This is a genomic window from Chlamydia sp., from assembly GCF_017472245.1.
In the GTDB taxonomy this organism is placed as follows: domain Bacteria; phylum Chlamydiota; class Chlamydiia; order Chlamydiales; family Chlamydiaceae; genus Chlamydia.
This window is the reverse complement of the sequence record NZ_JAFUQR010000006.1, coordinates 1-115,343: the sequence shown is the minus strand read 5'-3', so window position 1 is coordinate 115,343 and position 115,343 is coordinate 1. Positions and strand designations below refer to the sequence as shown.

Genomic DNA, 115,343 nt, shown 5'->3' with positions numbered 1-115,343 from the left:
TCGTGCTTGTTGACAGAATCCGGCTTACTCGCTCTTCCGAACTTTTACTTTGAACTATAGCAACCCTGCCCGCGCTAGCGTGTGCATGTGTAGTAGCCCAACGACGAAACGCTGGTACTGAGCATCGACTACAGGTAACACCGTCACTGGATTTCCTGATTCCATCATTTCTATTCCTAATAACACATCTGAATCTTCAGCAATCACTTTAGGTTTTTTCGTCATTACCTTCTGTAACGGATAAGTCAAAATGTCCCCCCCAGATTCAGAAAGTGCTCGACGCAAATCTCCATCCGTAAATATTCCTAACAGCTCAAAATGCTCATTGACTACACAGACACATCCATACTCATACGAAGATAATATGGTAAGCGCTTCAGAAACAGTAGTGAGCGGTGAGCAAAAAGGAACTTCCGTTCTGGGAGAAAAATAATCGCTGACTTTACCATTTGCTTTCAAACCTATCTGCCCACTAGGATGATTTTTCCCATAATCTGATAAAGAAAACTTCCGACAAGATAAAACTGTCATGGCTAAAAGGTCAGCAAAAAGTAATTGACAAGTAGTTGAGGTTGTAGGCATAAGATTAAAAGGATCCAGCTCTTCTAACTTAGGCAACGTAACAATAAAATCTGCAAGAACAGCTAAACTAGAACAGGAAGAAGAAGTAATACCAACTAGAAAAACTTGTCGCTGCCTCAAGTGTGGAACCCACTCAAGAATCTCTCGAGTCTCTCCGCTATTCGAAAATAGACAAACAATATCACTCGGCGCAACAACTCCCAAATCTCCATGAAGAAGATCTCCTGAAAGGAAAAAAGCTCGCTCACCAAACGATTGCATAGTTGCAACCAATTTACGAGCAATACATCCGCTCTTCCCTATTCCAGAAAAAAACACAGCGCCCTGATGATGCAAAAGCTTCTCTGCAAGGCGACGAACACTATCACAATGAAAGCTCGCAAAATACTGTGAAATCACGTTTCTTTGTTTATGAAAGATACTCAAACAAAGGTCTTCTGTAACGCTAGGCACGTACATCGCTTCGCCGCCATATAAAACATCTCTTTCAGCTCATCGTAACAGACTCTAAACGATTTTTCAAAGCGGTTAAAAATTCCCCCCCATAAATCCCATCTAATACTCGATGATCAAAAGTCAAAGTAACATACATCATTTTCCTAATAGCTAATGAATCATCATCACGTACAACAACACGTTTCTGAATGGTACCTATTCCCAATATAGCTACTTCAGGATAACGAATAATAGGCATACCAATAAGAGCACCAGTCATACCAAAGTTTGTTACAGTCACACTCCCATCTTTAGATTCCGAGGGATCCAGCTTGTTAGCTCGAGCTCTAGATGAAAGATCTGCTAGAGCTTTAGCGATACTTACTAATCCCCGATCCTGACAATTGTGAATAACAGGAACAACAACTCCTTCTTTGTTCAAATTGACAGCGACTCCCACATTCACAGCTTTTTTCACAACTATTGTGTCTCCGTCCAAAGATCCATTAAGAAGTGGGAATTGCTCTAAAGACTTAGCCAAACATTGTATGATGAAGCTTGTTATAGTAAGCTTAACTCCATGAGCAGCAGCAAAACGCTCTCTCTCCGAAGCAATAAGATTCATTAAGTCCGTAACATCTACATCGACAACCAAGGAAGCATGCGGAACTTCTTCTGAAGATTGCCGTAATGAAGAAGCTATAGCTCGACGCAAAGGAGACATCGGGATCCTATTTTCTTCCTTAGAGCAATTAGAGTCTCTAAGCTCCTTTTTATTGGCGAGATATTCTTCTACATCTTTTCGAGAGACACGCCCTCCAATCCCAGTACCTGCAATTGCTTGCAATTCTTGGAAACTTAACCCTTCTCGTTGTGCAATTCCCAAAACTGCGGGAGAAAACCACTGAGGATCGTGGTCTTTAACGCACTTTTCTTTAGAACAACTCTTCTCTTCTATAGTTCGATCCAAAGGAGTATCCACAATGGAAGTTTCCCGCAAACGTGCCAAAATATCTCCAGGGAAAACCTCTTCTCCTTCTTGAACCAAACATTCTTCTAAAATACCTGATTGTGAAGGAGCTAACTCAGTTGCAATCTTGTCTGTCGAGACTTCAATCAAAGGTTCATCTTTCTCAATAGGATCTCCGACCTGTTTCAACCATCGAACCACTATGCCACCAGATGCAGTCTCTCCAATCTTTGGAAATCGAAACTCAAACATGAATCTTCCTATTTCTGAATTCGTACGTGTTTTAGCGTTCTTTCAATTAAACACGAGAAAATTGCCGAATTGTTATCCTTTCACAGATAACCAACAGCCCCAATTAAAACCTTCTCATCGCCAGGCTGTTAAATATTCTCTATGTTACATTAAATATTTTTTGAAATCATAGAAAAGAAAACGAAGAGAGGATTCTCTCTTCGTAAAAAGATCTTTAGCCATTTTGAGAAAGCACCGTTTCCTCTTTGGCAGGAGAAGATACCTCTCCCTCCCCATCGGCAATATATAATGCAACAACGGCATCTCCCAGAATATTCATAGGAGTCCCAACGATATCCCGCAAACGATCAATTCCAGCTAATACGGCAATCCCCTGAATAGGCAATCCAACAGAAGCTAGTACAGAGCCTAATGTAATCATCCCTCCTCCAGGAACGCCAGCGCTTCCCACTGCAGAAAACGTTGCTGTTACAACTAAAAGAAGAAGACTGGTTAACGACAGAGGACAATTATATGCTTGAGCAATAAAAACTGCTGCCATGCCTTGAAAAATTGCTGTACCATTCATATTTACTGTAGCTCCCAAAGGAAGTACGAAGCCAGCAACTTCAGAAGAAACTCCTAAATTCTTTGACACACATCTCATAGTGACCGGTAACGTTGCCGAACTACTTGCTGTCGATACGGCACAAGAAATGGCATCCATCATAGCCGATAAAAATCCAGTGAATGAATGCCCACATCCCAGTCGAACTAGCCCACCAAAAACTAATATAGCGTGGCAAACACAAGCTATATAATACGCAACAAGAAATTTTCCTAACTGAAGCAGAACAGTTAATCCATGGTTGCCAGATATCCAAGCCATACTCGCCGCTACTCCATAAGGAGCAAAAGACATGATCATATTCACCATGCGCAACATAATTTCATTGCATCCATGAATGATATTCTCCACAGGGCGAGCAGCCTCTCCAGCTAAGCGCATAGCAATCCCTGTGAACAATGCGAATACAATAATTTGCAAAATATTCCCTTCGACAAAAGAACGCATAGGATTCGAAGGGAATATTTTCGCAAACGTAGTCAGAAAGCCGGTACTTCCAGGTTCGCCAGAAACAAGGAGATCAGTCGTATGAAACCCTTGAAGATCGCATCCCTTCCCGGGGCAAAAGAACAAAGCAAAAGCCAAGCCAATTCCAATCGCAACAGCTGTTGTTCCAAGGTATAAACCTAGACTTCTTAGTCCAATACGCCCTAATTTCTTCATATCGCTAATCGAAGCAATACCCAAAACCATAGAGCAAAATACTAGAGGATACACCACCATGCTTAGTAGATTTAAAAATATATCCCCAAAAGGCTTAACAAAAGCTGCTTTGTCTTCTAAAACTAAACCACAAACAACTCCGACAACTAAGCCTATAAAGATTTTCATCCATAATTTCATGTAGTCACCCTTTTCTTCCTTTGGATAGCCTCTATTGCATCCAACATGGCCGCCATTTGTCCTTCATTGCTAATGCAAGAAAACTGCATCCGAACTTCTCCTATTGGCAACGATATCTCCTCGGCAAACCTTCCAATTTTCACGCTATCCTTTTCTGTACATAGGATGCCAACTCCTTGACGCAAAATGATTTTTTTACAAAAAATCTCTAACTCCTGTTTTGTTATCCCCACATGGTCAGGTAATAAATGGGTCCCCAAAACATGTATTCCAGCATCCTTCAACATATTCAAAAAATTTTTTGGAAATCCTAGCCCACAAAATACTCCAACTCCTAACCCTTCCCAATGATCCCACGAGATATCCATAGACTTGTTCAACCAAACGATTTCAGCAATCTGCGGCTCAATAACAATTTTTGCATGAGGATTCAATCGATCCAGCTCACGCTGATCAGCAGGGGAGCACCTGCCGTTAATAATTACATAATCCGCCTTAGCTAGCCTATCTGGAAAATCTCGAAGCCTTCCTTTTGGGAAAAAAGCTCCCCCCCCGAAAGGGTCTAATCCGTTCACGAGTACAATTTCTACATCTTTATGAAGACGGTCATATTGAAAGCCGTCATCTAACAATAAGATGTCAAATAATCCAGAACTCTTTTCAGCAAGAGCTCTCCGATCTTTTTGTATTCTCACAGTTCCTGAAGGCAAATATTTTGCCATCAAAAATGGCTCATCACCAACACAAGAAGCCGTGTGAATGGCAGGATCTACAATAATAGAGGTCTTGCGCTTACTATATCTCCCTTTATATCCTCTTGAAAGAACCGCACAAGAAAGCCCTCTTTCATTTAAAGTCTTGGCTAACCATAACACTAAAGGAGTCTTTCCTGTCCCTCCAACAACAATATTTCCCACACTTACAACAGTTGTCCGTACTCGATAAGGAGACCTTGCAATCTTACGTCGAAACCGAACAAAGGTAGAAAAAGCCCCAGCCATGAGACTTACAGCCCAGTTCAGACGGTCGGACAAAGCCCCAGAAGTCGCAGAAGTCGCAGAGATAACGAAGTGACGAAAAAAGTCTCGGATACCAGAAAAGAAACTGAATTTCATGGGCGCCCTTTATAAATGAACCACCCGCAAAAAATTACGACAACTCAATGAGAATGAAGCTGCCTCCACCTAACCTTTCAAGCGAGGATACAGCTAAGCATCGCATATAAAACATTAAAAATCAAGTTCTAGCCTCAAAACAAAATTTTATATACACCTCAGCTACCTCCTTCTTTGCCGCACTACCTCATAAGCAACAACAGAAACAGAAGAAGAAAGATTTAATGAATCAGCCTTCCCTAACATCGGTAAAGCTATATTACAAAAATTCCCTTCTAGCCAGGAGGGAGACAATCCGTCTTTTTCAGATCCGAAAACTATTGCCGTAGGCTGACAAAAGTCTTGGTCAAAATAAAAAGTTTGCGCAAATGGTGTGGTGGTAAAAATTTTCCATTTTTGCTCTCTAATCAAAGCAAAAACTTCTTTTGAAGAAGCTTGCCAAACAGGAACAGTAAACACCGTCCCAAGAGAAGAACGTATAACGTTAGGATTATATAAATCGACTACGGGATCACAAAGGATAACCCCATCAACTCCCGCTCCGTCTGCTATTCTTAGCAATGCACCCACATTCCCAGGTTTTTCTGCTCCCTCAACTATCAGGTAAAAAGGCTGTTGCTCTCTTCGTTGTAATCCTAAAAATTTTTCGCAAGAAAGCAATTTTTTTTCAAAAACAGCAATAAAATTATCAGAATGCTCCTTAAACGCTAGTCTCTCCAAAACTTCTTTAGAACAATAAAATTTCTCAATACCGAGAGAAGAAAGTTTTTTATCAAGATCTTTTTCTTTATCAGATACTGTCTCCCCACAAAATACGTATAAACAACGGTACCCAGAAATCAAAGCTCGATGAATTTCTCGAAACCCTTCTAATAAAAATTCTTTGCTGTTACGCGCACGCTGTTTTTTTAAAGCAAGTGCCGCCTTAACACGAGCATTATTTTTCCCTACAAACTCCATTGCGCAAAAACTCCAGAAGGTAATCGTTGCTCTCCTTCACCACAAAAACTTTCTCCTAAACGCCAACCTTGAACAGGAAGCATAGGAAGTGCTCTCTTAGCTAAACAATGCAAAAATTCAGGAGTATGTCCTGGTGTATGTGAGGTAATAAGCATATGTGCAAAGGAACTGGACATCAACTGCGAGCACAGCTTCAGTAAGAGAAAAAAGTCCCGATCTATTTTAAACGTTTCACCATCAGGCCCCCGTCCATAAGTCGGAGGATCTAACAGAATAATGTCATAAGTTTTCCCTCTACGGACTTCCTTTTTTAAAAAAGAGAAAACATCTTCTATGACCCAGAAAATCTTTTTTTCAGAAAAAGAATTTTTTTCAACATTCTTCTGAGCCCATTTGACAGCAGCTTTAGAAGCATCCACATGATAAACACTAGCTCCCTGCTGGGCACAAAAAATAGAAGAAGATCCTGTGTAAGCAAATAAATTCAAAACTCTACACGAAGGCCTCGATAAAGAGGGATATAAATCTTTCCAGAATCTTGTATGTTCAGGAAAAATCCCTACATGGCCAAAAGGAGTGGGTTTCAGCAAGCAGGAAACAGAATCGATAGTTACCCACCATTCTTTGAAATTGTTTTTACGATATCGCCACTCTCCCCTCTCTCCTACACGTAAAAACTCTGCAGAATATTGTTCCCATAACGAAGGGTTTGTCCTTGGCCAAACTGCCGTAACACAAGGACGAATTAAAAAAATATCTTTAAATCGTTCGAGTTTTTTACCTTCCCCACTATCCAATAATTCATAATCCATAATCTGCTAACTCTTCTCAGTATGAAACCGCATCAAAGTGTCTACTTGCATTTTTGTCATCATATCGGGTTCTATGTTTACATAAGAACCAACACATTTATACCTTAACGAGGTTCGAGCGAGAGTTTCTGGAATCACACTCACAGAGAAAATATCTCCTCTTACTTGAGCGATCGTCAAACTAATACCATCAACAGCAATAAAAGCTTTCTCGATTATGTAAGGCAGCAATTTCTCTGACACCTTAAAAAACATATAAGATTTTTCTATAGCAACAAGAGAACCTAAACCACAGACGTGCCCAGAGACAAAATGGCCTCCTATCTCATCGCCTAATCGAACAGAACGTTCTAAATTTACCATTGTTCCAACAGTATAATCTTTGACCGTCGTGCAAGCCATAGTTTCTTCTGTAATATCAAAGAACAGCAGCTCCCTTTCTTTCTTAACTAAGGTCAAACAGATGCCATCAACAGAAAAGCTGCTCCCTGGTGATCCATCTATCAGCTCACGAGAGAAAATACCAATTTCCATGGCATCCTCATGATGACGAACAAAGTCTACCCTTGCAACTTCTTGAATAATACCTGAAAACATAGACAACTAACAACTTACTAGGCTTTGCTAATAATATTTTAACTATTCTGAAGAACTAGATACACAAAAAATTCATAAGGACGTATACCGAAACGAGTCACAATTACTTGTAACCAAAAATTGACTGTATTCTCGAGAAATTTCTTATAAAAAAAACTCTTTCAAACAGAGCCTCTTTACACTCGAGATAGATGTTATTATCCATTAAAATAAAAACCATGGTATCTTGAGCACCCTGCAGATGTTAGGTGACTTTTGAAAAAAAATCATCACAAATCATAATCAAGAATTGTGTTACTAGATCCTCCAGCTACTTCTTTCACTTCTGAAAAACTCGTCGGTAGTCAACAAGGATCTAACGTTCGAATTTTTAGGAGGAATCTTCCGTGCTATGCCCATTCTGTAATCATGGAGAGCTTAAAGTTATTGACTCTCGGAATTCACCAGAGGCCAATGCAATTAAACGCCGCCGCGAATGTTTACGATGCAACCAAAGATTCACAACTTTTGAAACTGTAGAACTTACCGTTCAGGTACTAAAACGAGATGGTCGTTACGAAAACTTTCAGGAATCTAAATTGATTAGTGGATTGAAAGCTGCTTCTAGCCATACAAGAATTGGTCAAGAACAAGTACAAGCAATAGCCTCCAATATCAAACAAGATCTTCTTGGAAAACAAAATCGAGAAATCTCTACCAAAGAAATAGGCGAACTAGTAATGAGATATCTAAAAAAAGCAGATATGATTGCCTACATTAGATTCGCCTGTGTTTATAGAAGATTTAAAGATGTGGGAGAACTAATGGAAGTTTTATTATCTGCTACACCAGATGGTGAAAAGTAAACACGACAAGGAGAATTTTTATGCCTCTAACGGACGAAGAAATCGCCGATTTTAAGACACGACTTTTAGAGATGAAGGCTAAACTGTCTCACACACTAGAAGGAAATGCTCAAGAAGTTAAAAAACCTAATGAAGCAACAGGCTATTCTCAACATCAAGCAGATCAAGGGACAGATACTTTTGACCGCACCATCAGCTTAGAAGTGACGACCAAGGAATATAAACTTTTAAGACAAATTGATCGCGCATTGGAAAAAATAGAAGAATCTTCTTATGGCATTTGTGACGTAAGTGGGGAAGAAATTCCTTTGGCAAGATTAATGGCGATCCCTTACGCTACTATGACAGTAAAAGCACAAGAAAAATTCGAAAAAGGCCTTCTTTCAGGAAATTAGTGACAATGCCGACCCGTTCTCTACCGACCTTTCTCTCACTCCTTCTCTTAACCTCTATTGATTGGGTCTCGAAACTAATCGTGTTGCTGAAAAGCTGTCAACTCGCTCCTCACTCCTCAACTTTGCTATATAGTTACGTTTGGGGACATTTTTCCTTCTTAATCGTCCCTTCTTTCAACGAAGGGGCGGCTTTTGGTCTATTTGCTCATTATAAAACTCCCCTTCTTATTTTTCGGATTTGTGTCATCGTAGGACTTGCTCTGTTCTTGGGGATTAAATATAAATCTTTACATTCGAGAACAAGAGTCGCTTTAACTTTGATCCTTGCGGGAGCTTTAGGCAACGTGGGAGATATTTTATTCCAGGGTAAAGTTGTCGATTTCCTTGCTTTCAACTACTATTCTTGGAGCTTTCCATCTTTTAATTTGGCGGATGTTTTCATCTCAATAGGGACCCTACTCCTTATCGGACATCTATATTTTGCCAGAGAAAATAAAAAATTCTTTTAACAAAAAGACACAAATTTTTTCCTTGAACGGATCCCTCTACCAAACAAAAGAGAAAAAAGGGATAATGTAAGGCAAAAATTAAGAACTTTCGTATTTAGTTAAAAATTGTATGAACGCATTTCTATCTTTTTTGACAGCTTTTGATGACTTTATTTGGTCATACGTAGCTTTTGTTTTAATCCTTTTGCTTGGAATCTTGTTCTCGTGCAAATCTCGATTTGCTCAGTTCACACAACTTCCTTCGTTCTTTAAACTTTTTTATCAATTTTCCAAAGATTCCTCCTCGAAACAGGATAATAGTGAGAAAGGCGTTCATCCATTGAAAGTATTTTTTGCTTCTGCAGGAGGGAATATTGGAATTGGAAACGTTGTTGGCGTGATCACTGCTGCCAGCGTTGGGGGCCCCGGAGCCCTCTTCTGGGTTTGGATAGCCGGGATTCTTGGTTCGATTGTTAAATATTCCGAGGTCTATTTAGGTATTAAATTCCGCCAATCTGATACAAATAATGTGTATCACGGCGGCCCGATGTTCTTTCTTGATAAAGCCTACAAAACCCGCCTTATTTCTATCATTGTTGCAGTTCTTCTCTGCATTTATGGTGTGGAGATTTACCAATTTTCGGTTATTGCAAATACGCTCAGTTCTTGCTGGAATATTCCTAGACTTATTTCCATTACCTCTCTTCTCTTTTTGGTGATCTTTGCTGTACAAGGAGGTCTGCAGCGAATTGGTAAAATCTGCTCTTTAGTCTTACCCTTCTTCATGTTGATTTACTGCGGCATGGCTGTTTACATCTTGATTCATGAAATCCAAACTCTCCCTTCTCTATTTTCTACTGTTTTCCGTTCAGCCTTTACTGGTCATGGGGCTATTGGGGGATTTGCAGGGTGCTCTGTTGCTTCGACTATTCGCCAAGGGCTTTCTCGAGCAGCATATTCGGGAGATATTGGTATTGGATTTGACTCCATTATCCAAAGTGAAACATCTGCAACAAATCCTCAAACACAGGCCCAGCTTAGTATTGTTGGAGTTGTAGTAGACAACCTTGTATGCACATTAAGCCTTCTTATCGTTCTAGCTTCTGGAATGTGGTGCAAAGCCGGTCTAGAAGGATCAGAAATTGTGGAACAAGCTTTATCTTCATATTTCCCTTATATCCGTGTGTTCCTTCCCGCTTTCCTTTTTGCAACAGGGTACACAACCATCATTTCTTATTTTCTTGTAGGGAAGAAATGTGCAACATTCGTTTGTGGAAGTAGAGGATCTAAATTATATACTCTTTACGGAGTATTGGCATTACCCATGTTCTGCTTTTTACCACAAAACACGGCTCTACTCGTGATGTCTGTATCAGGAGCTCTTTTATTATGCCTGAATTTGTTTGGAGTTTTTCTGATGCGCAAAGAACTGGTCTTTCCCACAAAAGAGGCAAAAACTCTTGAACTACCGGAGTCTTCTATCTCTTCTTGAGAAAAGACAATACAAAGCTATTGCTGATCAAAATGGTGTACCTTATATATGATCCTTTTGAAACTTATGGATTTTTTTTTAGAAACATGCTGGTTTTTTTGTTCTTATAAACATAAAGTCTTCCTTTATGATAAAAGCTTTTCTCAGGAAAAGTCTTTTAAAAGACTCTTTCTCAAGAACAAAATTCCTCCAGACTTTTTAACTTTCGATATCCTATAATGATGGCTTGCAACCAAGAAATTCTTCCGCCTAGAGGCCTAGATTTGCTTAGCGAAAATTCTCATTCTAATCTTGCACCTACTATATTTTACTCTTCGGACCATAACATTGATCTGCAAAGCTTTTCCCCTCATGCTCTTTCTGTTGTAAAAACTTTAAAGAAAGCTGGCTACGAAGCTTATATTGTCGGGGGATGCATTCGTGACCTGCTCTTAAAAACAAAGCCAAAAGATTTTGATATTTCTACTTCTGCAAAGCCCGAAGAAGTTAAAGCTTTATTCAAAAATTGTATTCTTGTAGGGAAACGCTTTCGTTTAGCACATATCCGCTTCCCCAATCAAATTATAGAAGTTGCTACTTTTAGATCTGGTAGCAATGAAGAAGACTCTTTAATTACCAAGGATAATCTTTGGGGGTCCGCTGAAGAAGACGTTCTACGGAGAGATTTCACCATTAATGGACTATTTTACGATCCAAGTGAAGAGGTCATCATTGACTACACAGGCGGTGTCGAAGATTTAAGAAATCGCTACCTCAGGACAATTGGTGATCCGTTCCTTCGCTTCAAACAAGACCCTGTGCGCATGTTGCGTTTATTAAAAATCCTGTCCCGTTACGCTTTTACCGTAGATCCCAAGACCCTCGAAGCCCTACAGGAATCTCGTTATGATTTAGTAAAAAGCTCTCAACCTCGAGTTTTTGAAGAACTTATAAAGGTATTAAACTCTAGTGAATCCACTATTTTTTTCCAGCTTGCTTCGGAATATCGCATTTTAGAGATTTTGTTCCCATATATGGCTAAAGCTTTTAGTCTGAGCAAGACTTTACAAGATCAAACTTTTGCTTGCTTGACAGCTTTGGATAAAAAGACTCGCCAGCGATCATGCTGTCTAGAACGACACCTGCTACTAGCCGTACTACTATTCCCTATCGTGAACTTCAATGTTCGATACAAGTATAGTCAGTACCCCACTATGTCTATCCAAAGTATTTTTGATTATATTAGAAACTTTTTAACAGAATTTTTCGCAGACTCTTTTACTAGCTGCTCCAAAAAAAATTTTATTTTAACTACCTTGCTTCTGCAAATGCAATATAGGCTGACTCCACCGTCCCCCTTGAAAAAAGAGAAGAAATCATTCTTTAATAAAAAATTGTTACGTCATACTTATTTCTTAGAGGCCCTATATTTGCTAGAGATTCGTAGTAAAGTATACCCTAAAGTGGAACCTATTTATAATGAGTGGCTGAAGCATTATGAACTATATTCGGAGTGATTGTTTCTAATTGAGTTTGGGAAAGCGATTCTCCCTATGACTACTACAAAGAATTATTATGTTCTCCCCCAAAATTACACTTTGGTTGTACCCGTTAGGACTTCTTGCTAATCTCTTATTTGGCACAGCCTTTTGCGTTCAGTGGTTCTTAACTAAAAAGAAAGGATATTCTTTCGTTCCTAAAATTTTCTGGCATCTGTCTAGCACTGGTGCAGTTTTGATGGTTTGTCATGGATTTATTCAGAATCAGTACCCCATTGCGTTACTTCATTCATTCAATCTAATTATCTATTTCCGAAACCTTAACATAACTTCCTCTAATCCTCTTCCAGTCCCGAAGGTAGCTTTCTTACTAACTCTTACTGCAACAGCAATTACTCTCTCTTTTGCTATTGGTACCTATTACCTTCCTCATATGACTTGGATGGCCTCCCCTAACATCCTACACTTGAACTTTCCTCAAGCAAATTTTTCATGGCAACTTTTAGGATGTATCGGACTAACCATTTTCTCCCTTAGATTTTTTATTCAATGGTTCTACCTAGAATATAGAAACCAGTCGGCCTTACCTGCTCCTTTTTGGAAAGCTAGTTTACTAGGAGGATCTATCTGCTTAATTTATTTTCTACGAACAGGAGATGTTGTTAATGTTCTATGCTACGGATGTGGGTTATTTCCTTCGTTAGCAAATATTCGCATAGCTGCGCGGGAATCTTTCAACAAATCATCAAGTAATAGCTGTTTTATTTCTGTTGGAGAACATAGCGGAGACACTCTTGGAGCAAATTTACTGAAAGAGATTTACGCAAAGTATCCCGATATCCACTGCTTTGGCGTGGGAGGACCTCAAATGCGAGCTCAGCGGTTTCATGTACTCTTCGCAATGGAAAAATTTCAGATCAGTGGATTCTGGGAAGTCCTTTTAGCACTGCCTAAATTATGGTACAGACGTCATGTTCTTTATAAAAAGATTGTAAAAACAAATCCTCGTACAGTTATCTGTATCGATTTTCCAGATTTTCACTTTTCACTAATCAAAAAATTGCGTTCTCATGGGTATAAGGGGAAAATTGTTCATTATGTGTGTCCTAGCATATGGGCTTGGAGGCCAGCCAGAAAAACGATTTTAGAAAAATATTTAGATTTACTTCTGTTAATACTTCCTTTTGAACAAGCTCTTTTCAAAAATTCTTCCTTACGAACTGTATACCTTGGGCATCCTCTTTCCGAAACTATCAAACTATTTTGCCCCAATTCTCTTTGGAAATCTCAGCTTCATCTTCTTTCTGAAAAACCTTTTATTGCTGCCTTTCCAGGAAGTCGTCGGAGCGATATCCTAAGAAACCTTACCGTTCAGGTACAAGCTTTTCAGGCATCTGACTTCGCCTCCACACACCAGCTACTCGTTTCCTCGGCAAATCCCGAATATGACCAACTCATTCTTGAAATCCTTCAACAAAATCGCTGTTTACACAGCAATATTGTTCCTTCACAATTTCGTTATGAGTTAATGAGAGAATGTGACTGTGCTCTTGCTAAATGTGGAACCATTGTCTTAGAAACAGCTCTCAATTTGACTCCAACAATAGTTACCTGCCAACTGCGACCTTTCGATACCTTTTTGGCAAAATATATTTTCAACATTATCCTTCCCGCCTACTCTCTTCCTAATATCATTATGGGGAAAACTATATTTCCTGAATTCATAGGAGGAAAAAGAGATTTCCATTACGAAGATATAGCCGCAGCTCTTAACATGCTCAAAACATCTCCAGCTAAAGAAAAGCAAAAAAACGCATGCAGAGATGTTTATCAGGCAATCAATGATTCTGCAATAACCATAAAAGAATGTCTGCCCCTCATATTTGAAACGGCCTCTTAAGATTTTCTCAGGCTTTTATAAAAATTTCTTGAATCGATAAAAAAAAGATTTTCTATTTATAGTTCCTTTTCACAATAACGTCATAAGACGTTTGTAATAAAGGAGTTTATGAATCCGATTACGAAGAACTTGACTTATCCTTCTCAAGAAAGAATTCTCGAAACATCGCACCAAACCCCTTCAATCAAGAACCCTTACCAAACTTTTATCTTTAGATTTCTGCTTGGAATTCTAGCTTCCTATACGCCGTATTCTTTCGCTGAAGTGGAATTAATCATTTCTGGTCACAAATATGGCAAAGACCGCGACACCTTTACTATGATATCTTCATATCCAGAAAGCACCAGTTATATTATCAACCGTAAACTCATACTCAGCGATTTCTCTTCAATAAATAAATTCTCCTCTGGAGGAGCTTTTAAAAACCTATCTGGAAAAATTTCTTTCTTAGGAAAAAATTCCTCCTCCTCTCTTCATTTCAAACATATTAATCTCAATGCTTTTGGATCTGAAAGCAACGGAGGGATCTTCACAGCAAAAGACAACATCATTTTCAAAAATAATCACTACGTTGCCTTTCGGAACAATATAGTTAAAGGAAACGCTAAAGGATGCGTATCTTTTGCAGATCAACGAGGAGCCATTATCTTTGCTAATAACCAGGCTATAGCCTCCTCATCTATTAAACATAGCGGTCGCGGGGGCGCTATCAGTGGGGATTTTGCAGGATCTCGTATTATATTTCTCAATAACCAGCAAATCACCTTTGAAGGGAATAGTGCTATCCAATTCTTTGACCCAGTAATTGCACTAACAGCATCTTTCGTTCCTGTAGAAATTAATGCTCCTGAATATGAAACCCCATTTTTCTCTCCTAAAGGGGCCATTGTTTTCTCCAGAGCCAATCTTTTAGACGATGCTATTGAAGACGTTGTAAATCGCACATCAATTTTCAATCAGCCCGTTTATTTACACAATGGAACTTTGTCCATTGAAAATGGTGCTCATCTAGTCGTTCAAAGCTTCAAACAGATAGGAGGTCGTATTAGCCTATCCCCAGGGTCTTCTTTAGCTCTCTATACGACAAATTCATTCTTTTATGGAAATGTTTCCAGCAAAGAACCTCTGGAAATCAATGACCTAAGTTTTGGAGTGAGTATCTCTCCTCCTAATCTTCAAGCAAAAATCCATGCAGGCAGTGCTCCTCTTAAATTATCAGGCACTCCGACTATCTATGATTCGGAAGGTTTGTTCTATGAAAATCGAGATATTGCAGCATCTCCATACCAAATGGAAATCCAGCTATCCTCTGACAAAGTTATTGATATTTCTGATTTCACAACGAGTTCCCTTGTTGCTAGTAAAGAGTCAGGGTTCCAGGGATCTTGGCATTTTAGTTGGAAACCAAATACCATAAACAATACCAAACAAAAAATATTGCGTGCTTCCTGGATCCCAACAGGAGAATATGTTCTTGAGGCTAACCGTATTGGTCGTGCGGTTCCTAATTCCCTATGGAGTACATTTCTACTCTTACAAGTAGCCTCCCATAACTTAGGAGAGCATCTTTGCAATAATACGTCTCTCATTCCTACTTCATACTTCGGTGTTTTAATTGGTGGAACTGGAGCAGAGATGCGTGGACTTTCTTCAGAAGAAGAAAGTCGTATCTCTCGCTTAGGCGCTACAGGAACAACCATAATACGCCTAACTCCAACTCTTACCCTTTCCGGAGGAGGCACACATATGTTTGGAGATTCTTGGGTCACAGATCTTCCAGAAATTATCACTTCCGAAGGAATAGTGCAAAACGTGGGAATTACCCAAACTTGGGAACCTTTCTCTTTCAATGCCACGTTGTGTGCTGCCTTAGATCATAATTCTATGATTCGCATATGCTCCAAAAAAGATCATACACGAGCAATGTGGGATACGTTTGGAATACGCGGAACTTTAGGAACTTCATATACTTTCCTAGGGCATGGGCAAGCCGCTCGTTTATTCTCATTTGTCAATGTTGAAGCAACCAACATCTTGCAGAAAGCGTTTACCGAAACAGGGTATAATCCTCGAAGTTTTGCAAAAACAAAACTCATAAATATCGCTATTCCTGTAGGAATTGGTTATGAATTCTACTTAGGTAATGACTCTCTTTCTTTATTAGGGAAAGGATATGTTGGTTATTCTCGAGATATCAAACAGGAAAATCCTAAGACTCTGGCCCACCTGGCGATGAATGATTTCTCTTGGATTTCCAATGGATGTCCAGTACCTGTCTCTACACACACAATCGCTAACCAATTTATTTTGCGCTATAAAGCATGCTCCTTATACGTAAAAGCATACGCTATCAACCGTGAAAACAAATATCTCTCAAGCAGCTTATCTTGCGGAGGATATATTGGATTCTGATACAACCTTGTAGATGAATCATTTTTAAGAACCTTCATACCTTCATAGTAAATTAGGCAAGGAATACCTTGCCTAATTTACTTTTCTGATTTATCTAACGCCTATCGAGTTCTTACGTGTTCAATAGGTTTGTCTTCTATGAAATGGCTGTCAGCTACTGCTGTGTTTGCTGCTGTTCTTCCTTCGGTCTCAGGGTTTTGTTTCCCAGAATCTAAAGAATTGAATTTCTCTCGCACAGGAACTTCTTCTTCTACGAATTTTACAGAAACCATTAATGAGGACGGTGCAGAATACATTGTTTCTGGTAATGCAACATTTACTAGTTTTACTAATATCCCCCCGAAGACAACAACACCAGCCACTAGTTCGAGTTCCTCATCAGAAACTTCCCCCAGCACCACTCAAACAGAAGCAACTGAACAATCCTCATCCGAGAATACTGAAGACGTAATAGATCCTAAAGGCGGGGGCGCTTTTTACAATGCTCACTCCGGAGTTTTATCGTTTATGACTCGATCAGGGACAGAAGGTTCTCTGACTTTGTCTAACATTAAGATGACTGGTGATGGGGGAGCCATATTCTCTCAAGGAGAGCTTCTATTCACAGATCTCACAGGTTTAACTGTCCAAGGGAATTTATCCCAATTATCCGGAGGAGGAATCTTTGGAGGGAGCTCTATTTCTTTATCTGGAATTACCCAAGCAACATTCTCCTCTAATGCAGCAGAAGTGGTTGTCGAACCTGCTCCGGAGCCAAGTGCTCAAAAAACTGAAGAAACTGACGAGGCTGAAGAAGCTCCCCCTACTCCCACAACGACGACAACCACAACTGAAACTTCTGCACAAAGCCGCTTCATTTGTGCTTCAACTGGCTCTACTACAGAAACAGAAAATGATACAGACTCCTCAGAAACACCCCATAGACCAGGATCTGGGGGAGCTATCTATGCTCAGGGAGATCTAACTATTTCAGATTCTCAGACAGTTACATTCTCAACTAACAAGGCAAGCAAAGATGGTGGAGCTATCTTTGCAGAAAAGGGCGCCTCATTCACAGATATTACAACATTAAAAGTGCAAAGTAATGGAGCAGATGAAAAAGGTGGCGGTATCTATGTCGTTGAAGACCTCTCTGTCCAATCTTCTAAGCGGATCGTACTCAACTCCAACTTAAGCAAACAAGGAGGAGGAGCTTGTTATGTGGAAGGTAATATAACTTTTCAAGATCTTGAAGAAGTTCATATCAAATATAATAAGACAGGAACCTTTGAAACAAAAAAAACCTCTACAGCGAAAAAAAGTTCTCAGGCATCTGCAGATACAGCTCAAACGGAATCGACTACACCCACAACAACGATAACTGTAACCCCCACTTCCACAACAACGACAACTACAACTGAAGCTCCTACCCCACCTCCTTTAGCTAAAGGTGGTGGTCTATATACTGAAAAAAACTTTTCTATAGAAAATGTTACTGGAATTATAGAAATCGCAAACAATAAGGCGACAGATGTTGGAGGAGGAGCATACGTCAAAGGAACGTTCACTTGCGAAAACTCTCACCGCTTACAATTTCTAAAAAACTCTTCCGAGAAAAAAGGAGGAGGTCTTTATGGAGAAGATAGCGTCACTTTATCTAATCTGACAGGAGAAACACTATTCCAAGAAAATACTGCTAAAGAAGAAGGTGGGGGTATCTTCATCCAAGGCGCTGATAAGACCCTCACTATGACAGGACTCGATAGTTTTTGTCTGATCAATAATACCTCAGCAACAAGTGGTGGTGGAGCTTACGTTACTAAAGAGATTTCCCAAACCTATACTTCTGATGTGGAAGAATTTCCAGGTATCACTCCAGTGCATGGTGAAACCATTATTACTGGAAATAAAGCAACAGGAGGAAGTGGAGGAGGAGTGTGTACACAACGTCTTGTTTTGTCTAACCTCCAGACTATCTCCATATCCGGGAACTCAGCATCAGAAAATGGGGGTGGAGCCTATACATGTCCAGATGACTTCCCTTCTCCTACTCCGACAACACCCGCAACTACTACCACTATTTCCGACCCAGCTACTACCGAATCAGCTAATGCTGCCGCTTCTTCTTTAATCTTCCGAACCAAGTCCCCCATAACTGCTGAATCTCCAGTAGGTGAAGCTAGTTCCAAAGAAAAACCTGAAGATCCTAATGCTGATAAAGACTTTTTGATTGATTACGTGATCAACACTACTATCAATAACAATAACGCCTCCAAAAAAGGTGCTGGGGTCTACGCTAAAAAGGCTAAATTATCTCGTATAGACCAACTCAATATCTCTAGTAACTCTGCTCAAGAGACAGGAGGAGGATTCTGTTGTACAGAATCCTTAGAATTAGATGGTATTGCCTCTTTATCTGTAACAGAGAATCGTGCAGGAAAAGAGGGAGGAGGTTTGCATGCTAAGACACTCACGATTTCTAATCTAAAATCCGGATTTTCTTTCTCAAATAATCAAACAAATTCCTCATCTACAGGAGCAGAATCAATTGCTTCCCCTGCTCCCGCCGCTGCAGCTCTTACAAAAGCCGTTGCTGCTGCTGCAGGAGCCTCTTCTTTAACCACTACACAACAAAATTCTCTTACTTATGCAAGTGTAGTAGGTGGAGCTATTTACGGTGAAACTGTTTCCTTCTCTCAATGTAGTGGAAACTGTCAATTCTCAGGAAACTCTGCCATTGACAATACTCCTTCTAGTCCTTCCTTAAATGTTCAAGGAGGAGCTATCTATGCTAAAACATCTTTGTCCATAGAAGCAGGAGAGTCCGGTACCTCTTATCTCTTCTCTGGGAACTCAGTCTCTACAGGGAAAGCACAAACTACTGGACAAGTAGCTGGAGGAGCTATTTTCTCTCCTACCGTCACATTGAAATGCCCAGTAACATTCTCTGGCAACACAGCCTCCATGACAACAGCTTCTTCTTCCTCAAACAATTCTAGTATCAAAGATACCATTGGAGGAGCTATAGCAGGAACCGTAATCTCTCTGTCCGGAAACTCTCTCTTCTCGGAAAATATAGCTGATTTGGGAGCTGCTATAGGGACTCTTGCTACTAACGGATCTTCTAGTGGATCTCCACAAACTCCTACAGAAAAAATTACTTTAGAAACGGGCTCGTTTACCTTTGAAAACAATAAAGCCAATAAACGGGGAGCCATTTACTCCCCTAGTGTTTCCATTAAAGGGAACAATATTATCTTCCGTCAAAATACATCTGCTAATGATGGAAGTGCGGTTTACTTCACAAAAGATGCCACTATCGAATCTTTAGGATCGGTTCTATTTACAGGGAATAATGTAACGAATGTTTCTGGAACACAGGCAAATAACGGTTCTGGCCAAACAAATAATGTAGTCAACTACGGAGCTGCTATCTTTGGAGATCCAGGAAGTTCTCAATCACCACCGGATGCTACTTTGAAATTAATTGCTTCCGGAGGAAGCATTAGCTTCAGCAATAACAGTCTGAACGCTAATCCCGATAAAAATGCAGCTACTAAGTTCTGCAGTATCGCAGGCTATGTCAAATTATCATTACAAGCTACTCAAGGAAACACGATCAGTTTCTTCGATAGCGTCCATACTTCTACTAAGAAAACAGGACAAAATCAGAGTGTGTATGAGACTTTGGATATCAATAAGTTAGAAAATACTAATGCGTATACAGGAACTATTTTGTTCTCCTCTGAGCTGCATGAGAATAAGTCTTATATTCCACAAAACGTTGTTCTGCATAACGGTACATTGGTTCTCAAAGAAAAATCAGAATTACATGTAGTCTCCTTTGAACAAAAAGAAGGCTCAAAATTCATCATGGAACCTGGAGCTGTGTTATCCAACCAAAACATAGCGAATGGAGCCTTAACTATCAACGGATTAACGATTGATTTATCAAATATGGGGACTCCTCAGACAGGAGAAATCTTCTCCCCTCCTGAATTACGAATTGTGGCAACAACTTCTACCTCATCTGGAGCTGGAGTTTCAGGAGCCAAGGTAACTGCCTCTCAAGAAATCTCTTCGCTATCCTCTGCAACTTCTGCTGTAACGACTCCAGCAACTATGAGTGAGAATAAAGTTTTCTTAACAGGGGATCTTACTCTCATTGATCCTAATGGAAACTTTTATCAAAACCCTGCTTTAGGGACGGATTTAAATGATGTGCCTTTAATTAAACTTACAGCAGCAAATACAGATGATGTCGTCGTCTCTGATTTAACTTTATCCGGAGATCTGTCTCCTCAAAAAGGATATATTGGAACTTGGACGCTTAACCCTGATTCTAAAACGGGGAAAATCGTTGCCAATTGGAAGTTCGACATGTATCGCCGTTGGGTATACATCCCTAGAGACAACCATTTTTACGCAAACTCAATCTTAGGATCCCAAAACTCAATGGTTGTAGTGAAACAGGGATTAATCAACAATATGTTGAACAATGCTAGATTCGATGACGTGGCTAGCAATAATTTCTGGGTCTCAGGGGTTGGGACTTTCTTAGCTCAACAAGGAACTCCTCTTTCTGAAGAATTCAGTTACTATAGCCGAGGAACTTCTGTAGCAATTGACGCGAAACCTAGACAAGATTTTATCTTAGGAGCCGCGTTTAGCAAAATGGTTGGAAGAACAAAAGCTATTAAAAAAGTACACAATTACTTCCATAAAGGTTCCGAGTATTCCTACCAGGCTTCTGTCTATGGGGGTAAATTCCTTTACTTCTTACTCAATAAACAACGGGGATGGGCATTACCATTCCTATTACAGGGAGTTGTGTCTTATGGACACATAAAACATGATACAACAACACTCTACCCTTCTATTCATGAGAAAAATAAAGGTGATTGGGAAGACTTAGGATGGCTAGCAGATCTACGTATATCCTTAGATCTTAAAGAGCCTTCTAAAACATCATCCCAACGAGTTTCTTTTTATGGAGAGCTAGAATACTCCAGTATTCGTCAGAAACAGTTTACCGAAATCGATTATGATCCTCGACATTTTGATGACTGTGCGTATAGAAATCTCGCTATTCCTATGGGATGCTCTTTTGAGGGCGCATTGATGAGCTACGACATCCTGATGTATAACAAACTTTCCTTTGCCTATATGCCTTCTATTTATAGAAATAGTCCCATTTGCAAATACAAAGTCTTATCTTCAGGAGAAACTGGAAAAGTTATTTGCGGAGTACCTACGAGAACATCCGCACGAGCGGAATACAGTACTCAACTATATCTAGGGCCTTTCTGGACCTTATATGGAAATTATACGATAGACGTAGGAATGTATACTCTATCACAGATGACGAGTTGTGGAGCTCGTATGATTTTTTAACGATTAGCCTCTTGGAAACAAGAGGCTATTTTTTACATTCCTAAATAGGTTTTATAGCCTTCTTTGAAGTACCTTTGCCCTTAAGAAGGTTCCTGGATTTTTTTCATTTTATGTTCTATTCGACGTTCAACATAATTACTTAATTAGGTTACTCCAATTATGAAAATACTGTCAGTTACTGCTGTACTTGCCGCCACTCTCCCATCTATTTCTGGAGCAAATTCTCCAGAAAATTCTGTAGAGAATAAAGAATTATCCTCGAGCAGAATAGGAACCCAATCCTCTGAACAATTCACAGAACAAAATTCTAATAGCGGTATTGAGTATAAAGTTTCTGGCGATGTTTCCTTTTCTGATTTTTCGAATATCCCTGAAGATGTTTCTGGAATACTTGCTTCACCACATCAAGAATTATCTAGTACTGATATCTCAGTACCCTCATCTTCTGGAACTTCTAACGGAGAAGTAGAAGATGCTGAAGGAAGTCAATCTGAAAATAACTTAGGAGAATCTCTCATTGGAGTTGCTATTGGAGAAACCCTCGTACTTACGACATCTACTGACTCTTCCTCTGAAATAATCTCTCCTACAACAACTACAAAATCTACGCAAAATGGTTCAAACACCTCAGATACAGCTAGTACAACAAGCAGCGAATCTACTACTTTAGAATCGGCAACAGCCATACTCGCTTCTTCGTACCATTTGCAAGCAGAAACAGTTGTCGAAAAGTCTTTAGAAAACTCTGAAGATATACAAACAACTCCAAGTGGATCTAGCCCTAAAAACACAGTGAGCGGTGGTGGAGCATTTTATAATCCTCATCAAGCGCCTATATCCTTTATTAATAACCTCGATAATCCCGGTTCGCTAACCTTATCAAAAATTCGTGTAATAGGAGAAGGCGGGGCAATCTACTCTAAAGGGCCTTTGAGCATAAAAGATTTACAGAAATTTTTTGCTCAAGAGAACCTATCCCAAAAAGCTGGTGGAGCTATTTGTGGAGAATCTACTATTTCAATAAATGGTGTAGATTCTATCAGTTTCTCCAAAAATAAAGTTGCCGTTCCTTCTTCTAATAAAGTAGATCCTTCTGATCCCGATAGCAGTGATCATACAGATGTGAGTGGCTCCGAGAGCACTACCTCCAACAATAACCAAAATAATAATGTTGTTTCCCCGGATGCAACTACTACCTCACAAGCTATTGCGTTGACGAAAATATTCTTATCAGAAACCCCTGGTACAAACTCTCAGGAATCAGAATCTACTGCAACTACCTCTCAAACAACAGAAAATGAAAATACTTTAAATGTTGAGTTAAGCTGTGGAGGAGCTATCTACGCTCAAGATAAGCTCACTATCTCAAACTCTAAAAAAGTAACTTTCGATAACAACTCCGCTGACGAAAAAGGTGGTGCAATCTTTACAAAAGGAGAAATATTCTTAGCAAATATTACTGAAACGGTATTTTCCTCTAACGTGGGTAAAAAGGGTGGTGGAGGAATCTACTCAGAAAAAACAGTGACAGTCAGTCAATGTGGGGATCTTCATTTTAAAGACAATATTGCTGGTATAGAAGCAACACAAGAATCTCCAACTGTTGAGCAATCTACACCAACTTCATCAAAAGTGATGGCCTCAGCAAATTTGGGTAAAGAGGGAGCTCTTTATATAGAGAAATCTCTGACCATTAATGGTGGAACAGAAACTATAAATTTTGTAGAGGACAAAGCTACGGATGTTGGAGGAGGAGCTGTTTCCGGAGAAACAGTGAAGATCGAGAACTGTTCAGGATATGGTATATTCTCTAGAAATCAAGCGATTGATAACAAAGATTCTGGATCTACTGTAGATGTTCTTGGAGGCGCCGTCTACGCTAAGACAGCATTGAATATCGACAGCGGAAATTTCAATAAAACTATTACCTTCTCGGATAATACAGTCTCTTCTAAATCTACAACAGGACAGGTTGCAGGAGGAGCTATTTTCTCGCCTACTGTAACAATCGCTACACCTGTAGTGTTCTCCAACAACGCCGCAACAAATGATGCAAAGAACTCTAGGAAAAATACTTTTGGAGGAGCTATCGGTGCAACCACCGCAGTGTCTTTGTCAAAAGGAGCTCGCTTCTCAAAAAATACCGCTGATCTCGGGTCTGCTATTGGATTAGTTCCAGCAAAACAAAATACAGAAACTGTGAAGTTAGAAGCAGATTCTTACTACTTTGAAAACAATAAAGCTATAAAACGAGCAACTATTTATGCTCCCATCGTATCTATCAAAGCTTATACAGCAACATTTAACCAAAACTCTTCTGCAGAAGAAGGCAGTGCGATTTACTTCACAAAAGAAGCAACCATCGAATCATTAGGATCTATTCTTTTCACAGGGAACTTGGTCACCCCAACACAAAGCACGACGACACAAACTGCAGGAAACACGACAAAGTACGGTGCAGCCATCTTTGGACAGATAGTAAACTCTAGCGAATCTCAAACAGATAACCTTCCCCTCAAGCTAATTGCTTCAAAAGGAAATATCTGTTTTCGCAACAATGAATACCGTCCTAGTACCCTTGATACCGGAGCTTCCACTTTCTGTAGTATTGCTGGAGATGTGAAATTAACCATGCAAGCTACAGAAGGTAAAACCATTAGTTTTTTTGATGCGATCCGAACAACAACTAAAAAGACTGGAACACAAGCAAGCACTTATGACTCCCTGGATATCAACAAAAATGATGATTCAGGATCTGTAAACTCCGCATTTACAGGAACAGTTATGTTCTCTTCGGAATTACATGAAAACAAGTCCTATATCCCACAAAATGTTGTTCTACATAGCGGATCACTTGTACTAAGAGCGAATACAGAACTGCATGTGATTTCATTTGAACAGAAAGAAGGAGCTTCTCTTGTTATGGAACCTGGAGCAGTTCTTTCAAACCAGACTGTTGCCGATGGCTCTTTAGTAGTCAATAACCTTACTATTGATTTATCAAGTGTAGGAAGAAACAGTGTATCTGATGATAATATCTTCACTCCTCCTGAATTAAGAATCGTAGACACTACTACAAATTTTGCAAAAAATAGAGGTGTTTCCGAAGGAAGCAATAGCTCTTCCGATGCATCTCAAAGCTCAAGCACAACTTCTACTACTGCTCCAACTGCAACGACAGCATCCCTTCTCAAAAATCCAGCAACAGTATCCACAACTACAACGACAACACCTACAACAGGAAATCAGGTTATTCTTGATGGGGTGATTAAACTCATTGATCCTAACGGAACATTCTTCCAAAACCCAGCGTTAGGATCGGACCAGCAAATCTCTCTTCTGGTACTTCCCAAAGATCAAACAAAATTACAAGCGCAGAAAGTAGTTCTAACAGGAGATGTTTCTCCTGTAAAAGGATACACAGGAACATTAACTCTCGATCCTAATAACCTAAAAAATGGCGTAATCTCAGCCCTGTGGACATTCAAATCTTATAGACAATGGGCCTATGTTCCTAGAGATAACCATTTTTATGCGAACTCCATTTTAGGATCTCAGATGTCTATGGCTACAGTCAAACAAGGTTTGATGAATGATAAATTAAGTCTCGCTCGCTTTGATGAGATTGCCTATAACAATCTATGGATATCGGGACTAGGAACGATTTTATCTCAAAAAGATACCCCATACTCTGAAGAATTTACCTATTACAGCAGAGGAGCCTCTGTCGCTTTAGACGCGAAACCAGCTCAAGATGTGATCATTGGGGCCGCGTTTAGCAAAATGGTTGGGAAAACGAAATCTCTAAAAAAAGAACATAATTACACACACAAGGGATCTGAATATTCCTATCAAGCCTCCATATATGGGGGCAGCCCCTTCCATTTTGTTATCAATAAAAATTCAGGAAAAGCCACTCCTTTCTTATTACAAGGAGTCATCTCCTACGGATACATCAAACACGATACGGTCACCCATTACCCAACAATTCGTGAACGCAACAAAGGAGAATGGGAAGACCTAGGATGGTTGGCAGCCCTTCGTCTTTCTTCTAATTTGAAATCTCCTTCGCAAAGCGATACTAAACGCTTCACTGTTTACGGAGAACTTGAATACTCTAGTGTTTGTCAAAAACAATTTACAGAAACAGAATACGATCCTCGTTACTTTGGTAGCTGCACTTATAGAAACTTAGCAGTTCCCATAGGATTAGCAGCAGAGGGAGAATTCACTGAAAATGATATTTTGATGTACAACAGATTTTCTATAGCTTACATGCCATCAATCTACAGAAACTCCCCTGTATGCAAATACCAGGTGCTCTCATCTGGAGATGGAGGAGAAATTATCTGTGGAGTTCCAACAAGAAACTCTGCTCGTATGGAATACAGTACCCAACTGTATCTTGGTCCTCTTTGGACTTTGTATGGATCTTATACATTAGAAGTAGACGCACACACATTGGCTCATATGACCAACTGTGGAGCTCGTATGACTTTCTAAGTACTCTCGTTAAGATCCTTTATTTAGACAACAAACAGAACTTTTAGGGTAAAAAAAAAGACACACTTGCCATGGTGGGGGTCACTTTAGCAAATGTGCCGGACGGAGAGAGAGGGATTCGAACCCTCGGTACGCGTTAACGCACACACGCTTTCCAAGCGTGCTCCTTAAACCACTCGGACATCTCTCCAACACAACGGAAGCTACGCCCTAAAAGTCCTAATCGCCGTTACTTGTAAAACTATTAAGGCCATAGAGAGAATATTCTTAGTTTTTTAAGATTTTATCTCCAGCTTTTTTCTTATAAAATCGTTTTTTTTTCAAAAAACTCTTTCTTCTTCTTCTGAGAAATGGCTACCTTAGAGAGTAAAGAGTTTATCAATAAGGAATTTAAAAAGCTTTGCCTCTAAAAAATAAAATTATCAAAAAGACAATCCATTGAACAAAATTACTCAACAATAGAATAATGGCTCGTTGTCAATGTTTTTAAGATAGTATGCGTTTATTCTTTTTACTCCTCTTTTCTTTAGGAATCACCTATTCTTATGGAGATGAGATTCTTTCTCGAAAACAAGTATTGGTTAGTATTGTCCCTTATAAATTTCTTGTGGAGCAAATATCTGGGGATACTTGCCAAGTATCTTCCATTGTTATGGACAATCACGACCCTCACAACTACGAACTCTCTCCTAAGTATATAGAAAAAATACGCCAAGCTGAACTGTGGTTCCGGATTGGAGAAGGATTTGAAAGAACCTGTGAACGGATTATCCCTTGTAAACAGATAGATCTTTCAGCAAATATCGATAAAATTACTAACGGCGCCTGCTGTCAACGTTTTCTCAATTTTGACACCCATATCTGGTTAAGTCCGAAAAACTTAAAAATTCAAGCTAAAATGATTACCGAAGCTTTGATCGAGGCTTATCCAGAACATCAAGCTCTCTACCGTAACAATTATTCCTTATTGCAAACGCGTCTCGATCTCTTAGATCAAAATATTGCTTCTATTGTCTCATCGGCCTCCCAACGTAACATTTTAGTTTCTCACGGAGCATTCGCGTATTTCTGTAGAGACTATGGCTTTGTGCAGCATACTATCGAACGCCCTAATCACTCAGAATTGTCTCCTAAAGATCTTATTCGTGTAGAGCAAACAATTCGCAATTACAATTTACATTCCGTTATTCTGCTAAAACACGCAGGGAAACGCAGTAGCGCCGCTTTAGTACGAAAATTTAATATGACACCCGTTCTGTTAGATCCCTATGCAGAAGACGTTTTCAACAATTTAATAGCTATCGCAACGGCTTTCGTAAACCTATGACAAGGCAACTACTACTAGAGAATGTGTCTTTCCGTTATGGAAAAACTGGCCCCCTAATTGTTGATCACGTTTCTTGCGAGATTAACTCCGGAGATTTTATTGGAGTCATCGGACCTAATGGAGGTGGTAAAACAACTCTCACCCAACTCATGCTTGGATTATTACAACCCATATGTGGGAAGATTTCTAGGTGCTCCTTACATGGAACCCGCCCTTTATCTATAGGATGGGTCCCTCAACACTTTACCTACGATGCAGCTTTCCCTATTACTGTTAAAGAAGCTGTTCTTTCGGGAAGATTATCAACCCTGCCATGGTATGGGCGTTATACAAAAGAAGATCATAAAGCTTCCGAAGAAGCTCTTCTCACTGTAGATCTGATCGATTACAAAGATGCCTGCTTTTCTCATTTGTCTGGAGGGCAAATTCAGCGCGTTCTTCTAGCTAGAGCTTTAGCCGCTCGCCCGGAATTTCTTCTACTAGACGAACCTACAGCTAATATTGACCCTACTAATCAACAAAAAATTTTACAGATCCTTTCTGCTTTGAATAAACACTGCACTATCCTCATGATCACTCATGATCTGCACCACACCGAAGGTTGTTTCAATAAAGTATTTTTTATGAATAAAAAATTAACAACTTTAGCAGATACTACAACCATTTCAAAAAAATTCTGCTGCAACACATTTGGTAAATGCTCGTGATCTCTATTCTTTGCTCTTTATTCCCCTCTTTCTTATTTCCCTCTCTGCTCGCTGCTTTCGGGGCCTCTATCGCAGGGGGAATTGTAGGCTCCTATATCGTAGTAAAACGCATTGTATCTATTAGCGGGAGCATTGCACACTCCATCCTTGGAGGAGTTGGTATTGCTTTATGGCTTCAATATCAGTTCGATCTCCCGATTTCTCCTCTACATGGGGCTATCGCTAGTGCCGTTTTCGTGGCTATTTGTATCGGGAATGTCCATTTGAAATATCATGAGCGAGAGGACTCTATCATTTCCATGATTTGGTCGATCGGCATGGCCGTAGGGATCTTATTTATATCTAAGCTTCCTTCTTTTAATTCAGAACTTTCAGATTTTCTGTTTGGCAATATCTTATGGGTGACCCCAAAAGATCTCTACTGTCTTGGACTCTTAGACCTTCTAATTATTGTGATTGTATCAATCTGTCACACACGGTTTCTAGCCTTGTGCTTTGATGAAAAGTACCTCGCATTAAATCACTACTCTGTTAAGGCTTGGTATTTGTTGTTGCTTATTCTAACAGCAATCACAACCGTTGTTCTCATGTATGTAATGGGAGTCATTTTAATGTTGAGCATGCTTGTCCTTCCAGTATCAATAGCCTGCCGATTCTCTTACAAAATGAGCTACATTATTTGCATTGCATCTATTTTAAACATTTTTTGCTCGTTCCTAGGCATTATCCTTGCCTATCTGCTCGACTTACCAGTTGGCCCTATAATTGCTATCTTAATGGGAGGAGCCTACTCGCTTAGTTTACTTCTAAAAAGATCTTGCAATGTATCTACACCTTCTGCGGTAAGACCTGAAAGCAAAATAAACTCCTGATCTGGGAACTCTCGCATCAGAAGAGTTAGGCGTTTTTCACGCTCATCGGGCAATAACTGATCGATCTTATTCAAAGCGATCACCATGTTTTTATTTTTGAGTTCCTCCTTATAAGCAAAAAGTTCTCCCATCAAGATCTTCAAATCTTTTTCAGGAGCACTCCTTTCTATCCCAGAAACATCAACCACAAATAACAGCAACCGCGTACGTTCTATATGACGCAGGAAATCCAGTCCTAACCCTCGATTTTGCGAAGCTCCTTCAATAATACCCGGGATATCCGCTATGATCCAAGGCTTATGATAGCCCTCTTGGTAAACTAATCCTAAGGAAGGATGCAAGGTAGTAAATGGATATGCTCCTACCTTAACTTCTGTACGTGCTAAGGTATTAAATAAAGTAGATTTTCCCGCATTAGGGAACCCAACAAGACCAATATCCGCTATAAGCTTAAGTTCGAGTTCGACTAAACGAACCTCTCCAGGTTTTCCTGGAGTAGCTTTCGTTGGAGCTCGGTTGGTAGAAGTTTTAAAAAATACATTTCCCTTACCCCCTTTCCCTCCTTGACAGACAACAATTTGTTCTCCATCTTTAGTAAAATCGTGTATTAACTCCCCTGTATTGGCATCTCGCAAAAGAGTACCTTGGGGAACTTTCAACACTAAATCTTTACCATTTCTTCCCGTACGATTATTACTGGCTCCAGCTTGCCCATCATCAGCCTTAAGAAAACGGAGATTGCGATACTCTTCAAATGAATACATATTTGTAGCGGCTTGGATGAGGATAGATCCTCCATGCCCCCCATTTCCTCCATAAGGACCACCTTTTGGAAGATACTTCTCTTTTCTCCAAGCTACCACGCCGTTACCACCTTTCCCCGCGCGTAACTCTAAAGTAATCTGATCAACAAACATGATTGCCTCGGCACAAACAAAAAAAAGCTCCATTCTTACCTTAGGCAAAAACAGAGCTTGAACAAATAACTACGGATGAAGATGGAATTAATCTAAGCCTGAGGTATTACAGAAACGTAGGTACGGTCTGTTTTTTTCATTACAACGACACCATCTACTAAAGCAAACAGCGTATCATCCTTTCCTCTACCAACGTTTAGAGAGGGATGCCACTTAGTTCCTCGTTGTCTGACCAAAATGCTCCCAGTAGAAACTCTTTGTCCAGCGCCAACCTTCAATCCCAGACGCTTTGATTCGGAATCACGACCATTACGGCTTGATCCCTGACCTTTCTTATGTGCCATGACTCAAAAAACCCCTTATGTTCCTTACAACTTACATAACCAAATCACAAATCTTTACTCGAAGGTAGTTCTGACGATGGCCTGTTTTTTTGTGATAATTCTTACGTTTCTTATACTTGTAAGCTATGACTTTTTCTCCACGAACAAAAGAAACTAACTCCCCTTTCACTACCGCGTGACTAACCGTTGGTGCTCCAACAGAAGCTTTTGTCCCATCAAAAATGAATAAAACATCATGGAAGCAAACTTCTTTGTTTTCCTCAGAGATACCACTCAACAACTCGACGTCTATCACATCGCCTTTGCGAACCTGGTATTGCTTATTTCCTGTCTGAATTACGGCGTAAGGCTCCATCAATTCTTTCCTTATAACTTTACTTGTTGAACTCTCTATCCTAAAAAAAATCTTCCGAACTCGGCCTGAGAGTCATTGTTAGTGCATAAAAGACACGCTATCCCAAAGCGAACAACAAATATAACTTCGTCCACCATATTCGAAAAGGCTTATCGCCTTTTCCTATTCTAAAGCCCTAGTAAAACAGAGCGCAAGCGGACCGTAATAATATCGAAATTCTTTTAGCAAATACGAATTCGCTATAAAAACGCCCAAGAAGCTCTTCGCATATCCCAAACGCTACTACCGGACAAATCCGCACATCCTTGGAATGGCCAGAGCCGGGATCGAACCGACGACACAAGGATCTTCAGTCCTCTGCTCTACCAGCTGAGCTATCTAGCCATACACGGGGACATTGTAGAAAAATACCTGCTTTAAATCAATGCTATTTCTTAACATACGCTGCTTCTTTTTTGAATTTTTCCCCTAACGGAAGCCTCATTATGCAGAAAATCTTGTTCGCTATTGTTTCCAAAAACGAATTACAAGTTATAAAGAATTTAGCTATAGTTTCTCCTAAAACTCGAAGTAGAGAAGAGATTCTCAAGCCAAAGGAGCTCTGATTATGAAAAAGCATTTTATTACTGGCCTAATTATTCTTCTCCCTCTTGCCATCACCATTGCAGTTGTCGGGATGATTATGAATTTCCTTACACAGCCCTTCGTTGGTATGGCTTCTGACTTATTTGAAAAATTTAGTTTCTATGCCAAATACCGCGCGTTTCTCAGATTTGGTTTACAAATTGTGCTCCTGTTTGGACTGTTTTTTACAACAGTTCTCCTTGGGTTTCTAGCTCGCTTGATGATTTTCAAATCTTTGTTGTCTGTTTATGACAAAATTCTCCACAAAATTCCCATTATTAAAACGGTGTATAAAGCAGCACAGCAGGTAATGACAACGATCTTTGGCTCTCAGTCAGGATCTTTTAAACAAGTTGTGATGGTTCCTTTCCCTAACAAGGAAGTTTTATGCATTGGGCTTGTGGCTGGAGATGCTCCAACAACTTGTTCTCAAAACGCTAACGATCCTATGATTACTGTGTTCATTCCAACTACACCAAACCCTACTTCAGGATTTCTAACCCTGTTTAAAAAATCTGACATTACTTTTTTGGATATGAAAATTGAGGACGCCTTCAAGTATGTAATCTCTTGCGGAGTGTTGAATTCGGATCCTTGTGCTACCTCTCCATTCATAAATCCTAAATCTTAGATCTCTTTTCCTAATAGGGAAGGCATAGAATCTAAACTTACCTCAGAGCTTGTTGAAAAAAAAACAGAGCTTCACTATCCTATTTCCTTCGTAAGGCAGCAGCAAAGTTGCTGTTTCTTTTTAAATTCTTCCCACCCGGGAAACAGAGAGATCTTGTTGGGTTATTTTATGACACGAATGAGTAAGCAGGCTCGCCGTAGAGCTAAAAATCCGAAGAAGCGCAAACCCGTTTATGCTATTGTGCATCCAAAAGATGCTCCGAAAATTGCGTTTAAGGCCCACACCAACACAGTAAAAAGTGTTAGCGTTTTCGTTCCTCAAATTGGTTAATTATAGAGAGATAACATGTCTAGACATCGCAGTTACGGAAAGTCCGTCAAGGGAGAGACCAAGAGAAACGTTCTTAAGCGTTTCGAACGCATCGAAGTTTTACGCAAGTTAGGGCGTTGGGACGATGCTACCGCAAAAAAAGTCACGGGCCTCATTAAAACTCCTGTAATTAAGTAGTTGTTTTTTGCTTTGAGCCCATCTTCTCCTCAAATTTTTATTTCTAATGAACAACAAGACGTTAGTATAGATTTACAATCTGTCGAGCGTCTTGTTGCTTTGTTTTTTCAGCTTAAACAAATTTCTACGGATCAGGTGTACATTTACTTCCTAAGTGATGATGCTCTTGCTCAACTCCATAATGAGCAATTTTCTGATCCCTCTCTTACAGACACAATCACTCTTCCGATAGACAAACCAGGAACCCAAACCTTCCCTCATATTTTGGGAGAGGCTTTTGTTAGCCCTAAAGCTGCTCTACGATTCCTAGGGAAGTGTACAGAAGAGCAGTTGTATCACGAGCTTTCTCGCTATGTGATCCATTCTCTGCTACATATGCTAGGGTATGATGATCAGACTGATGAAGATAAGCAGATTATGCAAGAACAAGAGGAAGCGGCTTTGACTTTCTTATCACAAAACCAAGCCTTACTACAACCTTCTGTATAAAAAGTGATCAGAACTCTCCAAAAATTTCTATATTGATAAAAAATTTTATCGTAACATGCGAGAAGACTGTGAGTCCCACTCAATACAGACCCTAAAATAATTTCTTTTTAATGGAGAAGATCTCTTTCGCTCCTCATGCTATACATTCTGCTAGCAATTATCGTTCTTTTCCTTTTTTTCGGCTCAGCAATCAGTCGCAGAGCTTCTGCATTAGATGGAAGCGATAGTCCCCCTCTCCCCTCTACTTTCTCATCTAAAATTCTTCCATTGCTTTGTCTGACCTATGGAATGTTGGGGGCTCCTATCTACCGATACTTCGAAAGTATCTTCTCCATTTCCTTTTCTGTTTTTTGGTTTATATTCCTATCTTTTGCTCTAGTATTTTATAAAATTTTACCCCTTTTGATTCATTATTCCGAAAGCTGCATAGAATCTAGAGTAAAAGCCTTTACTACTAAAATTTTAGGAAAAACTGGAACTGGACATACTATACCCTCTTCAACGACTGCTCAACAACTTCCTCCTTCAGTACCTTCGAATGAGTTATCTACAAATATTTCCTGCCTGAATAATATGATCGCGCGAGAAATTATGACTCCGAAAGCAGACATCTTCGCCCTGCAAGAGGAAACTCCTATTTCTCAAGCTTTTACTTTGATTATAGAGGAAGGATACAGCCGTGTTCCCCTGTTTACTAAAAGCATTGATGATATCACTGGCATGGTACTTGTAAAAGACTTGCTTCCTGTTTACTACCAAAATCCTCACTCTTCTCAACCATTATCCTCTATTGCCTATCCACCTTTGTATACTCCAGAGATTCGTCGAGTCTCTCTGCTTTTACAAGAATTTCGCCAAAAACGCCGTCACCTAGCTATTGTTGTTAACGAATATGGGTTCACGGAAGGGCTCGTCTCAATGGAAGATATTATCGAAGAAATTTTTGGAGAAATCGCAGATGAATACGATGACCAAGAAGATGTGCACTACAAGAAAGTAGGCAATGCTTGGATTGTAGATGGTCGTATGAATATTTCAGATGCTGAAGAGTGTTTAGGACTTCGTATAGCACATGAAAATAGTTACGATACTCTTGGAGGGTATGTTTTCCATAAATTAGGCGCTGTCCCTGAAAAAGGAATGAAAATTTACGACGAAGATTTTTCTATAGATATTCTGTCTTGCTCCGACCGAAATGTAGAAAAAATGAAAATCATTCCAAGAAAGAGAAAACATTTATTATAAAAAACAACCTGTTCTAAATGAAATGCTAATAAAATCCTTTTTCTCTATCTGTTGTCCTAAAATATATTGCCGTAGTAGAAGAAGAAATTACGAAGAGGCACTTTTGGTTATACAATTAATAGAATTTGCTCTTTTTGTAAAACTTTCGAAATGCAGTACTGTCCTTTCTTAACCGCTTAATCTTAGGAGCCTTACGCCCAATGAATAACTTTCATAAAGAGGAACAAGGTCAAACAGGCATACTTCATTTACAAGGAAAACTCGATGGCGTCTCCTCTCCTGCTGTACAAGAAAGTATTTCTGAGTCTCTCTCCAACGGTATGAAAAATATTATTTTGGACTGCGGAGCTTTGGACTACATATCTAGTGCAGGTATTCGCGTTCTTCTACAGAGCTATCATCAAGTAGGGAAAAATGCAGGGAAAATCGCTCTAACCTCTATTTCTAAAACCGTTGAGCAAACCCTCTATGTTACCGGTTTTTTATCCTATTTCAAAGTATTTGATTCCGTAAATGAAGCTTTGCAAGCTTTAGCCAAAGAAAATGCTTAACTCTTTCTTCAACTGATATGTAGTATCAAAGTTGTGTGGTCCTGAAAAAATTTTTGGTGTAACATAACCTTGTCTTCGAAGATCCTCCGGAAAGTCTACGAAAGCAAGTTTTATACCAAGAGGTCTTCCCATTTACTCGAATTTATGTATTAGTTGCTATGCGCAGATCTGTTTGTTACGTTACTCCTTCAGTTGCCAGAGCTGGTCAAATTTCTACTTGGCGATTTGAATATTCTTCCGCTTCCTTCCTTCCTGAAGGAACATTATTAAAGTTTGACTTAGGGATAGAAGGCCGCCCTATAGATTGGGAAATTCCTTCTACGGATCTTTCCCAACCGTGTAATACCATCTATTTAGAAACACCTGCAGAGGATATTGTATCAGCAGAAGCTGTTTATGCCCCCGGAACTTATATTCCAACTTTTCACTTCGTTCTTCCTTGCGATATAGAAGCTGGTGATACTTTTTCTATTATTCTTGGAGCCTCTCCTAACTTCCCTCAAGAGGATGCTTCAGGTAATGGGGCTCAGTTATTTACTCAACGCCGAAAACCTTTTTCTCTTTATGTTGATCCCTCTGGTAAGGGAGTCTTTGAGGATCCGGATATCTTCACCATGGACATTCGAGGGAATGTTCTGAAAAATATCCGCATCTTTGCTCCTTCTTACGTTATCAAAAATAAACGCTTTGATATTACGGTGCGCTTCGAAGATGAATTCGGGAATTTAACCAACTTCTCTCCACAAGAAACACATGTTGAACTCTCTTATGAACATCTTAGGGAAAATTTAAACTGGCAGTTATTTATTCCTGAAACAGGGTTCGTTATTCTTCCTAACCTTTATTTCAACGAACCCGGGGTGTATCGTATTCAGTTACGTAATCAAGCAACCAAAGAAGTATTTACTTCTGCACCTATTAAATGCTTTGCTGAAAATTCTTCTCATCTTCTTTGGGGGCTTTTGCACGGGGAATCCGAACGAGTGGACTCGGAAAATGATATCGAATCTTGCTTACGTTATTTCCGCGATGACTGCGCTTTGAATTTCTTTGCTACATCCTCGTTTGAAGTGCAAGATGGACTTACTCCTGAAACTATCAAAATTATTAACCAAACGGTTGCTGACTTCAATGAAGAGGATCGTTTTATTGCTTTATCCGGAGCGCAATATCTTTCTGATGAATCAGGAGAAGGGATCCGGGAAGTTTTGCTCGCAAAAGAGACAAAATCTCCAGGGAAACATAAAGAATGTAAACTTTTCCCCTTGTCTAAACTGTATAAACAGTCTACAAATCATGAATTGATCTCAATTCCAATCTTCACTGCATCTAAAAAATTTGGCTATAATTTTAAAAATTTTCACCCTGAATTTGAGCGTGTTGTTGAGATCTATAACTCTTGGGGTTGTTCTGAAAGAACAGAAAGTGAAGGAAATCCTTTCCCTATAAAGGGCTCTGTTGACTCTGAAAATCCGGAAGGAACCATTCTGTCTGCTTTGAAAAAAAACCTTCGTTTTGGGTTTGTAGCTGGAGGACTCGATGATAGAAACTTGTATGCAAACTTCTTCGATTCTGACCAACAACAATACGCTCCCGGGCTAACGGCTGTTATTTGTAGTAAATATTCCCGAGAATCTTTACTTGAAGCCTTGTATCAAAGACAATGTTATGCCACTACAGGGCAGAGAATTATTGTTAATTTCCAAATCACCTCAGCACCTATGGGGTCAGAACTTTCTACAGCCATTAAGCCCGGGCTCGTGGTTAATAGGCACATTTCAGGATACGTAGCCGGAACAGCAAAGCTTACCACCATAGAGATCATCCGTAACGGAGACGTACTCCACACCTTCTCTCCTGATGGCAACAATTTTGAATACGAGTATGATGACTTAACGTCATTTGCTCAAATTGCTCTTCCAGATCCTCAAAATGGAGCTCCTTTTGCCTTTTACTACCTAAGAGTAACACAAGAAAATGGTGCTATGGCCTGGAGCTCCCCTATTTGGATAGATCTTAACTAGAATTGAAACCTTATGATTTCTTTATTTCTACTCATTTGTTGTGCCACAGCCTTGTTAGGTATAGGAGCGATGGTTATTCTGGCAGGGTCTTTTTTGTTAGGAAGACCCTTATCTAAAGGGTGTGGCCGTAATGACTGCTGTCAGAAAAAGAAATCTTGTCCACATGGAAATCAAACTTCGCAAACTGAAAACGATCATGACGACCCTTCCAGCTCGAATTCTCCCTAAAAGCTCATGGATTAAATCTTTATTTGATGATTATTTATCTGGTGCACGTCTTTCAGAAGAACAAGCTTTGCAATTACTTCTTGTTGGTCCTGAGGATCAACAGGCGTTGTGGAGTTTCGCTGACTTAGTACGTGCAAATCGTGTCGGCGATACTGTTTTCTATTCTTCAACTCTCTATCTATATCCAACTAATTTCTGCCAATTTAACTGTACTTTCTGTTCCTTTTATGCTAAGCCAGGGAATCCTTCAGGATGGTTCTTTTCTCCAGATGAATTACTTCTTTCCATAAAAGAAACTTCCTCCCCCATCACAGAAACCCATATTGTCGCAGGGTGCTATCCATCATGCAATTTGGCTTATTACGAAGAGCTATTTACAAAAATCAAACAGAATTTCCCCGATCTACATATCAAAGCTCTTTCTGCTATTGAGTACGACTATTTATCCAAATTAGAAAATCTTCCTATCAAAGAAATTATGCATCGCCTTCGTATTGCAGGGCTCGATTCTATCCCTGGAGGAGGTGCAGAAATTTTAGTTGACGAGGTCCGAGAAACACTTTCTCCAGGAAGACTATCTTCTCAAGGGTTTCTAGATATCCATCGAACTGCGCACTCCTTAGGAATTCCTAGTAACACCACGATGCTCTGTTATCACAGGGAAACACCAGCAGATATCGTTACACACATGAGTAAACTACGCTCTCTCCAAGATGAGACTTCTGGGTTTAAAAACTTTATCCTTCTAAAGTTTGCTACAGAAAATAATGCTTTAGGAAAACGTTTGCATAAAATAACTGCGAGGCATTCCATTCCTCCTGCGACTATTATTGCAGTTGCTCGACTCTTTCTAAATAATTTTTCTAATATTAAAGCTTTATGGAATTATTTAGGTCTTGACGTCGCTCTGCACCTACTATCTTGTGGAGCTAATGATTTTTCTTCTACACACCTAGGAGAAAAAGTATTTCAAATGGCCTCTTCTCAAAAACCTATTCGCATGGATATCGAGGGAATGGCAAATCTAATAACACAACAAGGGCGTATTCCATGTCTCGTGCATTCAAACATTGTTTAACAGTTGGCTGTGTGCGCTATGTCAATGCTTTGCCTTTCTCTATAGGGCTATCCCGAGCTCCTTGGATTTCCTTACATACAGATACACCAGCAAATCTAGTCCCTAAGCTGCTTTCGGGAGATGTGGATTATGCTCTGACTTCAGTAATCGCAAAATTTTCCTCTCCTCTATACCAAGTCTCTTCTTTTGGGATTGCTGCTTACAAAAAGATTTTAAGTGTAAATTTACATGCCAGACCACAATTTTTTTCCAAAGAATCTCCTCGTATAGCTGCTACAAAAGAAAGTCTTTCTTCTATTATGCTTGTACGCATCCTTTGTGAAAATCTTTGGAAAATTCCATTCCCCTCTATCACTTCGTTTTCTTCTGAAGAGGTTCTTTCTCAAGCAGAACATTACGATGCTCTATTATTGATAGGAGATACCGCTTTACGACATCCTGTCATCCCTGGATTTCAAACTTATGACCTAGCAGCTTCTTGGTATGATCTCACAGCAAAGCCGTTTGTATTTGCTGGAGTTCTTAGCTTATCTTCAGAATCTCTTGCTAGTCTACAAGAAGGATTCTCGTCCGCGCTTCATTATTTTCTGGATCATAAAACAGAGGTTTACCAAAAAGCTGCTGCATTGCTAGGACTTCCTGTATCGCTAATGCAACAGTATTACACATTATGTCGCTATGAGCTTTCCGAGGAAGATTTTGCAGGATTACAACAGTTTAAGAGCTATTATGATCGACTTCCCCAACAAACCGAACATCCAAGATATGTTTGATTCTTTGGCGCCGACCTATGACAGAATTAATACAATTTTATCATTAGGCTTACACATAACTTGGAATCGTTGTTTAGTTTCCCTTTTGGGTAGAACAGATCATCTGTTAGATCTATGTGCAGGGACAGGACAGGTAGCCCTCTCTTATATTAAAAAAAATCCTAGAGCTTCGGCAACGCTTGTTGATTTTTCAGTAAAAATGTTAGAAAAGGTTCAAGAGCGATATCCTTTAGCTCCTTTCTCTTATGTCACCGGGGACATAACAATCTTGCCTTTCTCCGATAATACTTTTAATTTGGCTTCGATGGCATACGGATTACGGAATTTATCCTTTCCTTTACAAGCATTGAAAGAGGCTTATCGTGTATTACAACCTGGAGGACATCTAGGCATCTTAGAGCTTACTCGGCCAGAAAAGCGCAATCCAGTTTATCTGCTACATAAGCTTTATCTGAATCTAATCGTTCCCAGTGTCGGACGCTTTTTCTCTGGGAACAGCTACGCCTACTCATACCTAAAAAAGAGTATCAGTAATCTTCCCTGCGATACCTCCCTTGAAGAACTATTCCAGGAAGCTCACCTCAAGACTACTCGAAAACGGAAACTTTTCTTTGGTACAGCAACGATCTGGATTTTAGAAAAATCAGTCTCTTGAAACCCTTACTTCTAGAAACTATTTACGAGCGAGCCTTTTTCCTACCGCGCTTGGCTGGCTTCTTAGGCTTAAAGTCCTCGTCTTCCTCTTCTCCATACTCTCCATCAAAGAGATCTTCAGAATCGCCATCACTATCATAACCAAGCTTAGCAGACAATTCTCGCAAAGAGTCAAAGCGCTCCGAAAACTTAGCTAAATTTAAATGATCTTCTAATCGTCCTCCCCCTCTTAAATGCGCAAGGAACTCTTCTTCTGTATCGAATTTTTCAGAAAAAGTAAGTGACGAAGCAGACGTAATCTCAGGCAGAAATAGAAAACGTCGTGCTGCAGGAGGAACTTTCGTATAAATATCACTGGATACAGTCGTCTCTGCTTCAACTTTTGCAGACTGCTTAGGAGGCCGTCCCCTTTTCGGCCGAGGATTTAAAGCCTCATTTGAATAGTAAACCTTAGACTTGTTCAAAAGAAGCTGCCTGGCCTGTGTCAACTCCTTCGATACTTTCGTATCAAACAAATGTATCTTCAATTGCTCTAAAATATGTTTTGAAAAATCAAGATCTTCTTCAAAGACAAATTGAAACTTATTATTTCTTAACCACTCGATGATACGAATACGAGAACGCTCAACATAAAACTGTTGCCACTTCTCCTGCTCTGTCTCATGGTCATAAAGAAACTCTAAAAACTGCTCGCGAGCATCTTTAGATTGTACAATCTCCAAAAACTTTTCTTTAGTATCGATATCGTAAATTTTTTCGTTAACAAATGTCTCCATGATCTTCTTGATCTCATAGAAGGTTAACTTTGGAATCAAACAATACCGATCAGCATTCTCTTCTAGTTCTTGGTAAATTTTATCAAGATCCTCCTGATCTTTATCGAGGTCTATATACATAATGAACCCCTCCACTCGATCTAGATAAAAATCTCTCTCGTCATCAGACTTCGAGAAAGCATCCATTAGTCGTAGAACGCGCAATAAAAGAGGATTTTGAGGTACAGGATATGTTGTCATAGGCTCCAGTATAGGCAATGCTCCGTTAGATAGCAACTCTCTTCTCTTGTTTTACCCTCTTGTTATCCCTGGCACTTAGATTTTGGCTCCAACCACCTAAAATTTTCACTGCGATTCAAAAGACAGACAGGGCCTTCTAAAAATACTTTACCGCCTGAAGAAAAAATCTTCACAACATTTCTACTACGGGAACATACAGATAAAGAAAAATCTTTCTCTAAGGAAAAGGTGTCTGCAACTACTAAAGCACTTGCCAACATCCCAGTCCCACAAGACAAAGTCTCCCTTTCACAACCTCGCTCATAGGTGTAGACGAGGAGTAGATCATCTTGCTTTCGCTGAATGAAATCAACATTCACTCCTTCAGGAGCAAAGTCTTCGTGATAACGAAGGAAAGAACCCCATTCTTGTACCGGAACCTTATTCACATCTGGAACAAAAACCACGACATGAGGAACCCCTGTATCAATAAAAAACACAGTCTCCGGCATACCAGGCAACACATGTGTTAACTTGCATTCTGCTTGTTTCCAATCAGGTAACGTCATGTCCACCAATACTTGTTTCATAGAAAAGAATTTACCTTGGTAGATACCGCGATCCGTCTCAATAGAAATATCTTCTAATCCGAAACACTGCGCTACATGAGCCATTGCGCATCTCAATCCATTACCACACATAGAGGCAACAGACCCATCACTATTGAAAATAGTGAGTTTAGCATCTGCTATCGTAGAAGGCTCCACACACAAAAAACCATCAACCATCTCTTCTTGACATAAAAACAAAATATCCTGAAGTGAGGGCCTTGATTCCCCTAAAATAAAACTGTTTCCTGCTCCAGAATATAGAAGATATTTACAGGTCGTTAAAAGAGAAGAGAATCCCATCTAATAATCCAAACTCCATAGCTTCGTTCGCACTCATCCACATGTCCCGATCAATAGCTTTCTCCACCACTTCTCGAGTCTGACCAGTTGTTTCGACGTACACATCAATAATGCGCGCTTTTGTTTTTAAAATTTCACGTGCGTGAATATCCAAATCAGTTGCTTGACCAGTGATGGTTCCGCCAATAGAAGGCTGGTGAATCATGATACGAGCGTGAGGCGTAGCGAACCGTCTTCCTGGAGCTGCACATAAACTCAATACAGATCCCATAGATGCTGCCAATCCTGTTACCACAGTAGTCACAGGAGAAGAGATCATTTTAATTTGGTCCCATACGGCAAAACCTGCATCAACAGAACCTCCCGGACTATTAATAACAAATACAATCGGTTGCCCAGGACTTGTGAGCTCCAAATACCAAAGCTTCTTGATAGCTTCCGCAGCGCTCTTCTCTGTTACAGGCTCAGAGAAAAAAATTCGCCGAGAATCTAACAACTTTCTATCTATCACATCTTGTAACTTATGCATCATTTCCCCTTCTGGCATAGAATCTCTCACTAAACTAGCGTTTCCAAATCAATTTCAGGGTAAAGAGGGAATCTTATTAATAAATCTGCTACTCGTTGTCTCGCCTCTTGAGCAATTTCTTCCGGTAGCTCCCCCTCACTTTTACTAGAACCGCCCTCAGCATGGCTTCTCACAGTAATATTTCGCAATACTTTCACAATAATATTCGCGACTTCTTCCATCTCAGCACTACTCATGCCTAATGTTGTTAGTGCCGGCGTACCCAACCGAATACCAGAAGTTTTCCATTTCCCTGCAGCATCAGAAGGAATAGCATTACGATTCACAGCGATACCTACAGAAGTTAATATATCTTCTGCAATACGTCCAGGAACTCCGAGAGAGGTCAAATCGATAATCAACATATGATTATCTGTTCCTCCAGTTAATAATCTCAATCCATTACGCTGAAAAACTTCAGCCAAAGTCCGCGCATTCTCTACAACTTGATGTGCATATTTTCTAAAAGTTATCGTCATCGCTTCTTTCAAAGCGATAGCTTTAGCTGCTATTACATGGGGAAGAGGCCCTCCCATCATCAACGGACAAGCTTTATTCAAAGTCTCAGCATATTCTTTTTTAGCTAAAACTAGACCACCCCTAGGACCTCGTAAAGTTTTATGTGTAGTCGTTGTAACAATATCCGCATAAGGTATAGGATTTTCTTCTCCTACAAAAACACCGCCAGCAACTAGCCCTGCAAAATGAGCCATATCTACCCATAAAACTGCACCACAATCTTCTGCAATTTGCTTCAATACAGCAAAATTTAATCGTCTGGAATACGACGAATATCCTCCAATAAGAACGGTTGGTTTATGTGTTTTCGCTATTCTCGCGATTTCATCATAATCAAACAGTTCGGTATCTAAATTAACCTCATAAGGAAGACAGTGCATCAACTTAGACATGATATTCATACGTACGGTACCATGAGTCAAATGCCCGCCGGAATTTAAAGAAGGACCCAAACATTTATATTGAGCCATTTCCAATTTCAAAGCCTCATACTCTTGCTCTGAAAGATCATTGATCGTCTTGTATCCCAAACGATGAACAGCTGGATTTTGAATCTTCTGTGTAAGAATAGACATAATCGCTAACAAATTAGCATCTGCACCCGAATGAGGCTGAACACAAGCACTCTCTGCTCCGAACAACTCTTTAGCAGTTTCTACACACTCCCACTCAATAGCATCCACATTCTCACAACAAGAATAGAACCGCTTAAACGGGCTTCCTTCACAATACTTATCTGTGAGTAAATTCCCCATAGCTAATTGAACAGATAGAGAAGAAAAGTTCTCTGAAGCAATCATTTTCAATCGAGATCTTTGGCTTTTCAATTCCTGCACTATGCTATGTCCTATAGAAGGAAATGTATGTAACAAATGGTCCAAAGATGCTAAATAGGCTACGGAAGCCAAACTTTGGTGATTTTTTTCGGAAATATTTCTCAAATATCTATCCAATAAAGACGCCATATTTCCACCTCCACTGACTAAACCTTTAAGATCTCTTGGAATTCGGTTAAGGAACTTTTCCCCCCGCCTAAAATTGATTCTTCCTTATTGTTTACAGACTTCTTTTGCTTCAACTAGGAAGCTTAACCCTTCCTTCTACGAAGAAAACTAGTAAAACGATAAAAAATAAGAATCAAAGATTTAGAGATCATTCCCGCACTATTTATCCAAGTCCTAAATCATAAGATCTTTGCTATTACTGCGGCTTCAGTTGATCACATTCACAGAGCAAAAGTCAAGAAGCTTCCAATCAGGAAAAAAGCTTCTCATCATTCAAAAAATACTCTACTATGAACTCAGGGATATTCCTCGAAAAAATCCCATCACAATATCTATGCCACTTTATCTAGGTCTCAATCCATTATCTGCTAAACGATTTTCTGCTACTTTTCAACCTATTATTCGTATAATTCCTTTCTCTAAACAGGCTCCTCAAATACGTCGAGCAAGAAAATTTCTCGTATCCGCTTCCTATATTTTGTTAACAAGTCCTTCATCAACAGATTGTTTTTTTTCTTCTATTAGAAAAAAAATCCTCTTACCAAGCCTTATCAACAAAAATTTTGTCACAATTGGAGAAACCACCTCTTCTAGACTGCGAGTCTATCTTCCTAAAGCTAAAATTACGCAGTGCGAGTTCCCTCAAGCAGAAGCCTTTCTTCCTATCTTGTCCTCCCTTCCTAAAAACTCTTCTTTGCTTTATCCCCATTCTTCTTTATCTAGACCTGTCATTCGTTCTTTTCTTGAGACACTTCCACAGCCTTTCTTTGCCTATCCTCACTACACTGTAAAAGCTGTTAAACTTTCTCTAAAAATTTTTATCCCGCATAAAACCATTATTCTCACAAGCCCTTCAATCGTTCGAGCATATGCAGAACTATTTCCCCTTCTTCCTAATAAAGAACATTGGTGTCTAGGAGAAGTTAGTGCTTCGGAATTCAAGAAAATTTTCCACTGCTCTCCTTCTAAAATCCTTTTCTCAGCAAAAAAGTTCTCTTATTGTGAATCACAATGACATTTACTTTAATGAAGCTTTCTCAGAAAATTCGCGAGAAAGGTCCTTCTTATTTTCAGAAGGTGGACCATTTCATTTGCCCTATAAGCGCATGACTGATAATTCTTCTAACTTTATTCTTCCAGCTCCTGAGTGGGTGTATCGCGTAGGTATTGGTCAAGACAGTCATCGCTTTCTTACCAAAGAAGATCCAAAACCGTGTATTTTAGGTGGGGTTGTTTTTGAGAATACCCCAGGGTTTGACGCAAATTCAGATGGAGATGTCGTCTTTCATGCTATTTGTAATGCTTTTTCATCTGTAACTCATGTAAGCATTTTGGGAGGGGTCGCAGATAATTTATTAAAAACACAAGGGATTACTGACAGCGCTACTTACTTGAGAGAAGCTGTGGCGTCTTTAAAACCTACACAAAAAGTCTCACATCTAGCCATTACTGTAGAAGGGAAACGCCCAAAACTACTTCCCAAAATACCTGCTATGCGAGAAAAAATAGCCAATATACTAGAGATCCCTATAAACTCTGTTAACATCACAGCCACTTCTGGAGAATGTTTAACAGAAATGGGTAAAGGACATGGCGTACAATGTCTCTGTATATTGACAGTCATGGAATATTGTCCATGTTAATACACGTCTAAGACTAATCGTTTTTGCAAAATCAGCTCTTTCAAAATTTCTTGGCCTAAAATGCTCCCTAATGTGTGCTTGATCTCAGAACCAAGGACCTTTTTCCCACATACAAAGAAAAACGCGCCTTGTTCATAGCTTTCTTGAATTAGCTCTTTTTGCTGTTCAATCACATCCTGTACATACACTTTAGACTCAGAATCTCTTGAAAAAGCAGTAAACAATTTCAACTTATCAGAAACGACCAGCTCTTTTAAAAAATCCCGATAATAAAAATTATCTTTTTCAAACCGTTCTCCAAAGAATAAAATATTCTTACCAGGATCCTGAGAATATAGCCTATGTTGTAAAAAACCTTTATATGGCGCAATGCCGGTCCCTGCTCCAATCATAACTAAAGGTTTTCCAAATTGTTTCTGTTCCAAGGTAAAATGTTTCGTTGATTGTATAAATCCACGAAAAGCTTCTCCCTGGTGCAAATCCTTACACAAAAAAGCTGAGCACAACCCATAACGAAGTTGTATTTTCCCAGGGAAGCTTACACAACGAACCAGTAATTCTATTTCTTTATCCAAACTTGTTGGCGCAGATGCTATAGAATAAAATCTAGGCAACAGAGGCATTACACTAGAAACAAACATCTCCAGAGGAATTTGCGGTTGATAAAATAGGATAGCCTCAGCCAATGACCATGAGTCTTCCAAATCTTCAGGGAAAAACAGTCTTAAAGATTTTGGAATTTTATCGAGATCTACGTAACTGATCAAAAATTCCTGGATAGACATAAAGTCGTCTATATGCCGAGAAATCACAGAGACACTAGGATCATACCGTAGAGCGGTTAATACAGAATCAACCAAAGAAAGAGGATTTGTCGGGAAAACGCCCAGAGCGTCCCCAACTTTATAGTTCATACCAGGATGATTACACAAAATCCGAAAAACAGGATCCGAAAGACCCTGTTTTTCTTCCCAGTCTGAAGGGCAAAGCTCACGCGAATACAAAGTCATCCACTGAGCTTTAAATTTAGTAAATAAAGACATTATCAATCAAAAAAATTAAGCAGCCTTAATCTTAATATCGACACCAGCAGGCAAAGACAACATCTTCAAAGCATCTATCGTTTTTCCTGTAGGATCTAAAATATCGATCAAGCGTTTGTGAGTGCGGATTTCGAACTGCTCACGAGATTTTTTATCCACATGAGGAGAGCGCAAAACTGTATATACCTCTCTCTTCGTTGGCAAAGGAATTGGACCAACAACACGAGCCCCAGTTCTTTTAGCAGTCTCAACAATATTTGCTGTAGACTGATCGAGCTGTCCCTGATCAAAACCTTTCAAGCGAATCCGAATTCTTTGTTTTTGCTGCTTCATATATTCCTTACTTCTTAACAATCTCTTCTTGAATTTTCTGAGGAACTTTAGCAAAAAATGCAGGTTCCATAGTCGACGTAGCTCGACCAGAAGTTAACGATCGCAGCGAGGTCATGTAGCCAAACATCTCACTCAAAGGGACCTCTGCACTGACCTGTGCCATATTTCTGGAAGATTCCTGCCCTAAAATCTTACCTCTACGACGGTTTAAATCCCCAATCACATCACCTAAATGATCCTCTGGAGTCACAATTGTCACTTTCATAATAGGCTCTAGAATTACAGGAAGAGCTTTTCTACAAGCTTCTTTAACAGCCATTGAACCACAAATCTTAAAGGCCATTTCGCTAGAATCTACTTCATGGTAAGACCCAAATACGATACTTACCTTAATATCGACTAAACCATATCCAGCTAAGACTCCAGAATTCAATCCCTCTTCAACCCCTTTGATTACTGCTGGGATATACTCTTTAGGAATTACTCCTCCAACAATCTTGCTGACAACCTCGTTCCCTTTACCAGGCTCATTTGGCTCAATTTCTAAGCAAACGTGAGCATACTGCCCTCTACCACCAGACTGTTTGACGTATTTTGTCTCACTATTACTTACCTTCGTAATAGTCTCTTTATAAGAAACCTGTGGTTTACCGACATTAGCTTCAACTTTAAATTCTCGAATCATACGATCGCGAAGAATATCAAGGTGTAGCTCTCCCATCCCAGAAATAATCGTCTGGCCAGTCTCTTCATTAGTAGAGACTCGGAAAGTAGGATCTTCCTCAGATAAAGCACTCAAAGCTTGAGCTAACTTCTCTCTATCTCCCTTAGATTTAGGCTCAATTGCCATGTCAATTACAGGTTCAGGAGCTTCAATACGCTCTAACACAATCTCCTGATTTTCTTCACACAAAGTATCTCCTGTCACAGAGAACTTGAGCCCCACACATGCCCCAATGTCCCCGACAGTAAACTCATCTCTATCGGTCCGCTCATTAGCATGCATCTCCAGCAATCTAGAAATACGCTCTTTCTTATCTTTAGTGGAATTAAGAATAGCGGATCCTTTCTTCAATGTCCCGGAGTAAATACGAATGAAAGTAATACGTCCAACATACGGATCCGTCATAATCTTGAACGCTAATGCTGCCAAAGGGCCATCTTTCGAAGGCTTCAAAGAAATCTCTTCTCCAGTCTTCAAATTAATCCCGCGAACATCACCACGATCAAGTGGAGAAGGCAACCACTTCACAATCACATCGAGAAGCTGTTGAACACCTTTATTTTTAAAAGCACTTCCACAAAGGACGGGATTAATTTTACCACTGATGACTCCTTTGCGCATTACCGTATGGATCTCTTCTTCAGTAATAGAATTTGGATCCTCCAGAACCTTTTCCATAAAGGCTTCATTGCCTTCATCAACTGTAGCCAACTCTTCTAGTAGCTGCATTCGCAGTGCTGCACACTGCTCTTGAAGATCTTCCGGAATTTCACGCTCTTCCCATTTAGCCCCCAACGTCTCTTCTAAAAAGTAAAGAGCCTTTTGGGAAATTAAATCTACCATCCCGACAAACTGACTTTCCGAGCCAATTGGACAATGAACAGGAATAGCATTCGCACCGAGCTTTTCTCTCATAGACTCAACGGCGCCAAAGTAATTGGCTCCCATACGGTCCATTTTATTCACAAAAGCAATCCGCGGAACACCATACTTATTTGCCTGTCTCCAAACAGTCTCGGACTGTGGTTCGACTCCAGAAACCGCATCAAAAACAGCAACGGCTCCATCTAAAACTCGTAAAGAACGCTCCACCTCGATGGTGAAATCAACGTGCCCTGGAGTATCTATGATATTGATCTTTGCTCCCAACCAAAACACTGTTGTAGCAGCCGAGGTAATGGTAATCCCCCTTTCTTGCTCCTGCTCCATCCAGTCCATGGTCGCACCGCCCTCGTGGACCTCCCCGATCTTATGAGTTCTTCCCGCGTAGAAAAGAATTCGCTCTGTTGTTGTTGTCTTACCTGCATCGATATGCGCCATGATACCGATATTTCTAATCGCGTCTAAACCGAACTCTTGATCGCTCATCGAACTTTTTTGCCTCTCACACACGAATATTAAATGTTATCTTACCATTTGTAATGAGCAAATGCTTTATTTGCCTCAGCCATGCGATGGGTGTCCTCGCGTTTCTTAATCGTAGCACCCTGTTTATTAAAGCAGTCAATCAGCTCATTAGCTAGGCCGACCTCCATGCACTTTCCTGGCTTAGAGCGCGCATGCTTAATAATCCACTGCATAGCAAGACAGCTTCTTCTATCAGGAGCTACCTCAACAGGAACTTGATAGGTAGCACCACCAACTCTGCGGGAGCGAACTTCAAGGATAGGCTTGGCATTCTCCAAAGCTTCCTCAAACCCTTCTAAAGGATTTTCTAATCCCAATCTTTTAGCAAAACGCTCAAGAGCCCCATAAACAATTTTCCTGGCTATGCTCTTTTTACCGTGCAACATTACTTTGTTAATAAATCTTTCTAAGACTACGCTCCCGTAAACAGGATCGCCCGGAATGACCTTCTTCTCAGCCGCATGTCGTCTTGACATATAAACTCAACCTCTTCGTATTCTTTGCTTTAGGTTTAAGAAATTAACCTACTTAGGACGCTTCGCGCCGTAACGGGAACGACTCTGTCTTCTATTTTTTACAGCAGCACAATCCAAGGCTCCTCGCACAATGTGATAACGCACCCCTGGCAAATCTTTAACTCTCCCGCCTTGAACTAAAACGATACTGTGCTCTTGCAAGTTATGACCTTCCCCACCAATGTAGGCGATCACCTCTTGTCCATTAGATAACCGAACCCAAGCAACCTTACGCAATGCGGAGTTAGGCTTCTTCGGAGTTTTAGTTTTTACTTGAAGACAGACTCCCCTTTTTTGAGGAGATTTTTGTAAAGCTGGAGATTTTTTTCTCGTTGCGCCAGACTGACGCTTCTTACGTATTAACTGATTAATCGTCGGCATGTACTCTTCTCGATTCAACCTCTCTTACAAACAGGAAAATATAGGATAAGAATATCTTTGTTTGCAAGGGGTTATTTCTAGAACTAGTAAGAGTTTATGGTTCTCTATAACAACTTTATTAAAAAAGTTTTATTCCCAAACATTTTCTTAAAGTAAGCTTCGCTTAAAAAGAAAAACAATAAAAAAAGAGTTAAACCCTTGATGATAAAAGGGTTTCTTTGAATACTATTATTTTAAAAACTAGAAAACAAGCCCTATATTATGAAAGTTGTTGTGAATCCTAATCATAAACATTCACAAACCCCAATTCAGGTATTACCTCAGAATCAGCGCGCTACGTTTTTTAGAAATACTGCCATGCTAACCTGTAGTTCCCTATTCACTCTGTGTTCAGCAATTTTATTCATTATGGGACTTTTCCCCCAAACAACAATCCCTTTTGCTGGAGCATTTTTTGTAATCGGTATGTTTCTTGCGTTTTCAGCTCTCAGCATCTTTCTTGTCGCCCTTATCTATAATATGAAAAATTGGTTACTGAATAAGCCTATCCCTTTACCAATCCTTTCAAATATAAAATTCCTTGTTGCGAAAGATAAATAATTCTTTTCCTTCCCTTACCCAAAAAAGTTTTTTTTCATGTTGAGAGAACAAATAGCCAAATATTTGGGGGACTGAAGAACAAACTCCAACTCAAGTTTGCGTAACTCTTGTCGAAGATACGAATAACCGCAGTTAATAGAGATATTCGTAATGATGAGACTCGCTCGTTTTTGTCTTCTAGTCTTAACCTTATTTCCTCAATTTTCGTTTTCTGCAGAACTTCTTAGGCAAACAGATGTCCGCAAAACCATAGAAAAACTTGTTGAACATCACATAGATACGAAGCAAATCTCTCCTTATATACTTTCTCGCTCTTTAGAAGATTATGTCCGTGCTTTTGACTCTCATAAAGCATACCTCACCAAAGATGAGGTTCTAGCTCATGCTTTCTCGGAAGAAGCAACTCATCCTTTATTTAGGGAATATCAAGAAGACAATTTTTCTTCTTTTCGAGCACTAAATACCTGTATCCAACAGGGAATTGCCCGAGCGAAGGAATGGAGATCCGTATGGTTAGCCAATGCAGTACGAGTCATTCAGGATGCCAATTCCCATATAATCGAGAAAAAACCTACTACTTGGGCCTCTTCAATTGAAGAACTGAAGAAGAGACAATATGATCTTCTTCTTTCCTTTGCATCAGTATATTTGGAAGATACTGCAAAAAATCGCTACCAAGGAAAAGAATATGCTTTAGTGAAACTTTGTATTCGCCAGATTGAAAATCATGAAAATCCTTACATTGGCATTAATGATCATGGCCACAAGATGTCTCCTGAAGAAGAAGCTAATAGCTTCCATATTCGTATTATCAAAGCCATTGCGCACAGCTTAGACGCCCATACCGCCTACTTCAGCAAAGAAGAAGCCCTATCGATGCGAGCACAGCTAGAAAAGGGTATGTGTGGCATAGGCGTCGTTCTTAAAGAAGATATTGATGGAGTCGTTGTTAAAGAAATTCTTCCTGGAGGCCCAGCTGAGAAAACAGGAAGTCTCCGTGTTGGAGATATTATTTACCGTGTTAATGGGAAAAATATAGAAAATATGCCATTCCCCGGAGTTTTGGATTCTTTACGAGGATCCCTAGGTTCCTCAGTTACTCTGGATATTCACCGACAGGATAATGATCATGTCATTCACTTACGCCGCGAAAAAATTCTATTAGAAAGTCGTCGTGTTGACGTATCTTATGAACCTTACGGAGACGGAGTTATCGGAAAAATAACATTACACTCTTTTTACGAAGGAGATAACCAGATATCAAGTGAACATGACTTACGGAGAGCTATTCGAGAACTACAAGAAAAAAACCTTCTTGGATTAGTTCTTGATATCCGAGAAAATACTGGTGGATTTTTATCTCAAGCCATCAAAGTTTCCGGTTTATTTTTGACCAATGGCGTTGTGGTTGTCTCTCGATACGCAGATGGGTCTGTAAAACGCTATCGCACTATTTCTCCCCAAAAATTTTATGACGGTCCTTTAGCTGTCTTGGTTTCAAAAAGTTCTGCCTCCGCAGCAGAAATTGTTGCACAAACACTTCAAGACTATGGTGTAGCACTTATTGTCGGCGATCGGCAAACGTATGGGAAAGGAACTATTCAGCATCAAACCATTACAGGAAACGATACTCAGGAAGATTTTTTTAAAGTAACTGTAGGAAGATATTATTCTCCTTCAGGGAAATCAACACAACTCGAAGGAGTTAAATCAGACATAATCATTCCTTCTCGTTATGCAGAAGAAAATCTCGGAGAACGTTTTTTAGAATACGCTCTTCCCGCTGATCAATATGAGAATGTTTTAAACGACAACCTGAGAGATCTAGACATCAACATTCGTCCCTGGTTCCAAAAATATTATTCTCCACATTTACAAAAACCAGAGCTAATTTGGCGAGAAATGATTCCTCAGCTTGCACAAAACAGCCAAGAACGGCTTGAAAAAAATAAAAATTTCGAAACATTTCTTCAATGTTTGAAGAAAATAGATAAACAAGAAAAATCTTTTGGCAGTAACGATCTACAAATGGAAGAGACTGTCAATATCGTCAAAGATATGATTTTCCTAAAAACCTCTTTAAAAGCTTCAGTTCAATAAAAAATTGGGGAGAGGGTTAAAAAAACCCTTCTTCCCTTTCATCAATACAAAACGCTGATGAGAGATAAATCTAGCTCACCAAACTATTTCTCCGAGATGATGTAGCCTCAATAATATTTCCTATCTCATCTAAACGCTGCTCCGTAAAAATTTTATTGGAATCATTTAGCTTACCATCATCTAGAAGATCCTCTGAAGTTTTTAGAACCTTTTTACAAAACATCCATTTTGTTGGAGAACAATATCCTTCCATAGACAGAATCCCCACGCAAATATTTACACACCCTAAAATAGCAGGAATAGCTAAGTAAATCATACTAGCCATAGAAACCACTGGTGGAGCTACAAATACCATCGATGCGATACTTGCCATCACTAAAAGTATCCCTAAAACTACTAATCCTACCTTAAATGCTGTCGAGGACAGAAACTCTACTATACAACTCTTTGCTGATTTCGTTTGAGTAGTCTCATTAGAAATAGTTTGCTCTGAATTAGGAGATGCGACTCCAGGAATAACGGGCTCAACGCTCATATTTTCCCTCCTATTTTAATTGACGTCCAGATAGATTACACGAAACGCTTATTTTTTCAAAACATATCTAGAATAGATTCTGAAACAGGAAAGAGAAAAAATGCATTTTTATGACAAAATAAAAAGCCGTCCAGAACGAATTCTGGACGGCTCTCACACATCGATTAAAATGAATGCTATTAATAAATGTGTGTATTTTCTGTATCAGACACGGGGACTGTTAGAGTATCGGAAGAGAGAATCGCCTCTCCACGAGCATCCCCCGCAGATACAGCCTTCAATGTTACAGAAAACTCTACAGTTTCCTTAGAACCTAGTTTAGGTAATGTATCGAATACAACAGTGTTACCTGTGATCGTGCCTTTCGTTGGTCCAGAGAAAGATACTGGTTGTAATTCTTTGGAGAATTTCAAAATTAAAGAAACGTTAGTATCTTCTGCAGAACCTCGGTTTGTCACGCAGACACGGTAAACTGTATTTTCTCCTACACAGATAGGATCACAAGTATCGACTACACACATATGAGTAGCAGCAACACCTTTCCAGTAAGTAGTTGCTTCTGCACAAGATGTGCAAGTACCACAATCAGAGCAACTCTTGACCATGACATTATTTGTGAACTGTCCAGGAGTTTGCGCTCTTACCAAAACCTTGTATTGTAAAGATTCTCCAGGATTGAGTTCTTTCAAAGTCCAAACAACTTTATTGCAAGAGACTTGAGCTCCAGAAGAAGCCTCAATCACAGTTAACCCAGGAGAAAGAGTATCTTCAATCATGACATCTCGCAAAACAAGATCTCCAGGATTGGAAACAGAAATCACATACTCTACAGGCTTACAAACATAAGACCAGTCTGCTCCCGCAACATTAATTTGTACGCAAGGCTCGTTAATTACAGTTGTTACGCTAGCCGTATTTTTGTGTCCCCCACAATAAGAAACTGTCGCAATATTTGTAGTACGACCACGTTTAAGTGGGCAAAACTCAACAGTGATTACCTTCTGCTCTCCTGGTTGCATATCCCCAAGAGTGAACGTGAGTACACGTTGTCCTGAAGAATGCGCATAACCATCTGGAACAGGATTTTCTACAACAACATTACGAGCTGTTGCTGTTCCTTGGTTAACTACATGGATTTTGTAAACTACTGGACAACGCAAACAAGCTTGCTCAGGACCATCCTGTTTTACACAAATAGCAGGCTGTCCACATTTCGTAACGGAACGAACCTCTGGACAAGCACAAACGGTTGCAGCAGTAAAGCAGCATCCTTCTTTAAGAGGTTTCACCCATACAGTGATTTTACTTCTTTCGCCTTGTCCTAGACGATCTATTTTCCAAACTAACTTACCATCAGTAGTGGGAGTAGTCATTGGATCACTACTAACAAATTCTGCTTCACATGGCAATTGTTGTGTAATGATGACATCAACACAATCTCTTTTCCCTACAGCAGTAATTTCAATAGGATATGGAGATCCTACTGTAGCATATTCAGGAACAGCTTGTATGATTTCAACATTACGATCATCATTAACTTTAACTGTATACATTCTGCCGAAGCAAGAATCTTGCTTAGGTTCCGAGGCTCTAGGCTCACGAACTGGGGCAATTTCTTTACGGATTATAGGGTTCTCTTTGTGATGAGATTTTTTCCCTTTTTTCCCTTTTTGAGCAACGTGCTCTTTCGCTTTGGTGTCAGCTAGGCTAATAACGTTTGTAGAGAGAGACTCTGCCACAGAGGTCTCTAACACCCCGCTAGCAAATAAACTCGCCACACTAGTCACCGCGAAGATCGTCACTGCTCGTCTGATGAGTTTGTTCATAGGATCTCCTATTCGCATAGATTATTTTTTGTCTGCCATCGGGTAGAAATTGTTATTAACTAACTTTTACCCTCAACATTCTTCTTTTAGCCGAAATAGTTAGTAAGGAAGTACTTTTCCTTACTAACTACGTCTGTTGTGGGTAGGCTCTTAATTCGCGCTACCTATTGTCTGCATCTGCTATCAGCTGGAATGCCTTTAGCCTGAGGACCTTGTTTGGCCTCATGATGTACATCTCCCCCGCAAGGTTTGCAAGCTGGGACATACCCGTTACAAGAGTTGCAACTACCGTCTACCTCTTTCTTCTTAGACTCACAAGGGGAACATTTCATAGGTGCGCATGGATCTTCGAAGCAACAGTCAACGATACGACAACAACTACTTAAGGAAACAACACTGCACAAAGCAGCGAGTAAAGCAGTTTTTTTCATAACTTCCAGACTCCTTTCTAGAAAAGGGCTTCTTGAAGCTTCTTTTATCGACAAAAGCAATTCTTTTAAATAAAAGAAGCCTGCCCTCATAGACAATATTACATTATAAAATAAAAATTATATCAAATGTTTTTTAAAACAAACTATCTTCTAACAAACTGTTCTTTTGTTAAAAACAAACTAAACAAAACAATATATTTCAGTGAGTTAAAGACTTTGTAAAAGAAAATGAAATAAAAAAATGAAAATATAGAAAAAAATTATTTTTATCTAAGTTATAGATAACAAACTTACTAACTATGTAATATGTAAAAATCGGGGGAGATAAATAATGAGAAGATTTTTCCTTTTTTTTACAGCAGCAACAGCCCTATTGACACAGGGATGCTCCTACGAGCCTCCTAAAAGAGAGTATATCCTGGCACAAAAGTGCTCGCCCCTTTTCAAACACGCCCAAACTTTAGGTTTTTCCCTTGCCCAGGCTGTATTTGAAAACACCTTTTCTACAAAATCCCCAGCAGTGGATTCTGAGAAACTTTCTCAAAATCTAGAATTCTAAAAAACGGATTTCTTCAAACTTTTGCTCTTGCAAGGCTTTATCAACCTGCTGCTGTACTTTCTTCACAACTCCCCCGAGTAGATTTTGGGCATGAGTAAGCCGCGCTCTCGTCCGAGCTTTTCCTAGCAATTCCATGGAATCAAATAGAGGCAATCCCTGCCTTTCTCCAGTAACAGCTACATATAATAAAGGGATTACAGACTTTTTGTGATGAACCTGAAAAGCTTCAGCTAACCACTTAGATCCTTGATAAAAGAAGTCTTTCTCCCATATATCTTTCTTTTCTAAATACTTAACTAAGCTATAAAGCATTACCGCTGCCTGATCTTGCTTAAGTGAAGTCGGCAACAACTTCTCCTTTGTATACTGTGGAATTGCGGTGAAAAAGAAGCTTGTTAACCCAACAAAATCAGCCAACGTCGTAACACGCGTCTGACAAAGAGGAAGAATTTTGAGTAAAAATTCATCATTCCACAACCACTCTTTCAGCTCTTTTAAAAGGCTCTCCGGGGATCCCTCGTGATTGAGATAATGTTTATTCATCCAATCTAGCTTACGGATATCAAAAACAGCACCCGACTTTCCAATACGTTTAGGATCAAAAGCTTCAATTAATCTCTGAGTGGAATAAATCTCCTCGTCCCCCTCCATACTATATCCCATCAGAGTAAGGAAATTTACAAATGCCTCTTTTTTATACCCAGCATCTCGGTAATAGAAAATAGAAGTAGGATTCTTTCTTTTAGACAACTTACTTCCATCAGGATTCAGCAAAAGCGGCATATGGAAAAACTGAGGAGGCTCCCATCCAAAAGCTTGATAAAGCAATAGATGTTTGGGAGTAGAGCTTAGCCATTCCTCACCTCTTAACACGTGTGTGATTCCCATCAAATGATCATCAACCACGTTAGCAAAATGGTAAGTTGGGAACCCGTCCGACTTCACCAAAACTTGATCATCTACATCCGCCCAAGGGAATACCACACGTCCCTTGCACTGATCTTCAAAAATACTCTCTCCCGTCAAAGGTACCTTCAAACGGATTGTATATGGCTGTCCTTGTTCTTCTCTCTCTCGAACTTCCTCTGCAGACAGATAACGATACCGTCGATCGTATCCTCCCCTGTACCCCAAAGTACTGGCTACAGCCCGCATCTCCTGCAATTCTTGAGGTGTAGCAAAACATTTATATGCGTAATCCGTTTGTAAAAGAATTTCTGCGTATTTTTTATATATCTCTGTTCTCTCTGACTGGCGATAGGGCCCATAAGCTCCACCGACATCTGGCCCTTCGTCCCATTGAATTCCACACCATTTAAGAGCTAAGAAAATATTTTTTTCATAATCATCACGACTTCGAGTTTGATCCGTATCCTCAATTCTCAAAATCATTTTTCCATTAAATTTTCTCGCAAAAACCTCATTAAACAAAGCCATATAGGCTGTTCCTACATGAGGGTCTCCTGTAGGAGAAGGGGCTACTCTAACGCGTACATTTTGGAAAATCATTCGCTACTAACCAGAGAAAGGAAACTTTTCTATCTTTATGAAACGAACTTCCCTATTTCTAAGGGTTCCTGTTTCTTATCTTGTCAGGCATAAAATCGGACCGCTCAAAGCCCTATGTTGCCTTACACAATACCAAAAGAGAATGATTCTTGGCGACTTTTTAACAAAACGAAAAAGAAGAGTCTTAGAAAAACTCTTCTTCACAAAAAAGCCTCCCTCAGGATTCCAAAGGAGGCATTCATATAATAAAATTTAGCAAAAAGGATCCCTATGAAATAAAATTCTCTGGATCCGCTCCTAAAGAACTAAGCCCTTCTTGCATAGCGGCTAAGCTCTTTCCTTTACGATCAGCTTCCTTCTTAAGATAATCATTTCGATATCTATCAACTTCTGAGATATGAATAACCCAGGCAGATCCTCTTCGCTCTCCCTTCATTGCACCAATACGCGTAGCATAGTAGATCTTTTGTTCTGGAACATTCAACATGGAAGCCACTTGGCCTACAGAATAAAAGCCTTTCTCATTATCAAAGAGCAACTCTCCCTGATAGGTGGAATTAGCCCGCGAGTAGCGTTTGCGTCTGTAATCTTCTAAATCCTGCAGATCAATTTCCCAGCGAGTCGTTTTCGATGCTTTTAATTTCTTCTGCTTAATCGCAACATAAATAGCTTGGCGAGTTACGTTATGCAGCTTAGCAGCCTGAGTAATCGACACTTTTTGCGAAGCATTAGGAACCGCATTCCCATCCTGATGCTCTTCCTGTTGCTGATTCTGAACTTGTCCTACTTCGGCCCATGCATCTTGTTGTAAGCATTCCATATAACTGTTTAGTCCTCCCCCGTCCACTTAAAAACAAACTTTATTCCCACTTTAGATTTGTGAATAAAGGCCCTCTAATTTCCACAACGAACCCACTCACTATGCGTTCTTTTTTCCTCTAAAATGGTAAACGCTTATCAAAAATCACAAATTCCTTAAAAAAAGAAAGTAACATTTTCCCAACAAAAAACTTATTAATCAAGCAGTTTGTAATAAATGCTATTTTTGAAACAAACTTTCTTAAAAATTTTTACAATTCGTCCTTAGAGAAGAGACTTTCAAAAATTTTTTTGCCGTTTGTTCAGAAAAGAATAAAAAAATCTTTGCATAAGCCGGGAATAAACGATCTCCTATTAGCTAAAATCCTCATCATTTTCTGAGGTTAAACATGGAGACTGTATGCGAAAATCCTGAATTAAAAGGCGGATCGCTCCGCGAGCAGATCGCCTCATAATACGCAATGTATAGGCAATATCTATGGGCATATTCCAATGGGCCTTGAGCAACCCAATCTTATCTCCTTGACCAAAGGCTGTACCTTCTAAGTTTCTTTCTCCACTATTGAGGTATAATTTAACGTGATTCCCAGCCAATAATTTCGGATAACGAACTTGTATTGCTTTGGTATAAAACACAGGGGACAAATTCCCTTTCCCAAAAGGTTCGAGCAACTCCATAGACGAGATCAAATCTCGGTTGATATGAGAAAAATCCATACAGGCATCCACAGGGAGAGTCAGCATAGCATCGTCTTTCCTTAAAGAAGAGCTCACTAAATGAATAAACTTTTTCCTAAAACCTTCCACCTGCTCCTCTTTAATCATGAGGCCTGCAGCAAAATCATGTCCTCCATAAGATAAAAAGAAAGATTCACATTTACGAAGTACGCCTAATAAAGGAAAAGACCCTATTGTACGTAAAGACCCTTTCCCTATACCGTCCTGAAGAGCGATAATAACTACAGGTTTATTGTAGGTACGAGCTAAACGCGCAGAAATAATAGGAATGACTCTAGAGTGCCAATTTGGAGAAGCCAATACAATGGCTGATTGAGCAGTGAGTTTAGGATTCATAGCTAGAATTCTTTCCACATCACGAAGCACTTCAGCCTCTATCCTCTGCCGCTCTAGATTGACGGCAGTCAGCTCCGAAATAATTGTCCCAATCTTCTTTGAATCTTTAGATAAAAGTAACCTGACTCCCTGACTAGAATCTGCTAATCTCCCCAGGCTATTGAGTTTAGGAGTAATTCTAATCCCTAAATTGGTTGATGAAATTTCAGACTTATCAACTCCAGACAAAGAACACAACTTTTTTAATCCCAGTCGCTTCCCTTTCTCAATTTCTTTGATGCCATAAGAAACCAATACACGATTTTCACCAGAAAGCTTACCAACATCAGCAATGGTTCCTAGACTCACAAGATCTAAAAAATGAGTAAGATCTATTTTATCTTTCCAAGAAGCATCTTGCTTAATCAGCTTCTCATAAGTTGCACATACGAGCTTAAAAGCAACCCCAACTCCGGTAAGCTCTTTATTTGGATAAGGATTTTTATCTAATTTAGGATTCAGCATTGCAATGCAGTGAGGAAGTTTCCCTGTAGGCGTATGATGATCAGTAACAATAACATCTATCCCCTGCTTACTAATCGCCTGGACTTCCTTCCCTGCTGTAATTCCACAATCTACAGTAATCAATAGGGAAATATTATCCTGATGCATCTGGGAAATCAAAGATGTTATTTCTCCGTGTTGTTTAAATAATGTCCCGGAACAGCAATAACTCGTTCTTACCCCTAAAATTTGTAAGAATTCAACAATAAGAGTTACTCCAGTTATACCATCAACATCTCCGTCTCCATAGATCATCACATGCTCCTCATCATCCCTAGCTTTCAGCAGGCGAGACACAGCTTTTTCCATATCTAAAAATAAGGAGGTAGGGTGTAAGGAAGAGAGTTGTGGATAAAGAAAATCTTGAACAGATGAGATAGATTGAAACCCTCGAGACACAAGCACCTGAGCGATAGAAGGATGAATCCGAAACTCTTTTACGATCTTCTTCTCGAAAACTTCATCACGCTTAGGATAAGCCCATTTTTGTCCAAGGGCGGATAAACTATCATCTTTTTCCATATACTCTCAAATATCGGAGGGAGCTCCATTTAAAAAAAAGCTCCTCCTCCTTCAGGAGGAAAGGAGCCCTAAAATAGTCCTGTAATGAATACCAAATTCCCTAGAATTAAGCATCCAAACGTCTTTCGCTATTCATTCAAGGAGCTATGTTCTTCCTTTCGCACCATAAATAAGAGGAGTGGAGGAGCTATATACAGAGAAGATAGCGTTCCCAATAAGATCCCTACCGTCATAATAAATGCGAAATTGAAAATAGAGCCTCCTCCAACAAACAACAAAATGATCAATACAGATAAAGTAGTTGCAGTAGTCATGACTGTACGTCCTAAAGTCTTCTGTAAGGCATCATTAATTAATACAGTCATAGGTGTGAATAACTTCTCGCGTCGATCTTCCCGAATACGATCAAAAATAATTAAAGTATTGTTCAAAGAATATCCCAATACTGTCATCAACGCGCCTATTGCTTGTAGATCGATCTGTATTCTTTGTAAAAAGAAATGCAGAGCCACTAAAACAGCACAGGTTGCTAACAAATCATGCATTAAAGCACAAATTGCACTGAAGGCATATCTCCACTCAAAACGCAAGCTAACATAAAGCAGGATAATTCCTAAAGCTCCAAATAACGCGATTATTGCCTGTGTACGCATCTTATGCGAAAGCTGTCCGCTTACCTTAAACCAACTACCTAGAGAAGTATCAAACGCTTTAGAAAAATTAGAATTCCCTGAATCCGATAACACTTGCAGAACCCGAGCAAGGTGATAGTCCGCCCCTTTCTGTCCTCCTCCTTCGATCTGCTCAACGCGATCTAAGGCATGCTGCGAGAGATAAATTTTAATTTTTCCAGAGCCATCTGCTTTACGCACACGATAGTCACGAGAGGATAGGCCAATTTGTTGGAATCGGGTTTTTAACACAGAACACATCTGTTCTGGATTATATTCACAAACATCAGAATCTAAAGTCAGCGCATACCCTCCTTTAAAATCCATCCCTAGAATAGAGTCCCATGCTCCAAAACCTAATCCCATACAGCCTAAAACGATTACAGTTCCTGAGACCACCCATAGACGCTTACATTCTTTTAAGAAATTGTGTTTGATCCCAATAAATTTATTCATCATATGCAATTGGGTTTCTCTTGTTTTCCGTACCCAAATTACAAAAAAGAATTTCGTCATAAATAAAGCTGTGAACATTGACGAGAAAATTCCAATGATCAAGGTTAGAGCAAATCCCTTGATAGGACCTGTATCCAACATAAGAAGCAAAGCGGAAGCCAAAATAGTAGTTAAGTTAGAGTCGAAAATTGCGCTAAAAGCCTTCTTATAACCGGCTTCTACTGACTCTGACAGGCTTCTAGTCAATAGATATTCTTCTCGAATTCTCTCAAAAACCAGAACATTTGCATCTACAGCCATCCCCATTGCTAGGATAATTCCAGCTAACCCAGATAGGGTAAGCGGGGCATCCAAATACTGCATAGAGGCCCAAATAAGCAGTAGATTGAGTAGAACCGCCCCTGAAGCAATCACACCCCCAAATTTATAATAAACACTCATCAGTACAATAAGAACCAAAAGCCCCAATCCTACAGAAAGAATACCTTGTAAACGCTGAGAGTTACCTAATTCTGGAGAAACTACTTCCTCACTTAAAATTTCCGGAATAAAAGACATCGCTCCAGATTTCAGATCTGCAGCCAAACGATTTACTTCCCTATAAGAAAAATTCCCAGAGACGCTCGCACGATCCTTGAGAGGGACATTTAATACAGGATCACTAATTACATACCCATCCAAAACAACAGCCATACGCCATCCCCTTCCTCCAGAGAAAAGGCTGTTTTTTGTTCCACTAACTCCCTCTTGGCAGAATTTTGATGTCCAAGCATGGAATCGCTGAACAGGTGTTTCTGTACTGTCTAATGAGAAAGCCTTGTCCTTAACACCAAAATTCAGAACATACCCTTCTCCTACGGCGAATTCTGGACGAATATTTTTAAGAGAAGCACCTTCCAAAGCATGATTTCTAAAGACAATCATGAGAGGGTTAACCCGTTCTCCCCATTCCTTCTCTATAGCAATCATTGAGTATTGGGTGTCTAAACAAGAGGAACTACCTTCCAAATCACTTGTGAAATTTAATCCGGCTTCTTTTAGTTTTTCGACAGCAACACGAACATTTGTAGGAATCTTTTCCTTATCTCCTTGGAAAATAGCTCCTGCTAAACGATTGATCCCTTTAGGAGAGGCCTCATCAAGACTTCTTGCTGTAAACCAGAGGTAGTCCAAAAAAGTTTGTACTTCATGACCCAAAGGACCTTTTAAGGAGAATTGTTCGTTCACAACATGAAAGGCCATTTTTGAAATCCCCAAGATATCTGCAGAAGAAATATTTGCAGCTCCAGGAACGCTGACCTGTATGTGATCCCCTTCTCTTTGCATCCCTATCTCAGATACTCCGAGTTTGTTTAACCGGGCGTACAACTCATCCGATACTTTATCAATTCCTTCCTTATCTGTTAGAAGGTTCCCTCGGTGATCTCGGAAAGCTAATCGAATCTGCTTCCCTCCCACAAAATCGGTTCCAAAACGCAAAACATGATCACCACGAGAATATTTCCTTGTATTCAACTTAAAGTTTTCAATAAAAACATTCTTATAAGGAATAGCAGCTCGCAAACGTGCTTGAGGATTCATAGAACATTGCGCCTGACGATACTGCTCATCCCAGCGTACGAGCTCTGCATGTCGAGACTTTTCAATACGATTCACTACAGCCAAACGATCACGAATATCCCGAACCTCAAGAGCTGCTTCTCCAAAACTTTGAACAAATTCTTCCCCCCAAATCTGAATAACTCGTTGCAAAGGCTCTTTAATTTCTAGAATACGATCATCCCCTAGACTCCAAGAAACTGCGTCTGTATGAACAAAACATGCATATAAATTCTTTAGATCTTGTTGTAGAAGAGTAGCTTCTTGAACACCCGCATTTTCATACTTTGCAATAATTGAACGTAACCCTTTGAAAACAACATACACGGAGCCTTTGGAAAAATGCCGACAGCTCTTATCTGGAGAAAAAATAAAACAACCTAAAGCATCATTATCTGAAGGCTCTCTGCTATAAATAGGAAAGTTTTCTGGTGACAAATCACACGTTTCTGCAACAGGACGATTGAGAACTAATGCTGTCAAGTGCTCAACTATCCGTTGACAAATCTTATGTCCTTGTAAAACAATCCTACCACTAGCAGTCTTGTCTCTTAGTTGTGTAACAAAGCCGAACTCGGTTTCTTCAACAGGACGATTCAAGCAGGCAGCTATGTGCTGTTTCTCCGTTACAAAAAGACGCTCTAATTCTAACCGCTCATCGCCCACTAGCTGCTGACGCTTGGTAAGGACTTCAGGATCGAAATGGAATAATAATTCCCCGTCTGTGGTCAAAGATGTTGAAGAAAAGCAAGTAGCTAACTTACTACAATCAACAACATTCCCAACAACTTTCGGACTTACCTCACTCCAACGCAAATTCCTAGAATGAAGAAAATGAGAGGCCTCTTTAAGTTCTTCGCGATATTCTTTAACCTCATCGTATTGCAGTGCTTTCTCCAATCTAGCTAAAAACGCTGTAAAATCTCGTTCTGTACTAAAAAATCGTGATAAGAAAGCTTGAGTCTTTCCAGCTGGTAACAGCCGCAAATCAGAACAGATACTCCTTGCTATGTGAGAGATTTTTTCAATCGGCATAGAATCCCACAGGAAGCCATACCCACATTCGCAAGCTCGCTCCGATTCGACGAATAAATTTGTAGCGATAGTTCTCAGTTCTTGTGAAACAACGGTATCTTTGTCTTCATATGGAACGAAAGAGAGATCTTCTTCTGTCAAAGAAGTAACTAAACTTCCAGAAACTTGAACAACCGTCTCTCCGACTAATTCAGAACTTCCCAAAACATACAGTCTTGCCGACTTAATAGGGACGGAAGGCTCTCCATGCACAACATTATCAATGAAGACAGCAGCATCCTCTTTGGAAGGGAAATGAACATTAACTACACCAGGGATACTTGGATGTTGCTTTATTTTCCCTCGCAACTTAAGTGTAGATAAAATTTTTGTAAGACGAATCGTTAAATCACTTCTTACATCCGCAACTTGTTCCGTTAAATTCTCTATTATCCTTTGAGCCTCTCGCCCGTCTATTTTTCTATTCAAAGGGCGTGAATAGTATAGACAAGTGGGCAAAACATGATACAAAGCCAAAGCAAAAACAAAAATGATGATACTGAGATTCCGCTTAAAATTACGCTTCATTATGAGGCTCTTCGTTATTCGTGAGTTCTGCGAATGTGGCTACCCAGCCCTACGCTAAAGCAGCAGAAAGGAAATTCTAGGCTCTTCGAAACATGTGTTTGGAAAAGAAAGTCCTTTCAATAACAAGAGAAGGAACCCAGAATCTTTCCCATTTTTTGACGTTTAGAGATAAAATTGGGTCTAGCCATGCTTTGCGGTGACTAACCAAAGCGTGAGCCCACAAACACCTAATAAAACTAACTAAAATCTGCACTTGCGCTGGGGCCCTGAGGAAGGAATTTTCTCCTAGACTATACCCTTTATTTACGTCAAAAAAATTGTAGCTCAGTATGTTTTTTGTAACGTTTATAATCAAGGGTAATTACGAACATAGAAAAGCTTTTAAACATTCTAAAAAGCTTCTCTTTCTCATAGCATCTTTATTGAATAGATCTTTCAGAAGAAGAGGAAAAAGAGTTGAAAGCAACCGCCATATTAACATGCATACTCGCAATCTGGTGATATGCCCAATAAAGAAGCAATGAACCTAGTATGACTAAACTGACTCCCGGCAAAACAGTCATGCATGTGCAAAAAGCAAGAATACTGCAACCGAAAATAGAAACCCCTAGCATGGCAATTAATGCAGGAACTATTTTTTGCAACCAGCCCGTTAATTGTACACAGTGCGAGGAGATAAAAGATTTTTCAGGTATTGAATGTTTTCGAGAAAAAAGAGAGGTTAAGCTATTGCTTACTTCTGACAAATTCATATTATTTCCTTGCTAATTACTATAAAAAAACTGCTATTTTCACGGCAGGCCCACAGGGCTTTCCCCCAGGAATCTAGATTCACTCAGAAGCATGTTCAATCGAAAATAGAGTTTGAGATATTTGCTCTCAAAAAACAATGGAATGGGAGCCGACTATTCTATCAAACCTAGCTGCTAAACTGCAACCACCAAAACAAAGTTTGAAAACTAAAATTTTTACTTTATTTTCTCTAACACATCTCTAAAAAAGCTCCCTCCTCTCTTTAGAGGAGACTTGATAATAATCATTATCTACGAGTACTATCCCTGCTCTAAGTTCTAAGAACGATCTCCCAAAAAACCGTTCTTTCTTTTGCGGCGTGAAGGTCGTTTCTTAGAAACTAACAGGATGTGGATCACCCAATCCCAAAAGGAATAGCCAAATCTCCAGCATTACAAGAATGTCAGACTGCGTATGTCTCTAGCTTTAGAACAGGCGAGCCCGCTTCAAGAGAATTTCCCCCAGAGAACCTCTCTCCCTAAACATATCGCCATTATCATGGATGGAAATCGCCGCTGGCAAAAAAAACATGAACAGTTTTGTAAGCAACACGCTATATCCGGTCACCGTCGGGGCGCTGATAGCATACCGCAAATTGTTGACACAGCCCTACATTTGGGATTAGAAGTTCTTACATTGTTCGCTTTTTCTACTGAAAATTTTTCTAGATCGAAGTCCGAAGTAACAGAATTATTTTCTTTATTTAACTCGCAGTTACGTAGTCAGCTCTCTTTTTTACATCAACGAGAGATTCGCTTACGCTGCATTGGAAACTTATCTAAACTTCCTAAAGAATTACAAAGCAATATTAAGAAAGCTGCTGCTGCAACAGCTCATTATTCCCGTATGGAATTGATTTTTGCAATCAACTATGGAAGTAAAGATGAATTGGTTCGTGCATTCAAAGAATTACATCAGGATCTTACTAATAAAAAGATCTCAGTGAATGAAATTTCTGAAGATCTTATTAGCTCTTACTTAGATACATCCGGCATTCCCGACCCAGATTTGCTTATTCGTACAGGGGGTGAAATGCGTGTCAGTAATTTTCTCTTATGGCAAATAGCTTATACGGAACTTTATGTGACTGATGTGTTATGGCCTGATTTTACGGCTAATGACTTGCTAGAAGCTATCAAAACATACCAACAACGCTCAAGACGCGGAGGTAAATAGACGCTATGTTTGATTCGGATCAAAACTCCATTTTTCAGAGCGATTTTTGTCAGCGCTTAGTCGTCCACTCTATTTTGCTCATTTTCCTTGTGATTCTTCTTTGTACGTCTTTGTATCCTAGCTCAGCTTTCATCGTAGGTCTTCTTTCATCATCCTGTGCAGCTATTGGCACTTATGAAATGGCTTCTATGACAAGAATGAAATTCCCCTTTTCTTTTACTCGATATAGTGCCATGGGCTCTGCCATTTTCATTGCTCTAACTTGCCTCACAACTCGTTGCAAAATGCTTCTTCCGAACCATGTTGACTTAATCCCCTGGTTTTTCCTATTCCTCTGGACTATTCGCCTTATATTCAAAAGTCGCTATTACAAACTCGGCCCTATAGGATCTACTGGCTTAGCCTTGTTCTGCATGCTTTATGTATCTGTGCCCATCCGTTTGTTTATTCATATCCTTTACGGATTCGTTCATACTGACACCCCTTTTATAGGAATTTGGTGGGCTATTTTCCTTATCGCTACAACAAAAAGTTCAGACATTTTTGGGTATTTTTTTGGGAAAGCTTTTGGAAAAAGACGGATCGCGCCAGTAATTAGTCCAAACAAAACTGTTATTGGCTTCATTGCAGGGTGTATGGGTTCTATCCTAGTTAGTCTACTTTTCTATTCTCATCTTCCCAAAGCTTTCGCAGATCAAATTGCTATGCCTTGGATCCTAGTCGCCTTGGGTGTTGTGCTAGGAATTAGTGGTTTTTTTGGGGATATTATTGAGTCAATATTCAAACGCGACGCACAAATAAAAAACAGTAGTGATTTGGAATCCATCGGGGGAATGTTAGATGTTTTAGATTCCCTACTTCTTGCAACTCCAATTGTTTACGCCATCCTTCTTATTACTCAACATGGAATATTTTTAGGATGATTGTAACTATAGATGGTCCTTCAGGGACAGGGAAAAGTACGTTAGCAAAAGCATTAGCCCATGCGTTACATTTTAACTATTGCAATACGGGAGTCATGTATCGCACTCTAGCTTATGCTCGTCTGCAACCTAACTGGCAAAATATCCCTTTAAAAGATTTTCTTGCTTCTCCTCCTTTTTCTTTCTCTTTTTCCAAAAACTCTCCTTTACAAGCCTTCTATGAAGATCGCCTCTTAACTTCTGAATTAACAACTCAAGAAGTAGCCAATTTTGCATCCCTTTTCTCTAAAGAGCCCCAAGTCCGCACCTACATGCAGACTCTACAAAAAAAATATGCTGAAGTAGGAAGTTGTGTATTCGAAGGCCGTGATATGGGATCGAAGGTATTCCCTAGCGCCGAAATCAAAATTTTCTTAACAGCCAAACCAGAAGTTCGTGCACAACGACGTCTAAAAGACCTTCCCGAAGGTTTTTTATCTCAAGAAGCCTTGACAGCAGAACTCATAGCACGTGACGAAGCCGATCAACAAAGAGAGCTTGATCCTCTTGTAATCCCACAAGATGCCATAGTTATCGACTCTTCTGATTTGACAATAAGCCAAATTCTAGAGAAAATCTTACCTTTGATACGCTCCCGTTTAACATGATTTTTACTATTGCAAAGAGCATTGTTCGCCTACTATTTTCTCTGTTTTACAGAAGAAAAATATTGAGATCGAAAGCTAGTGCTGTCGTGAAAGGGGCTGCTATTATTGCAGCTAATCATGTTTCCTTTTTAGACCCCTTAGTAGTGCCCCTTTCCTTCCCTGGTAAGGTTTATCATTTGGCTAAATCTGGATTGTTTGCCAATGCTTTCACTAATTGGCTTTTCCGCGAATTGGGCTGCTATCCAATCAATAGAAATGCAGGAAATGCTGCGGCCTTTAAAACTGCTTTAAGTATCTTTTCACATAAAGATAAGCTCGTTATTTACCCAGAAGGAACTCGCCACGCTGATGGAGAATTGCACCAAGGAAAGTTAGGCGTAGGTTTACTCGCTATCAAAGGTCGCGTTCCTGTTATCCCTGTCTATGTTGCGGGAACTCTTGAAGCTTTCGGAAGGAACCATAAATTCCCTAGATTTTGGAAGACTTTAACTACAGTGATAGGCACGCCTATTTCATTCCAAGATCTCATTGACAACCCAGCTATTGATAAAAAAGAGGCTTATCAACTGGCGACTGACCGCATCATGGCTAAAATCACGGAGCTTCGTACCTGGTTCCAACAAGGATGTATTGGAGAAATCCCCTAGTTTTTTTAGATTTGTATGACAACACTTCTCTCTTTTCTAACCTCGCTATGTTCCTCAGCGATTCACCAAGCTTTCCCTGAATTGGAGGAACTTACTCTTGATATTACCCCATCTACTAAAGATCATTTTGGGCATTATCAGTGTAATGATGCCATGAAACTTGCGCGCGTGTTACATCGATCCCCTCGTACAATTGCTGAAAACATCGTTTCTCAAATTCCTGAAGCCCCTTTTTCTTCTATAGAAATTGCTGGGGCTGGGTTTATCAATTTTACCTTTTCTAAAGAATTCCTAGTTGATCGACTCCAGCTCTTTTCTCAAGAATTAGCCAATGGATTTCGTGTTTCTTCCCCTCAAAAAGTCGTTATTGATTTCTCTTCTCCCAATATTGCTAAAGATATGCACGTAGGGCATCTTCGTTCTACAATCATAGGAGACTGCCTAGCCCGCTGTTTTGCTTTTGTCGGCCATGACGTCCTTCGCTTGAATCATATTGGGGATTGGGGAACTGCTTTCGGTATGCTCATCACTTACCTACAAGAGACTACACAAGCAGAGATTCATCAGCTAGAAGATCTCACAGAATTATACAAAAAAGCTCATAGACGCTTTGCTGAAGATCCTGAATTTAAAAAACGCTCCCAACACAATGTTGTTGCCTTACAGTCTGGAGACTCTCAAGCGCTTTCATTGTGGAAACAAATCTGTGATGTTTCAGAAAAATCTTTTCAAACGATTTATACCCTATTAGATGTAGAACTTTATACTCGTGGAGAATCTTTCTATAATCCTTTTTTAGCAGAAGTTGTCTCCGACCTTGAATCTAAAAATCTTGTGACCATTTCTGATGGTGCAAAATGTGTTTTTCATGAAACCTTCTCTATCCCTTTAATGATTCAAAAAAGTGATGGCGGATACAATTATGCAACCACAGATGTTGCCGCTATGCGCTATCGAGTACAACAAGATCAAGCTGATAGAATTCTCATCGTTACGGACTCCGGTCAATCCCTACACTTCCAGTTATTAGAAGCAACCTGTTTAGCCGCAGGCTATCTTCCTAGTAAAGGAATTTTTTCACATGTAGGATTTGGACTAGTCTTGGATGCCCAAGGGAGAAAGTTCAAAACACGGTCGGGAGAAAATATCAAACTCAAAGAATTGTTAGATACAGCTATTGAAAAAGCCAAAGAATCTTTAAAAACGCATCGTCCGGAAATTTCAGAAGAAGAGCTGGCTTATCAGGGCCCTATCCTTGGCATCAACGCAATTAAATACGCGGATCTTTCTTCTCATAGGATCAATGATTATGTGTTCTCTTTTGAGAAAATGTTGTGCTTTGAAGGGAATACAGCTATGTCTCTTCTGTATGCCTACGTGCGTATTCAAGGAATTAAACGCAGAATGAAGCTAGATGCTCTCCCAGAAAAAGGACCACTATCTATTCAAGAACCGTCGGAAGAAGCTTTGGCCCTGGCATTATTACGCTTCCCTGAAGTGTTAGACCTAACCCTAAGAGAACTTTGTCCTCATTTTCTGACTGATTATCTCTATATGCTGACGAATAAATTTAATGCATTCTTCCGAGATTGTCACATCGAGGGGTCTACCTATGAGCAAGAACGCCTGAATCTATGTGGACTTACGGAAAAAACCTTGTCAACAGGTATGCATCTGTTAGGGCTAAAAACTTTGAACCATCTGTAAGAACTAAAATCTAAAAGAAAGTTGATGTGGGCTCTCTCAGACACATTCTTCTTTCTCTGTAAGTATTTTAGCTCCTAATCTTTCTAACTTCCCTTTCCAGTCAGTGTATCCTCGGTCTAACATTCTTGTATTTTCAATCCGAGAGACACTGCCTTCAGTAGTGATGAGGGCTGCCATTACGTAGGCAAATCCTGCACGCAAGTCAGGGATGACCAAGTCTACTCCTTTTAAGGGAGTAGGACCGTGAATCACCGCACTGTGCGGATGATTTCCTGTAGAATATCGACAAGACTTAGCACTCAAACACTCATGAAATAGGTCACAATGAGCCCCCATTTTAACTAAGCCATTCAAGTAACCTAACCTATTCTCATGAACCGTTTCGTGGATAACAGAACATCCTTGAGCTTGAGAAAGTAAAACAGCAAATGGTTGCTGCCAATCTGTAATAAACCCAGGATGCACATCCGTTTCTAAAAGAACTCCTCCTTTCAAGGGTTTATTATAAAAAAACTCAATCCCATTCTCACGAACAGAGAATCCCCCACCAATGGACCTTAAAGCTTTTAAGAACGGGATCATATGCTCATGGCGGGCATCTTCTACAAAAACTCTTCCTTGAGAAACAACGGCAGCCATACCAAACGAGGCAGCTTCAATTTTATCAGGGATGATAGAATGCTCAACCGAATAAAAATCTTGGCACCCAAAGACTTCAATCGTCCTATCATTATCCGTAGTGATTTCTACTCCAGCTTTTTGTAAGAACACAATTAAATCGAGAATTTCTAATTCAAGGGCAGCATTTTTAATCATCGTTCTCCCTTGAGCACAAACAGACGCAAGAATAAGGTTTTCTGTAGCTCCTACAGAGGGATAAGGAAGGACAATGTGAGCTCCAACAAGACCATCTGGAGCTGCCGCCCAATACCCTTCTTCACTGACCTTAATTTCAGCTCCAAGCTTCTTAAGCCCCTCTAGATGAAAATGCAACGTGCGTGGACCTATAGCATCTCCTCCCAGCATAGGAACAAAGATTCCATAAGGACAACGACGTAACAAAGCCCCTAACAGTAAAATAGGGATCCGGTTTACACAAGAAAACTGTGAAGGAACCTTCGATAGCAAAATGCGCGGCGTATAAATTTCAATCACTTGTGCTTCGTGATCCCAATCTATAATAGCCCCTAAAGCTCGGCACAACTCAACAGTTTGTCGAACATCTTCAATATTGGGAACATTTTTCAAAATTGTGCGTTTATTAGAAAGCAAAGAAGCAACAAGTAGTTTAGTTGTAGCATTTTTTGCTCCTGATACTTTTACAGATCCCCGTAAAACTGTCTCTCCAAAAACCTTGATAGCAGGCATTTCAGTTCCTTCTATTGCCATTCTTCACAAACGTTACCCGGTAAGCTGTTATTTTTCACGAAAACTTTATTTTTCTAAAAAACATCCTATTAATAAACAAAGGCTTGTTGAATTTAAAAACGTTTTAAAAACAAACTTTGTGGCAATTAATAAAAACAAATTTTTAAAATCTAATTAAATTGTTTGTTGTTTTATTAATTTGTAATTATGACGAATTCTATATCCGGTTCCGGGTTTCAACCCATTACTACACCCACTACCACAACAACCGGTGCAACTGGATCTTTAGGCACGTCTTCTGTGTCCACATCAGCAGGAGCTAACGTCACACAAACAGCAACAACAACATCTACAGTTTCTACTCCTATTATCCAAACGAGCGGCGAAAGCACAATCTCTCATCTGAATAACCCTACCCCTACAACAGTTACAGTAACAACCTCTTCTTCTTCCACGGAAGCTACAGCGACATCAACTAAAACCTCTAATGTAGTTAATCATCGAGCATCTTCCTCAGAAGATTCTCCGCAAACAACCTCTACAGAATCGGAGGCAAGCGTTTCCAGCGATTATCAAACCGCTGAATCCGGCCCTGACGGTATTGAGGATGGTGGCAGGTCTAATACAACCGAAATATCTAAAGAAGCTCCAAAAGCAGGAAATACTCAAGGAAACAGTGAATCATCTCCTCTTAACCAATTGCAATCTCAGTCTTATACAATTGGAGGCCCTCGTAACGAAAACGTGATTTCCCCTGGGCCTGAGGGACTACCAAATATGTCTCTTCCGACTTACAATCCTGCAGACAAAAATTCTATCTTAAGCTTCCTTTCCAATCCTAACGTTAAATCGAAAATAGTCGAAAACTCCGGACATTTAGTCTTTATAGATACAGCCAGAAGTAGTTTCATTTTCATTCCCAATGGAAAATGGGAACAAGTTTGTTCCATGAAGGTCCAAAATGGAAAAACTAAAGAGGACCTAGATATCAAAAATCTTGAGAATATGTGCGCAAAATTCTGCACAGGATTCAATAAATTCTCTTCTGACTGGAGCAATCGTGTGGATCCTTTGGTCTCAAATAAGGCGGGATTAGTAAGCGGTGGGAATGTTCCAGAAAAAATTATCATTAACAATAAATTTAAAACATGTGTAGCCTACGGGCCTTGGAACAACAGAGAAGCCGGTAACGATTATACTCCTTCTGCTTGGAGACGTGGACATCAAGTAGATTTCGGAAAGATCTTTGAACAGCAAAATCCATTTAACAAAATCAATTGGGGAGCTTCCTCAGACGGAAACGCTAATGATGGGATCTCATTCTCTAATGAGACACCTGGTGCTACAATGTCCGACGGCTATTCATCCGGACCTAATCAACCTATCATCAATGTCAACGTTAACGTTGGAGGAACTAACGTTTCCATTGGAGATACCAATGTATCTACTTCAGGTACAGGAACAACTTCTAGCACCGATACATCTACAGATACAAATGATTTAGATAGCGTTGACAGAGATGACTCACCTTTAGAGGAGACCTTAGTTACATCTCATGAAGAATTGCCTTCTAATGATGATGTTGCAGGACCCTCAGAAGATGCAACAGAAATAAAAGAAACTGATTATGAGACAGATGCAGACTCTGGAATCGGAGAAGATCTATCTGATACAGACTCTACAATAGACTCTAACGATGGCAGTCCTTTCACTCCAGACATTCTCAAAGCTGTACGTAAACATCTAGACACTGTTTATCCAGGCGAAAATGGTGGCTCTACAGATGGTGTTCTCCATGCTAACCAAACGCTTGGTAATGTTATTAATGATATGGAAACTAAAGGTTCCGCTCAGGATACTATCGTTTCTTCCGGAGATAACGCAGGATCTACTGAAGGCGTTTCAGAATCAGACTCCTCTAATGAAACAAGCTCTACAGATGATGTATCTGACACAGATTCCTCTGTTGGAGAAGCTAACAACACATCTCCAGGTACCGATTCTTCGAAAATTGGTAGTAAAAACTCTACAGAAGGCGGTGACGGAGGGCCCTCTGGACCGGACATTCTCAAAGCTGTACGTAAACATCTAGACACTGTTTATCCAGGCGAAAATGGTGGCTCTACAGATGGTGTTCTCCATGCTAACCAAACGCTTGGCAATGTTATTAATGATATAGAAACGAAAGGACATGCTGAGAACACTATAGTATCCTCCCGCTATCGATCAAGCTTCTCAGGAGACGGAGTTAATAACACAAATTTGTTATCTGGGCTAGGAAAGCTTCTTCCCACACCTCCTCCTAAACCCACAACGACAACGCCAAGAACGACTAATCACGCAGCAACCTCAACCTTAACAAGTGGGAGAGGAGGGAATACTCCTTCAAGTGGAGGAGGAGGTGGAAACCAAATGCCTGGAGGCACATTAGAGGAGTTACTCCCTAAATTACGTGCGCACCTCGACCAATCATTTGACAAACAAGGTTTCCTTGTTTCACAAAACGGTGGTCCTAACCTCGGTGGCCTTATAAAAGATTTTCGCGCTAGAACAGGATCAGGAGGTATTATTGCTTTTATTGGTAATGTTCCTGGAAGGAAAGAGATTTCTACTCCTTTAAGTAGTCAAGGGAGCGGCCCCACTCAAGCAGATCTCTATAATGCGGCACAAGGCGTTTCCATGGCCATGCAGGATTTGTTACAAGAAGCTGGCCATCAAGAAGGGAAGATAACAACAACATCAAATCCTGTAAGCATGACCGCCTCTTCTTCTACAGTAGCAGGGAATAGACAAGACCCAGCAAGACCTTTGGGCCAGGGAGGAAACAAGACCAATATCTTTCAATCTACACTTAAAACAACTCAAGCTCTTGGAAAATTATTGGAGAATATTGAGTAGGGGATAATCAATAGGCCAAGAAGCAACCTAATCGTTCTTTTAAGCCATGTTGTGATAAACTTCGTCCACATCGTCAATATTTTCCAACCACTCTATCAGGGCTAAGTTCGACTTTCCAGCCTCTTCGTCACAGTCAACTAACCGCAACGGAACATAGATCATCTTCTCTTCGGAACAAATTACGCCTTTAGCCACTAAAGCTTCTTTTACAGAAGCTAGTTCTGAGGGATCACAAAGAACTAAAAAGAATTCTTCCTCTTCACAATCTAAATCTTCTCCCCCACAATCAATCACATGTGTTAGTAGGGAAGCTTCATCAATAGAATTCTTGGGGACATAGCACACCCCTTTACGAGAAAAATTATATAAAACGCTTCCAGGCTCTACCAAAGCCCCTCCACGCTTATTCACAGCTACACGCATATCCGAAGCTGTACGATTCTTGTTATCGGTCATAGCTTCAACAATGATCCCTACTCCCCCAAATCCATACAACTCATAGGTAACTTCTTCGTAATTCTTCTGATCCGCAGACGAAGCTTTCTTTAAATTACGCTCGATATTTTCACTCGGAATATTTTGATCTTTGGCTTTTTGAATAACCATTCGCAAACGAGCGTTTGACTTAGGATCTGGCCCTCCCATTTTTACTGCCGAAATTAACTCTTTAATCGTCCGAGAAAAAATTTTCCCCTTCTTATGATCTGCGCGTTCCTTTCGGTGTTTAGTATTGGCCCACTTACTGTGTCCCGCCATGCTTCTTACCTATAGCTATTCATTATCAGGAAATTCCTGATCTTATTTATCATTCAATTCCGCGCCTCCACAAAGGCGGGCTTTTTCAAAACAGAAGTCCTGATGACGCAACCATTTTACACAAAAGAAAGTTTCAGCTCTATATGGAAAACTCAAAGTACCCTTTCCATCGTAATTTTGGCTAAATATCCTAACTCGTCCTTATAAAACGTCTTCTGTCTTCCTACTTCCACAAATCCAAATCTTTCATAGAGATGGATAGCCGGATTTTCTTCATAAACTTCTAGATACACGAGTTCTAACTTTAACTGAGTCTTTCCTAGATGTAGCAAGTTATTCAACAAAGCAGTACCGATACCTTTATTGCGGAATTTTTCTCCTACAATGATAGACAATAAGCTATGATGAGACACCTTAATGTAAGGATTGAGTATAAGAGTTGCTACACCAGCAACCTCTCCATTGTATACAGCAGTTAAACTACTGCGGCATCGGTAAAAGCTTACCCAAAAATTCACACTATCTCGAATTTCAGCCTCAGTTTTTAAAGGAAACCCTCGAAGAATTTTTGGATCATTCAACCAAAGACGCATATAGTGTGCGTCTTCAGGAACCGTATAACGAATCTCTAGTAATGGATCACGCATAGTAGTCATGTAATCTCTCCATAATCAGCCAGATAAGCCTTGATAAAAGCATCTAAAAGCTCGCCATCCATCATAGCTTGAATATTGCCTACTTCATATCCTGTTCTTACATCTTTCACTAAGGTGTAGGGTTGAAACACGTAATTACGAATTTGGGATCCCCAGCTGATTTCTTTTTTATTTTTTCTATCTATATTTTGTTTTTCTAAACGTTCTTGTAACAATTTCTGGTAAATTCTAGCTCGAAGCATATTCATGCATGCTTCGCGATTTTGAATTTGACTACGTTCATTTTGACAGGAAACCACAATCCCTGTTGGGAAATGAGTAATGCGTACTGCCGAATCTGTTACGTTCACGTGTTGTCCTCCAGCTCCGGAAGAACGATATGTGTCAATACGAATGTCTCCAGGCCGAATCTCAACTTCTATTTTATCATCAATCTCCGGGAACACTTCTACCGAGGCAAAACTTGTATGTCGTTTCGCATTACTATCAAAAGGAGATATCCGTACCAAACGATGAACCCCAATTTCTGCCTTAGCATAACCATAGGCATACTCACCTATGAACTTCAGCGTGATATGCTTAATGCCTGCAACTTCTCCATCCAATCGATCTATTACCTCTATTTTCCAACCGTGACTACTTGCCCATCGCGAATACATTCGCGATAATATGTCTACCCAATCGCACGACTCCGTACCTCCAGCTCCTGCATTGATGGATAGAAAACAGGCATTCCGATCTAATTCCCCAGAAAGAAGTCTAAGAGTCTCCCATTCTGCAATCTTTTTTTCACAGAAAACAAATTCTTTTTCTAACTCTTTTTGTATTTCTAAATCTTTAGAAAAATCTTCATCTTCTAAAAAGAATTTTATATTGCTAATTTTATTTTTTAATTCATCATAATTTAATAATTGTTGTTTTAATCGAGCGATCCTTTCAGAAATCTTGCCAGCACTAACAACATCATCCCAAAAGCCATCTTGCATCGCTTGCTGCTCTAACTCTTTTAACTCATTTTCCTTTTTTTCTGGGTCAAAGAGACCTCCGAGCTAAAGACAAGCCTTCAAGCAAAAGTTCCAGTCGTTTGTCAAAATTTTCATGCATAATCGTTAACCTTTAGCAAAGTATCTACCGTAAAACTTTTCCTGCAGGAAGAGTTTTTCCTCGTTATTTTTCTATAATTTTGTGATAGCAGCAATAGCCAAAAACACTCTCATAGTAGCATGATCTTCTCTTAGGGATCAATTTCTTGCACATACTCTGCAAATAAATCGTTTTCTCATCCAGCTCCTCTCTCCCTTTCAAACAGCTTATCTATGTTTTTTACTTTGACGATAAACCTTATTAGGGAATAAAAGAGTTGCGAAGGAAGAGTCGTAAACTTTTCTTATCACCTTCTTTAACTGGGAGTCACTCATGAGTCAAAATAAGAACTCTGCTTTCATGCAGCCTGTGAATGTATCCGCTGATTTAGCTGCGATCGTCGGCGCAGGGCCAATGCCTCGCACAGAGATTATTAAGAAAGTCTGGGATTACATTAAAAAGAATAAACTTCAGGATCTAACGAACAAACGGAATATCAATCCTGATGATAAATTGGCGAAGGTTTTTGGTTCCAAAGACTCTGTAGATATGTTTCAAATGACAAAATTAGTTTCTAAACATATTGTTAAGTAAAATAGAAATTGACTCACGCGTTCCTCGTCTTTAAGATGAGGAACAAGTTAGTTTCTTTTGTTTGTATTTGTGAGCATTACACCTTTAATAGCTATTGCAGCAGCTCCTCTTTTGACATGGGGATGGGCTAATCATGTGGAGCCGAATCTACTGAAAGTGACGCGCTTGAATTGGAAGCTTCCTAAAAAGTTCGCTCACCTCCATGGTCTTCGCATTGTGCAAATTTCGGACTTACACTTAAATCACTCAACACCTGCTGGTTTTCTAGGAAAAATTTCTCGCAAAATTTTTTCTTTATCTCCAGATATTCTTGTCTTTACAGGGGATTTTGTTTGTCGTGCTAAAGTGGAGACTCCAGACAAGCTAAAAACTTTTCTATGTTCCTTAAATGCGCCTCTAGGATGTTTTGCTTGCCTTGGGAACCATGATTACGCCACTTATGTTTCTCGTGATATTTATGGGAAAATTAACACGATTCCAGAAACCAGTAGTAAGCCTTTAAAGCGAGCATTTGTCTCTATTTACCAAAGCTTGTTCTCCTCCTCTCGGAATGAATTTGCTGAAACATTTAATCCACAAATTCCTAACCCTCATCTAGTAAGCATATTGCGTAATACACCATTTCAACTCTTGCATAACCAAAGTATAACACTTCCAGATATGGTAAATATTGTTGGAATTGGTGACTTTTTTGCTAAACAGTTCGATCCAAAAAAAGCTTTTACTAACTATAATCCCACATTACCTGGTATTATTCTCTCCCATAATCCCGATACGATTCACTATTTGAAAGATTATCCAGGAGATGTTGTTTTTTCCGGTCATTCTCACGGCCCCCAAATCTCTCTTCCCTGGCCCCAAATTGCGAATACTATAACAAATAAGCTGTCGGGATTGGAAAACCCAGAGCTGGCTCGGGGACTTTTTACTTTCCCCCAAGAAAAAAGGCTCTTGTATGTAAATCGAGGACTGGGAGGCTGGAAACGTTTGCGATTCTTCTCTCCTCCGGAAATTTGTGTAATGAGGTGTCTCTATGAACCTTAGTTGTTCCCTTGTATTGTTAGGAGGGGGAAAAGGAGAGCGTTTTCATTCTTTCTCCCCTAAGCAATACGCAAATCTTTGTGGGGAGCCGCTAATTCTTCATGCTTTGCACGCCTATCAACGTCTTCCTTTCATTCAAGAGATCGTCGTTGTCTGCGAAAAACGCTATCAAGAACTTTTTTCATCTTATCCAGTGAAATTTGCTTCACCAGGAGCCTTACGTCAAAATTCTGTTTTTTCTGGATTACAACAGGTTTCTCTGCCCTGGGTATGTGTACACGATGGTGTGCGCCCTTTTGTCTATCCTGATGAAGTTGCCGAAGTCTGTTCTGCTGCAACCCAAACAGGAGCGGCCGCTCTTGCAACGCCAGCAACCTATACAATTAAATCTCGTAATCCTGTACGCACTTTAGATAGAGATGCCTTAGCAGTCATTCATACGCCCCAATGTATCGATACAGAAATACTTAAAGAAGGCCTTCTTCTTGCTGACATTATGGATTTTACTCTATCCGATGATACCGAAGCTGCAGAATTACTTGGTATAGAACCCTCTTTAGTATTCACTAACCGAGCGCAAATCAAGGTTACTTATCCGGAAGATCTCTTGTTTGCTGAAGCTTTCCTAAACCAGTCTTATGCTCACAAATAAATCTTTTAAACAAAAAAAAATCGTTTTACACATTGCGTACCAAGGAACTTCTTATTCTGGTTGGCAACGCCAACCCAATGCACTTTCTATTCAAGAAGTTCTAGAAACTATCCTCTTAAAAATCTCCGGAACATACATTCCCATCACATCTTCTGGCCGCACAGATGCGGGAGTTCATGCACAAGGACAAGTCGCTCATTTCTTGTGTCCCAATCACGTGCATTTTTTTGATCCAGGACACATCAAAAAAATGCTAAATGCCCTTCTACCCTGTGATATTGTCATAAGGGATGTCGTGATCACCGATGAAGATTTTCATTCCAGGTTTTCTGCAATAGCTAAAGAATATCACTACACACTATCACTGCTTCCCAAACCCCTCCCTCATCACAGATTATTTTGTTTTAGTCCTCGTCATAAACTGAATCTAGATCGCATGCGAGAAGCAACCCAATACCTAATAGGCACACATGACTTTGCTTCTTTTGCTAATCTAGGGAGAGAATATTCTTCTACTACACGTACCCTATATACTTTAGACCTACTAGAGCAAAAAGATCTTGTTACTGTGGTTTGTAAAGGTTCTGGATTTCTTTACAAAATGGTACGCAACATTCTAGGTGCCCTCCTAGATGTCGGAAAAGGAAAATATCCTCCAGAATATCTTTCAGAAATACTCGAAAAAAAAGATCGTAGAAAAGGTCCTCCCTCAGCTCCTTCCTATGGACTATCTTTACACCACGTGTGCTATCCTGCCCCCTATCAGTGGTTCTGTAAACAGGCGCATATCGTCTCCAATGAAGAATAATAGTAATACTTTCTTTCTGGAAATAAAGATGCAGCCTTCTCTAAAGGCAGTGCTGCGTTTACTGCCACCATAGTCGCTGGAACTCCAGCTAACGCCTGTAACCCTTTTAAACTATCTTCAAACCCAATTACCCTTTCTCCATCTCTTACAAATTGCTTCCAAGCCAATACATAGCTATCTGAAGCCGGTTTAGGACGAGAATAATCTTCTCTTGTTATCCAAAACTGCATGCACTCCAAAACAGAATGTTCTGCGCGAATACGTAAGGTATCTTCTTTAGAAGAATTCGTAATAACCCCCAAAGATTTCCCTTCTAACAAAGAAAGTAGTTGTTCAACACCTGGCATTAAAGATATACGTTCGCTAAGTAAAAGCTCTCGATAACGGCAATCCCTATCTGAAAAATAACGAGGAAAAAAAGCTTGTGTCTGAGGGAAACGCCTAATCAAAGCTTCTTGAAACTTCTCACGACCCAGCATGGCCAAAGAATAATATTGGCTGAAAGATAACTCGATGGAGACTCCATATCTCTTCCAAGTCTCTAAACAAGCTTGATAAAACAGAGGCTCCGAATCAACCAATAAGCCATCTAAATCAAAAAACCAAACTTCATAAGCGTCAATACGCATGCTTCCGCACTCCTTTCGAAGAAAAAAGTACTAGATCTTGTACTTTTTTTTTAACAAAGATATAAACCTATTCCACCTTGTGAAAGAATTATGAGCCGAATTCTCATCCTTTTTTTAAATATTTCAGGACTCTTATCAGGATGCTCAGAACCTCCTCGATCTTCTCATATAGAGGCGGCACGCATCACAACACAAAGCTCTGGTTCGCTCATTCTCTATCCTTCAGTAGAAACTCAATCTGTTCCTACATATGATTGGCCAACTCCTAAATCTCCAGTTATTACAGACTATTCATTTCATTGTCATGGCACATCCAGCTCGCTAGATACAAAAGAAACTTTGATCTTTGACTGTAATGGAATCAAGCACTTAGCTAAACCATTTTCTATCCACCCGCTCCTTGTTGCCATCGTCCAACACATCCATCATCAAATCCCTGTCACTATTGAAGAGGGATACTGTTGTCCTATGCACCACAGGTTTCTTCAAGCCTCAGGATCAGCTGTATCAAATAAGCATTGTCAGGGAAAGGCTGCTATCATTTCCACTCAACATCCCATTTCTAGTCAAATGCTTGCTCCAATCCTTGCGAAACTATACAAGGGGCCGCCTCTTCCATCAAAAACGCTAATCCTATCTGAAAATACGATTGAGAATGAAGACTTTATTATCACTTTTAGTTTTAGAAACAATAAACCTGCCCTAATCATAGAAATTCTCGATGAGTAAAAACTTATTCTCTATGTATTTTCCTTAACAAAAAAACCCGTTCTCTCTTATACTCTGCCCCCGTAAGGGTGTTGCCTGTCGGAAGGGGGATTCGAAATCTTTCTTCTGCTTTTAGAATTAAATGGTTGTGCCGGCGTGGCGGAATGGTAGACGCGGTAGACTCAAAATCTACTCTTAGCAGTAAGGTGTTGGTTCGAGTCCAATCGCCGGCATTAATCGTTTTTTTATGTTGCCAATAAATACTTAGGGATCCTTCCTTAAAGAGAACGCTAATTGGCATCTTTGTGTATGGAAAGGCTTGCTCTTCTCCCTTTATTAAAAAAAAAGAAAGGGTTCTTTTTGTCGATTCTAGGTCTTACAAGAATCGAATCCTCCCTGTCCCCCCAAGAACTTACTAAAGTATTACAGCAGAAAAAAACTCTTCTATCTTGTATAGAGAAAGTCGACGATCAAATAAAAAAAATTCGGAATAGTTCCTCTCTGCTAACACTTCCTCAAGAAATATGTGAAGAACTAGAAGAAATACGCTCTGTTATTCATAGCATTCTAGAAACAGACAAAGAAAACTATTCTATAAGAAAAAAAGAACTGGGAACTTATGCCAAAAATCGACGTATGTGATTCTTGCGTTTCCAATAACGAGCTTTTAGAAATTCGTGCACGAGTAACACAATCTTACAGAGAAGCTCAGACTATCCTTATCTCGATCCCTGATGGAATCCTTTTGCTGGCAGACTCGGGAGAAATCTTAATTTGTAATCCCCAAGCTCGAGCTATTTTAGGAATTCCAGAAAATATTCAATTAGTCAAACGGACATTTCATGATTTTTTCCCAGATACTTTTTTCGGATTCTCAGTACAAGAAGCTTTGGAAAAAGAAATTCCTCCCAAAACTATCCGACTAACTCTATCTCAAAAACTTTCTCATAAAGAAGTCGAGGTTTTCGTGAGGAAAAACTCCTCCAATGGCTTTCTCTTCTTACTCATCCGAGACCGTTCCGACTATCGACAATTGGAACATGCGATTGAAAAATATCGTAGCATCTCTGAGTTAGGGAAAATAGCTACTACTCTGGCTCATGAAATTCGCAATCCCCTAACTGGAATTTCTGGATTTGCTACCATCCTAAAACAGGAACTTTCTTCAGATCGTCATCAGCGTATGCTAAATGCTATTATAGAAGGCACTCGCTCTTTGAATTCTCTAGTCTCTTCTATGCTTGAATATACTAAAATACAGCCTCTCAACCTCCGCTCTATAGATTTACAAGCTTTCTTCTCCTCCTTAATCCCTGAACTTTCATTAGCTTTTCCTTCCTGTACCTTCAAACGAACTCTCCTATCTCCTATGCTGCATTCGATAGATCCTGATCGCTTGCGATGCGTAATATGGAATCTTGTAAAAAATGCTGTTGAAGCCTCCAATGAAGAAGTCTTTCTCGAATTACATGAAAGAGGATTTTCTGTAACAAATACTGGAACACTCCCTGTAAATGTCCAAGACAAACTCTTCATCCCATTTTTCACAACAAAACCTCATGGCAATGGCTTAGGATTAGCAGAAGCCCACAAAATTATGCGAATGCATGGGGGAGATCTCATCGTCTCGAATAAAGATAACCTAATCACATTCACTATCCTATGGACTCCCATTTGATAAGCCGTCCCTGGATTCTAAACTTCTCATCTCTTAAAGACCCATGTCGATAGAAAACATTCTTATTATTGATGATGATCCACATATCTTAGCCCTTTTATCAGAACTTCTGGAAGCTAAAGGGTTCTCTGTTTTCTCAGCTACAGGAGTAAAGCAAGCTTTTAAGCAAATCCATGCTCATCGTTTTGATCTAATCATTTCAGATATGAATATGCCCGATGGTTCGGGCTTGGATATTATTAAACATACCAAACAGCATCATCCTCAAACACCAATCCTTGTTATCACTGCTTTTGGAACAATTGAAAATGCTGTTGAAGCAATGCGATTTGGAGCCTTTAACTATCTTACTAAGCCATTCTCTCCTGAAGCTCTTTTCACCTTAATTTCTAAAGCAGAAGAACTCCAGTCTTTACAGCAAGAAAATCTATTCCTCCAATCTCAAGGATCTTCTATTTCTCATCCTCTGATTGCAGAAAGCCCCGCAATGAAACAGCTTCTAGATAAAGCACGAAAAGCAGCGAATAGTTCAGCAAATATTTTCGTACATGGAGAATCTGGATGTGGGAAAGAAAATCTTTCCTTTTTCATTCACAAACACTCTCCCCGCTCTACTAAACCCTATATTAAGGTTAACTGCGCAGCTATTCCTGACACTCTTTTAGAATCTGAGTTTTTTGGACACGAAAAAGGAGCTTTTACTGGAGCAATAACAAAAAAAGTAGGAAGATTCGAACTCGCTCACCAAGGGACTCTATTATTAGATGAAATCACAGAAATTCCTACTCATCTGCAAGCAAAACTATTACGAGCAATCCAAGAGCAAGAATTTGAACACATTGGAGGGACCAAAACCCTTCCTGTAAATATTCGTTTTCTCGCAACATCTAATCGCAATCTCCAGGAAGCCATAGAAACAAAAATTCTTAGAGAGGATCTTTATTATCGACTTAGTGTCATCTCTTTACACATTCCTCCCCTTCGCAATAGAAAAGAAGATATCTTACCCTTAGCCCGCTACTACTTAGAAAAATTTTGTAAAATCAACAATAAACCTATCAAAACATTGTCTAAAGAAGCTCAACAAAATTTTTTAGATTACCCTTGGCCCGGAAATGTCCGTGAACTCTCTAATATTCTTGAACGCACTGTAATTTTAGAAAATGATCCTCTGATTACCTCATCTATGTTATCTCTTCTTTAGCCATCCTGAATTAAGGAGTTTTTCTTGTATTTCAGACGCAATTCTGGTAACCTCGTGTCCTTCTTCCATGCACCGATAGCTCAACTGGATAGAGTACCTGGCTTCGGACCAGGTGGTTGGAGGTTCGAACCCTCTTCGGTGCGAATTCTTTGGAAATCTTTTCAATTTTACTTCTTTGATATAAGCGATTTTTATAATCCTTTCGCTACGTTCAAGATTGTAATTTTATGAATACCTTCTCTCCAGATTCTCAGTATCTCTTCGATCCGATTCGTTGTAAACGGGTCTCTGCTCTCCCTGAGGAAAATGTTAGGCAAACCCTACTCTCCTTTCTTACTCAAGAGCTTGCTTATCCTCCTAAGCAGATTATTGTAGAAAAAGGAATCAAATCTTTCTTATCAACATCGCAGCATCCCTTCTCAAAAAAAATACGAGGAAGAGCAGACATCCTTGTTATTTCTCCTTCTTCTTACTTTCCTCCAGGAGAAAAGCCTTTCTGCTTTTCCTCTCCTAAACCATTATTACTTATCGAATGCAAAGCGAAAACAATCACATCACGATCCTTCAATCAACTAATCAGTTATAATTATTTTATAGGGGCTCCTTGCCTTTCCTTAATTAGCCAAACCTCTCAACTTACTGGTTTTTTATCCCCCAAAACAAAAACATTCGCTTTTTTCCAGGGAATTCCTTCATATTCTCAACTTATGAATTTCTATATAGATGCGTTTTCATGCAAATCACCTTGCCCGGAGTCGTTTTAGCCCATTCTCCTTCTGAGAAACAACATGTGATTGCCAAGATTTTTTCTCCAGCAGGGCTTGTTTCGGCTTTTGCTAAAAATGGATCTTCTCTATCTTGCGACTTTCGAGAATCGCTGCTCCCTATTTCGTTTAGCCTCTTCACTATTCAACATACTCCTCCGAAAATAAGAAAAGTACTGCAAGGAGAACTCAAAGATCCCTTCTCTGCTATCAAAAATTCTTACCCCCTTCTGCAAAGCACAGGGAAAATGGTGCAAGCTATTCTCAAAACCCAATGGCATGAAAAGCCCTCTCCCCATCTCTTTTCTCTTTTTCTAAACTTTCTTCAACGTATTCCAGAAACACCACATCCTCAATTTTTTTCTTCTATGTTCCTTCTCAAACTCCTACAACATGAAGGAAGCCTTGATTTGTCTTACTCCTGTGCATCATGCAAAATCTCTTTAGATTCTACGACCATTTATCGTTATGAAGGAGAACTCTTTTGTGAAAAACATGCTCATGAAGAAACTATTCCCTTTAGCTTAAAGGAAGAGCAAATCTTGAGAGCGATTGTAAAAGCTAAAAAATTTCAAGAACTGATGTGCTTGGCGGAATTCCCTCTTGGTATCGACTCTAAAATCGATACGCTATTTTCTTCTATCCTCTCAGAAAAGCTCGAACTGCCTTCTAAATGACAAAAGAAATTGTTTAGCTAACGAAGAAAAATAGTCCCTCCGTTACAAGTTTCTACGTGAAAAGTTAGTGTGACAGGAGACTCTCCTACTAAAGAATTTCGAAAAACTTTTTCCAAAAACCTCTTCCTTTCTGAATTAATGCCCCCTCAGCAATCACTTTGCTTTTCATATCAATCTGGGTGTAAACAATCACTGCAACGTCTTTAGGTAACAAAATTGTGATAGGTTCCTGCTCATTGCGAATGAAAATCGAAGAATTTTTTTTCCAATCTCCTCGAAAATCCAAATCCATCCTGCAAGAAGTACAAGACAAATTTATAGAGGAAAGCTCTGGGCAATCCCCCTTTATTTTCGAGCGAAGCAACCCAAAAGATCCCTTATAAACTACACTTTCTAGTTTAGGAAAACTTCCCGTCATATCGAATTGTACACGCTTTTTTCTCTCAGCATGAATTTCCATTGTCTCCATATCTGGATATTTTCCAGAGAAAACAAACTTCTCCATATAAAACTGCTCTTCTTCAGCGAGAAAATGTGCGCTGAAAACAGGTAGATTGAAAGCTCCAAAAAAGATGGTTAATAAACAGATTAATATATGCACAACAATGACCCCTCTTCTCTCGATCTTGACAGAAACAAAGATCTACGCATTTCAAGATAACTTATGCAAGAAAAAATCTATCGACAGAATACTAGAAAGACAAAAAGATTATCAAAATGAAAAATAAAAGTACCGAGGGAGAGCGAGGATCTTGCGAAAGAGGGGACTCGAACCCCTAAGGAAAGCTCCACTACCACCTCAAGATAGCGCGTATACCAATTCCGCCACTTCCGCAAAAGAACGAACAAGAGAGATTAGCTTACTCTGATTGTGCCCTTTACTACAAGAAAAAATCCTCCTAACACATCTTTTCTATTTCTTTTAAAGAAAAAGCTTCCTCTTCTACAAAACACTTCTCTCTTTTACCATGTTGGCTATGATCCATGTTTGAAATAGTTTCCAAGAGTTCTATCACTTTTTTGTAAAAAATTCTTTAATATGAGACACTTCCCATTTCAATGATATCAACCAAAATACTATGCGCTGTTCCGCTTATTGCTCCGCCTCTGCTTACCACCTACACGTTCTCTTTCACCTTCTGAAAGCGAACTACCCCTCAGTTTTATCCCGAGAATACGTTCTAATTTCTTCAGAAGAACTGGACGAAAGCGATAAAGCTGCGGTTTTTTTCCCATTTGGGGTTTGTGTATTCTGGGGATGGGAAGAATCTGAAGAGTTCCAAGTTATCCGTGCTATAGCTTCGGCAGCTGTCGACCCTCTCCCACATCCAGAAATTGATAGTTATGATTTCCATTACGGAGAAAAGCTGCAAATACGTCGAGACAGGCTCGTTCTCACCAACTCTAACTTAAATATCAAACTTGCGATCTCCTTCGGATTAGCTCAGTCTATCAAGCTTACAGTTTTTGAAGAGACAATTTACAAAACAGTTGAAAACTCTAAATCTTTACCTCAAGAACTTGCTTTTAAAGGGAAAATTTCTCTCTCTCGTAAAACTATTGCAAAAAAGATTGGCGAACTCTTTCTTGATAAAGCTTCCGTTAATTTACACTCCGATATCCTCGATGAACCAGACTTCTTCTGGGAACATCCAGAAACACAGCCATTTTACATTGATGTTTTGACCTGCCTTGATGTAAATGCCCGCGTGAATGTACTTAATCATAGACTCGCCATACTAGGAGACGTCCTCGAAATTTTAAATGATCAACTCAACTATCAACATTCCTCTGCTCTAGAATGGACTGTGATCTGGTTAATAGCTTTAGAAGTGCTCGTCACTCTACTTAAGGACGTATTTAATATCATCTAAGAGTCATGAACACATCCTGGATCAAAACATTTTTCCGAGGGCTTATCCACTTGTATCGTTGGACCATTTCCCCTCTTCTAGGCATGCCTTGTCGGTTTTTCCCTTCCTGCTCTGAATATGCTCTTATCGCATTGAAAAAACTTCCCTTAAAGACAAGTCTTCTTCTAATTATAAAACGCTTATTAAAATGTGGCCCTTGGCATATCGGAGGGATTGATCTTGTCCCAGAAACCTCTCTTGAAGAATATCTAGAATCTCCTAATACCTTTCCAAAACTCCCTGACGACACGAATTCTCCACTCTAACGAGAAACTTTTCAGCGTCATGCGCTTCTTTGGGCAATAATTGGACAAAACGCTTCAGCTCAGAATCTGAGAATTCATGTAACACCCAATCTGCATCATGCACTAATAAAAGAAGAGCTGCTAAAGGTTCTTGTCTGTCTACATAAGCTTTGAGAAAAACCCGTCTTTGACAGTCAGAAATTGCTGTTTTACGATTTTCCAAACGACATAAAGAAAAAAACAATTCTTCTCCTCCCTGGATGACCATCCTTGCTAAAGAGGCCACAGATGAAGCCTTCATTTCTGCTCCGAACAAGAGCGAACGGACATAAAGAAACTCGGGAAGATGACAAAAGCGATATAAAATATCTTCATTTATTACTCCATTTTCCCAATCGCGAACTAGAATACGAAAGAACCCTTGTGAAGAAAAAGGAAACCTCTCTGTGTGTAAATAACGGTGAATCCTTGAAAATTCCTGATCATCAATATCAGGAAGTAGCCAAATATGCTCAGGACTTTTTAATTTGATGAAAGTTAGTGGACGCGTCAACATTGGTGTGATATCTATACAATATTTTTGTATACCCAATCCTAAAGCCCATAATTTTAACGGATGACCGAAAACCAATTGCTCTTCATTCAACAACGCAAGAAGATCAAGCAGAGATGCTTTTTCTAGTCGATCCAAAATATCTTCAGGAATTTTCCCAATTCGTGAACTTTTAGCGATGAGATTTCCTGGGAAAACATGCAGTTTATACATGTCTTTTCTAAATACAGTCGAATAAATCAATAGCAACAGTAGCACATTAACGAAAGAGCTAAGAACAAGTGCCTGCTTTAACCACTTAATTGTTTTTTTACTTTGCATAAACCTAAGGCTCCTCCCTTCCCCCTTCCATAAAAAATACCTACACCCCCTCTTCCTCAAAACACTTGCTACTATACACGGCACTTCGTAAAATCTACCAAAAAAAAGCTGCATCTGCTCATGCTCGTTCCTTTATCCCTATTACAAAAATTTTTTTCTTCTCCTCTCTCTGTTAAAGATATTTTAGAGGCTTGTGATCGTATTGGGATCGAAGCGGAATGCCCAAACGTGTTTCCGGATTCTTTAAATAGCGTCGTTACAGGGAAAATTTTGAGTACCTCGCCGCACCCCGATGCAGAACGTCTTTCTGTTGCGATTGTTTTTGACGGAGAAAAAGAACGCCAAATTGTTTGTGGAGCCCCTAACTGTCTTGCGGGAATCATTGTTCCTGTTGCCTTACCCGGAGCTAAAATCCGTAATACCTCGGGGGAAGTTACTACTATCAAAAAATCTAAAATTCGTGGTCTAGAATCACAAGGCATGTGTTGTGGAGCTGATGAATTAGGGTTTCCACACTTGCAAAAAGGAGATCGAGGGATTTTTGAATTTCCTCAAAATACTCCTTTAGGAGAAAGTGCCTGCCTTTTACTCGCTGGAGCTTCCTTGGAATGCTCTCTAACGCCTAACTTAGGTCATTGTGCCTCTCTTCTTGGCCTAGCACGAGAAATCTCTTTCTTATCGCCTACCTCTCTTTCTATTCCCGAAGAGTTCTCTTTTACTCCTCTTCCTTTAGAAAACTGCTCTAACAGTGCGCATGACCTTACAGCTTGCCCTGTCTTCTATTCAGTTAAAATCTCTGGATTATCTTGGAAACCATCTCCTGACAATTTACAAGCGGCATTGATTGCTCTCGGACAACAACCTCTGAATGCTGTTATAGACATCACAAACTATGTGATGCTTTCTTTGGGACAACCTTTACATGCTTACGATAGTCAGGCTATTGACCAAAAATCTATTCATGTAACTACCGTAAAATCTCCCGAATCGTTTACTTTTCTAAATAAGGAAACGCACTTTCTTCCAGAAGGCGCTCTTGTTGTTGCCGACCAACATAAAATCTTAGGATTAGCAGGAGTAATGGGAGGCGCAGCATCATCTTTTTCAGAAAAGACGACGGAAACCATTCTGGAAGCAGCGTATTTTGTTCCCCAGTCAGTGAGAAAGTATCAACGCACTATTCAGCTTCACACGGAAGCTGCTTATAGATTTACTAGGGGAGTAGATCCTCAGGGAGTGTTGCCAGCACTGTATGCGGCTATTCATATGATCCAAGCTCTTTTCCCTGAGGCACAAATTTCTCCTATTCAAAAACTCGGAGAATGCGAATCCCATCCTTTATCTCTTAGTATTCGTCCTAAAATCATCAAAAGAATCCTTGATGTTTCTTTGTCTCCCCTGGAAATTGCAGAGAAGCTCTCATCATTGGGATTCCGTACTACAGCAGAAGAAGAGACCGTTCGTGTGGAAGTTCCTTCTTATCGTTATGATATTCAAGAAGAGACTGATCTTGTTGAAGAAATCTGTCGAACAACACCTTTCATTCAAAAAACGCAAAAAATACTCCCTGTCTATACTCCGATCTATGCTTTAAAACGTGCACTGACCTCTTTTCTAGCAGATGGAGGCTTACAACAATTCTTCACCTGTTCATTGCTGGATACGGAAGTTGCTATGCTCTCTTTACAAGAAAGCTCTCTAATTCCAATACAGGGATCTGCCATGAAATTACGAGATTCTCTTCTTCCCGGGATGTTGAAAAGTGCTGCAACTAACCTTAATAGACAAGCTCCCTACGTATATGCGTTCGAAATTGGAAATGTATACTCAAAGGAACAGAATCGTTATAAAGAAGAAGAACATATTGCCATACTACTCACTCAACAAGCAGTAGATGATTCCTGGCAAGGGCGAACTCCTCTCTCTTTCTATACAATCAAAGGTTGGGTTGAAAAACTATTAAATCACATAGGGACAACAATAGAAGATCTTACTGTTCAGCCTAGTCAACATCCTAATTTTCATCCCTATCAGCAGGCTTCTCTTTATCACAAAAAGCAATGCTTAGGTATCTTTGGAACATTGCATCCTCAATTATGCAAAAAAAGCCAAATCAAATATGGAGTAGTCTTTGCAGAGCTTTCGTTAAATGGCCTTCTATCTTTGAAAAAGAAATCTGAACAGCAATATGTCCCCTATCCAGTCTATCCAGCCTCTTCCAGAGACATTACAATTACAATGGATAAGGATGTCCCCGCGGATCACATACGTAAAGAACTTTTAAGTTTCGAATCTAAATGGCTTGAAAGTGTTCACATCGTCAGTGTATACCAAGGGAGAGACTCCACATCTCAAAGTAAAAACGTTTCTTTTCGGATGGTCTTCCGTGATCAGGAACGCACATTGTCCGGGCAGGAAATAGAAGAAGAATATAATCGTCTAATCTCACTACTTGATAAGAAATCAGCCAACATAGGAAAAGGCAACTCATGAAGCGTTTATTTTTTATCTGTGCCCTAGCCCTCTCTCCTCTAACATACGGAGCAGTTCAAAAGGATCCTATGTTGATGAAAGAGACTTTTCGCAATAATTACGGCATTATTGTTTCTAAACAAGAATGGAACAAGCGTGGATGCGATGGATCCATCACTAAAGTATTTAAAGATGGAACGACGACCATAGAGATCTATGCACAAGGAGCTCTTCATGGAGAGGTTACACGAACGTTCCCCCACTCAACTACTCTAGCTGTTGTAGAGACCTATAATCAAGGGAGACTTATTTCTAAGAAAACATTCTTCCCCAATGCTTTACCTTCTCAAGAAGAGGTTTACCATGAGGATGGATCCTTCTCACTGACTCGTTGGCCAGACAATAATAACTCCGATACAATCTCGGATCCTTGTTTCACAGAAAAGACTTATGGAGGCAGAGTTCTAGGGGGTCGTTACACCTCTTTTAATGGGAAATACTCTTCAACAATTGTTAACGGAGAAGGAACTCGTTCTACGTTTTCTTCGAACAGTGTCTTGTTAACAGAAGAATTTTTCAGCGACGGTGTAATGGTCAAAAAAACAACGTTTTACTCGAATCGAGAGCCTGAAACAATCACTCACTATGCTGATGGATATCCTCATGGGATGCGGTTTACTTATCTTCCAGGAGGTATTCCTAATACTATTGAAGAATGGCGATATGGCCATCAAGATGGCTTAACTATCCTGTTTAAAAATGGCTGTAAGGTAGCGGAAGTCCCATTCGTACGCGGAACAAAAAATGGGATCGAACTCCGATACAATGAGAAAGAAAATATTGCCGAAGAGATTTCTTGGCAGCACAACATTTTACATGGAGTCCGTAAAATCTATGCTGCAGGAGTATGTAAATCAGAGTGGTATTACAAAGGCAAGCCTGTCTCACAAACAAAGTTTGAACGATTAAGTGCTGCCAGATAATTCTTTAATCCTTGGGAGCTCTATGACACGTGAGTTCTTTGTTGTTTCTCCAACATCTAAGAGCTTGTTAACTCAGGCCTGCTCCCAGGGGCTTCCTATTGACAAATATCCCCCCATTCAAACCATTGCATATTTTCAAGGAGACTCTATTCTTCGTGTAAAGCTTTCTCCTGCCCCTATATTCTCTTGTTTGTTTCTTGGTCCTGGAGCACACAAAGCTATGGAGAGGCTTATTCTTTGGTGCGAAGCTTACGCCAAGAAAATCCCTTCTCCCCTCATCTCTTTACCTCGATCTATCTTCTCTTCAAGAGAAGCAAGCAGTTATTTTAAATGCAGTAAGTAAAATCTCTTTTGGGACTCGCGATACATGTCAAGAGATAACTAAGAAGACCGGCATAAAAGCAGAAGAAGTGCTCCTCGCCTGCAAGAATAACCCCTTACCGCTTCTTATCCCCTGCCATCGAGTGCTTGCTATATATGACTACCCTTGGGGAGAAGCTTGCTATAAAATCCTATGTCAGTTCGAAAGCATCCTCTAACCTTGCATCTTAGGATCTAAAGCATCTCGAATTCCATCCCCAATGATCGCTATCGCCATTAATAGTAATGTCAACATAATAGCAGGAGGCCATAAAATAGCACTTTCAGAAGGAAATGCTGTTACGCCTTCCCTTAAAAGATTCCCCCAAGATGCTGAACTTTCTTCTCCTAACCCTAAAAACGTTAACCCAGCCTCACAACTAATCATAGCCATCATAGAGAAAGGCAATAAAGAAATGACCGGAACAATCACATTAGGAAGAATCTGATGTACCATAATGTGGTAATGACTGTAACAAAGATTTGTCGCAGCTAAAACATAGCCTAAGTTTCTTTGTTTTAAAGTTTCTATACGAACATAGCGACTAATACTAACCCACCCAAAGCAACCTAATAAAACCGAATCAAGTATCAAAGATTTTTTTTGTGTGATGGCAACCACAAGCATGAGAATAAATAGCATGGGCATGGTTTCCCAAATTTCAGTCACCCGCGACAACAACATATCAACTTTGCCACCAAAATACCCGGATAATAAACCAACAACAATCCCAATAAACAAGGCTATGGCAACCCCCAACCCTCCAACTACAATAGCTATCCGAATGCCAAAAATGAGAGAAGCAAGTAGGTCCTTTCTATTCACACGCGTGAGCTGCCACCAATGAACATATTTGTTCATTTCTCGAGAGCCGCCTGCATCATCTTCCCAATGAAAATTACTAAGTAAAGGATTCAAAATCATTTGAACCTTTTCTGATTCAGTCTCTATCCAAGATCGTTTATCAACAATAAAAGCAATGGAATTGTTTAAGGCTTCTCTCTCCTCTAAAAGATTACGAACAAAAGCCAGGCGTTGTCGCAAAGGAGCTTCTTTAGCTTCAAGAGCTTCATATGCTACACGCAACTCTTCTTGAGGATGTTGCTCATATATAGCCATGTTCAAAGCATGTTCCGAGCGAGCTCTGGTCATTAAGTATGGCCGATAATCTTCAAGAAGAGCTCCCCATCCCTGAAAACCTTCCGGATAAGAAGCTTGTAATTGATCGATTTTGTTCTTTAAAAAACGCAAGCTTGCGGCTTCATTTTTCATTTCTAGAAAACGAAGCGTAGGCATCGGAGATTTCTTAAAAATCTCGTATGCTTCCCTTTGCTTTTCCAAAAGATCATGCTGCTGCTTACGGTACTTAGATTTTATCAAGATGCTCAGCTGCTCATACTTACTCATGTAAGCGCGCTCGCCTTCCCAAGTCCGAGTTTTCTTAGGGATAATGGGCAAAAACCCTGATTTCGAAACTGTTGAAAAACTTTTTTGAATATGTTCAGCATGCTTTTTCTTCAGAATCTTATCTTGACAAGGATCTTGAATTCCCCCTCGCAAAGCAAAAGAAAATATTACAATATGAATACCAGTAACTACACCTAAAAAAACTTTCTTTCCAATCCCATGTACATAACGCATCCCCAAAACAAAAAAGGGCAAGGTAAACATCAACACATTAAAAAATAAGTCGATAGGTTTAGTATAAAATCCTGGGAAAAGTAGATATCTAAACAAAGGAGAAAACCATTCTCCTTGCCAACGAACAAGTATCGGTTTGCTACAAGCAAATAGAGGAGCATAAACACCGATAAGCATAAGTCCAGCAAAGAACTTCAGTGCTATGGAAGGCAGTATTCGCTTATGATATACACGAGAAAACCTTTGATAAAAGGTTCTAGGTTCGCTCATCTTACACCTTCCTTTCTTCTAATTGAACACGAGGATCAAGAAGAACATAACAAATATCCCCTATTAGATACCCAATAAGGGAAATCACAGATCCCGTGATAACTGAAAACATCACTACATTGTGATCACGATTCAAGATTGCCTGGTAAAAAAATTTGCCGAATCCATCAATATCAAATAAAGTTTCTACAACTAAAGCCCCCCCAAGAAGAGCACTTAAAGAAGAAGCTAAAGAAGTGATCAACGTTGCCGCGGAATTTTTTCCTACATGCCGGACCAAGATATCGTACTGGGGAATTCCTCGCGCTCGAAGAGCTGGAATATAATCTTCACCTAGCACCTCTAAAAATACAGCACGACTCAACCGAGACTGCGCAGCGAAAGCCCCGTAGCTAACTGCACAAAATGGAAGAAAACTATGCAAAACAATATCTATGAGCTTCTCAGAAGATGTCATTTCTTTGAATATCTCAGGAGAAGAACACAACCCACTATATGGCATAGAGATAGAAGTAAAAGGAACAGTCTTGTTCAAAACGAAATTATCAATAATCCAAGGAACAGCAACAAAAACAGGAATGGAGAACAGAATTAAAAAAAGAAAATTCAGAAGATGATCCATCCATTGGTTTTTATTGACAGCCATGATCATACCGAATACTTGGCATAATATAAAAACGACTATCATAGGGAGAAGGGATAAAATAAGTGATGACCCTAACCGCTTAATCACTTCAGAAACAACAGTCTTGTGACAATCGTTCCGTAATGTACCAAAATCCAATCTAATGATCCGAGAAAGATACTTTGCAAAACGCGTCTCTAAGAAAAAAACCCTCCAAGAGTTCCCCGGCATAAGGGTCTCCTTTCCACCTTGTTGCTCGACCCATGCTTGTAAAGCAGCAACCTTAACCTCGATATCATCTTCTTTGAGTAATCGTACCAATTCAGCATTACTCTTAGATATTTTCTGATTATATTCTCGATGTTCCGGTAATAGATGCGCACCAACTATCCCTTGACGAATCCCTCCTCGGATAAATAAATCAGCAGCAACGTGGCGATAAACATCCGGTTGAGAAGTATCTTCCGCTTCTGCTAGTAACGTGGGCATAATAAATTTGGCACAATCACCCCAATATACTTTGATATTGGTTACACAACCCGTATTATTTTTTTTATGGATAGTTCCATCAATAATCTCCTGGATCCCAGCACGCAATTCAGCCCGAGAGATATGAGTCCGCGTATTAAAAAAAATGGGAAGCGTTAGCCCATAGTGTTCTCTAAATTGTAAATAGCGATCTGGGCCTTTATACGTGCGAATTTTGTCCGATCGACCTGCTTCACCTTGAGCATCAACACTGTGTTCCTCAAGAATATCTCCTGGTGCAGCATTAAGAATCACGAAGTTTACAGAAATAATTGCAAACAGAGTCAGGGGAATCAAGAGTAGCCGTTTTAGGATATAGCGGAACATCGCCCCTCCTCTTTATCCACCCACATCATAGATAAATTGACTGTTTCATCTTGAGCTCCAGGAATCAAATCTGGATGTTCCTTAGGAATAAAAATATTTTTCACATATTCCTTATGGACTAGGGAATATTGTCTGGTATATAGGAAGGCATAGGGAGCTTCCTCATGAATGACTTCATGGAAGCGGTGATATAACTTCTGCCGTTTATCAGAGTCATACTCATAACTCAGTTGTTCTATGATGCGATCTGCCTCTTCGTTACAGAAACCTACAGCGTTTGCAGACCCTTTCTCCAAAGCGCCTTCTGAATGCCATAAGGAACGAGGATCTTCTGGGGGAGTCCCCAAGCACCATCCAGAGAGGATAGCATCAAAATTCTTTTCTTCTAAAGCCTGTGAATAGTCAGCCATATCCAGCCCGAGTAGGCAACATTCGATACCTACCTCCTTACATACCGTAGCAACATATTCAGCAATAGTTCGTGCTGTCACACTTTTCACATAGTAGCACAGCCGGAATCGGAAAGGCACAACTACTCCATCTATTATCTTCTCTCGAATCCCATCTCCATCAGCATCAATCCATCCTTCCTCTTCTAACTTACGCGAAGCTTCTTCTGGAGAGTACTGCCATCCTTCGACGTGTCGATTGTAAGATGGAGAACAAAGAGCAAAAGGACCACTGACTGAAGAACCTCGACCATCCAAACATTGCTCAATGATCCGTTCTCTATCAATCAACATATTCATTGCTTGTCGAGTTGCACGGCTTTTAAAGAAAATAGAAAGACAATTCCATCCGATATAAGAGTAGGAACGGTCTGAAGAATTTTTCTCCAAAATAGCCTCTCCCCTAGCAGCCTGCTCTTTATAGGCAGAAGTTTTCATAAAACTGGCGAGATTTTCCACATGATTAGGAGGGAAGTATGCAATATCTACCTTACCTGCTTTGAAATCTTGGAAAAGCGCATCCGTACTATCCTTCATATAAACATATCGCTTCTCTACAAGCGCTGCGAGAGGATTATAATAATTAGGATTTCGAACTAAGGTTATCTTCTCATCATCCATACCAGCAAAACGGAAAGCTCCACAGCTTACAATGTAATTGTAAGCCCAGTGTGAAGAAAAATTTTGAGCCCATACAGAATCTTGTCGATAAGTATCTGGATCCGAATCATCTTGAATAATCTTCTCCCCATTCGCAAAATACTGATATACAAAACAAGGTAACGGTTGAAGAGCTAATGTATTCGCAAAAGCAGAGTACAGCACTTTTTTCTCTTCTTCCCTTTGCTCATTACAAATAGTATGAGCGCGCCATCGTACTACTAGCTTCAAATCACTTTCTACCTGAACAGAAACAATATCTTCAAAATACGATCGCATAGCCACAGCACGCATTTCTGCCACATAAGGATTCATGACCACGTCATAGTAAAATTTCACATCATGAGCGGTTACGGGATGTGGGCGTAAAAATGTATCTGCTAGAACAACATTTTTTGGAAAAAGAGTGGGATCTATCGGCTCCCAAAACATATTTGGTCGTAGATAAACATGAAATTCTTTATCCCCAGATCCATCTTGGACATAATGCTCTTCCACTTTCAAAGCTAGGCTTGGGGCAAACTCTTCGTATTTACCAACATGTTCCACAGCTAAAGTGGGCACACACAGTTCATAGAACCGAACTATATTGACAAAACCATTAAAAGGACTCAGATTATCAGGACGCCCTACTTGAGCAGTGCGAACAATACCTTTCGGCACAAAATCTTCCTTTAATAGTGAAGGGATCACTTTCTCAACATAAGGATCTTCAGATAACAGATTAGGGTACGAAGGATCTCCACAATCTTTAAATGTATTTGCTTCTAAAGGCGTGTGAAAACTCGCAGAATGAATAAGATTTTTTTGTTGATTCGAGATCCTAACTAACTCGAGAACATCTTCATGTAAATTTCTTAATTCTTTTTTGATTAACTTAACATCTTTTTCAAGCAAATCAGAAGACCAATACAACAGAAATAGGGACAGAACTAATGCCGTTCGTATAATTTTATCTACCATGCGTTGTCTCCTCTGTTCGCTGAAAACGCACCAAAACCCCAAAAGATAAGTCGCATACTTTTATCAATTCGGATTTTGAATTCTAGTACCTGAAGAATTATAGCAAAAGAAAAGCTTTTTCCTTTTATGAACAAGATTCTCAGCAACTAAAAACGGGCATTCAAAAAAAAATTAAAAAATGTGCCAAGGACAAGAGGTTTTTTTATCAAAAAAAGAAAAAGAGAGTTGATTCCTCAACTCTCTTTTTGGGAGAAAATTTATCGAATAGAATCTTTCTCTTCTCCTTCTTCTCCACCATCGCAGCAAAGAGAAGCAACTAGAGAATCGGAACCTTTTTCTTCCTCACCCTCACCAGAGTAAAGAGCGCAAGAAGAGACTAGCATAGCAAGTAAAAGTAATTTTTTCATCGGTTTCTCCTTTTAAATAGGTAGATTTCGCGAATTATCCAAATTTCTTTTTTACAAAAAAAATTTGCCGAAAAAAAAAAGAAAAATGGACTTAAGCTGTTTAAGCTTGGGCAAACTTTAAGAAAATCGATAAATATAGGCAAGCAAAAGGAAATTTCCTTTAGTCCCACATTGGGGAAAGATTTTTTCAACGCAAAACAAGAAATTGTTTTAATTTTCGATAAGAAAGCTGATAGAGAGAAGGTACCCTCTGACAATCTAGAGACATATCAATACGAGGAATTCCATGCTGAGATCGTATTGCGAGAGGGAAACTGACTGTATCTCCTAAAATAAAAGAATACCGATAAGACTCCTGAACGAAATGTTGACTTACGATATCGCTTTTCCCGAATGGATAAAAAAAGATCTCGATAGGCTTCTGTACGGCATCTTCTAGCAAGATTTTAGATAGTAAGATCTCCGTATGCAGATAGGGGGGAGAATATTTGAGGTTTCTAACAGCAAATCCCGAAGATGCCAAACGAATTAATGGGCTTTGAGCTAATTGACATAGCTCTGTTACGGAACAGAAAGGTTGATAGTAGGAAAATATCTCGTCTTGGAAAGCCAAATGATCCGAAGGAGAAACTCTCATATCAACGGGAAGCTGTTCACTTTCTAAACGAGACACATATCTCCAGGCAACTCCAACGACAGCAGGGATCTGCTGTTCCTGAAGAAAAGGGAAAACATGCCTATAAAAATCAACAGAGGCATAGTCAAAAGTAAGCATAATCGCCCTTCTCTTAGGAAAAGGGCTTCCTGGTAACACAAAAGAATATTGCTGCTTAAGCGAAGATAAAAAATTCAAAAATGAATCAAATATACGAGGGAACTTAGAAAAAGCAACTTGTCGGTAAGCTAGGACACGAAGCATGGGTCAGTAGATGGATTAGCAAAGGGATCTTCTGGATAAATCACTATCTGGCCAGAAACGACCGTCGGTGAGAAATTTTTTTCTTTCAAACTTGTTTCTGTTGTTTCCAAGGAGACTTCAGGAGTAGGCAAGGGGCTATGCATAGTAAAACATCCAAATCAATGAGCAGTTGCGGAACTGTCGTAACGTTTAGATATCGTCCAAACTCCCTCTTTATAAAATTGTTCGTAATCATTGAATCTTGGCAAGGATCTCAACTCTTCTAACTCCAAAGAAACATCCTGGTTTAAAGACTCCTTGACCTCAATAATGCGAAGCAAGGTTAAGAAGTGTAACATAGGGAAATCCTGTGAATGAGAAATCAATGAAAGAAGGTCCCTGGATTTATCTAAAACTATCTGATACTGTTGAGTAGCATGTGCATCAGCTATCTCCTTCAAAAGAGCCTGTTGAGGCGATGGCAACCGCAAATGAACTCCATAATCATACGCAAGTCCAGAGTAGTAAGCTCCTCGCAAGGGGTCTTTATGTAGATAAAAACAAGAAGCTAAAAACCCCGCATAAGAAGCCGCGTCCCTACCGGCCCTGCGATAAGCTTGTTCAAGAATAGGCATAGCTGTATCTGGAGGGAAAACCCCTCGTGAATGAGCAGCCGCTGCGGCTCTAGAAAGAAGAGCTAAGCTATACTGACGCTCGGCTTGGCACGCTCTTATATTTATTACAATTTTCGTCGAAAGGGCTACAGCTAAAGCAACAAGGCAAAAAAGAACTACCGAATAGGAAGAAACTTTTTTTCGCAAAAACTCGAACATAGCCTTTATGCACCCTAAAAAAAACAAATAGTCCTTCGCTAGCTCATGCACAAGAAAACCCCGAGACATTAGCAAAAAAGACCGCCTTTATGTCTTCAGGTTGCTTATCTTACCGATAGATATCTTGATTTAACTCTTTTACACAAGAAGAACTTTACTGGACAGGGGTAGTGTACAACGGTTCTTATTTTGAATGTAAACCTTTTTTATCGTTTATAAAACTCTTGAAAATGCCCCTCCATTTTTGAAAAAATTCTAGAAAATACTGTTGCCCTGTCTCTGTGCTAAAATAACATTGCTCCTCACCTTCTGTTTTTATTAAAAAAATCATTACCAATATAAAATTCTGAGAAAGCAATGATGCGTCGGTTATTCCCTAAAAAAAAATCCCTAGGTAAAATGGCTGGGGCTTCTTGTTTGAGAATCCCTTTTCAAGGTGTGTTCTATGTCTGCTGTTTCCCAAAACTTTTTTTACTCCCCCACGAGCTTCTATGGAAGACTTGGAGTTTTTTGGCGAGCTACTTTATCTCCTCGTGCCCGCTATGAAATCGGTAGTGTTATTACCATTATTGGGCTTATCTTAACTTTGGCTGGAGCTGCTAGCATTCACGCAGTAACTGTAGGATCCGTGGCTACATCCACTATTCTTTCCGTCTGCGCAGCTCTTTCTATCCACCCATTAGCAACAGCAATTGTTTCCGTGCTTGTAGGGCTGATCCTTTTATTTGGAGGAATCTTCTTACTCCCGGTACAACAAAAACTCACAACGCCTCCTATTCCTTACTTAACCATCTCCCCATAAAACTTGATCAACTTTTTGGATTTTTTGAGATCAACCTTCCTTAGCTGCTCATAAACTTGTAATCCCTTAGCATTCATCCCTTGCTGGAAATAGAGAATCCCTAATTTCATCATTGTATTAGCCTCATTAGGCTTCAATTTCAGAATGATCTCGTACTCGTGAATTTCTTCCATCGGCATTTGCAAATCGTGATAGCTATAAGCCAATTGTGTATGTACCCAGACATTCCCTGGAGCATACTCATTAAGAATTTTGAATTCTTCCGTAGCTCTTCTAGCCGTTGCAAAAAACTTGTCTTGTATATCCTCTCCATAGCGCCCAGGAGGCACCCAATACTTTGTATCGAATTCTGGATATTTCCTAGGATCCGCATACAATCCTGATAAAGATACATAAGCATCTGCTAGGGAAACATGCGCTCCTAAATCTGTAGGGATTGCCTGAACAACAAGCAAATATAAATCAATCGCTTTTTGTAAAAGAATTTCTCGAAAAGAAAAATAATCCTTCCAAAAACAAAAACAGCTGAATTTTTTTAGAAAATCATAGGGAGGGACTATTTTCAATAGGTCGCAAAAAACAAAATATTCTTGGTGTTGCATAACCAGCGATAGCCGTGTAACAGCTGCAGCGACTTCTGGCTGCTCTTCCATACTATTTTTCTTTTTAAAAATAGCTTGCGCTTTGTGAACAAACTCCACGAGTAATTTATCAAAAAACTCTGTTTTCTTAGATAAAATATAGAGCCGAATTACCAAGCAGATAAATAGCGTAAGAACAAAACAGGCAAGGCAGAAGGCAGGCAGTAACGTCTTACCAGAAAAAAGAAAGAAATAGAGGAAGATCCCTATTTCAACTATCATCAGAGATATCCCTAAAGTAGCTAACAGAGTCTGTTTTAACAAATACCGTAAAAAGAGCTGATGCGTCTTTTTACATAAAGCCTCTAATATAGACTGAGCGTTTCGTGATTTCATAGAAATCCCGCACTCCTAATTTTCCTAGATTCCCCGGAGCGAGCCCCCGCTCTCTTCTGTAAAGAAAACCTCTTTAAGGACTTTTTTCTAAGACTATATTCTTAGAGACAATACCGAACAGGCTTTTTCTTGAGAAGAGCAAAAGCTTGTGATATCTACGGCATTAAAAGAGGTTCTAAAGTGGTTTCTTGTGAGGAACTCCTCACTATAGCAGCTAATGAAGTTACCCATTGCGAAGACGTATTCACAGCTGGGACTCGTACCACACGATACCCTTTCTGTAACAATATAGGAACATAGAGGTGATCTATTTCATAAAGAGTTTCGATATGATCTGAAACAAACCCAAAAGGCACAATCACAACATAACGCTTCTGGGTACATAAAGACTGACAAATTTTTTGTGTGGAAGGCCCTAACCATTTCCCAATACCGAACTTGGACTGAAAAGAAAGAATATTCTCTCCCCTTCCTTTTAAGGCGTTAAAAGACTCCCAACACTGTTGAGCGTAGGGGTCTCCTAGACGAATATGCCTTTGAGGAAGACCATGTACCGAGAACAAAAAACAGCAGTCTTCTGCAGCAATGTTTTGAGCCATCAAACACTTCTGAATATGATCCTGCATACATGAAATGAAATTGGGATGCACCCCGTATTGAGTAATCCAAGCTATAGGTTTTTCCGGAAGATGCTGTAAGAAAAACCGGATAATACTCCCTGTGACGGCAAAGGTATAGTGAGGGAAGAGAGGAACCCCAATAATCTCATCGCAAGTCTCCCGTAAAGCAAGCAAAGTCCTTTCATGAGTCTCTGGTAAATATCTATGAAAGGGAATAACAGGCGCTTGCAACTCTTCAGAGAGATGTTTAGCAAGATTCTCTGTATCTTGAAAAATAGGAGAGCCGCCCCCCAAGTAAGCATACTGCTCTGCCACATGACGAGCTCTGCGCTTTGCAATATAAGAGAAAAGAGGCTTATGCAACAGAGAGGGAATCCCTCCTCCCGTTACATCTCGATCTGTCAGCAAAGCTTGCAGAAAACTAAAAATCTCTTGAGGAGTCCTCGGACCACCGAAATTCGCTAATAAATATGTTGCCACACACTCTCTTGCTGAACTCTGCAACTATTAAAACTTCTTCCTTTCAGATCTTAGGGAAGCCGCGACTGCATTTTAATTGCCGTATACCTCCCAGACCGCCGACTCTTTGCTAAGCCTACGTTAAACCCTTCTAACAGAGCATCTGCTCCTCCACCCCGCAATACAACTAAGCGAAGTCCTTCCTCATTAAGAGGTGCAGAAGCAATCCGCAAACGTCCTTTATAAGCCGTTTCCACTAAAGCAGTAGCTTCGATTACGGGGACTAATAAAGCATCATAACGCTGAGTAGATAAAGACTCTAAGGCTATGGGGATATGCTGATAGGAGTTAATCACAGCGTTAGGGACGTTTTGAGCAATCAAAACAGAAGCATCGAATTTATACACTCCAATTAACTTCCCTTCCAAGTCTTGGAGAGACTGGTATGGAGAATTTTCTGAGACAACGAGTACAGGCCCCGTTAATAAGATGGGATCGGAAAACTGATACTTTGCCAACATTTCTATCGAGGGAGAAACGGAAGTGAAAGCTCCACTAGTTTTTTTATCATCCAGATTTTCAAAAAGATGGACCCAATCTTGATTCACAAGAGAGATATTTAACCCCTCCTTGTAATTAATCTCTGAAACTAAATCATTAACAAAAGCATTGATCCCCGCCGTATATATACCAAATTGTTGGGGGAACCACGTAGTATCTCTCCCCACGAGAACCTCTTGCTTTTCTCTTGAACAACCACAGCAAAAAACTGCGACAACCAAGACTAAAAAGTTTAATGGACGTAAAGACTTAAAACTCACTCTAACCTCAGAGATCCACCTAGATCTTTGAATCATATTCAAGAGAAAAATTTTTATCCACCCACTATGATAAGGACATTTCACTCTCTGTCTCTTTTCTAAGACAATACTCTGAAAGGAAAGTTCCTCCGGACTTCCTACGCTTCCGCAGCTCTAGTCCTTTGACTATAATGTCTTGAGATGAAGCGTTTTCTAAAAAAAGAATCCCATCTAGCTCCAATAATTGTTTTTGAACAATAAGAGCCAAAACTTCCTGAAGAAATACATCCTCCAAGGCGTAAGGAGGATCTATATAGATGATATCAAAAGAACATTTCTGCTTACCTAACCGAACGAGGGCAGAGCAGACATCTTGTTTCAAAATATGAACAGGCAAATTAGCATCCAATAAAGCAAGATTTGCTCGAATCAAACGAACGGCCTCTATAGATGAATCCACAAATGTAGCAGAACCAGCACCTCTACTAATAGCCTCAAACCCCATAGATCCAGAACCTGCGAACAAATCTAAAAATCTTGCGCCAGCTATGTACCCTGCACAAATATTGAAGACAGCTTCCTTAACAATGCCACAAGTTGGGCGAACATGAGGATTAGAAAAAGTTTTTAAAGACTTTCCTTTAAATTTACCAGACAGAATCTTCAACTGACAACCTGAGGAGTAAAATCAACGTAATCAGCTGCCACGAGTGTATAATTAATTCCCCGAATATTCCCAAACCCTGGAAAGGGACGTGGCACCTTATGTAAATGACCAAACAAACAACGAGATACCCGTCCGTCTGATTCTAATAATTTAGAAACAAGGCCAGGAGTCCCATCATTACTGATTGGAGGATAATGAGTCATCACCAACACATCTTCTACTGAAGAAGGTAGCTCATTCAAAGCTCGTTCTAAACGTCCTAGTTCTCGCAGAAAAATCTTTTCATCTTGTAAGGTCAAAGCTCTTCCCTCTGATACTTGGCCATGATCTCCGAAACAGAGCTGGATGTCTTGAGAATCCCACAAACGAACACCTACTATCGCTTGAAAAGGATTGAGCAAAACATACCCTCGAGCGAGATAGTGAAGAGTTTCTGGCAGTACCTTTGAGAGTTTAGTAGCAGATGCTGAACTCCAATAATCATGATTCCCTCGAATCATGTACTTTGTTCCAGGAAGAGATTCCAAAAAGTCAAAATCTACTTGAGCTTCCTCTAAGTGCATTGCCCAAGAAATATCCCCAGGAAGACACACAATATCTTGTTGAGTAACCAACTCTTGCCAATGTGTCTCTATTTTATGATGATACCCAATCCAAGGCTCTCCAAACAACTCCATGGTCTTTTCTGGAACACCCAAAGATAGATGTAGATCTGCAAGAGCGAAAATACGCATGAAAACAACTTTCTTTATAAAGAAATTAACCCGCTATTTTGCCAACCACTCTTACCTTTGTCAATAAACTGAAACGAAAACATTATTCTAAAATACGTAATTATCTGGGATTTGTGTCCCCTTAGGAACGATAATAATGCCGTCTCGAACAACTAATTTCCCGTCCGGCGAATCATACTCCTTATGTCCCTGTAGATTCTGCAACCGCACACTATTTCCTATACAGCAATTTTCATCGATAATCGTCTTATGAATTTCGCAATTCTTCCCAACCCCTAAAGGAAATGCATTCGATCCATAAGAGTCGCTCCCCATCATGATAGAGCGATCAAATATAGATCCTTGGCCTATTACTCCACGAACACCAATGACACTGTTGGATACTTGTCCAGACTCAATCATAGCCCCTTCACAAAGGAGCGAATTCGAAATCCTAGAGTCTGAAATAATAGCTCCTGGTAGGTGATTATTTTTACTGTAAATCATTCCCCTATCGTCATAACAGTTAAATCCTCGGGAATTTTGCGAAGGGCGCTGAGTCAAAGCCATATTTGCTTCATAATACGATTCTATTGTCCCAATATCCGTCCAATAACCATTGTACAAATATGCGACAGTCCTACCTCGATGCATCTGTCTATGAATCAACTCTTTTCCAAAATCATCTCCAGTCTCTTCAAGCAGCAATTGAAAAAGACATTGTTTTCGAAAAAGATAAATTCCCATAGATCCAAGAAAATTCCCGTGTTGAGGATCAAGGCCGAACTTTCTCATCGCCGTGTTACTAAGACGAAAATGTTTTAAAATTTCTTCACTTTGTGGTTTTTCATAAAAATCAACTAATTTGCACCCGTCGTCTACTTTGAGAACTCCAAATCTTGAAACATCTTTATCTGATACAGGTTGGGCAGCTATCACCATATCTGCCTGAGAATCCACTGCATAGTCTACTATCGAACGAAAATCCATGTTGTATAGTTGATCCCCAGATAAAATAAGAAAGTACTCCACACGTGAATCTTGTAGATAGAGAAGATTTTGTCGAATTGCATCGGCTGTCCCTTGATACCAAACCTGACTACCATCCCGTCTCTCAGGGACTAATAAATGAATTTGATCCTGAAGCACTCCATGATAAAAATAAGTCTTAAACAGATGTTGTTGCAAAGTATAAGTAAGGTACTGACCGATAACAAAAATTTTTGAGAACCCAGAAGCAATAGCATGTGATATCGGCACATCTATTAGTTTGTATCTCCCTCCGAAAGAGACTGTTGGTTTACAACGCCAACAAGTTAACGGGGATAGCCGTTTGCCTTCTCCTCCGCATAAGACAATAACTCCTACGTTATCTCGATAGAAATGCGACCGTTGTCGATGGATCTGCTCTTCTTTCGTCCGTTTACCAGTCATCTGCCCCCGCCTTGTAAAAAAAATAATTTTAAAAACAAATTATTAAAAAAGCCAGACAAACAAAAAGACTATTTTAGCATAATTACGAATCGATTTTTATTTTTAGATATTTGAAAAATAGTTTCTCTATTTTGACAAAAAAAAGAACCTATATTTTCATTAGAGGAAAAGCCACATTTAAATTACCTATGCTCTTCCATATCTTTATTGGGATTCCAATTCAGGAGCAAGTCACTAAACTTGTTCCTCCTCTTGAGATTATTTCTTATTGTGGGAAAAAATTTTTGGGCTTGTATAGCCAACACGCAGAAAGCTTCTGCATAAAAGAAATGAGCGAGCTGTTAAACACTACCTTGCAAAAACTCAATGAGGTTACTTTCAAGGATATTCAAACCTACCAAGCAACCCCAATTATTATTCCTGAAATCTTAATCGGATGAGAAGATCCCCTAATCCTTCAAAGACAACAGAAATTCTGTATTACTATTTGTCTTCTTCAAACGACCAAGAAGCAGATGCATAGCGTCTATTGCAGTCAAACCAGCTATAGCTTGTCGGAACAATCGCACTTTCTCGAGTTCTCCTGGGTGGTACAACAACTCTTCTTTTCGTGTTCCACTCTTAATCAAATCGATAGCGGGATAAATTCTACGATCAGAAAGATGGCGATCAAGAACCAATTCCATGTTCCCAGTCCCTTTGAATTCCTCAAAGATCACCTCATCCATCCTTGACCCTGTGTCGATCAACGCTGTAGCTAAAATAGTTAAAGATCCTCCTCCCTCGATGTTTCTTGCAGCACCAAAGAAACGCTTAGGCTTATGTAACGCACTGGCATCTACCCCTCCTGTGAGAATTTTCCCAGAATGAGGTTGTACAGTGTTATATGCTCGAGCTAGACGTGTGATCGAATCCAATAGAATGACAACATCCTTACCATGTTCAACCAAACGTCTTGCTTTTTCTATCACCATTTCAGCAACTTGAATATGCCGATCTGGCTGCTCATCGAAAGTCGAGGCAACAACTTCGCCGCGAACCTGACGAATCATGTCTGTAACTTCCTCTGGGCGTTCATCGATTAGCAATACAATCAACTCCGCATCAGGGTTATTGACTGCAATAGCATGGGCAATACTTTGTAAAATTACTGTTTTACCAGAACGAGGTGGAGCAACGATTAACCCTCTTTGCCCTTTACCTATTGGAGCTGTTAAATCTAACACACGCTCCGCCAAATTTTCTTTCCCCATCTCCATAATTAAACGTTCGTTGGGATGAAGAGGAGTTAAGTTTTCAAATAAAACCCGTTCTTTTGCTTTATCAGGAGTCGAGCCATTAATCTTATCTACTTTTAACAGCGCGAAATACTTCTCCTTTTCCTTGGGAGATCGAATAGTTCCGACAATAGTATCCCCCTTTTTTAAATCAAAACGGCGAATCTGAGCTGGAGAAACATAGATATCTTCTGCTGACGGGAGGTAGTTGTAGGTAGGGGACCGCAAAAAACCGAAGCCATCTGGAAGAACCTCTAACACCCCTTCTCCGATCAAAAACTCATCAGGACGTTCGGACTTAGCTTTAACGATTTCGAACACTACTTGTGATTTCGTCAGAGAACCTACATTCTTCACTCCATACTGCCGAGCTAACACATTCAGCTCATTAATACCCATGCGCTGTAGTTTAGCAATCTTTGTAACAGCTACCGGCTGCGCAGTTTCTTTCTCTTCTATAGCAACAGCACTGTCTTCATTTACTTCCTTTTCCAACGATAAAGGGCCCTCGCGTCTTTTATGCTCCTTTACCTTCTGTAAGACCTCGGCTGGACTCTCTTCTTTCATATTGTTCCCTTTAAAGCCTTAAAACATTGTTCTATTTTGCGACGAAATTCTTTTTTCGTTCCATTGTTCTCTATGACCACATCTGCTTGCAGAATTTTTTCCTCTAAAGCAGAAAACCGTGCACAACGAAGATCGAAACTGGCGTCCGAGCCTTCAGTTTTTTTAACAAAACGTTCTTTACGTATACCTATATCTGCAGAGATCAAAATAACTCGATCAAACCAATCCGCATACTGAATCTCATACAGCAGAGGAACTTCCACAACAAACAGGGAATATTTTTGTTCCTGAGCTACATGTACATAATTCTCCTCAACAACACGGCATACCTCTGGATGCAAAATCTTTTCTAGAGATAGCAATAAATCCCGGTTACCAAAGACTTTGTCAGCGATGGCCTTTCTACTAAGAGTGTTCTCTATGATTATCTCTGGACCCAAAAGATCAACTACACGCTGACCAACTGAGGTATAAGGAACAAGGAAACTATGAGAAACTTTGTCTGCACTGATTACAAAAGCCCCCAAATCTTCAAAAACCTGGCACGCCTCAGTCTTCCCTGAAGAGGGGTCCCCTGTAACAGAAATCTTCAACAAATCTAGCATTCTGCCCAATTTTTTCCAATTAAGACATTCACAACCAGAGGAACAGAAAGTTTCATAGCAGACTCCATCTTCTCCTGAATAAGGATCTTCGCCTCCTCTAACTCTTCCTCTGGAACCTCAAATAATAATTCGTCATGGATTTGCAATAATAAGCGACTTTTTAATCTTCGAGATGCTATCTCCTTCGAAATATCCAACATAGCCAACTTAATCAATTCTGCAGCACTCCCTTGTATACGCGTATTGACAGCAAGTCTTCCTAAAGTGGCACGGGAACCTGGAGAACTCTCCCAGTCACTTAGAATACGTTCTCTTCCTAACATTGTCGTTACTTTTTGATCCTTACTAGCCTGTGCGATCGTTTGAGTAATAAACTCCGCTGCTCGAGGATATCGTGCAAAATAAGCGTCTATCAACCCTTGAGCCTCACTCACACTAATCTTCAAAATTTTTGATAGACCATACGCTTGCTGTCCATATACAAGACCAAAATTCACTGCCTTAGCTTGATGCCGCTGTTTTTTTGTTACCTGTTCGAGAGGAACATTGAATACTTGCGAAGCGGTAAATGTATGGATATCTTCACCAGAATCAAACGCTTGTTTCAATGTTTCATCCTGACTAAGATGGGTAAGAAATCGCAATTCAATCTGAGAATAATCTGCCGATACAAAATAATCATTGTCTTTTTCAACTCGAAAAGCCTCCCGAAGCGATCTTCCCCTCTCAGACCTGATAGGAATATTCTGAAGATTGGGATCTTGACAAGCCAATCTTCCTGTTACTGTTCCAACTTGGTTAAACGTCGAATGGATTCTTTGCGTTCTCGAATCTATCTGTTTAGGCAGAGCTCGGACATACGTAGAGAGCATTTTCTCCGTCGCCCGAAAAGCTAAAATTTTCGTAATAATCTCATGTTTGTTTTCCAAAGCCTCCAATACTTCAGCCTTAGTAGACTTTACATTGTCCACAGGCTCTATTCCTAAACGATTATACAAAATATCTGCTAACTGCTTAGGGGATTTGATATTAAATTCGCATCCCGCCAAATTATAAATCTCTTGGGTATACGCCTCGAGCTCTTTAGAAAGATCCCTGTCTAAAGTAGACAGTCCTCGACTATCCAAAGGCATCCCAGCACATTCCATGGAAAATAAAACAGATTCTAATGGCTGCTCTATAGTTTCGAAAATATCTTTTAACGCTTTTTCTTCTAACTTCTCAAATAAATAATTCTTAACAGTGAGTAATTGTGAAGCAAACATCCCAAAGTATTGGGCAGGGTTTTTTGGAAGACTTTGTACTGGTAAGGAACTGGTCGCCCATTCCTTCGCAAAAAACATAGCTTCTTGTACGCGTCCAGATTCAATTAAAACGGTCTGAAACGATATTTTCGCTCCACCGCTAACCAAATGCTCTGCTAAAACTAAATCAGCTGTTACATGAACATCGATTCCATAATTTTTTAATGCGTGATTATCACGCTTAACTCGATATCCAAAAAATCTAGTAGTAGGATCTGCAAAAAAAGCTTTCAACAAAGGAATTTCTTGATCCCCAGAAACCTCAATATACACCACCTGATCTCTACTAGATAAAGCAACTCCATGCAACTGTAACGAAGGAAGATGCTCTCCAGTATACGCAGCACAATACCCAACTTCTTTACCCTTTAAAGTTTCCAATATGGCCCGCACATCTTCAAAGTCTTTCACAATTTGCACAGAAATGGGGTTCAAAGCAATTTCTGTAGGTTTAATTAATGCCTTGAAGCCATGTTGCATACAGAACATATTCAGCTGGATTACATCTGTAGCTTGCGAAGAAAATGCTAATTCCTCTGTTTTCAGAGGAAGATTAAGATCTGCATGTAGATTCGCCAGACGTTTACTCAAGAGAAGTGTTTCTCGATGACCTTCTATCATCTGTCTATTTTTGTCAGATAATCGCTGTGTATTAGCAAGTAAATCTTCTACCGAACGAAACTCTTTGAGAAAAGCTTGAGCCTTTTTGGGACCACAACCAGCAACTCCAGGAATATTATCAGAGGAATCTCCAACTAAAGCGAGGTAATCAGCTATCTGCCCAGGAGTAACTCCAAATTGTGCAACCACCTCGTTGTATCGGATTTCTTGCTCTTTCCAGGGATTGAATACGGAAACGTTGTTATCCACTAATTGCAATAAATCTTTATCTGCTGTGCAAATACAGACCTCAAAGCCATCATTCACAGCCTTTTTAGCGATACTAGCAATCACATCATCTGCTTCAAAACCTTCTCGCTCCAAACAAGGGATCCTAACCAATTCACAATATTGTTTTACTAAACAAAGTTGCTCCGGAAGGCCCTCCAACTGTCGATCCCGATTACTTTTATACTCCGCATAGAGTTCCTGACGGCTTTGCTTATTGTTTGGCCCGTCAAATACAGCAACCATATATTGAGGGGAAAGATCTTTTATCAATTTATCTAAAGAACGAATAAAACCGAAAACTGCTTGTGTACTTTCTCCATTCGGCCCCCGCATCTCTGGAAGAGCAAAATATGCCCTGAAAACAAATCCAGAAGCATCTAAAATAAAAAGTTTTTTCATATTCGCAGCTCCAGATCCTTACCCCATGTACCAAAAAGATTTCTGTGCTTGCTCAGGAGAAATGGCAAATTGAACTTTTCCTGTTACGAGCGGGCTATTACTCAAACAACTGGAAAACCTTTTAAAAAAATGTCCCGAGCTCAACCCAATAACACGGTAATCTTCCTTGACCCCACAGATCTCGGCGAGCTCTTCCAAAGCACGTTCTTGGGTCTGATTGATAGCATCAACAAGCCCTTCTTCTAAGGCCTGCTTCGCAATGTACACACGAGCTCCCAGTACCTGTATCAATCGCTCTTTAGTCAGGTTTGATCGATGTTGTACAACGTGATCTATAAATAACTCATAAAAGGCATCTACTATAGCTTGACGTTCAGCATATTCTTCTTCAGTCCATCTCGAAAATGGATTTAAAGGAGCCTTATCCTCACCAGCAGTAATGATCGCTGTTTCCACCCCTTGTCGTTGAAGTCCTTCCTTAACATTAAAATACGGTCCAGACCGAACACCAATGGAGCCAACAAGAGCATTTGCTGTTGTTCCAATCTTATCCGCTACGCAGGCAACGTAATATCCTCCGGAAGCACAAAAACCAGATACGAAGACATGTATGGGGATTCCTAAACGTTGCTTCCAAAAAGCAAGCGTTGCATACATTCGATCAATTTCAAAAACCTCTCCTCCAGGACAATCCATTTTGATTAAAAGTCCCTTGACTCGCTCCTTATACGGAACCTCACTAAGTGATTGTAAAGCAGACTGCAAGCGTTTAGCAGAACCAGAACTAGCAACAATAGCGTCGCTAATCTCTATGACAGCAATAATTGGGGCCGTTTTTCCTAATTCTTGAACGACTCCTTGAGAATTAGGGAGATTTGTCCAAAAAACAGAGTCTCCTCCCCCCAAAACCAAAGAAAACAAGATAACAATGAAGCCCGCAGTCCCCACAACCCCTGCGAATAAACCGCAGGCAGATAAAAAACCTTTTAATAAAAATCGAAAAAAATTCTTCATGAAAACCCAAATAAATCAATTAATTGCTTTTCGCATTAGAAATAAAAAGGTACTAAAATGCTGGGATTATAAAAAAGAATTTTTAAACAAAAAAAATTGAAAGCCCGAGATAAAATATCTCAGGCTTTTCCTTGTTAAGACTACAAAGTTGTCACAACTTCTTCGCGAGACTCTGTCTCTACCGCGAGGGAAGATGCAACCTCCTCTTCTTGCTCTTTTCTTAAGGCAGTTTCTTTAGCAACTTTCTCTTTAGCAAGAGCAGAGGTTTTAGTTGTATATTCCCTGCCCAGCCAAGCAACTACAAAAATCCAAGTCCCTAAGACCAACAACAAAACGATGGTAATCGCATTTAAGCTGGCTGCTACAGATGAAAAGATAATTAGTAACCCTTGATAAACCAGAGATCCCCCTGACTTACCAACTCGAGAAATTACCCCATCAATGGCAGCTTTCCCATAATCTTTCTCATCATCTTCCAAAGGAATAAGTGCCATCTCTTTGGTTTGATCAAAATAAGTAAACTTAATCGCTCTGGAGCAAACATTTTGCATTCCTCCCAGCCAGGCTGTCAAAACTACAGGAGAAATTCCAAGAAAGCCTCCTAGAATTAAAGCATCGCCCTTTACAGCATAGATCGCACCGAAGAAAAGACCTCCCGTTATCAACATAGTTAGCGGAGTTATCATTGCTCCTACGGTCCACCCCCAACGACGAATGCTCTGCCCTACAGCAAAAACTCCAGTCAACGCAGATACAATGCCTGTTAGAGTCGTGATCCTACTCATATAAGAATTGAACTCCACTCGAGAAGAGTAGATTTGGCAAACTTGGTCCTTCCAGACAACCTCAAAAAGGTGAATGACTAGGTTATAAGAAAGAACAATAATGGCAATCCCCATTAAGTAACGGGAACGAATGAGAAGAGCAAAAAGACTTTTTGCTTTTGCCTTAGGCTGTTTCTTCTCTTTTTTGAGCTGGGCTACAGACATTTCCCCTGCCAAACCATCGCCTAAAATCAAAGATTCTTCCGGTAAGCGATGTAATCTTTGATGTAGATAAAGAATTGCTGCACCAGCAACTATAACAAGCAGAGTGATATTCAACAACACTTCATGCCAAGGATCTACCGCCATAGGGAAGACGATGATAGAATGTTTACCCAACCACAAAGAAATCTCTCCCGCAACAATCGAAGAAAGATTCAATCCTGTGTTAATCAAGGCGTAAAAACGACCGGCTTCACGAACGCTCGTAATATGGTTTGCAATCCCCCAGAATAAGGTAGATAAAACTACAGAACTCCATAACTCAGACATCACATAGTAGAGACTGTAGCTCCAGTATTGGATCATAACTATGAAACCACGAACACCAGACGGTAGGACAGACTGAAGTTTCGCTGCCAATGCATTCAAATGTAAAGAATCCCCCATAGGATAAATCACTGCAGCAAACAAAGCAAAGAAACCTAAGAACCCTCCAACAAAGGAACAAAAAACCGTACTTCTAGAGAAACGCCGACTCATCCACCCATAAACTATGGTGATGATAACAGCTCCGGGAACAATACCCCAAACTTTTAAGAAAGGGATAACTTCCGCTCCCGCTCTAGACCCTACCACAACAAGAGAATCTTTGGTGGTCTTCAGCAAAGAGTAATTAAAACCTACGAAAAAAGCTAAAAAGAATAATGGTAAAAATTTAGAAAATTCTGTTCTGTGAATGGGGAAAAAGTACCCCCTGAACTTCGAAAAGGATCTCACCTCGGAAGACATACACTCCTTCCTAATTTAATAAACATTGAAGACTTTGGGAAAACAACTTGCGATGCGAGAAATCTCGCACTCTTTTGAACTTTAGAATAAAAATTGCTAGCAGCAGGGCAACGCATAATTACAAGATTTTTATAAAATCTAGGGAAACAGGATACCGCACTTGCGGCTAAAATTCAAGCTCTTGATAACTCTGCCCTCTCTTTTTCCTAATTGGCTACTCTAAACAGTGCCGTCTATAATCCAAAACCCTCTCTAGAAAATAAAGAGCACCAACAACAACCAAAGGAGCCAACCAACCAGGGGAAATCTGAATCCCGACGGTCACTCCAAACAAAATAAAAAATTGAATAACTGTGAAAATTTTACCAAAAGACAATGCCCTGTAGTCGTACCCCTTCCACCCTCTAACCCAAGAGAGATAAAAACCAAAAAACACTAAAAAAATATCCCTAGAAAAAACCAAGATGAGATGGGTAAATCCTATAGAATCCTCCCAAAAAAGAACCCCTATACAGATTAAAAAAAAGATTTTGTCAGCAGCTGGGTCAAGGATAGATCCTAGACGACTTGTAGCATTGTAGCGCCTAGCCAGGTATCCATCCAGAACATCACTGACCATCGCAGCAAAGATGACCAAAAGTCTCGTTACGATCTTCTCCTGACAAAAAAGAAGAGCCAACCACACCCGGGACAAAGAAAGGAGATTACAGAACTGTCTCATAAAGTTGATTCGGAAGCTTGTCTTTAAAATTCTTAGCCTCCAGCGCAATGATACACATTATGAAACATAGACATTCTAAAAGCAAGAAGAGAGTTGGCCACGCTTCACGCCATTTCCCTCAACCTACCAATAAACAAGATTTGAACAAATAAAATCTTTAAAAATTTAAAGAAACGGAAAGAGAGGG

The 115,343-nt window shown here is 39.8% G+C and carries 102 protein-coding genes, 5 tRNA genes, 1 other RNA gene and 2 pseudogenes (1 of these 110 running past the window's edge); 54 read left to right on the top strand and 56 right to left on the bottom strand.

Going from position 1 to position 115,343, the window contains the following annotated elements; genetic code table 11:
- Positions 1-43, top strand: an RNA gene (gene rnpB, locus IJ490_RS02735) — RNase P RNA component class A; it begins 364 nt to the left of the window's first position.
- Between the two features lie 11 nt (positions 44-54).
- Here rnpB and IJ490_RS02730 read toward each other — a convergent pair.
- The 7 genes from IJ490_RS02730 to IJ490_RS02700 form a co-directional block, all read right to left on the bottom strand.
- Complete coding sequence (locus IJ490_RS02730; RefSeq protein ID WP_291893626.1) at positions 55-1,041, bottom strand: KpsF/GutQ family sugar-phosphate isomerase; 987 nt, start codon at positions 1,039-1,041, stop codon at positions 55-57.
- A 28-nt stretch (positions 1,042-1,069) separates the two neighbouring features.
- A complete protein-coding gene (locus IJ490_RS02725; RefSeq protein WP_291893624.1) occupies positions 1,070-2,239 on the bottom strand; it encodes a dihydrolipoamide acetyltransferase family protein in 1,170 nt (389 codons plus the stop codon).
- A 214-nt stretch (positions 2,240-2,453) separates the two neighbouring features.
- Complete coding sequence (locus tag IJ490_RS02720; RefSeq protein WP_291893622.1) at positions 2,454-3,689, bottom strand: dicarboxylate/amino acid:cation symporter; 1,236 nt, start codon at positions 3,687-3,689, stop codon at positions 2,454-2,456.
- The gene (lpxK, locus tag IJ490_RS02715; protein WP_291893620.1) at positions 3,686-4,804 is read right to left on the bottom strand and encodes a tetraacyldisaccharide 4'-kinase; all 1,119 of its coding nucleotides are present in this window, start codon (positions 4,802-4,804) and stop codon (positions 3,686-3,688) included. The genes IJ490_RS02720 and lpxK overlap by 4 nt, the downstream gene beginning before the upstream one ends.
- Positions 4,805-4,966: 162 nt before the next feature.
- Positions 4,967-5,764, bottom strand: a complete 798-nt coding sequence (locus IJ490_RS02710) for an RNA methyltransferase (RefSeq protein WP_291893617.1) — start codon at positions 5,762-5,764, stop codon at positions 4,967-4,969.
- Entirely contained in the window at positions 5,752-6,579 is an 828-nt protein-coding gene (locus IJ490_RS02705; RefSeq protein ID WP_291893663.1) for a class I SAM-dependent methyltransferase, read from the bottom strand. The genes IJ490_RS02710 and IJ490_RS02705 overlap by 13 nt, the downstream gene beginning before the upstream one ends.
- A gap of 3 nt (positions 6,580-6,582) precedes the next feature.
- The gene (locus tag IJ490_RS02700) at positions 6,583-7,173 is read right to left on the bottom strand and encodes a riboflavin synthase subunit alpha (protein WP_291893614.1); all 591 of its coding nucleotides are present in this window, start codon (positions 7,171-7,173) and stop codon (positions 6,583-6,585) included.
- Between the two features lie 386 nt (positions 7,174-7,559).
- Between IJ490_RS02700 and nrdR the strand changes: the two genes are divergently transcribed.
- The 9 genes from nrdR to IJ490_RS02655 all read left to right on the top strand — a co-directional run bounded on the left by nrdR (position 7,560) and on the right by IJ490_RS02655 (position 26,059).
- Positions 7,560-8,018, top strand: coding sequence for a transcriptional regulator NrdR (nrdR, locus tag IJ490_RS02695; protein ID WP_291893611.1), 459 nt, complete (start codon positions 7,560-7,562; stop codon positions 8,016-8,018).
- Positions 8,019-8,038: 20 nt separating this feature from the next.
- Positions 8,039-8,413, top strand: a complete 375-nt coding sequence (locus IJ490_RS02690; protein ID WP_291893608.1) for a TraR/DksA family transcriptional regulator — start codon at positions 8,039-8,041, stop codon at positions 8,411-8,413.
- A 5-nt stretch (positions 8,414-8,418) separates the two neighbouring features.
- Positions 8,419-8,922, top strand: coding sequence for a signal peptidase II (gene lspA, locus IJ490_RS02685; RefSeq protein WP_291893605.1), 504 nt, complete (start codon positions 8,419-8,421; stop codon positions 8,920-8,922).
- A gap of 109 nt (positions 8,923-9,031) precedes the next feature.
- Positions 9,032-10,393 (top strand): AGCS family amino acid carrier protein, encoded by a 1,362-nt coding sequence (locus IJ490_RS02680; RefSeq protein WP_291893603.1) that lies wholly within the window; start codon positions 9,032-9,034, stop codon positions 10,391-10,393.
- Between the two features lie 218 nt (positions 10,394-10,611).
- Positions 10,612-11,889: a polynucleotide adenylyltransferase PcnB gene (locus IJ490_RS02675; RefSeq protein WP_291893600.1), complete on the top strand. Its 1,278-nt coding sequence runs from the start codon at positions 10,612-10,614 to the stop codon at positions 11,887-11,889.
- Between the two features lie 58 nt (positions 11,890-11,947).
- The gene (gene lpxB / locus IJ490_RS02670) at positions 11,948-13,771 is read left to right on the top strand and encodes a lipid-A-disaccharide synthase (RefSeq protein ID WP_291893597.1); all 1,824 of its coding nucleotides are present in this window, start codon (positions 11,948-11,950) and stop codon (positions 13,769-13,771) included.
- Between the two features lie 108 nt (positions 13,772-13,879).
- Positions 13,880-16,183 carry a polymorphic outer membrane protein middle domain-containing protein gene (locus IJ490_RS02665; RefSeq protein WP_291893595.1) on the top strand — a complete coding sequence of 768 codons (2,304 nt, stop codon included), beginning with the start codon at positions 13,880-13,882 and terminating at the stop codon, positions 16,181-16,183.
- A gap of 138 nt (positions 16,184-16,321) precedes the next feature.
- Positions 16,322-21,556, top strand: a complete 5,235-nt coding sequence (locus tag IJ490_RS02660) for a polymorphic outer membrane protein middle domain-containing protein (protein ID WP_291893592.1) — start codon at positions 16,322-16,324, stop codon at positions 21,554-21,556.
- A gap of 159 nt (positions 21,557-21,715) precedes the next feature.
- A complete protein-coding gene (locus tag IJ490_RS02655; protein WP_291893588.1) occupies positions 21,716-26,059 on the top strand; it encodes a polymorphic outer membrane protein middle domain-containing protein in 4,344 nt (1,447 codons plus the stop codon).
- A 103-nt stretch (positions 26,060-26,162) separates the two neighbouring features.
- Here the strand turns inward: IJ490_RS02655 and IJ490_RS02650 are convergent.
- A tRNA-Ser gene (locus IJ490_RS02650) sits at positions 26,163-26,249 on the bottom strand.
- A gap of 306 nt (positions 26,250-26,555) precedes the next feature.
- Here IJ490_RS02650 and IJ490_RS02645 point away from each other — a divergent pair.
- The 3 genes from IJ490_RS02645 to IJ490_RS02635 are packed head-to-tail and all read left to right on the top strand — an operon-like array spanning position 26,556 to position 28,965.
- Complete coding sequence (locus IJ490_RS02645; protein WP_291893584.1) at positions 26,556-27,386, top strand: zinc ABC transporter substrate-binding protein; 831 nt, start codon at positions 26,556-26,558, stop codon at positions 27,384-27,386.
- On the top strand, positions 27,383-28,093 hold the full coding sequence (locus IJ490_RS02640; RefSeq protein WP_291893581.1) for a metal ABC transporter ATP-binding protein: 711 nt from the start codon (positions 27,383-27,385) through the stop codon (positions 28,091-28,093). The genes IJ490_RS02645 and IJ490_RS02640 overlap by 4 nt, the downstream gene beginning before the upstream one ends.
- Positions 28,084-28,965 carry a metal ABC transporter permease gene (locus IJ490_RS02635; protein ID WP_291893578.1) on the top strand — a complete coding sequence of 294 codons (882 nt, stop codon included), beginning with the start codon at positions 28,084-28,086 and terminating at the stop codon, positions 28,963-28,965. Before IJ490_RS02640 ends, IJ490_RS02635 begins: the two co-directional genes overlap by 10 nt.
- On the opposite strand, the gene obgE is transcribed toward IJ490_RS02635, so the two are convergent.
- From obgE to IJ490_RS02615, 4 genes are all read right to left on the bottom strand, one after another.
- Positions 28,881-29,882: a GTPase ObgE gene (gene obgE / locus IJ490_RS02630; protein ID WP_291893660.1), complete on the bottom strand. Its 1,002-nt coding sequence runs from the start codon at positions 29,880-29,882 to the stop codon at positions 28,881-28,883. The genes IJ490_RS02635 and obgE overlap by 85 nt on opposite strands.
- Before the next feature lie 92 nt (positions 29,883-29,974).
- Complete coding sequence (gene rpmA / locus IJ490_RS02625) at positions 29,975-30,226, bottom strand: 50S ribosomal protein L27 (protein ID WP_291893575.1); 252 nt, start codon at positions 30,224-30,226, stop codon at positions 29,975-29,977.
- Positions 30,227-30,257: 31 nt separating this feature from the next.
- Complete coding sequence (gene rplU, locus IJ490_RS02620) at positions 30,258-30,581, bottom strand: 50S ribosomal protein L21 (RefSeq protein ID WP_291893572.1); 324 nt, start codon at positions 30,579-30,581, stop codon at positions 30,258-30,260.
- A 311-nt stretch (positions 30,582-30,892) separates the two neighbouring features.
- A tRNA-Phe gene (locus tag IJ490_RS02615) sits at positions 30,893-30,965 on the bottom strand.
- 223 nt (positions 30,966-31,188) lie between these two features.
- Here IJ490_RS02615 and IJ490_RS02610 point away from each other — a divergent pair.
- The 11 genes from IJ490_RS02610 to ubiE all read left to right on the top strand — a co-directional run bounded on the left by IJ490_RS02610 (position 31,189) and on the right by ubiE (position 39,386).
- Positions 31,189-31,836, top strand: coding sequence for a DUF502 domain-containing protein (locus tag IJ490_RS02610; protein WP_291893569.1), 648 nt, complete (start codon positions 31,189-31,191; stop codon positions 31,834-31,836).
- Positions 31,837-32,004: 168 nt separating this feature from the next.
- Entirely contained in the window at positions 32,005-32,166 is a 162-nt protein-coding gene (locus tag IJ490_RS02605) for a hypothetical protein (RefSeq protein ID WP_291893567.1), read from the top strand.
- A 15-nt stretch (positions 32,167-32,181) separates the two neighbouring features.
- Positions 32,182-32,343 carry a small basic protein gene (locus IJ490_RS02600; RefSeq protein WP_291893564.1) on the top strand — a complete coding sequence of 54 codons (162 nt, stop codon included), beginning with the start codon at positions 32,182-32,184 and terminating at the stop codon, positions 32,341-32,343.
- A gap of 12 nt (positions 32,344-32,355) precedes the next feature.
- On the top strand, positions 32,356-32,832 hold the full coding sequence (gene ybeY / locus IJ490_RS02595; RefSeq protein WP_291893561.1) for an rRNA maturation RNase YbeY: 477 nt from the start codon (positions 32,356-32,358) through the stop codon (positions 32,830-32,832).
- Between the two features lie 135 nt (positions 32,833-32,967).
- A complete protein-coding gene (locus tag IJ490_RS02590; protein ID WP_291893559.1) occupies positions 32,968-34,077 on the top strand; it encodes a hemolysin family protein in 1,110 nt (369 codons plus the stop codon).
- 200 nt (positions 34,078-34,277) lie between these two features.
- Entirely contained in the window at positions 34,278-34,628 is a 351-nt protein-coding gene (locus IJ490_RS02585; protein WP_291893557.1) for an anti-sigma factor antagonist, read from the top strand.
- Between the two features lie 158 nt (positions 34,629-34,786).
- A complete protein-coding gene (locus IJ490_RS02580; protein ID WP_291893554.1) occupies positions 34,787-36,652 on the top strand; it encodes a DUF3604 domain-containing protein in 1,866 nt (621 codons plus the stop codon).
- Between the two features lie 12 nt (positions 36,653-36,664).
- Positions 36,665-36,880 carry a hypothetical protein gene (locus IJ490_RS02575; protein WP_291893552.1) on the top strand — a complete coding sequence of 72 codons (216 nt, stop codon included), beginning with the start codon at positions 36,665-36,667 and terminating at the stop codon, positions 36,878-36,880.
- Positions 36,849-37,958 (top strand): CofH family radical SAM protein, encoded by a 1,110-nt coding sequence (locus IJ490_RS02570; RefSeq protein ID WP_291893548.1) that lies wholly within the window; start codon positions 36,849-36,851, stop codon positions 37,956-37,958. The genes IJ490_RS02575 and IJ490_RS02570 overlap by 32 nt, the downstream gene beginning before the upstream one ends.
- The gene (locus IJ490_RS02565) at positions 37,931-38,731 is read left to right on the top strand and encodes a menaquinone biosynthetic enzyme MqnA/MqnD family protein (RefSeq protein ID WP_291893544.1); all 801 of its coding nucleotides are present in this window, start codon (positions 37,931-37,933) and stop codon (positions 38,729-38,731) included. Before IJ490_RS02570 ends, IJ490_RS02565 begins: the two co-directional genes overlap by 28 nt.
- Positions 38,688-39,386, top strand: a complete 699-nt coding sequence (gene ubiE / locus IJ490_RS02560; protein WP_291893541.1) for a bifunctional demethylmenaquinone methyltransferase/2-methoxy-6-polyprenyl-1,4-benzoquinol methylase UbiE — start codon at positions 38,688-38,690, stop codon at positions 39,384-39,386. The genes IJ490_RS02565 and ubiE overlap by 44 nt, the downstream gene beginning before the upstream one ends.
- Before the next feature lie 22 nt (positions 39,387-39,408).
- Here ubiE and IJ490_RS02555 read toward each other — a convergent pair whose 3' ends face one another.
- From IJ490_RS02555 to IJ490_RS02540, 4 genes are all read right to left on the bottom strand, one after another.
- Positions 39,409-40,401, bottom strand: coding sequence for a UPF0158 family protein (locus tag IJ490_RS02555; protein ID WP_291893538.1), 993 nt, complete (start codon positions 40,399-40,401; stop codon positions 39,409-39,411).
- Positions 40,402-40,463: 62 nt separating this feature from the next.
- Complete coding sequence (dapF, locus tag IJ490_RS02550) at positions 40,464-41,291, bottom strand: bifunctional diaminopimelate epimerase/glutamate racemase (RefSeq protein WP_291893535.1); 828 nt, start codon at positions 41,289-41,291, stop codon at positions 40,464-40,466.
- Entirely contained in the window at positions 41,260-41,838 is a 579-nt protein-coding gene (locus IJ490_RS02545; protein WP_291893532.1) for an ATP-dependent Clp protease proteolytic subunit, read from the bottom strand. Before IJ490_RS02545 ends, dapF begins: the two co-directional genes overlap by 32 nt.
- An 11-nt stretch (positions 41,839-41,849) precedes the next feature.
- Entirely contained in the window at positions 41,850-43,343 is a 1,494-nt protein-coding gene (locus IJ490_RS02540) for a glycine hydroxymethyltransferase (protein WP_291893528.1), read from the bottom strand.
- 373 nt (positions 43,344-43,716) lie between these two features.
- Between IJ490_RS02540 and IJ490_RS02535 the strand changes: the two genes are divergently transcribed.
- Together IJ490_RS02535 and ispF are read left to right on the top strand one after the other, a co-directional pair.
- A complete protein-coding gene (locus IJ490_RS02535) occupies positions 43,717-44,397 on the top strand; it encodes a uroporphyrinogen-III synthase (protein ID WP_291893657.1) in 681 nt (226 codons plus the stop codon).
- A gap of 91 nt (positions 44,398-44,488) precedes the next feature.
- Positions 44,489-45,025 carry a 2-C-methyl-D-erythritol 2,4-cyclodiphosphate synthase gene (gene ispF, locus IJ490_RS02530; protein ID WP_291893654.1) on the top strand — a complete coding sequence of 179 codons (537 nt, stop codon included), beginning with the start codon at positions 44,489-44,491 and terminating at the stop codon, positions 45,023-45,025.
- Here ispF and IJ490_RS02525 read toward each other — a convergent pair.
- From IJ490_RS02525 to rpsL, 5 genes are read right to left on the bottom strand one after another with little or no spacing between them, the layout of a single operon-like run.
- A complete protein-coding gene (locus tag IJ490_RS02525) occupies positions 45,022-46,068 on the bottom strand; it encodes a sulfite reductase flavoprotein subunit alpha (RefSeq protein WP_291893526.1) in 1,047 nt (348 codons plus the stop codon). The genes ispF and IJ490_RS02525 overlap by 4 nt on opposite strands.
- 15 nt (positions 46,069-46,083) lie before the next feature.
- Complete coding sequence (rpsJ, locus tag IJ490_RS02520) at positions 46,084-46,401, bottom strand: 30S ribosomal protein S10 (RefSeq protein ID WP_009871791.1); 318 nt, start codon at positions 46,399-46,401, stop codon at positions 46,084-46,086.
- Between the two features lie 7 nt (positions 46,402-46,408).
- Positions 46,409-48,493 carry an elongation factor G gene (gene fusA, locus IJ490_RS02515; protein ID WP_291893439.1) on the bottom strand — a complete coding sequence of 695 codons (2,085 nt, stop codon included), beginning with the start codon at positions 48,491-48,493 and terminating at the stop codon, positions 46,409-46,411.
- Between the two features lie 41 nt (positions 48,494-48,534).
- Positions 48,535-49,008, bottom strand: a complete 474-nt coding sequence (gene rpsG / locus IJ490_RS02510; RefSeq protein WP_009872655.1) for a 30S ribosomal protein S7 — start codon at positions 49,006-49,008, stop codon at positions 48,535-48,537.
- Between the two features lie 48 nt (positions 49,009-49,056).
- Entirely contained in the window at positions 49,057-49,428 is a 372-nt protein-coding gene (gene rpsL / locus IJ490_RS02505) for a 30S ribosomal protein S12 (RefSeq protein ID WP_291893271.1), read from the bottom strand.
- A 261-nt stretch (positions 49,429-49,689) separates the two neighbouring features.
- On the opposite strand from rpsL, the gene IJ490_RS02500 reads away from it, so the two are divergent.
- The gene (locus IJ490_RS02500; RefSeq protein ID WP_291893268.1) at positions 49,690-50,028 is read left to right on the top strand and encodes a hypothetical protein; all 339 of its coding nucleotides are present in this window, start codon (positions 49,690-49,692) and stop codon (positions 50,026-50,028) included.
- 150 nt (positions 50,029-50,178) lie between these two features.
- Positions 50,179-52,128, top strand: a complete 1,950-nt coding sequence (locus tag IJ490_RS02495) for a S41 family peptidase (RefSeq protein ID WP_291893265.1) — start codon at positions 50,179-50,181, stop codon at positions 52,126-52,128.
- A 70-nt stretch (positions 52,129-52,198) separates the two neighbouring features.
- Here IJ490_RS02495 and IJ490_RS02490 read toward each other — a convergent pair whose 3' ends face one another.
- The 3 genes from IJ490_RS02490 to IJ490_RS02480 all read right to left on the bottom strand — a co-directional run bounded on the left by IJ490_RS02490 (position 52,199) and on the right by IJ490_RS02480 (position 54,920).
- Complete coding sequence (locus IJ490_RS02490; RefSeq protein ID WP_291893260.1) at positions 52,199-52,663, bottom strand: cysteine-rich outer membrane protein; 465 nt, start codon at positions 52,661-52,663, stop codon at positions 52,199-52,201.
- 179 nt (positions 52,664-52,842) lie between these two features.
- A complete protein-coding gene (omcB, locus tag IJ490_RS02485; protein ID WP_291893258.1) occupies positions 52,843-54,489 on the bottom strand; it encodes an outer membrane complex protein OmcB in 1,647 nt (548 codons plus the stop codon).
- 164 nt (positions 54,490-54,653) lie between these two features.
- Positions 54,654-54,920: a small cysteine-rich outer membrane protein gene (locus IJ490_RS02480; protein WP_291893255.1), complete on the bottom strand. Its 267-nt coding sequence runs from the start codon at positions 54,918-54,920 to the stop codon at positions 54,654-54,656.
- A gap of 331 nt (positions 54,921-55,251) precedes the next feature.
- On the opposite strand from IJ490_RS02480, the gene IJ490_RS02475 reads away from it, so the two are divergent.
- Complete coding sequence (locus tag IJ490_RS02475; protein ID WP_291893252.1) at positions 55,252-55,479, top strand: hypothetical protein; 228 nt, start codon at positions 55,252-55,254, stop codon at positions 55,477-55,479.
- Here IJ490_RS02475 and gltX read toward each other — a convergent pair.
- From gltX to IJ490_RS02450, 5 genes are all read right to left on the bottom strand, one after another.
- Positions 55,468-56,988: a glutamate--tRNA ligase gene (gltX, locus tag IJ490_RS02470; protein ID WP_291893249.1), complete on the bottom strand. Its 1,521-nt coding sequence runs from the start codon at positions 56,986-56,988 to the stop codon at positions 55,468-55,470. The two genes, IJ490_RS02475 and gltX, sit on opposite strands and share 12 nt — an antisense overlap.
- Positions 56,989-57,256: 268 nt before the next feature.
- The gene (locus IJ490_RS02465; protein WP_291893247.1) at positions 57,257-57,808 is read right to left on the bottom strand and encodes a helix-turn-helix domain-containing protein; all 552 of its coding nucleotides are present in this window, start codon (positions 57,806-57,808) and stop codon (positions 57,257-57,259) included.
- A gap of 353 nt (positions 57,809-58,161) precedes the next feature.
- Positions 58,162-59,946: a single-stranded-DNA-specific exonuclease RecJ gene (gene recJ, locus IJ490_RS02460; RefSeq protein WP_291893244.1), complete on the bottom strand. Its 1,785-nt coding sequence runs from the start codon at positions 59,944-59,946 to the stop codon at positions 58,162-58,164.
- 128 nt (positions 59,947-60,074) lie between these two features.
- Positions 60,075-64,274, bottom strand: a complete 4,200-nt coding sequence (gene secD, locus IJ490_RS02455; RefSeq protein ID WP_291893239.1) for a protein translocase subunit SecD — start codon at positions 64,272-64,274, stop codon at positions 60,075-60,077.
- A 419-nt stretch (positions 64,275-64,693) separates the two neighbouring features.
- A complete protein-coding gene (locus IJ490_RS02450; protein ID WP_291893236.1) occupies positions 64,694-65,026 on the bottom strand; it encodes a hypothetical protein in 333 nt (110 codons plus the stop codon).
- Positions 65,027-65,480: 454 nt separating this feature from the next.
- Here IJ490_RS02450 and IJ490_RS02445 point away from each other — a divergent pair, with 454 nt between their 5' ends.
- From IJ490_RS02445 to argS, 5 genes are read left to right on the top strand one after another with little or no spacing between them, the layout of a single operon-like run.
- Entirely contained in the window at positions 65,481-66,242 is a 762-nt protein-coding gene (locus IJ490_RS02445; protein ID WP_291893233.1) for an isoprenyl transferase, read from the top strand.
- 5 nt (positions 66,243-66,247) lie between these two features.
- On the top strand, positions 66,248-67,165 hold the full coding sequence (locus tag IJ490_RS02440) for a phosphatidate cytidylyltransferase (RefSeq protein ID WP_291893230.1): 918 nt from the start codon (positions 66,248-66,250) through the stop codon (positions 67,163-67,165).
- On the top strand, positions 67,162-67,812 hold the full coding sequence (gene cmk, locus IJ490_RS02435; protein ID WP_291893227.1) for a (d)CMP kinase: 651 nt from the start codon (positions 67,162-67,164) through the stop codon (positions 67,810-67,812). The genes IJ490_RS02440 and cmk overlap by 4 nt, the downstream gene beginning before the upstream one ends.
- Positions 67,809-68,459 carry a lysophospholipid acyltransferase family protein gene (locus IJ490_RS02430; protein ID WP_291893224.1) on the top strand — a complete coding sequence of 217 codons (651 nt, stop codon included), beginning with the start codon at positions 67,809-67,811 and terminating at the stop codon, positions 68,457-68,459. The genes cmk and IJ490_RS02430 overlap by 4 nt, the downstream gene beginning before the upstream one ends.
- Positions 68,460-68,474: 15 nt before the next feature.
- Positions 68,475-70,166 carry an arginine--tRNA ligase gene (gene argS / locus IJ490_RS02425; protein WP_291893222.1) on the top strand — a complete coding sequence of 564 codons (1,692 nt, stop codon included), beginning with the start codon at positions 68,475-68,477 and terminating at the stop codon, positions 70,164-70,166.
- A 36-nt stretch (positions 70,167-70,202) separates the two neighbouring features.
- Here the strand turns inward: argS and murA are convergent, their stop codons facing one another.
- On the bottom strand, positions 70,203-71,534 hold the full coding sequence (gene murA / locus IJ490_RS02420; RefSeq protein ID WP_291893218.1) for a UDP-N-acetylglucosamine 1-carboxyvinyltransferase: 1,332 nt from the start codon (positions 71,532-71,534) through the stop codon (positions 70,203-70,205).
- 207 nt (positions 71,535-71,741) lie between these two features.
- Here murA and tarP point away from each other — a divergent pair, with 207 nt between their 5' ends.
- A complete protein-coding gene (gene tarP, locus IJ490_RS02415; RefSeq protein ID WP_291893215.1) occupies positions 71,742-74,432 on the top strand; it encodes a type III secretion system actin-recruiting effector Tarp in 2,691 nt (896 codons plus the stop codon).
- 39 nt (positions 74,433-74,471) lie between these two features.
- Here tarP and IJ490_RS02410 read toward each other — a convergent pair whose 3' ends face one another.
- The 3 genes from IJ490_RS02410 to prfB form a co-directional block, all read right to left on the bottom strand.
- Positions 74,472-75,188: a YebC/PmpR family DNA-binding transcriptional regulator gene (locus tag IJ490_RS02410; protein ID WP_291893213.1), complete on the bottom strand. Its 717-nt coding sequence runs from the start codon at positions 75,186-75,188 to the stop codon at positions 74,472-74,474.
- Positions 75,189-75,340: 152 nt separating this feature from the next.
- Entirely contained in the window at positions 75,341-75,844 is a 504-nt protein-coding gene (locus IJ490_RS02405; RefSeq protein ID WP_291893210.1) for a GNAT family N-acetyltransferase, read from the bottom strand.
- A protein-coding gene (prfB, locus tag IJ490_RS02400) for a peptide chain release factor 2 (protein ID WP_291893207.1) occupies positions 75,841-76,948 on the bottom strand; the annotation gives its coding sequence in 2 pieces (ribosomal slippage) (positions 75,841-76,885 and positions 76,884-76,948; 1,110 coding nt in all). Before prfB ends, IJ490_RS02405 begins: the two co-directional genes overlap by 4 nt.
- 312 nt (positions 76,949-77,260) lie before the next feature.
- Here prfB and IJ490_RS02395 point away from each other — a divergent pair.
- From IJ490_RS02395 to truA, 4 genes are read left to right on the top strand one after another with little or no spacing between them, the layout of a single operon-like run.
- Positions 77,261-77,521 carry an SWIB/MDM2 domain-containing protein gene (locus IJ490_RS02395; RefSeq protein ID WP_291893204.1) on the top strand — a complete coding sequence of 87 codons (261 nt, stop codon included), beginning with the start codon at positions 77,261-77,263 and terminating at the stop codon, positions 77,519-77,521.
- A 57-nt stretch (positions 77,522-77,578) separates the two neighbouring features.
- Positions 77,579-78,565 carry a UDP-2,3-diacylglucosamine diphosphatase LpxG gene (gene lpxG / locus IJ490_RS02390; protein ID WP_291893201.1) on the top strand — a complete coding sequence of 329 codons (987 nt, stop codon included), beginning with the start codon at positions 77,579-77,581 and terminating at the stop codon, positions 78,563-78,565.
- Positions 78,555-79,214, top strand: coding sequence for a 2-C-methyl-D-erythritol 4-phosphate cytidylyltransferase (gene ispD, locus IJ490_RS02385; RefSeq protein ID WP_291893199.1), 660 nt, complete (start codon positions 78,555-78,557; stop codon positions 79,212-79,214). Before lpxG ends, ispD begins: the two co-directional genes overlap by 11 nt.
- A complete protein-coding gene (gene truA / locus IJ490_RS02380) occupies positions 79,201-80,022 on the top strand; it encodes a tRNA pseudouridine(38-40) synthase TruA (RefSeq protein WP_291893196.1) in 822 nt (273 codons plus the stop codon). The genes ispD and truA overlap by 14 nt, the downstream gene beginning before the upstream one ends.
- On the opposite strand, the gene IJ490_RS02375 is transcribed toward truA, so the two are convergent.
- A complete protein-coding gene (locus tag IJ490_RS02375) occupies positions 79,977-80,651 on the bottom strand; it encodes an HAD family phosphatase (protein WP_291893193.1) in 675 nt (224 codons plus the stop codon). The genes truA and IJ490_RS02375 overlap by 46 nt on opposite strands.
- Positions 80,652-80,741: 90 nt before the next feature.
- On the opposite strand from IJ490_RS02375, the gene IJ490_RS02370 reads away from it, so the two are divergent.
- The 8 genes from IJ490_RS02370 to recO all read left to right on the top strand — a co-directional run bounded on the left by IJ490_RS02370 (position 80,742) and on the right by recO (position 85,682).
- Complete coding sequence (locus IJ490_RS02370; protein WP_291893191.1) at positions 80,742-81,380, top strand: hypothetical protein; 639 nt, start codon at positions 80,742-80,744, stop codon at positions 81,378-81,380.
- A 129-nt stretch (positions 81,381-81,509) separates the two neighbouring features.
- Positions 81,510-81,592, top strand: a tRNA-Leu gene (locus tag IJ490_RS02365).
- A gap of 76 nt (positions 81,593-81,668) precedes the next feature.
- Positions 81,669-82,001, top strand: coding sequence for a hypothetical protein (locus IJ490_RS02360; protein WP_291893651.1), 333 nt, complete (start codon positions 81,669-81,671; stop codon positions 81,999-82,001).
- Entirely contained in the window at positions 81,979-83,037 is a 1,059-nt protein-coding gene (locus IJ490_RS02355; protein ID WP_291893189.1) for a histidine kinase dimerization/phospho-acceptor domain-containing protein, read from the top strand. Before IJ490_RS02360 ends, IJ490_RS02355 begins: the two co-directional genes overlap by 23 nt.
- A 43-nt stretch (positions 83,038-83,080) precedes the next feature.
- Positions 83,081-84,241, top strand: a complete 1,161-nt coding sequence (locus tag IJ490_RS02350; RefSeq protein ID WP_291893187.1) for a sigma-54 dependent transcriptional regulator — start codon at positions 83,081-83,083, stop codon at positions 84,239-84,241.
- Between the two features lie 69 nt (positions 84,242-84,310).
- Positions 84,311-84,384: transfer RNA gene (locus IJ490_RS02345), tRNA-Arg, on the top strand.
- A gap of 84 nt (positions 84,385-84,468) precedes the next feature.
- Entirely contained in the window at positions 84,469-85,005 is a 537-nt protein-coding gene (locus IJ490_RS02340) for a type I restriction enzyme HsdR N-terminal domain-containing protein (protein WP_291893185.1), read from the top strand.
- Positions 84,975-85,682 (top strand): DNA repair protein RecO, encoded by a 708-nt coding sequence (gene recO / locus IJ490_RS02335; RefSeq protein WP_291893183.1) that lies wholly within the window; start codon positions 84,975-84,977, stop codon positions 85,680-85,682. The genes IJ490_RS02340 and recO overlap by 31 nt, the downstream gene beginning before the upstream one ends.
- Before the next feature lie 17 nt (positions 85,683-85,699).
- Here the strand turns inward: recO and IJ490_RS02330 are convergent.
- Both IJ490_RS02330 and IJ490_RS02325 read right to left on the bottom strand, forming a co-directional pair.
- Positions 85,700-86,307 (bottom strand): annotated as a pseudogene (locus IJ490_RS02330) (hypothetical protein).
- 128 nt (positions 86,308-86,435) lie between these two features.
- Positions 86,436-86,517, bottom strand: a tRNA-Leu gene (locus IJ490_RS02325).
- Between the two features lie 244 nt (positions 86,518-86,761).
- On the opposite strand from IJ490_RS02325, the gene IJ490_RS02320 reads away from it, so the two are divergent.
- Both IJ490_RS02320 and yidD read left to right on the top strand, forming a co-directional pair.
- Entirely contained in the window at positions 86,762-87,556 is a 795-nt protein-coding gene (locus IJ490_RS02320) for an RMD1 family protein (RefSeq protein WP_291893181.1), read from the top strand.
- A 5-nt stretch (positions 87,557-87,561) separates the two neighbouring features.
- Positions 87,562-87,861, top strand: coding sequence for a membrane protein insertion efficiency factor YidD (gene yidD, locus IJ490_RS02315; protein WP_291893179.1), 300 nt, complete (start codon positions 87,562-87,564; stop codon positions 87,859-87,861).
- On the opposite strand, the gene IJ490_RS02310 is transcribed toward yidD, so the two are convergent.
- A complete protein-coding gene (locus IJ490_RS02310) occupies positions 87,815-88,714 on the bottom strand; it encodes a hypothetical protein (protein WP_291893177.1) in 900 nt (299 codons plus the stop codon). The genes yidD and IJ490_RS02310 overlap by 47 nt on opposite strands.
- A gap of 120 nt (positions 88,715-88,834) precedes the next feature.
- Between IJ490_RS02310 and pheT the strand changes: the two genes are divergently transcribed.
- The 3 genes and pseudogenes from pheT to IJ490_RS02295 all read left to right on the top strand — a co-directional run bounded on the left by pheT (position 88,835) and on the right by IJ490_RS02295 (position 92,708).
- Positions 88,835-91,207 carry a phenylalanine--tRNA ligase subunit beta gene (pheT, locus tag IJ490_RS02305; RefSeq protein ID WP_291893175.1) on the top strand — a complete coding sequence of 791 codons (2,373 nt, stop codon included), beginning with the start codon at positions 88,835-88,837 and terminating at the stop codon, positions 91,205-91,207.
- Entirely contained in the window at positions 91,204-92,169 is a 966-nt protein-coding gene (locus IJ490_RS02300; protein ID WP_291893173.1) for a toxin-antitoxin system YwqK family antitoxin, read from the top strand. Before pheT ends, IJ490_RS02300 begins: the two co-directional genes overlap by 4 nt.
- Positions 92,170-92,191: 22 nt before the next feature.
- Positions 92,192-92,708 (top strand): annotated as a pseudogene (locus IJ490_RS02295) (MGMT family protein).
- Here the strand turns inward: IJ490_RS02295 and IJ490_RS02290 are convergent.
- From IJ490_RS02290 to IJ490_RS02260, 7 genes are all read right to left on the bottom strand, one after another.
- A complete protein-coding gene (locus IJ490_RS02290; protein ID WP_291893171.1) occupies positions 92,705-94,441 on the bottom strand; it encodes an ABC transporter permease in 1,737 nt (578 codons plus the stop codon). The pseudogene IJ490_RS02295 and the gene IJ490_RS02290 overlap by 4 nt on opposite strands.
- A 1-nt stretch (position 94,442) precedes the next feature.
- The gene (locus IJ490_RS02285) at positions 94,443-95,921 is read right to left on the bottom strand and encodes an ABC transporter permease (RefSeq protein WP_291893169.1); all 1,479 of its coding nucleotides are present in this window, start codon (positions 95,919-95,921) and stop codon (positions 94,443-94,445) included.
- Entirely contained in the window at positions 95,903-97,993 is a 2,091-nt protein-coding gene (locus IJ490_RS02280) for an ABC transporter substrate-binding protein (protein WP_291893166.1), read from the bottom strand. Before IJ490_RS02280 ends, IJ490_RS02285 begins: the two co-directional genes overlap by 19 nt.
- A 257-nt stretch (positions 97,994-98,250) precedes the next feature.
- Positions 98,251-98,400, bottom strand: a complete 150-nt coding sequence (locus IJ490_RS02275) for a hypothetical protein (protein WP_291893163.1) — start codon at positions 98,398-98,400, stop codon at positions 98,251-98,253.
- A gap of 187 nt (positions 98,401-98,587) precedes the next feature.
- Entirely contained in the window at positions 98,588-99,319 is a 732-nt protein-coding gene (locus tag IJ490_RS02270; protein WP_291893160.1) for a polysaccharide deacetylase family protein, read from the bottom strand.
- Positions 99,304-99,462: a hypothetical protein gene (locus IJ490_RS02265; RefSeq protein ID WP_291893158.1), complete on the bottom strand. Its 159-nt coding sequence runs from the start codon at positions 99,460-99,462 to the stop codon at positions 99,304-99,306. Before IJ490_RS02265 ends, IJ490_RS02270 begins: the two co-directional genes overlap by 16 nt.
- 15 nt (positions 99,463-99,477) lie before the next feature.
- Positions 99,478-100,131: a hypothetical protein gene (locus tag IJ490_RS02260; protein WP_291893156.1), complete on the bottom strand. Its 654-nt coding sequence runs from the start codon at positions 100,129-100,131 to the stop codon at positions 99,478-99,480.
- A 445-nt stretch (positions 100,132-100,576) separates the two neighbouring features.
- Between IJ490_RS02260 and IJ490_RS02255 the strand changes: the two genes are divergently transcribed.
- Complete coding sequence (locus IJ490_RS02255; RefSeq protein ID WP_291893153.1) at positions 100,577-100,933, top strand: hypothetical protein; 357 nt, start codon at positions 100,577-100,579, stop codon at positions 100,931-100,933.
- Here IJ490_RS02255 and IJ490_RS02250 read toward each other — a convergent pair.
- The 6 genes from IJ490_RS02250 to glgC form a co-directional block, all read right to left on the bottom strand.
- Entirely contained in the window at positions 100,912-101,910 is a 999-nt protein-coding gene (locus tag IJ490_RS02250; RefSeq protein WP_291893151.1) for a hypothetical protein, read from the bottom strand. The genes IJ490_RS02255 and IJ490_RS02250 overlap by 22 nt on opposite strands.
- 155 nt (positions 101,911-102,065) lie before the next feature.
- Positions 102,066-103,010 carry a ferrochelatase gene (hemH, locus tag IJ490_RS02245; protein WP_291893148.1) on the bottom strand — a complete coding sequence of 315 codons (945 nt, stop codon included), beginning with the start codon at positions 103,008-103,010 and terminating at the stop codon, positions 102,066-102,068.
- A 50-nt stretch (positions 103,011-103,060) separates the two neighbouring features.
- Positions 103,061-103,846: a transporter substrate-binding domain-containing protein gene (locus tag IJ490_RS02240; protein WP_291893648.1), complete on the bottom strand. Its 786-nt coding sequence runs from the start codon at positions 103,844-103,846 to the stop codon at positions 103,061-103,063.
- 28 nt (positions 103,847-103,874) lie between these two features.
- Positions 103,875-104,456: a 16S rRNA (guanine(966)-N(2))-methyltransferase RsmD gene (rsmD, locus tag IJ490_RS02235; protein WP_291893145.1), complete on the bottom strand. Its 582-nt coding sequence runs from the start codon at positions 104,454-104,456 to the stop codon at positions 103,875-103,877.
- A complete protein-coding gene (locus IJ490_RS02230) occupies positions 104,453-105,190 on the bottom strand; it encodes a metallophosphoesterase (RefSeq protein ID WP_291893142.1) in 738 nt (245 codons plus the stop codon). The genes rsmD and IJ490_RS02230 overlap by 4 nt, the downstream gene beginning before the upstream one ends.
- Positions 105,191-105,277: 87 nt before the next feature.
- A complete protein-coding gene (gene glgC, locus IJ490_RS02225) occupies positions 105,278-106,603 on the bottom strand; it encodes a glucose-1-phosphate adenylyltransferase (RefSeq protein ID WP_291893139.1) in 1,326 nt (441 codons plus the stop codon).
- 188 nt (positions 106,604-106,791) lie between these two features.
- Between glgC and IJ490_RS02220 the strand changes: the two genes are divergently transcribed.
- Positions 106,792-107,043 (top strand): hypothetical protein, encoded by a 252-nt coding sequence (locus IJ490_RS02220; RefSeq protein WP_291893646.1) that lies wholly within the window; start codon positions 106,792-106,794, stop codon positions 107,041-107,043.
- Between the two features lie 9 nt (positions 107,044-107,052).
- Here IJ490_RS02220 and rho read toward each other — a convergent pair whose 3' ends face one another.
- The 6 genes from rho to IJ490_RS02190 all read right to left on the bottom strand — a co-directional run bounded on the left by rho (position 107,053) and on the right by IJ490_RS02190 (position 115,156).
- Complete coding sequence (gene rho / locus IJ490_RS02215; RefSeq protein ID WP_291893137.1) at positions 107,053-108,447, bottom strand: transcription termination factor Rho; 1,395 nt, start codon at positions 108,445-108,447, stop codon at positions 107,053-107,055.
- Complete coding sequence (coaE, locus tag IJ490_RS02210; RefSeq protein WP_291893133.1) at positions 108,444-109,052, bottom strand: dephospho-CoA kinase; 609 nt, start codon at positions 109,050-109,052, stop codon at positions 108,444-108,446. The genes rho and coaE overlap by 4 nt, the downstream gene beginning before the upstream one ends.
- A complete protein-coding gene (polA, locus tag IJ490_RS02205) occupies positions 109,046-111,646 on the bottom strand; it encodes a DNA polymerase I (protein ID WP_291893131.1) in 2,601 nt (866 codons plus the stop codon). Before polA ends, coaE begins: the two co-directional genes overlap by 7 nt.
- Before the next feature lie 18 nt (positions 111,647-111,664).
- Positions 111,665-112,660 carry a S49 family peptidase gene (locus tag IJ490_RS02200; RefSeq protein ID WP_291893127.1) on the bottom strand — a complete coding sequence of 332 codons (996 nt, stop codon included), beginning with the start codon at positions 112,658-112,660 and terminating at the stop codon, positions 111,665-111,667.
- Between the two features lie 140 nt (positions 112,661-112,800).
- On the bottom strand, positions 112,801-114,435 hold the full coding sequence (gene npt2, locus IJ490_RS02195) for an NTP/H+ exchange transporter Npt2 (RefSeq protein WP_291893124.1): 1,635 nt from the start codon (positions 114,433-114,435) through the stop codon (positions 112,801-112,803).
- Positions 114,436-114,649: 214 nt separating this feature from the next.
- On the bottom strand, positions 114,650-115,156 hold the full coding sequence (locus IJ490_RS02190) for a CDP-alcohol phosphatidyltransferase family protein (RefSeq protein ID WP_291893121.1): 507 nt from the start codon (positions 115,154-115,156) through the stop codon (positions 114,650-114,652).
- Positions 115,157-115,343 lie beyond the last annotated feature (187 nt).

What these genes read in the sequence shown, in the direction of transcription:
- IJ490_RS02655 (WP_291893588.1), top strand. Translation starts at nt 21,716, where the DNA reads ATGAAAATACTGTCAGTTACTGCTGTACTTGCCGCCACTCTCCCATCT.
- rpsJ (WP_009871791.1), bottom strand. Translation starts at nt 46,401, where the DNA reads ATGAAGCAGCAAAAACAAAGAATTCGGATTCGCTTGAAAGGTTTTGAT.
- IJ490_RS02270 (WP_291893160.1), bottom strand. Translation starts at nt 99,319, where the DNA reads ATGCTTCGTGTCCTAGCTTACCGACAAGTTGCTTTTTCTAAGTTCCCT.
- murA (WP_291893218.1), bottom strand. Translation starts at nt 71,534, where the DNA reads ATGCCTGCTATCAAGGTTTTTGGAGAGACAGTTTTACGGGGATCTGTA.
- IJ490_RS02725 (WP_291893624.1), bottom strand. Translation starts at nt 2,239, where the DNA reads ATGTTTGAGTTTCGATTTCCAAAGATTGGAGAGACTGCATCTGGTGGC.
- IJ490_RS02370 (WP_291893191.1), top strand. Translation starts at nt 80,742, where the DNA reads ATGAGCCGAATTCTCATCCTTTTTTTAAATATTTCAGGACTCTTATCA.
- IJ490_RS02410 (WP_291893213.1), bottom strand. Translation starts at nt 75,188, where the DNA reads ATGGCGGGACACAGTAAGTGGGCCAATACTAAACACCGAAAGGAACGC.
- IJ490_RS02675 (WP_291893600.1), top strand. Translation starts at nt 10,612, where the DNA reads ATGATGGCTTGCAACCAAGAAATTCTTCCGCCTAGAGGCCTAGATTTG.
- coaE (WP_291893133.1), bottom strand. Translation starts at nt 109,052, where the DNA reads ATGCTAGATTTGTTGAAGATTTCTGTTACAGGGGACCCCTCTTCAGGG.
- ispD (WP_291893199.1), top strand. Translation starts at nt 78,555, where the DNA reads ATGAACCTTAGTTGTTCCCTTGTATTGTTAGGAGGGGGAAAAGGAGAG.
- rpsL (WP_291893271.1), bottom strand. Translation starts at nt 49,428, where the DNA reads ATGCCGACGATTAATCAGTTAATACGTAAGAAGCGTCAGTCTGGCGCA.
- lpxK (WP_291893620.1), bottom strand. Translation starts at nt 4,804, where the DNA reads ATGAAATTCAGTTTCTTTTCTGGTATCCGAGACTTTTTTCGTCACTTC.
- IJ490_RS02200 (WP_291893127.1), bottom strand. Translation starts at nt 112,660, where the DNA reads ATGAAGAATTTTTTTCGATTTTTATTAAAAGGTTTTTTATCTGCCTGC.
- IJ490_RS02645 (WP_291893584.1), top strand. Translation starts at nt 26,556, where the DNA reads ATGCGTTTATTCTTTTTACTCCTCTTTTCTTTAGGAATCACCTATTCT.
- IJ490_RS02275 (WP_291893163.1), bottom strand. Translation starts at nt 98,400, where the DNA reads ATGAAAAAATTACTTTTACTTGCTATGCTAGTCTCTTCTTGCGCTCTT.
- IJ490_RS02580 (WP_291893554.1), top strand. Translation starts at nt 34,787, where the DNA reads ATGCGCAGATCTGTTTGTTACGTTACTCCTTCAGTTGCCAGAGCTGGT.
- npt2 (WP_291893124.1), bottom strand. Translation starts at nt 114,435, where the DNA reads ATGTCTTCCGAGGTGAGATCCTTTTCGAAGTTCAGGGGGTACTTTTTC.
- IJ490_RS02430 (WP_291893224.1), top strand. Translation starts at nt 67,809, where the DNA reads ATGATTTTTACTATTGCAAAGAGCATTGTTCGCCTACTATTTTCTCTG.
- IJ490_RS02405 (WP_291893210.1), bottom strand. Translation starts at nt 75,844, where the DNA reads ATGACTACTATGCGTGATCCATTACTAGAGATTCGTTATACGGTTCCT.
- omcB (WP_291893258.1), bottom strand. Translation starts at nt 54,489, where the DNA reads ATGAACAAACTCATCAGACGAGCAGTGACGATCTTCGCGGTGACTAGT.
- lpxB (WP_291893597.1), top strand. Translation starts at nt 11,948, where the DNA reads ATGTTCTCCCCCAAAATTACACTTTGGTTGTACCCGTTAGGACTTCTT.
- IJ490_RS02665 (WP_291893595.1), top strand. Translation starts at nt 13,880, where the DNA reads ATGAATCCGATTACGAAGAACTTGACTTATCCTTCTCAAGAAAGAATT.
- IJ490_RS02360 (WP_291893651.1), top strand. Translation starts at nt 81,669, where the DNA reads ATGGAAAGGCTTGCTCTTCTCCCTTTATTAAAAAAAAAGAAAGGGTTC.
- secD (WP_291893239.1), bottom strand. Translation starts at nt 64,274, where the DNA reads ATGAAGCGTAATTTTAAGCGGAATCTCAGTATCATCATTTTTGTTTTT.
- truA (WP_291893196.1), top strand. Translation starts at nt 79,201, where the DNA reads ATGCTCACAAATAAATCTTTTAAACAAAAAAAAATCGTTTTACACATT.
- IJ490_RS02640 (WP_291893581.1), top strand. Translation starts at nt 27,383, where the DNA reads ATGACAAGGCAACTACTACTAGAGAATGTGTCTTTCCGTTATGGAAAA.
- IJ490_RS02190 (WP_291893121.1), bottom strand. Translation starts at nt 115,156, where the DNA reads ATGAGACAGTTCTGTAATCTCCTTTCTTTGTCCCGGGTGTGGTTGGCT.
- IJ490_RS02575 (WP_291893552.1), top strand. Translation starts at nt 36,665, where the DNA reads ATGATTTCTTTATTTCTACTCATTTGTTGTGCCACAGCCTTGTTAGGT.
- IJ490_RS02525 (WP_291893526.1), bottom strand. Translation starts at nt 46,068, where the DNA reads ATGTCTTTATTTACTAAATTTAAAGCTCAGTGGATGACTTTGTATTCG.
- IJ490_RS02285 (WP_291893169.1), bottom strand. Translation starts at nt 95,921, where the DNA reads ATGTTCCGCTATATCCTAAAACGGCTACTCTTGATTCCCCTGACTCTG.
- IJ490_RS02535 (WP_291893657.1), top strand. Translation starts at nt 43,717, where the DNA reads ATGCCACTTTATCTAGGTCTCAATCCATTATCTGCTAAACGATTTTCT.
- IJ490_RS02395 (WP_291893204.1), top strand. Translation starts at nt 77,261, where the DNA reads ATGAGTCAAAATAAGAACTCTGCTTTCATGCAGCCTGTGAATGTATCC.
- recJ (WP_291893244.1), bottom strand. Translation starts at nt 59,946, where the DNA reads ATGGAAAAAGATGATAGTTTATCCGCCCTTGGACAAAAATGGGCTTAT.
- IJ490_RS02290 (WP_291893171.1), bottom strand. Translation starts at nt 94,441, where the DNA reads ATGAGCGAACCTAGAACCTTTTATCAAAGGTTTTCTCGTGTATATCAT.
- IJ490_RS02350 (WP_291893187.1), top strand. Translation starts at nt 83,081, where the DNA reads ATGTCGATAGAAAACATTCTTATTATTGATGATGATCCACATATCTTA.
- IJ490_RS02720 (WP_291893622.1), bottom strand. Translation starts at nt 3,689, where the DNA reads ATGAAATTATGGATGAAAATCTTTATAGGCTTAGTTGTCGGAGTTGTT.
- IJ490_RS02280 (WP_291893166.1), bottom strand. Translation starts at nt 97,993, where the DNA reads ATGGTAGATAAAATTATACGAACGGCATTAGTTCTGTCCCTATTTCTG.
- argS (WP_291893222.1), top strand. Translation starts at nt 68,475, where the DNA reads ATGACAACACTTCTCTCTTTTCTAACCTCGCTATGTTCCTCAGCGATT.
- IJ490_RS02340 (WP_291893185.1), top strand. Translation starts at nt 84,469, where the DNA reads ATGAATACCTTCTCTCCAGATTCTCAGTATCTCTTCGATCCGATTCGT.
- IJ490_RS02500 (WP_291893268.1), top strand. Translation starts at nt 49,690, where the DNA reads ATGAAAGTTGTTGTGAATCCTAATCATAAACATTCACAAACCCCAATT.
- IJ490_RS02300 (WP_291893173.1), top strand. Translation starts at nt 91,204, where the DNA reads ATGAAGCGTTTATTTTTTATCTGTGCCCTAGCCCTCTCTCCTCTAACA.
- rpsG (WP_009872655.1), bottom strand. Translation starts at nt 49,008, where the DNA reads ATGTCAAGACGACATGCGGCTGAGAAGAAGGTCATTCCGGGCGATCCT.
- polA (WP_291893131.1), bottom strand. Translation starts at nt 111,646, where the DNA reads ATGAAAAAACTTTTTATTTTAGATGCTTCTGGATTTGTTTTCAGGGCA.
- IJ490_RS02610 (WP_291893569.1), top strand. Translation starts at nt 31,189, where the DNA reads ATGAAAAAGCATTTTATTACTGGCCTAATTATTCTTCTCCCTCTTGCC.
- IJ490_RS02660 (WP_291893592.1), top strand. Translation starts at nt 16,322, where the DNA reads ATGAAATGGCTGTCAGCTACTGCTGTGTTTGCTGCTGTTCTTCCTTCG.
- fusA (WP_291893439.1), bottom strand. Translation starts at nt 48,493, where the DNA reads ATGAGCGATCAAGAGTTCGGTTTAGACGCGATTAGAAATATCGGTATC.
- ubiE (WP_291893541.1), top strand. Translation starts at nt 38,688, where the DNA reads ATGATCGACTTCCCCAACAAACCGAACATCCAAGATATGTTTGATTCT.
- IJ490_RS02605 (WP_291893567.1), top strand. Translation starts at nt 32,005, where the DNA reads ATGACACGAATGAGTAAGCAGGCTCGCCGTAGAGCTAAAAATCCGAAG.
- IJ490_RS02240 (WP_291893648.1), bottom strand. Translation starts at nt 103,846, where the DNA reads ATGATTCAAAGATCTAGGTGGATCTCTGAGGTTAGAGTGAGTTTTAAG.
- IJ490_RS02440 (WP_291893230.1), top strand. Translation starts at nt 66,248, where the DNA reads ATGTTTGATTCGGATCAAAACTCCATTTTTCAGAGCGATTTTTGTCAG.
- IJ490_RS02490 (WP_291893260.1), bottom strand. Translation starts at nt 52,663, where the DNA reads ATGAGCGTTGAGCCCGTTATTCCTGGAGTCGCATCTCCTAATTCAGAG.
- IJ490_RS02220 (WP_291893646.1), top strand. Translation starts at nt 106,792, where the DNA reads ATGCTCTTCCATATCTTTATTGGGATTCCAATTCAGGAGCAAGTCACT.
- IJ490_RS02445 (WP_291893233.1), top strand. Translation starts at nt 65,481, where the DNA reads ATGTCTCTAGCTTTAGAACAGGCGAGCCCGCTTCAAGAGAATTTCCCC.
- IJ490_RS02495 (WP_291893265.1), top strand. Translation starts at nt 50,179, where the DNA reads ATGATGAGACTCGCTCGTTTTTGTCTTCTAGTCTTAACCTTATTTCCT.
- IJ490_RS02450 (WP_291893236.1), bottom strand. Translation starts at nt 65,026, where the DNA reads ATGAATTTGTCAGAAGTAAGCAATAGCTTAACCTCTCTTTTTTCTCGA.
- recO (WP_291893183.1), top strand. Translation starts at nt 84,975, where the DNA reads ATGCAAATCACCTTGCCCGGAGTCGTTTTAGCCCATTCTCCTTCTGAG.
- IJ490_RS02545 (WP_291893532.1), bottom strand. Translation starts at nt 41,838, where the DNA reads ATGCCAGAAGGGGAAATGATGCATAAGTTACAAGATGTGATAGATAGA.
- ispF (WP_291893654.1), top strand. Translation starts at nt 44,489, where the DNA reads ATGACTGATAATTCTTCTAACTTTATTCTTCCAGCTCCTGAGTGGGTG.
- rho (WP_291893137.1), bottom strand. Translation starts at nt 108,447, where the DNA reads ATGAAAGAAGAGAGTCCAGCCGAGGTCTTACAGAAGGTAAAGGAGCAT.
- obgE (WP_291893660.1), bottom strand. Translation starts at nt 29,882, where the DNA reads ATGTTTGTTGATCAGATTACTTTAGAGTTACGCGCGGGGAAAGGTGGT.
- IJ490_RS02570 (WP_291893548.1), top strand. Translation starts at nt 36,849, where the DNA reads ATGACGACCCTTCCAGCTCGAATTCTCCCTAAAAGCTCATGGATTAAA.
- pheT (WP_291893175.1), top strand. Translation starts at nt 88,835, where the DNA reads ATGCTCGTTCCTTTATCCCTATTACAAAAATTTTTTTCTTCTCCTCTC.
- IJ490_RS02690 (WP_291893608.1), top strand. Translation starts at nt 8,039, where the DNA reads ATGCCTCTAACGGACGAAGAAATCGCCGATTTTAAGACACGACTTTTA.
- IJ490_RS02565 (WP_291893544.1), top strand. Translation starts at nt 37,931, where the DNA reads ATGTCTCGTGCATTCAAACATTGTTTAACAGTTGGCTGTGTGCGCTAT.
- IJ490_RS02320 (WP_291893181.1), top strand. Translation starts at nt 86,762, where the DNA reads ATGCGCTGTTCCGCTTATTGCTCCGCCTCTGCTTACCACCTACACGTT.
- IJ490_RS02710 (WP_291893617.1), bottom strand. Translation starts at nt 5,764, where the DNA reads ATGGAGTTTGTAGGGAAAAATAATGCTCGTGTTAAGGCGGCACTTGCT.
- gltX (WP_291893249.1), bottom strand. Translation starts at nt 56,988, where the DNA reads ATGATTTTCCAAAATGTACGCGTTAGAGTAGCCCCTTCTCCTACAGGA.
- IJ490_RS02730 (WP_291893626.1), bottom strand. Translation starts at nt 1,041, where the DNA reads ATGTACGTGCCTAGCGTTACAGAAGACCTTTGTTTGAGTATCTTTCAT.
- dapF (WP_291893535.1), bottom strand. Translation starts at nt 41,291, where the DNA reads ATGGGATTCTCTTCTCTTTTAACGACCTGTAAATATCTTCTATATTCT.
- IJ490_RS02265 (WP_291893158.1), bottom strand. Translation starts at nt 99,462, where the DNA reads ATGCATAGCCCCTTGCCTACTCCTGAAGTCTCCTTGGAAACAACAGAA.
- rpmA (WP_291893575.1), bottom strand. Translation starts at nt 30,226, where the DNA reads ATGGCACATAAGAAAGGTCAGGGATCAAGCCGTAATGGTCGTGATTCC.
- IJ490_RS02480 (WP_291893255.1), bottom strand. Translation starts at nt 54,920, where the DNA reads ATGAAAAAAACTGCTTTACTCGCTGCTTTGTGCAGTGTTGTTTCCTTA.
- IJ490_RS02700 (WP_291893614.1), bottom strand. Translation starts at nt 7,173, where the DNA reads ATGTTTTCAGGTATTATTCAAGAAGTTGCAAGGGTAGACTTTGTTCGT.
- IJ490_RS02590 (WP_291893559.1), top strand. Translation starts at nt 32,968, where the DNA reads ATGCTATACATTCTGCTAGCAATTATCGTTCTTTTCCTTTTTTTCGGC.
- IJ490_RS02465 (WP_291893247.1), bottom strand. Translation starts at nt 57,808, where the DNA reads ATGGAATGCTTACAACAAGATGCATGGGCCGAAGTAGGACAAGTTCAG.
- glgC (WP_291893139.1), bottom strand. Translation starts at nt 106,603, where the DNA reads ATGACTGGTAAACGGACGAAAGAAGAGCAGATCCATCGACAACGGTCG.
- yidD (WP_291893179.1), top strand. Translation starts at nt 87,562, where the DNA reads ATGAACACATCCTGGATCAAAACATTTTTCCGAGGGCTTATCCACTTG.
- tarP (WP_291893215.1), top strand. Translation starts at nt 71,742, where the DNA reads ATGACGAATTCTATATCCGGTTCCGGGTTTCAACCCATTACTACACCC.
- IJ490_RS02375 (WP_291893193.1), bottom strand. Translation starts at nt 80,651, where the DNA reads ATGCGTATTGACGCTTATGAAGTTTGGTTTTTTGATTTAGATGGCTTA.
- IJ490_RS02540 (WP_291893528.1), bottom strand. Translation starts at nt 43,343, where the DNA reads ATGGCGTCTTTATTGGATAGATATTTGAGAAATATTTCCGAAAAAAAT.
- IJ490_RS02680 (WP_291893603.1), top strand. Translation starts at nt 9,032, where the DNA reads ATGAACGCATTTCTATCTTTTTTGACAGCTTTTGATGACTTTATTTGG.
- cmk (WP_291893227.1), top strand. Translation starts at nt 67,162, where the DNA reads ATGATTGTAACTATAGATGGTCCTTCAGGGACAGGGAAAAGTACGTTA.
- IJ490_RS02260 (WP_291893156.1), bottom strand. Translation starts at nt 100,131, where the DNA reads ATGTTCGAGTTTTTGCGAAAAAAAGTTTCTTCCTATTCGGTAGTTCTT.
- IJ490_RS02355 (WP_291893189.1), top strand. Translation starts at nt 81,979, where the DNA reads ATGCCAAAAATCGACGTATGTGATTCTTGCGTTTCCAATAACGAGCTT.
- IJ490_RS02475 (WP_291893252.1), top strand. Translation starts at nt 55,252, where the DNA reads ATGAGAAGATTTTTCCTTTTTTTTACAGCAGCAACAGCCCTATTGACA.
- lspA (WP_291893605.1), top strand. Translation starts at nt 8,419, where the DNA reads ATGCCGACCCGTTCTCTACCGACCTTTCTCTCACTCCTTCTCTTAACC.
- IJ490_RS02255 (WP_291893153.1), top strand. Translation starts at nt 100,577, where the DNA reads ATGTCTGCTGTTTCCCAAAACTTTTTTTACTCCCCCACGAGCTTCTAT.
- IJ490_RS02250 (WP_291893151.1), bottom strand. Translation starts at nt 101,910, where the DNA reads ATGAAATCACGAAACGCTCAGTCTATATTAGAGGCTTTATGTAAAAAG.
- rplU (WP_291893572.1), bottom strand. Translation starts at nt 30,581, where the DNA reads ATGGAGCCTTACGCCGTAATTCAGACAGGAAATAAGCAATACCAGGTT.
- IJ490_RS02555 (WP_291893538.1), bottom strand. Translation starts at nt 40,401, where the DNA reads ATGACAACATATCCTGTACCTCAAAATCCTCTTTTATTGCGCGTTCTA.
- IJ490_RS02600 (WP_291893564.1), top strand. Translation starts at nt 32,182, where the DNA reads ATGTCTAGACATCGCAGTTACGGAAAGTCCGTCAAGGGAGAGACCAAG.
- IJ490_RS02585 (WP_291893557.1), top strand. Translation starts at nt 34,278, where the DNA reads ATGAATAACTTTCATAAAGAGGAACAAGGTCAAACAGGCATACTTCAT.
- IJ490_RS02635 (WP_291893578.1), top strand. Translation starts at nt 28,084, where the DNA reads ATGCTCGTGATCTCTATTCTTTGCTCTTTATTCCCCTCTTTCTTATTT.
- IJ490_RS02230 (WP_291893142.1), bottom strand. Translation starts at nt 105,190, where the DNA reads ATGCGTATTTTCGCTCTTGCAGATCTACATCTATCTTTGGGTGTTCCA.
- IJ490_RS02310 (WP_291893177.1), bottom strand. Translation starts at nt 88,714, where the DNA reads ATGCAAAGTAAAAAAACAATTAAGTGGTTAAAGCAGGCACTTGTTCTT.